The organism is Amycolatopsis sp. NPDC003731, assembly GCF_053586895.1.
The window spans coordinates 1-111,902 of record NZ_JBSFNC010000001.1; the positions used below are offsets into that span (position 1 = coordinate 1).

Annotated in this window: 107 protein-coding genes, 1 tRNA gene and 1 pseudogene (1 of these 109 running past the window's edge); 40 read left to right on the forward strand and 69 right to left on the reverse strand. The window is 71.9% G+C overall.

The features are described 5' to 3' along the window. Nucleotides 1-42: 42 nt before the first annotated feature. A complete protein-coding gene (locus ACWDN5_RS00005; protein WP_449673645.1) occupies nucleotides 43-963 on the reverse strand; it encodes a class I SAM-dependent methyltransferase in 921 nt (306 codons plus the stop codon). Beyond that, nucleotides 960-1,889 carry an alpha/beta hydrolase gene (locus ACWDN5_RS00010; RefSeq protein WP_449673646.1) on the reverse strand — a complete coding sequence of 310 codons (930 nt, stop codon included), beginning with the start codon at nucleotides 1,887-1,889 and terminating at the stop codon, nucleotides 960-962. Before ACWDN5_RS00010 ends, ACWDN5_RS00005 begins: the two co-directional genes overlap by 4 nt. Before the next feature lie 68 nt (nucleotides 1,890-1,957). Here ACWDN5_RS00010 and ACWDN5_RS00015 point away from each other — a divergent pair, with 68 nt between their 5' ends. Continuing rightward, a complete protein-coding gene (locus ACWDN5_RS00015; RefSeq protein WP_310975614.1) occupies nucleotides 1,958-2,515 on the forward strand; it encodes a TetR/AcrR family transcriptional regulator in 558 nt (185 codons plus the stop codon). 96 nt (nucleotides 2,516-2,611) lie between these two features. Continuing rightward, complete coding sequence (locus ACWDN5_RS00020; RefSeq protein ID WP_449673647.1) at nucleotides 2,612-2,953, forward strand: DoxX family protein; 342 nt, start codon at nucleotides 2,612-2,614, stop codon at nucleotides 2,951-2,953. On the opposite strand, the gene ACWDN5_RS00025 is transcribed toward ACWDN5_RS00020, so the two are convergent. Next, nucleotides 2,911-3,777 (reverse strand): alpha/beta fold hydrolase, encoded by an 867-nt coding sequence (locus ACWDN5_RS00025; protein WP_449673648.1) that lies wholly within the window; start codon nucleotides 3,775-3,777, stop codon nucleotides 2,911-2,913. The two genes, ACWDN5_RS00020 and ACWDN5_RS00025, sit on opposite strands and share 43 nt — an antisense overlap. Beyond that, on the reverse strand, nucleotides 3,777-4,799 hold the full coding sequence (locus ACWDN5_RS00030; protein ID WP_449673649.1) for an alpha/beta hydrolase: 1,023 nt from the start codon (nucleotides 4,797-4,799) through the stop codon (nucleotides 3,777-3,779). The genes ACWDN5_RS00025 and ACWDN5_RS00030 overlap by 1 nt, the downstream gene beginning before the upstream one ends. A gap of 122 nt (nucleotides 4,800-4,921) precedes the next feature. Here ACWDN5_RS00030 and ACWDN5_RS00035 point away from each other — a divergent pair, with 122 nt between their 5' ends. From ACWDN5_RS00035 to ACWDN5_RS00045, 3 genes are read left to right on the forward strand one after another with little or no spacing between them, the layout of a single operon-like run. Then, nucleotides 4,922-5,605 carry a hypothetical protein gene (locus ACWDN5_RS00035; RefSeq protein ID WP_449673650.1) on the forward strand — a complete coding sequence of 228 codons (684 nt, stop codon included), beginning with the start codon at nucleotides 4,922-4,924 and terminating at the stop codon, nucleotides 5,603-5,605. Continuing rightward, nucleotides 5,605-6,156, forward strand: a complete 552-nt coding sequence (locus ACWDN5_RS00040) for a DUF6529 family protein (protein WP_449673651.1) — start codon at nucleotides 5,605-5,607, stop codon at nucleotides 6,154-6,156. Before ACWDN5_RS00035 ends, ACWDN5_RS00040 begins: the two co-directional genes overlap by 1 nt. Nucleotides 6,157-6,175: 19 nt before the next feature. After that, nucleotides 6,176-6,601, forward strand: coding sequence for a Rieske (2Fe-2S) protein (locus tag ACWDN5_RS00045; RefSeq protein ID WP_449673652.1), 426 nt, complete (start codon nucleotides 6,176-6,178; stop codon nucleotides 6,599-6,601). Here the strand turns inward: ACWDN5_RS00045 and ACWDN5_RS00050 are convergent. Continuing rightward, the gene (locus ACWDN5_RS00050) at nucleotides 6,592-8,112 is read right to left on the reverse strand and encodes a hypothetical protein (protein ID WP_449673653.1); all 1,521 of its coding nucleotides are present in this window, start codon (nucleotides 8,110-8,112) and stop codon (nucleotides 6,592-6,594) included. The two genes, ACWDN5_RS00045 and ACWDN5_RS00050, sit on opposite strands and share 10 nt — an antisense overlap. 135 nt (nucleotides 8,113-8,247) lie before the next feature. On the opposite strand from ACWDN5_RS00050, the gene ACWDN5_RS00055 reads away from it, so the two are divergent. After that, entirely contained in the window at nucleotides 8,248-9,159 is a 912-nt protein-coding gene (locus tag ACWDN5_RS00055) for a DUF3800 domain-containing protein (protein WP_449673654.1), read from the forward strand. A 13-nt stretch (nucleotides 9,160-9,172) separates the two neighbouring features. Here the strand turns inward: ACWDN5_RS00055 and ACWDN5_RS00060 are convergent, their stop codons facing one another. Together ACWDN5_RS00060 and ACWDN5_RS00065 are read right to left on the reverse strand one after the other, a co-directional pair. After that, on the reverse strand, nucleotides 9,173-9,463 hold the full coding sequence (locus ACWDN5_RS00060; RefSeq protein WP_310975624.1) for a hypothetical protein: 291 nt from the start codon (nucleotides 9,461-9,463) through the stop codon (nucleotides 9,173-9,175). 628 nt (nucleotides 9,464-10,091) lie between these two features. Continuing rightward, nucleotides 10,092-13,127, reverse strand: coding sequence for a tetratricopeptide repeat protein (locus ACWDN5_RS00065; RefSeq protein WP_449673655.1), 3,036 nt, complete (start codon nucleotides 13,125-13,127; stop codon nucleotides 10,092-10,094). A gap of 400 nt (nucleotides 13,128-13,527) precedes the next feature. Between ACWDN5_RS00065 and ACWDN5_RS00070 the strand changes: the two genes are divergently transcribed. Next, nucleotides 13,528-14,619 carry a HesA/MoeB/ThiF family protein gene (locus ACWDN5_RS00070; protein ID WP_449673656.1) on the forward strand — a complete coding sequence of 364 codons (1,092 nt, stop codon included), beginning with the start codon at nucleotides 13,528-13,530 and terminating at the stop codon, nucleotides 14,617-14,619. Nucleotides 14,620-14,621: 2 nt separating this feature from the next. Here the strand turns inward: ACWDN5_RS00070 and ACWDN5_RS00075 are convergent, their stop codons facing one another. Beyond that, the gene (locus ACWDN5_RS00075; protein WP_449673657.1) at nucleotides 14,622-16,763 is read right to left on the reverse strand and encodes an ATP-binding protein; all 2,142 of its coding nucleotides are present in this window, start codon (nucleotides 16,761-16,763) and stop codon (nucleotides 14,622-14,624) included. Nucleotides 16,764-16,914: 151 nt separating this feature from the next. Here ACWDN5_RS00075 and ACWDN5_RS00080 point away from each other — a divergent pair, with 151 nt between their 5' ends. Beyond that, entirely contained in the window at nucleotides 16,915-17,808 is an 894-nt protein-coding gene (locus ACWDN5_RS00080; protein WP_449673658.1) for an NAD-dependent protein deacetylase, read from the forward strand. Here ACWDN5_RS00080 and ACWDN5_RS00085 read toward each other — a convergent pair. From ACWDN5_RS00085 to ACWDN5_RS00095, 3 genes are all read right to left on the reverse strand, one after another. Then, complete coding sequence (locus ACWDN5_RS00085) at nucleotides 17,771-18,340, reverse strand: TIGR03086 family metal-binding protein (RefSeq protein ID WP_449673659.1); 570 nt, start codon at nucleotides 18,338-18,340, stop codon at nucleotides 17,771-17,773. The genes ACWDN5_RS00080 and ACWDN5_RS00085 overlap by 38 nt on opposite strands. A 160-nt stretch (nucleotides 18,341-18,500) precedes the next feature. Further along, on the reverse strand, nucleotides 18,501-18,956 hold the full coding sequence (locus ACWDN5_RS00090; protein ID WP_449673660.1) for a group II truncated hemoglobin: 456 nt from the start codon (nucleotides 18,954-18,956) through the stop codon (nucleotides 18,501-18,503). 32 nt (nucleotides 18,957-18,988) lie between these two features. Then, a complete protein-coding gene (locus ACWDN5_RS00095; protein ID WP_449673661.1) occupies nucleotides 18,989-19,930 on the reverse strand; it encodes an NAD(P)/FAD-dependent oxidoreductase in 942 nt (313 codons plus the stop codon). Nucleotides 19,931-20,007: 77 nt separating this feature from the next. Between ACWDN5_RS00095 and ACWDN5_RS00100 the strand changes: the two genes are divergently transcribed. Next, the gene (locus tag ACWDN5_RS00100; RefSeq protein WP_310975632.1) at nucleotides 20,008-20,595 is read left to right on the forward strand and encodes a helix-turn-helix domain-containing protein; all 588 of its coding nucleotides are present in this window, start codon (nucleotides 20,008-20,010) and stop codon (nucleotides 20,593-20,595) included. Here the strand turns inward: ACWDN5_RS00100 and ACWDN5_RS00105 are convergent. Further along, entirely contained in the window at nucleotides 20,592-21,080 is a 489-nt protein-coding gene (locus ACWDN5_RS00105; protein WP_449673662.1) for an N-acetyltransferase family protein, read from the reverse strand. The genes ACWDN5_RS00100 and ACWDN5_RS00105 overlap by 4 nt on opposite strands. A gap of 18 nt (nucleotides 21,081-21,098) precedes the next feature. Between ACWDN5_RS00105 and ACWDN5_RS00110 the strand changes: the two genes are divergently transcribed. From ACWDN5_RS00110 to ACWDN5_RS00120, 3 genes are all read left to right on the forward strand, one after another. After that, nucleotides 21,099-21,668 carry a helix-turn-helix domain-containing protein gene (locus ACWDN5_RS00110; RefSeq protein WP_449673663.1) on the forward strand — a complete coding sequence of 190 codons (570 nt, stop codon included), beginning with the start codon at nucleotides 21,099-21,101 and terminating at the stop codon, nucleotides 21,666-21,668. Between the two features lie 235 nt (nucleotides 21,669-21,903). Further along, the gene (gene tuf, locus ACWDN5_RS00115; protein ID WP_449673664.1) at nucleotides 21,904-23,088 is read left to right on the forward strand and encodes an elongation factor Tu; all 1,185 of its coding nucleotides are present in this window, start codon (nucleotides 21,904-21,906) and stop codon (nucleotides 23,086-23,088) included. A 194-nt stretch (nucleotides 23,089-23,282) separates the two neighbouring features. Continuing rightward, complete coding sequence (locus ACWDN5_RS00120; RefSeq protein WP_449673780.1) at nucleotides 23,283-24,773, forward strand: rhamnogalacturonidase; 1,491 nt, start codon at nucleotides 23,283-23,285, stop codon at nucleotides 24,771-24,773. 53 nt (nucleotides 24,774-24,826) lie between these two features. Here ACWDN5_RS00120 and ACWDN5_RS00125 read toward each other — a convergent pair whose 3' ends face one another. Continuing rightward, a complete protein-coding gene (locus ACWDN5_RS00125) occupies nucleotides 24,827-25,042 on the reverse strand; it encodes a hypothetical protein (RefSeq protein ID WP_310975636.1) in 216 nt (71 codons plus the stop codon). A 146-nt stretch (nucleotides 25,043-25,188) separates the two neighbouring features. On the opposite strand from ACWDN5_RS00125, the gene ACWDN5_RS00130 reads away from it, so the two are divergent. After that, entirely contained in the window at nucleotides 25,189-26,415 is a 1,227-nt protein-coding gene (locus ACWDN5_RS00130) for an MFS transporter (RefSeq protein ID WP_449673665.1), read from the forward strand. Here ACWDN5_RS00130 and ACWDN5_RS00135 read toward each other — a convergent pair. Beyond that, a pseudogene (locus tag ACWDN5_RS00135) lies at nucleotides 26,364-26,672 on the reverse strand (OsmC family protein); the annotation flags it as partial. The gene ACWDN5_RS00130 and the pseudogene ACWDN5_RS00135 overlap by 52 nt on opposite strands. A gap of 75 nt (nucleotides 26,673-26,747) precedes the next feature. On the opposite strand from ACWDN5_RS00135, the gene ACWDN5_RS00140 reads away from it, so the two are divergent. Genes ACWDN5_RS00140 through ACWDN5_RS00150 form a run of 3 tightly spaced genes read left to right on the forward strand, consistent with a single transcriptional unit; the run spans nucleotide 26,748 to nucleotide 29,132 of the window. Beyond that, nucleotides 26,748-27,647, forward strand: a complete 900-nt coding sequence (locus ACWDN5_RS00140) for an acetaldehyde dehydrogenase (acetylating) (protein WP_449673666.1) — start codon at nucleotides 26,748-26,750, stop codon at nucleotides 27,645-27,647. Further along, entirely contained in the window at nucleotides 27,644-28,699 is a 1,056-nt protein-coding gene (dmpG, locus tag ACWDN5_RS00145; RefSeq protein WP_310975639.1) for a 4-hydroxy-2-oxovalerate aldolase, read from the forward strand. Before ACWDN5_RS00140 ends, dmpG begins: the two co-directional genes overlap by 4 nt. 34 nt (nucleotides 28,700-28,733) lie before the next feature. Then, nucleotides 28,734-29,132 carry an RDD family protein gene (locus ACWDN5_RS00150; RefSeq protein ID WP_310975640.1) on the forward strand — a complete coding sequence of 133 codons (399 nt, stop codon included), beginning with the start codon at nucleotides 28,734-28,736 and terminating at the stop codon, nucleotides 29,130-29,132. On the opposite strand, the gene ACWDN5_RS00155 is transcribed toward ACWDN5_RS00150, so the two are convergent. Both ACWDN5_RS00155 and ACWDN5_RS00160 read right to left on the reverse strand, forming a co-directional pair. Continuing rightward, on the reverse strand, nucleotides 29,093-29,806 hold the full coding sequence (locus ACWDN5_RS00155) for an alpha/beta fold hydrolase (protein WP_449673667.1): 714 nt from the start codon (nucleotides 29,804-29,806) through the stop codon (nucleotides 29,093-29,095). The genes ACWDN5_RS00150 and ACWDN5_RS00155 overlap by 40 nt on opposite strands. Nucleotides 29,807-29,818: 12 nt before the next feature. Next, the gene (locus ACWDN5_RS00160; protein ID WP_449673668.1) at nucleotides 29,819-31,333 is read right to left on the reverse strand and encodes an FAD-dependent monooxygenase; all 1,515 of its coding nucleotides are present in this window, start codon (nucleotides 31,331-31,333) and stop codon (nucleotides 29,819-29,821) included. A 65-nt stretch (nucleotides 31,334-31,398) separates the two neighbouring features. On the opposite strand from ACWDN5_RS00160, the gene ACWDN5_RS00165 reads away from it, so the two are divergent. Then, a complete protein-coding gene (locus tag ACWDN5_RS00165; protein ID WP_449673669.1) occupies nucleotides 31,399-32,031 on the forward strand; it encodes a TetR/AcrR family transcriptional regulator in 633 nt (210 codons plus the stop codon). A 6-nt stretch (nucleotides 32,032-32,037) separates the two neighbouring features. Here the strand turns inward: ACWDN5_RS00165 and ACWDN5_RS00170 are convergent, their stop codons facing one another. Next, nucleotides 32,038-35,331, reverse strand: coding sequence for an NACHT domain-containing protein (locus ACWDN5_RS00170; protein ID WP_449673670.1), 3,294 nt, complete (start codon nucleotides 35,329-35,331; stop codon nucleotides 32,038-32,040). Nucleotides 35,332-35,470: 139 nt separating this feature from the next. Between ACWDN5_RS00170 and ACWDN5_RS00175 the strand changes: the two genes are divergently transcribed. Continuing rightward, on the forward strand, nucleotides 35,471-36,073 hold the full coding sequence (locus ACWDN5_RS00175) for a LysE/ArgO family amino acid transporter (RefSeq protein WP_449673671.1): 603 nt from the start codon (nucleotides 35,471-35,473) through the stop codon (nucleotides 36,071-36,073). Here the strand turns inward: ACWDN5_RS00175 and ACWDN5_RS00180 are convergent, their stop codons facing one another. The 8 genes from ACWDN5_RS00180 to ACWDN5_RS00215 form a co-directional block, all read right to left on the reverse strand. Beyond that, nucleotides 36,074-36,553, reverse strand: coding sequence for a methylated-DNA--[protein]-cysteine S-methyltransferase (locus ACWDN5_RS00180; protein ID WP_310975644.1), 480 nt, complete (start codon nucleotides 36,551-36,553; stop codon nucleotides 36,074-36,076). Beyond that, the gene (locus tag ACWDN5_RS00185; protein ID WP_449673672.1) at nucleotides 36,550-36,924 is read right to left on the reverse strand and encodes a hypothetical protein; all 375 of its coding nucleotides are present in this window, start codon (nucleotides 36,922-36,924) and stop codon (nucleotides 36,550-36,552) included. Before ACWDN5_RS00185 ends, ACWDN5_RS00180 begins: the two co-directional genes overlap by 4 nt. Further along, nucleotides 36,921-37,634: a 2OG-Fe(II) oxygenase gene (locus ACWDN5_RS00190; protein ID WP_449673673.1), complete on the reverse strand. Its 714-nt coding sequence runs from the start codon at nucleotides 37,632-37,634 to the stop codon at nucleotides 36,921-36,923. Before ACWDN5_RS00190 ends, ACWDN5_RS00185 begins: the two co-directional genes overlap by 4 nt. Nucleotides 37,635-38,200: 566 nt before the next feature. Further along, complete coding sequence (locus ACWDN5_RS00195; protein WP_310975647.1) at nucleotides 38,201-38,794, reverse strand: methylated-DNA--[protein]-cysteine S-methyltransferase; 594 nt, start codon at nucleotides 38,792-38,794, stop codon at nucleotides 38,201-38,203. Beyond that, complete coding sequence (locus tag ACWDN5_RS00200; RefSeq protein WP_310975648.1) at nucleotides 38,791-39,267, reverse strand: RNA polymerase sigma factor; 477 nt, start codon at nucleotides 39,265-39,267, stop codon at nucleotides 38,791-38,793. Before ACWDN5_RS00200 ends, ACWDN5_RS00195 begins: the two co-directional genes overlap by 4 nt. Nucleotides 39,268-39,302: 35 nt before the next feature. Then, nucleotides 39,303-40,067 carry a putative protein N(5)-glutamine methyltransferase gene (locus ACWDN5_RS00205; RefSeq protein ID WP_449673674.1) on the reverse strand — a complete coding sequence of 255 codons (765 nt, stop codon included), beginning with the start codon at nucleotides 40,065-40,067 and terminating at the stop codon, nucleotides 39,303-39,305. Nucleotides 40,068-40,079: 12 nt separating this feature from the next. Further along, nucleotides 40,080-40,577 (reverse strand): L,D-transpeptidase, encoded by a 498-nt coding sequence (locus tag ACWDN5_RS00210; RefSeq protein WP_449673675.1) that lies wholly within the window; start codon nucleotides 40,575-40,577, stop codon nucleotides 40,080-40,082. A 94-nt stretch (nucleotides 40,578-40,671) separates the two neighbouring features. Beyond that, the gene (locus ACWDN5_RS00215; protein WP_449673676.1) at nucleotides 40,672-42,039 is read right to left on the reverse strand and encodes an APC family permease; all 1,368 of its coding nucleotides are present in this window, start codon (nucleotides 42,037-42,039) and stop codon (nucleotides 40,672-40,674) included. Between the two features lie 171 nt (nucleotides 42,040-42,210). On the opposite strand from ACWDN5_RS00215, the gene ACWDN5_RS00220 reads away from it, so the two are divergent. The 5 genes from ACWDN5_RS00220 (at nucleotide 42,211) to ACWDN5_RS00240 (ending at nucleotide 46,990) form a co-directional block, all read left to right on the forward strand. Next, nucleotides 42,211-42,705 carry an Lrp/AsnC family transcriptional regulator gene (locus ACWDN5_RS00220; protein ID WP_410587013.1) on the forward strand — a complete coding sequence of 165 codons (495 nt, stop codon included), beginning with the start codon at nucleotides 42,211-42,213 and terminating at the stop codon, nucleotides 42,703-42,705. Nucleotides 42,706-42,822: 117 nt separating this feature from the next. Further along, nucleotides 42,823-44,190 (forward strand): aspartate aminotransferase family protein, encoded by a 1,368-nt coding sequence (locus ACWDN5_RS00225; RefSeq protein ID WP_449673677.1) that lies wholly within the window; start codon nucleotides 42,823-42,825, stop codon nucleotides 44,188-44,190. Nucleotides 44,191-44,702: 512 nt separating this feature from the next. After that, nucleotides 44,703-45,911: a cytochrome P450 gene (locus ACWDN5_RS00230; protein WP_310975654.1), complete on the forward strand. Its 1,209-nt coding sequence runs from the start codon at nucleotides 44,703-44,705 to the stop codon at nucleotides 45,909-45,911. A gap of 31 nt (nucleotides 45,912-45,942) precedes the next feature. Then, a complete protein-coding gene (locus ACWDN5_RS00235; protein ID WP_310975655.1) occupies nucleotides 45,943-46,332 on the forward strand; it encodes a hypothetical protein in 390 nt (129 codons plus the stop codon). Nucleotides 46,333-46,336: 4 nt separating this feature from the next. Continuing rightward, nucleotides 46,337-46,990 (forward strand): response regulator transcription factor, encoded by a 654-nt coding sequence (locus ACWDN5_RS00240; RefSeq protein ID WP_449673678.1) that lies wholly within the window; start codon nucleotides 46,337-46,339, stop codon nucleotides 46,988-46,990. 51 nt (nucleotides 46,991-47,041) lie between these two features. Here the strand turns inward: ACWDN5_RS00240 and ACWDN5_RS00245 are convergent, their stop codons facing one another. Genes ACWDN5_RS00245 through ACWDN5_RS00255 form a run of 3 tightly spaced genes read right to left on the reverse strand, consistent with a single transcriptional unit; the run spans nucleotide 47,042 to nucleotide 51,287 of the window. After that, nucleotides 47,042-48,184, reverse strand: a complete 1,143-nt coding sequence (locus ACWDN5_RS00245; RefSeq protein ID WP_449673679.1) for a S53 family peptidase — start codon at nucleotides 48,182-48,184, stop codon at nucleotides 47,042-47,044. Between the two features lie 14 nt (nucleotides 48,185-48,198). Further along, nucleotides 48,199-50,334 carry a hypothetical protein gene (locus tag ACWDN5_RS00250; protein ID WP_449673680.1) on the reverse strand — a complete coding sequence of 712 codons (2,136 nt, stop codon included), beginning with the start codon at nucleotides 50,332-50,334 and terminating at the stop codon, nucleotides 48,199-48,201. A 29-nt stretch (nucleotides 50,335-50,363) separates the two neighbouring features. Then, the gene (locus ACWDN5_RS00255) at nucleotides 50,364-51,287 is read right to left on the reverse strand and encodes a DMT family transporter (protein ID WP_449673681.1); all 924 of its coding nucleotides are present in this window, start codon (nucleotides 51,285-51,287) and stop codon (nucleotides 50,364-50,366) included. Nucleotides 51,288-51,337: 50 nt separating this feature from the next. Here ACWDN5_RS00255 and ACWDN5_RS00260 point away from each other — a divergent pair, with 50 nt between their 5' ends. Further along, nucleotides 51,338-52,276, forward strand: coding sequence for a LysR family transcriptional regulator (locus ACWDN5_RS00260; protein ID WP_449673682.1), 939 nt, complete (start codon nucleotides 51,338-51,340; stop codon nucleotides 52,274-52,276). Here the strand turns inward: ACWDN5_RS00260 and ACWDN5_RS00265 are convergent. The 4 genes from ACWDN5_RS00265 to ACWDN5_RS00280 all read right to left on the reverse strand — a co-directional run bounded on the left by ACWDN5_RS00265 (nucleotide 52,233) and on the right by ACWDN5_RS00280 (nucleotide 55,540). Next, nucleotides 52,233-52,568 carry a hypothetical protein gene (locus ACWDN5_RS00265; protein WP_449673683.1) on the reverse strand — a complete coding sequence of 112 codons (336 nt, stop codon included), beginning with the start codon at nucleotides 52,566-52,568 and terminating at the stop codon, nucleotides 52,233-52,235. The two genes, ACWDN5_RS00260 and ACWDN5_RS00265, sit on opposite strands and share 44 nt — an antisense overlap. A 14-nt stretch (nucleotides 52,569-52,582) precedes the next feature. Further along, the gene (locus tag ACWDN5_RS00270; RefSeq protein ID WP_449673684.1) at nucleotides 52,583-53,941 is read right to left on the reverse strand and encodes a protein kinase domain-containing protein; all 1,359 of its coding nucleotides are present in this window, start codon (nucleotides 53,939-53,941) and stop codon (nucleotides 52,583-52,585) included. A gap of 107 nt (nucleotides 53,942-54,048) precedes the next feature. Beyond that, nucleotides 54,049-54,510, reverse strand: coding sequence for an HNH endonuclease (locus ACWDN5_RS00275; protein ID WP_449673685.1), 462 nt, complete (start codon nucleotides 54,508-54,510; stop codon nucleotides 54,049-54,051). A gap of 91 nt (nucleotides 54,511-54,601) precedes the next feature. Next, nucleotides 54,602-55,540, reverse strand: coding sequence for an alpha/beta hydrolase family esterase (locus ACWDN5_RS00280; protein WP_310975664.1), 939 nt, complete (start codon nucleotides 55,538-55,540; stop codon nucleotides 54,602-54,604). A 156-nt stretch (nucleotides 55,541-55,696) separates the two neighbouring features. Between ACWDN5_RS00280 and htpG the strand changes: the two genes are divergently transcribed. Further along, the gene (gene htpG, locus ACWDN5_RS00285; protein ID WP_449673686.1) at nucleotides 55,697-57,586 is read left to right on the forward strand and encodes a molecular chaperone HtpG; all 1,890 of its coding nucleotides are present in this window, start codon (nucleotides 55,697-55,699) and stop codon (nucleotides 57,584-57,586) included. 38 nt (nucleotides 57,587-57,624) lie between these two features. Here the strand turns inward: htpG and ACWDN5_RS00290 are convergent, their stop codons facing one another. The 7 genes from ACWDN5_RS00290 to ACWDN5_RS00320 all read right to left on the reverse strand — a co-directional run bounded on the left by ACWDN5_RS00290 (nucleotide 57,625) and on the right by ACWDN5_RS00320 (nucleotide 64,971). Further along, complete coding sequence (locus ACWDN5_RS00290) at nucleotides 57,625-58,056, reverse strand: S26 family signal peptidase (protein WP_449673687.1); 432 nt, start codon at nucleotides 58,054-58,056, stop codon at nucleotides 57,625-57,627. Beyond that, a complete protein-coding gene (locus ACWDN5_RS00295; RefSeq protein ID WP_449673688.1) occupies nucleotides 58,053-59,867 on the reverse strand; it encodes an ABC transporter ATP-binding protein in 1,815 nt (604 codons plus the stop codon). The genes ACWDN5_RS00290 and ACWDN5_RS00295 overlap by 4 nt, the downstream gene beginning before the upstream one ends. Then, nucleotides 59,864-60,370 (reverse strand): TlpA family protein disulfide reductase, encoded by a 507-nt coding sequence (locus ACWDN5_RS00300; RefSeq protein WP_449673689.1) that lies wholly within the window; start codon nucleotides 60,368-60,370, stop codon nucleotides 59,864-59,866. Before ACWDN5_RS00300 ends, ACWDN5_RS00295 begins: the two co-directional genes overlap by 4 nt. Then, nucleotides 60,370-60,870, reverse strand: a complete 501-nt coding sequence (locus tag ACWDN5_RS00305) for a MauE/DoxX family redox-associated membrane protein (RefSeq protein WP_449673690.1) — start codon at nucleotides 60,868-60,870, stop codon at nucleotides 60,370-60,372. Before ACWDN5_RS00305 ends, ACWDN5_RS00300 begins: the two co-directional genes overlap by 1 nt. A gap of 72 nt (nucleotides 60,871-60,942) precedes the next feature. Continuing rightward, nucleotides 60,943-61,110 carry a hypothetical protein gene (locus ACWDN5_RS00310; RefSeq protein WP_310973681.1) on the reverse strand — a complete coding sequence of 56 codons (168 nt, stop codon included), beginning with the start codon at nucleotides 61,108-61,110 and terminating at the stop codon, nucleotides 60,943-60,945. A gap of 202 nt (nucleotides 61,111-61,312) precedes the next feature. Next, complete coding sequence (locus tag ACWDN5_RS00315) at nucleotides 61,313-63,736, reverse strand: tetratricopeptide repeat protein (protein ID WP_449673691.1); 2,424 nt, start codon at nucleotides 63,734-63,736, stop codon at nucleotides 61,313-61,315. A gap of 68 nt (nucleotides 63,737-63,804) precedes the next feature. Continuing rightward, nucleotides 63,805-64,971, reverse strand: a complete 1,167-nt coding sequence (locus tag ACWDN5_RS00320; protein WP_310973684.1) for an SGNH/GDSL hydrolase family protein — start codon at nucleotides 64,969-64,971, stop codon at nucleotides 63,805-63,807. A gap of 85 nt (nucleotides 64,972-65,056) precedes the next feature. Between ACWDN5_RS00320 and ACWDN5_RS00325 the strand changes: the two genes are divergently transcribed. From ACWDN5_RS00325 to ACWDN5_RS00335, 3 genes are all read left to right on the forward strand, one after another. Continuing rightward, nucleotides 65,057-68,188: a BTAD domain-containing putative transcriptional regulator gene (locus tag ACWDN5_RS00325; protein ID WP_449673692.1), complete on the forward strand. Its 3,132-nt coding sequence runs from the start codon at nucleotides 65,057-65,059 to the stop codon at nucleotides 68,186-68,188. Nucleotides 68,189-68,264: 76 nt separating this feature from the next. After that, complete coding sequence (locus tag ACWDN5_RS00330; RefSeq protein WP_310973687.1) at nucleotides 68,265-69,725, forward strand: FAD-dependent monooxygenase; 1,461 nt, start codon at nucleotides 68,265-68,267, stop codon at nucleotides 69,723-69,725. Nucleotides 69,726-70,044: 319 nt separating this feature from the next. Further along, on the forward strand, nucleotides 70,045-71,484 hold the full coding sequence (locus ACWDN5_RS00335) for a DUF1996 domain-containing protein (protein WP_449673693.1): 1,440 nt from the start codon (nucleotides 70,045-70,047) through the stop codon (nucleotides 71,482-71,484). Between the two features lie 64 nt (nucleotides 71,485-71,548). Here ACWDN5_RS00335 and ACWDN5_RS00340 read toward each other — a convergent pair whose 3' ends face one another. The 4 genes from ACWDN5_RS00340 to ACWDN5_RS00355 form a co-directional block, all read right to left on the reverse strand. Further along, nucleotides 71,549-71,998 carry a hypothetical protein gene (locus tag ACWDN5_RS00340; RefSeq protein WP_310973691.1) on the reverse strand — a complete coding sequence of 150 codons (450 nt, stop codon included), beginning with the start codon at nucleotides 71,996-71,998 and terminating at the stop codon, nucleotides 71,549-71,551. 59 nt (nucleotides 71,999-72,057) lie between these two features. Further along, nucleotides 72,058-72,762, reverse strand: a complete 705-nt coding sequence (locus ACWDN5_RS00345) for a hypothetical protein (RefSeq protein WP_449673694.1) — start codon at nucleotides 72,760-72,762, stop codon at nucleotides 72,058-72,060. Nucleotides 72,763-72,948: 186 nt separating this feature from the next. Further along, nucleotides 72,949-74,085 carry a glutathione-independent formaldehyde dehydrogenase gene (locus ACWDN5_RS00350; RefSeq protein ID WP_449673695.1) on the reverse strand — a complete coding sequence of 379 codons (1,137 nt, stop codon included), beginning with the start codon at nucleotides 74,083-74,085 and terminating at the stop codon, nucleotides 72,949-72,951. A 65-nt stretch (nucleotides 74,086-74,150) separates the two neighbouring features. Beyond that, nucleotides 74,151-75,101 (reverse strand): zinc-binding dehydrogenase, encoded by a 951-nt coding sequence (locus ACWDN5_RS00355; protein ID WP_449673696.1) that lies wholly within the window; start codon nucleotides 75,099-75,101, stop codon nucleotides 74,151-74,153. 116 nt (nucleotides 75,102-75,217) lie between these two features. On the opposite strand from ACWDN5_RS00355, the gene ACWDN5_RS00360 reads away from it, so the two are divergent. Together ACWDN5_RS00360 and ACWDN5_RS00365 are read left to right on the forward strand one after the other, a co-directional pair. Further along, the gene (locus tag ACWDN5_RS00360; protein ID WP_310973695.1) at nucleotides 75,218-75,655 is read left to right on the forward strand and encodes a PPOX class F420-dependent oxidoreductase; all 438 of its coding nucleotides are present in this window, start codon (nucleotides 75,218-75,220) and stop codon (nucleotides 75,653-75,655) included. Nucleotides 75,656-75,670: 15 nt separating this feature from the next. Further along, on the forward strand, nucleotides 75,671-77,131 hold the full coding sequence (locus ACWDN5_RS00365; protein ID WP_310973697.1) for an aldehyde dehydrogenase family protein: 1,461 nt from the start codon (nucleotides 75,671-75,673) through the stop codon (nucleotides 77,129-77,131). A 45-nt stretch (nucleotides 77,132-77,176) separates the two neighbouring features. Here the strand turns inward: ACWDN5_RS00365 and ACWDN5_RS00370 are convergent, their stop codons facing one another. Then, a complete protein-coding gene (locus tag ACWDN5_RS00370) occupies nucleotides 77,177-78,391 on the reverse strand; it encodes a zinc-dependent alcohol dehydrogenase (protein WP_310973699.1) in 1,215 nt (404 codons plus the stop codon). 127 nt (nucleotides 78,392-78,518) lie between these two features. Here ACWDN5_RS00370 and ACWDN5_RS00375 point away from each other — a divergent pair, with 127 nt between their 5' ends. Further along, complete coding sequence (locus ACWDN5_RS00375) at nucleotides 78,519-79,601, forward strand: L-dopachrome tautomerase-related protein (RefSeq protein ID WP_449673697.1); 1,083 nt, start codon at nucleotides 78,519-78,521, stop codon at nucleotides 79,599-79,601. Between the two features lie 164 nt (nucleotides 79,602-79,765). Then, complete coding sequence (locus ACWDN5_RS00380; protein ID WP_310973702.1) at nucleotides 79,766-80,230, forward strand: RICIN domain-containing protein; 465 nt, start codon at nucleotides 79,766-79,768, stop codon at nucleotides 80,228-80,230. Between the two features lie 189 nt (nucleotides 80,231-80,419). Here the strand turns inward: ACWDN5_RS00380 and ACWDN5_RS00385 are convergent. The 4 genes from ACWDN5_RS00385 to ACWDN5_RS00400 form a co-directional block, all read right to left on the reverse strand. Next, nucleotides 80,420-80,496 (reverse strand) — tRNA-Leu (locus ACWDN5_RS00385). A gap of 108 nt (nucleotides 80,497-80,604) precedes the next feature. Beyond that, nucleotides 80,605-81,939 carry an NAD(P)/FAD-dependent oxidoreductase gene (locus tag ACWDN5_RS00390; protein WP_310973783.1) on the reverse strand — a complete coding sequence of 445 codons (1,335 nt, stop codon included), beginning with the start codon at nucleotides 81,937-81,939 and terminating at the stop codon, nucleotides 80,605-80,607. A gap of 84 nt (nucleotides 81,940-82,023) precedes the next feature. After that, complete coding sequence (locus tag ACWDN5_RS00395; RefSeq protein WP_449673698.1) at nucleotides 82,024-82,707, reverse strand: uracil-DNA glycosylase; 684 nt, start codon at nucleotides 82,705-82,707, stop codon at nucleotides 82,024-82,026. Beyond that, complete coding sequence (locus ACWDN5_RS00400) at nucleotides 82,704-83,363, reverse strand: endonuclease V (RefSeq protein ID WP_310973788.1); 660 nt, start codon at nucleotides 83,361-83,363, stop codon at nucleotides 82,704-82,706. Before ACWDN5_RS00400 ends, ACWDN5_RS00395 begins: the two co-directional genes overlap by 4 nt. 48 nt (nucleotides 83,364-83,411) lie before the next feature. Between ACWDN5_RS00400 and ACWDN5_RS00405 the strand changes: the two genes are divergently transcribed. After that, complete coding sequence (locus ACWDN5_RS00405; RefSeq protein WP_449673699.1) at nucleotides 83,412-84,905, forward strand: S10 family peptidase; 1,494 nt, start codon at nucleotides 83,412-83,414, stop codon at nucleotides 84,903-84,905. On the opposite strand, the gene ACWDN5_RS00410 is transcribed toward ACWDN5_RS00405, so the two are convergent. The 15 genes from ACWDN5_RS00410 to ACWDN5_RS00480 all read right to left on the reverse strand — a co-directional run bounded on the left by ACWDN5_RS00410 (nucleotide 84,883) and on the right by ACWDN5_RS00480 (nucleotide 100,403). Beyond that, entirely contained in the window at nucleotides 84,883-85,671 is a 789-nt protein-coding gene (locus ACWDN5_RS00410) for a hypothetical protein (protein WP_310973791.1), read from the reverse strand. The genes ACWDN5_RS00405 and ACWDN5_RS00410 overlap by 23 nt on opposite strands. Then, nucleotides 85,668-86,426: a hypothetical protein gene (locus ACWDN5_RS00415; RefSeq protein ID WP_449673700.1), complete on the reverse strand. Its 759-nt coding sequence runs from the start codon at nucleotides 86,424-86,426 to the stop codon at nucleotides 85,668-85,670. Before ACWDN5_RS00415 ends, ACWDN5_RS00410 begins: the two co-directional genes overlap by 4 nt. A gap of 47 nt (nucleotides 86,427-86,473) precedes the next feature. Further along, on the reverse strand, nucleotides 86,474-87,310 hold the full coding sequence (locus tag ACWDN5_RS00420; protein WP_449673701.1) for a hypothetical protein: 837 nt from the start codon (nucleotides 87,308-87,310) through the stop codon (nucleotides 86,474-86,476). 80 nt (nucleotides 87,311-87,390) lie between these two features. Beyond that, on the reverse strand, nucleotides 87,391-89,118 hold the full coding sequence (locus ACWDN5_RS00425) for a S8 family serine peptidase (protein WP_310973795.1): 1,728 nt from the start codon (nucleotides 89,116-89,118) through the stop codon (nucleotides 87,391-87,393). A 74-nt stretch (nucleotides 89,119-89,192) separates the two neighbouring features. Next, nucleotides 89,193-90,191, reverse strand: a complete 999-nt coding sequence (locus tag ACWDN5_RS00430; RefSeq protein ID WP_310973797.1) for an ABC transporter ATP-binding protein — start codon at nucleotides 90,189-90,191, stop codon at nucleotides 89,193-89,195. Beyond that, nucleotides 90,184-91,179: an ABC transporter ATP-binding protein gene (locus ACWDN5_RS00435; RefSeq protein ID WP_449673702.1), complete on the reverse strand. Its 996-nt coding sequence runs from the start codon at nucleotides 91,177-91,179 to the stop codon at nucleotides 90,184-90,186. Before ACWDN5_RS00435 ends, ACWDN5_RS00430 begins: the two co-directional genes overlap by 8 nt. Before the next feature lie 4 nt (nucleotides 91,180-91,183). Beyond that, on the reverse strand, nucleotides 91,184-92,137 hold the full coding sequence (locus tag ACWDN5_RS00440; RefSeq protein WP_449673703.1) for an ABC transporter permease: 954 nt from the start codon (nucleotides 92,135-92,137) through the stop codon (nucleotides 91,184-91,186). Then, entirely contained in the window at nucleotides 92,130-93,059 is a 930-nt protein-coding gene (locus ACWDN5_RS00445; protein WP_310973804.1) for an ABC transporter permease, read from the reverse strand. The genes ACWDN5_RS00440 and ACWDN5_RS00445 overlap by 8 nt, the downstream gene beginning before the upstream one ends. A gap of 93 nt (nucleotides 93,060-93,152) precedes the next feature. Next, the gene (locus ACWDN5_RS00450) at nucleotides 93,153-94,778 is read right to left on the reverse strand and encodes a peptide ABC transporter substrate-binding protein (protein ID WP_310973809.1); all 1,626 of its coding nucleotides are present in this window, start codon (nucleotides 94,776-94,778) and stop codon (nucleotides 93,153-93,155) included. A 401-nt stretch (nucleotides 94,779-95,179) separates the two neighbouring features. Further along, nucleotides 95,180-96,133: a Ppx/GppA phosphatase family protein gene (locus ACWDN5_RS00455; protein WP_310973815.1), complete on the reverse strand. Its 954-nt coding sequence runs from the start codon at nucleotides 96,131-96,133 to the stop codon at nucleotides 95,180-95,182. A 9-nt stretch (nucleotides 96,134-96,142) separates the two neighbouring features. Then, nucleotides 96,143-97,309, reverse strand: a complete 1,167-nt coding sequence (locus ACWDN5_RS00460) for a lytic transglycosylase domain-containing protein (RefSeq protein WP_449673704.1) — start codon at nucleotides 97,307-97,309, stop codon at nucleotides 96,143-96,145. 140 nt (nucleotides 97,310-97,449) lie between these two features. Further along, on the reverse strand, nucleotides 97,450-97,959 hold the full coding sequence (locus ACWDN5_RS00465) for a DUF501 domain-containing protein (RefSeq protein ID WP_310973824.1): 510 nt from the start codon (nucleotides 97,957-97,959) through the stop codon (nucleotides 97,450-97,452). 24 nt (nucleotides 97,960-97,983) lie between these two features. Next, the gene (locus ACWDN5_RS00470; protein ID WP_086845214.1) at nucleotides 97,984-98,346 is read right to left on the reverse strand and encodes an FtsB family cell division protein; all 363 of its coding nucleotides are present in this window, start codon (nucleotides 98,344-98,346) and stop codon (nucleotides 97,984-97,986) included. A gap of 248 nt (nucleotides 98,347-98,594) precedes the next feature. Next, nucleotides 98,595-99,881 (reverse strand): phosphopyruvate hydratase, encoded by a 1,287-nt coding sequence (gene eno, locus ACWDN5_RS00475; protein ID WP_310973826.1) that lies wholly within the window; start codon nucleotides 99,879-99,881, stop codon nucleotides 98,595-98,597. A gap of 60 nt (nucleotides 99,882-99,941) precedes the next feature. Then, nucleotides 99,942-100,403, reverse strand: a complete 462-nt coding sequence (locus tag ACWDN5_RS00480) for a VOC family protein (RefSeq protein WP_310973827.1) — start codon at nucleotides 100,401-100,403, stop codon at nucleotides 99,942-99,944. Between the two features lie 72 nt (nucleotides 100,404-100,475). On the opposite strand from ACWDN5_RS00480, the gene ACWDN5_RS00485 reads away from it, so the two are divergent. Then, entirely contained in the window at nucleotides 100,476-100,880 is a 405-nt protein-coding gene (locus tag ACWDN5_RS00485; protein WP_310973829.1) for a tetratricopeptide repeat protein, read from the forward strand. A gap of 215 nt (nucleotides 100,881-101,095) precedes the next feature. Here ACWDN5_RS00485 and ACWDN5_RS00490 read toward each other — a convergent pair whose 3' ends face one another. Beyond that, nucleotides 101,096-101,842, reverse strand: a complete 747-nt coding sequence (locus tag ACWDN5_RS00490; protein ID WP_449673781.1) for a murein transglycosylase — start codon at nucleotides 101,840-101,842, stop codon at nucleotides 101,096-101,098. Nucleotides 101,843-102,273: 431 nt separating this feature from the next. Here ACWDN5_RS00490 and efeU point away from each other — a divergent pair, with 431 nt between their 5' ends. The 6 genes from efeU to ACWDN5_RS00520 all read left to right on the forward strand — a co-directional run bounded on the left by efeU (nucleotide 102,274) and on the right by ACWDN5_RS00520 (nucleotide 107,731). Next, nucleotides 102,274-103,119 (forward strand): iron uptake transporter permease EfeU, encoded by an 846-nt coding sequence (efeU, locus tag ACWDN5_RS00495; RefSeq protein WP_449673705.1) that lies wholly within the window; start codon nucleotides 102,274-102,276, stop codon nucleotides 103,117-103,119. Further along, nucleotides 103,116-104,252, forward strand: coding sequence for an iron uptake system protein EfeO (gene efeO, locus ACWDN5_RS00500; protein WP_449673706.1), 1,137 nt, complete (start codon nucleotides 103,116-103,118; stop codon nucleotides 104,250-104,252). The genes efeU and efeO overlap by 4 nt, the downstream gene beginning before the upstream one ends. Then, complete coding sequence (gene efeB, locus ACWDN5_RS00505; protein ID WP_310973834.1) at nucleotides 104,249-105,508, forward strand: iron uptake transporter deferrochelatase/peroxidase subunit; 1,260 nt, start codon at nucleotides 104,249-104,251, stop codon at nucleotides 105,506-105,508. Before efeO ends, efeB begins: the two co-directional genes overlap by 4 nt. 62 nt (nucleotides 105,509-105,570) lie before the next feature. After that, nucleotides 105,571-106,140: a TetR/AcrR family transcriptional regulator gene (locus ACWDN5_RS00510; RefSeq protein WP_449673707.1), complete on the forward strand. Its 570-nt coding sequence runs from the start codon at nucleotides 105,571-105,573 to the stop codon at nucleotides 106,138-106,140. Then, entirely contained in the window at nucleotides 106,137-107,279 is a 1,143-nt protein-coding gene (locus ACWDN5_RS00515; protein ID WP_310973836.1) for a GDSL-type esterase/lipase family protein, read from the forward strand. The genes ACWDN5_RS00510 and ACWDN5_RS00515 overlap by 4 nt, the downstream gene beginning before the upstream one ends. Before the next feature lie 17 nt (nucleotides 107,280-107,296). Further along, on the forward strand, nucleotides 107,297-107,731 hold the full coding sequence (locus tag ACWDN5_RS00520; RefSeq protein WP_310973838.1) for a PPOX class F420-dependent oxidoreductase: 435 nt from the start codon (nucleotides 107,297-107,299) through the stop codon (nucleotides 107,729-107,731). A gap of 21 nt (nucleotides 107,732-107,752) precedes the next feature. On the opposite strand, the gene ACWDN5_RS00525 is transcribed toward ACWDN5_RS00520, so the two are convergent. The 5 genes from ACWDN5_RS00525 to ACWDN5_RS00545 form a co-directional block, all read right to left on the reverse strand. Then, nucleotides 107,753-108,316, reverse strand: a complete 564-nt coding sequence (locus tag ACWDN5_RS00525; protein ID WP_310973840.1) for a hypothetical protein — start codon at nucleotides 108,314-108,316, stop codon at nucleotides 107,753-107,755. Beyond that, nucleotides 108,313-109,662, reverse strand: coding sequence for a hypothetical protein (locus tag ACWDN5_RS00530; protein WP_449673708.1), 1,350 nt, complete (start codon nucleotides 109,660-109,662; stop codon nucleotides 108,313-108,315). Before ACWDN5_RS00530 ends, ACWDN5_RS00525 begins: the two co-directional genes overlap by 4 nt. Then, nucleotides 109,659-110,462: an ABC transporter ATP-binding protein gene (locus tag ACWDN5_RS00535; protein ID WP_310973843.1), complete on the reverse strand. Its 804-nt coding sequence runs from the start codon at nucleotides 110,460-110,462 to the stop codon at nucleotides 109,659-109,661. The genes ACWDN5_RS00530 and ACWDN5_RS00535 overlap by 4 nt, the downstream gene beginning before the upstream one ends. A 10-nt stretch (nucleotides 110,463-110,472) precedes the next feature. Then, complete coding sequence (locus ACWDN5_RS00540; RefSeq protein WP_449673709.1) at nucleotides 110,473-111,297, reverse strand: zf-HC2 domain-containing protein; 825 nt, start codon at nucleotides 111,295-111,297, stop codon at nucleotides 110,473-110,475. 262 nt (nucleotides 111,298-111,559) lie between these two features. Beyond that, nucleotides 111,560-111,902, reverse strand: partial view of an RNA polymerase sigma factor gene (locus ACWDN5_RS00545; protein ID WP_310973847.1) — the 3' portion only. It continues 215 nt past the right edge of the window; 343 of the gene's 558 nt are visible here — the last part of the coding sequence; the start codon falls outside the window, past its right edge; its stop codon occupies nucleotides 111,560-111,562.

The window sequence follows — 111,902 nt, forward strand, 5'->3', positions numbered from 1 at the left end:
GTGACGCCGGTCCCGGGTCACCGCTCACGACCGGCCGCGTCCTCACCCGGGCTCGGCGAAGCTCACCAGGCTGATCGACGGGCGCAGATCGCGCAAGCCGGGCAGGTTCGCGAGCTTCCGCAGGGTGCCCGGCCGCCAAGCCCGGCGCCCGGGCGGCGGCTGCACGTCTTCGACGGCGGCCACGCCGGGGATCCGGCCGGGCAGCCGGGCCGCTTCGGACACGGTCAGCCCGAACGGCATCGGCGGGACGGTGTAGCGGTCCGACAGCCGCAGACCGGAATTGTCGGTGCCGGCCGGTAGAGTGGAAAACGGGGGGCGCCCCCGCGGGACCCGCCGCGAAATCCGCCCGCCCCGCCGCGAATCCCGCCCGCCGCGCACCGTCCGCCGGCTGAGCCACGGCGGGATCGAGTCGAAGAACAGCTGCCCGCCGGGGAACCGCGCGGCGCAGTCGGTGATGAGCGCGAACACCTCCGCGCGCTCGAGGTACATGAACAGACCCTCGGCCGAGATGAACACGCCGCGCGCCGGGTCGGGGACGTCCAGCCAGGAGCGGTCCAGGGCCGAGGTGCCGAGCATGGTCATCCGCGGTTCGGGCGGGAGCAGGCGCCGGCGCAGGTCGGCCACCGGCGGCAGGTCCACCGAAAGCCAGTCGACCTCGGGCCGCCCCAGGCGCCAGTAGGTGGTCTGCAGGCCCTCGCCGAGCGCGACCACCGTGGCGCCGGGATGCCGGTCCAGGTAGGAGCGGATCGCGAAGTCCAGGGCGACCGCGCGCAGCGGGTGGATCTGGTCCGGCTTGCCGAACCGCGCGTAGTCGTAGGAGATCCGGCGCTGGAGGCGTTCGGCCAGCGGGTCGGCGAACGCCGAGCCCGGGTGCCGCGACTCCTCGGCGCGGTTGCGCAGCGTCCACAGGCAGGTGGCCGCCACCCCGTCCAGGGTCGCGCCGTCGATCGGTGCCGCGGTCATGCCGGGTCCGCGAAGGACGTCCGGAGGAAGCCGAGGATCTCCTCCGCCGCGGCCTCCGCCTGCGGCACCAGGCCCGGCATGCTGAGGAAGGCGTGCCCGGCGCCGGCGTACTCGGACAGCCGGACCGTCGTGCCCGCCTTCTCGAGACGCTCGGCGTACCGGCGGCCGTGATCGGCCAGCGGGTCGTGCGTCGGGACCACCACGAGCGCCGGAGCCAGGTCACCCAGCTCGGCCTGCATCGGGGACACCGCGTCGGTACCCGGCGGGACGGCGAGCCGCTGGAACAGGCGCAGCACCGGCACCGAGAGCGTCGGCGTCTCGGCGTACTCGGCGACCGACGGGTATTCGAACATCGCCTCGGTCACGTCGAGCGCCGGGTTGACGAGCACCTGGGCCCGCAAGGGCAGCCCGGCCTCCCGGGCCCGGATCGCGGCCACCGCGCTGATCAGCCCGCCGCAGCTTTCGCCGAAGACGGCGACCCGTGCCGGGTCGATGCCCCAGGCCCCGGCCTCCCGCACGAGGTGCCGGAGCGCGTCCCAGCCGTCGTCGACGGCGTCCGGGAGCGGGTGGTCCGGGGCGACGAGCCGGTGTTCGACCGAGACGACGACCGCGGGCAGCCGGGCGGCGAGCAGGCTGTTGACCCAGTCGCTCTGCACCGCCGTGCCGACGAACCCGCCGCCGTGGACGTGGACGAGCAGGGGTAGCGCGGCGCCGTCGTCCGCGGCCGGCCGGTACACCCGGACCGGCAGGCCACGGCCGGGCAGCGGCAGGTCGCGCCACTCGATCACGGTGTCCGGGTGCGGTTCCCCGGTGATCGCCCGCGCGGCGGCGGACGCCCGGAAGCGGTTCTCCGCCTCGCGGTAGGCGAGCAGTTCTTCGGTGGTCATCGCGAGCCAGTCCGGCTCCGGTGGACGCTGCACGGTCATGATCGCTCCTTGGTTTCGACACCCCAGGTATCGAAACCTACGGTAGCGAAAACCGGTAGGCTCCCGCCATGACGTCTTCCGCCCGGCCGCCGGGCCGGCCCCGCGCCGGCCTCCACGACGTGGTGTTCGCCGCGACGCTGACCACGGTCGCCGAGCTCGGCTACGCCCGCGCGACCGTCGAACGCATCGCGGCGGCAGCCGGCGTCGCCAAGACGACGATCTACCGGCGCTGGCCGTCCAAGGGCGAGCTGATCGTGGACTGCCTCCTGGACGCGTTCGGTCCGGCGCCGCTGGCCGGGGGGAGCCGGGCGGAGCTGCTGACCGCGGTCATCCGCTGGGCGGCGGCGAAGATCGGCGAACCCGGGGTGGGCGACGCGTTCGCCGGCGTGTTCAGCGACGCCGTCAGCGATCCGGCGCTGCGCGTGGTGCTGTCGTCGCGGCTGCAGGACCCCTACCGGCTCGCGCTCGAAGACGCACTCGGCGAACCGGAGCACCGGGTGCTGTTCTTCGTCGACGTCGTGGTCGGCGCCTTGCTGCACCGGATGGGCATGACCGGCGAGCCGATGGTCGACGCCGACGTCGACGCGCTGGTCGAGATGGTCGTGGCGCACTTCCGGCGGCAGTGACGGCCGTCACGCGCCGGGCTGTCACATCGGATCGGGCCGCGGAGTCGTGGGGGTGACGGACCCCGACGGCGGGGCCGCGAACCCCGAGGAGTCCCGATGCACACCGCTCACCTGATCGTCACCATCGCCGCCGCGGCCTGGGTCGGCTTCTCGGCCGTCTCGATGTTCGCCCGCGCGAAGTGGGTCGTCGAGCCGATCACCGAGTACGGCGTGCCCCGGACGTGGTGGAACCTGCTGGGCACGGCCAAGGCGGCCGGCGCGGCGGGCCTGCTCGCCGGGCTCTTCTGGACGCCGATCGGCATCGCGGCCGCGATCGGCCTGGTCCTGTACTTCACCGGCGCGCTGATCACCGTCGCCCGGGCGCGGTCGTACGCGCACCTGGCGTTCCCGCTGCTCTACCTGGTGCCCGTGGTCGTTTCGGTGGCCCTGCTGCCGTGATCGGCGAGCCAGGCGAGGGCGTCGGCGGCGTGCTGCAACACGGACAGGTGGCCCGCGCCGGGCACGGGCCGGTACTCGGCATCCGGGCACCGCCCGGCGAGCCACGCGCTGTGGGCAGCGGGGATCATCCGGTCCTGCTCGCCGTGCAGGAGCAGGACGGGCGCGGTGATCCGGGCGGGATCGGCGCCCCACGGCCGGACGTAGGCGAGGTCGTCGTCGATCAGCCCGCCGGGCCCGTGGGCGAGCGCCGCGCGGACCACCTCGTCCAGCCACGACCAGGACCCGCGGAGCACGGCGAAGTCTTCGGCGGTGAAGACGTCGGGATCGAATTCCGCGGCGGCCTCGTACTTTTCCTTGACGGCCCGGCCTTCGCCGGCGGCCCGCAGCGACGCAGCACTGGCGGCGGCCATGCCCCCGAACCAGTCGAGCCCGTCGGCGTCGAAGGGCGCGACGGCGGCCATGCTCGCGACGGCGAGCACCCGGTCCGGCAGCAGGGCGGCGCAGGCGAGGGCGTGCGAGCTGCCACCGGAGTGCCCCATGAGGGCGAACTCGCCGATCCCGAGCGCGTCGGCCACGGCTTCGACGCACTCGGCGGCGTTCCCGACGGTCCGGTCCGGCACGGGCGTGGAGGTGCGGTAGCCGGGCCGGTCGTAGGAAACGAACCGGACGCCGAGCTCCCGGGCGAGCGGCAGCAACGGCCCGGGCGGAGCGCCGGTGTTGGGGGTGCCGTGGTGCCAGAAGACGGTGAGCCGCGCTGGGCCGCCGGTGTCGTGGACGTGCAGGGTGCGCCCGCCGGCCAGGACGAGTTCGGTCTCGGTGACCATCACCGGGCCAGCCGTTCCGCCAGCCAGGCCAGCGAAAGCGGGTACCGGTAGTCGATCCCGCCGTGGCCGGCGTCGAACAGCTCGAAGTGCACCCGGTCGTCCGGCAGGCCGGCCGCGGCCACCTCCGCCCGGAACGCCTCCGCGCCGATGTCGAGGAAGTACTCGTCGCTCGTGCCCGCGTCGATCCACACCGCGCGCAGGGAGCGGACCGCCTCCGCGCGGCCGGCCACCATCCGGACCGGGTCCCAGTCCAGCCAGCGCTGCCACTGCTCCGGCCGCAGCGCTCCGGTCAGCGGGTCGAAGGGCAGCTCCGGCGTCCCGTCCTCGCGCGCCGAGAAGCACGCCGAAACGCCTAGCACGGTCAGCAGGACCGCGTCTTCCGGCCGGGTGAACGCCGGCCGGCCGCGGAAGTCCGCCCACCACGCCTGGATGTCCTGGTCGTACCCGCGCAGCGCGCGGACCGCCTTGCCGAAGTCGGGGACGTAACACAGTTCGTAGAGCGAGTCGCCCGCGTGCGTCGCCAGCGCGCCGAACAGGTCCGGCCGCAGCATCGGCGTGATCATCGCGCCGAACCCGCCCGACGACTTGCCCGCGATGGCGCGGGATTCGCGGCCGGGCAGCGTCCGGTAGTGCTCGTCGACCCACGGCACGACCTCGTCGCACAGGTACGAGTGGTACCGACCGGTGCCCGGCGAATCGACGAACTGCGAGCCGCCGTAGGCGGTCCACGCGTCGACGTACACCACGATGCAGCCCGGCGCGCCGCCGGCGAAGACGGCGTCGGCCGTCTCCACGAACGGCTGGCGGAACGGGGTCCGGTTGGCCCACATGGTCAGGTGCCCGGTGTAGCCCTGGATCACGTACACCGCCGGGTACCGCTCGTCGCCGTCGTCGTAGCCGGGCGGGACGTACACCCACAGCGGCCGCTCGTGCGGGTCGCCGAGGGGATTGCCGCGCAGCAACGCGGACGTCACGGTGTGCCGGTCGAGCCGCCCGGCGAGTTCGCCGTCCCAGGGGAGCATGCGGCCAGTCAACCACGTGCACGGGCTAAGCATTACCTCTTTTCGACGCGTAGCGTTGAGCCGTTTCGGCCCGAGGTCCGTGTTGCGGACACGGTGGTGGACCGGGAGAAGCGGGGAAGACCATGAGACATCCGGGGCCGTTGTTCACACTGCTCGGCGGGGTGCTGCTCGCCGGCGGGATCAGCATCGCCGACCTGGCGGCCGGGACCGGCGCGCCGACGGTCGCCGGGTCCGCGAACGCCGTGGGCGGCGCGAGCACCACGACGACCGCGCCGCCGCCCGTGACGACGGCGCCGCCATCCGAATCGCCGAAGGCCGACGTGCCCGCGCGAGCGGACTACGCCGGGAAGGTGACCGGCGGCGGCGCGTCGATCGCGGTGTCGGCGCGCGACGGCCACGCCATCGCCTACGTCTGCGACGGCAAGAAGCTCGAAGCCTGGCTCCAGGGCGTGACCGTCGACGGCAAGCTCGACCTCAAGGGCGCGCCGGACGCGACCCTCACGGGCACCTTCGACGTCACTTCGGCCACCGGAACCGTGACGGCGGCGGGCCAGACCTACCGGTTCTCGGTGCCGACGGCGAAGAAACCCGCCGGCCTCTACCGGGCGACGCCGAAGGTGAAGGGCAAGGCGGCGAAGGTCGGCTGGATCGTGCAGTCCGACGGCAGCCAGGTCGGGATCCTCACGACGGACGAAGGCCCCTCGGCCGCCCCGCCGCTCGACCCGGCCGTGGGCACCGCCGACGTCGACGGGTCACCGGTGACCGCCGAGGCGATCAGCGGCGTGGCCGGGACCGGTGACTTCTGATGGCCGCCCCGGTGGCCGGTCACCGCGCCGCGGCCGCGTTCGTGGTGCCGCTGGCGGCCGGCGCGATCGTCTCGGTGGCGCTCGGTGTCTACGGCGGCCTGCACACGCCGACCGGGGTCGCGGTGAACGTCGCGGGCTTCTCCGGGCCGCAGGCGGTGAAGGCGTGGCTCGCCACGGTCGTCGTCGTGCTCGCCCTCGTCCAGCTCGTCTCGGCACTGGCGATGTACGGGAAGCTCGGCGGTGGCGCGCCCGCGTGGGTCGCGCCGGTGCACCGGTGGTCGGGACGGCTGGCTTTCCTCGTGTCGATCCCGGTCGCGATGCATTGCCTGTACGCGCTCGGGTTCCAGGCGTTCGACCTGCGCGTCCTGCTGCATTCCCTGCTCGGGTGCTTCTTCTACGGCGTGTTCGTCGCGAAGATGCTCCTGCTGCGCAAGGACGGCGCACCGGCGTGGTCGCTCCCGCTGCTGGGCGGCCTGGTCTTCACCGGGCTGGTCGGGCTCTGGCTGAGCGCGTCGCTGTGGTTCTTCACCCAGTCCGGCCTGACCTTCTGAGCCCGCGGAGGACGGAACGTTGCGCAACGACGACGTGGACCCGGTGCTGGCGCGCCGGACGGCCCTGGCGGTCTTCGGCGCCGGGCTGGCGGCCGGCTGCACCACCTACGGCGGCAGCACGAACGGGACATCGGCCGCGCCGGCACCGGCCGGCACCGAACTCGGCGCGGCCGCGGACGTCCCGGTCGGCGGCGGCAAGGTCTTCGCGGACAAGCAGGTGGTGGTGACCCAGCCGGCGGCGGGGACGTTCGCGGCCTTCTCGGCCATCTGCACCCACCAGGGCTGCACGGTCGACGCGGTCGCCGACGGCACCATCAACTGCCCCTGCCACGGCAGCAAGTTCAAGATCGCCGACGGTTCGGTGGCGACCGGACCGGCGTCGAAGCCCCTGGAGAAGAAGGCGGTCACGGTCACCGGCGGCAGGATCACCCTGGCTCAGGCGTAGGCCTTCGCGATGGTCCGGGCCTCGATCGTCCACATCGGACTTGACGTGTCCGGCTCGCCGTGCAGCACGGTCCGCCCGTCCGAACAGGTGTACCGGACGTCCGGCGCGGCGACGGCGGTGCACTGCAGGCCGTTCTCCAGCACGAGCAGGAAGGGGCCGGTCGTCCCGCCGGCCTGGGGTGGCGACGGCAGCGTGCCCGAGTAGGTCAGCAGGACGGCCTCGGTCGCCGAGGTCGGGCACCAGACCTGCGGCCGCGTTCCGGGCCCGGCGAAACACGGGTCGTGCGTGGTGCCGCCCGCCGTGCAGCGGTAGGCGTCGTGACGGCCGGACACCGCCGACACCGCCGGGCAGGTGCCGGCCGCCCGGGCCGTCGCGGCCCGCGGGCGGTAATCGACGGTCTGCGTGAACCGCTGCGCGCGGCTGGTGGTCACCGGGACCTCGAACGTGGGGCTCGCCCCGGCGAAGCTGCTGGTCACCGGCCCGATCCCGGCGGCGATGAGCCGGCGCACGACGTCGCCGCCGTCGGGGTGACACGGCTCGAGCGCCGTCCACACTTCGGCCGCGACCTCGGCGAAGGGACGGTCCGCGGTGTACCGGGCGGCGCCGGCGTCCGCGGCGCAGGTCAGCACCCCGGCCGCCGGCCCGGTGCCACCGGCCAGGCCGAACAGCGTGGCCGCGTGGTGGGCCGCCGCGGCGAGCGCCGTCCCGAGGGCGGGCCCGGGATCGGCCTGGCCGCGGAGGGTCGCCGGCAACTGGCCGAAGGCGACGTCGTAGGTCACGCCGGCGCCGGGCCAGAGCAGCTCGCGCTGCCGCGGGCGGCCGAGCAGGACCGCGGCGGCCGTGCCCGCCGCCGCGGTGCGCGTGCCCGGTTCGGGCCAGCCCGGCGGCGTGACGATCCGGTACGGCACCCGCGAATTCGACGTCAGGGTGATGTTCGCGCGGCCGTTCCCGGCGGTCACGCAGACCCACACCGGCGCCTGCGGGTCCGGCGTGCCGACGTCGACGGTCACCCCGCCGGAACTCGCGGCGCGCCCGGCGCAGCCCGGCTTCGGGGCCGCCTCGGTGTCGTGGCCGAGCGCGGCGAGGTCGAGCAGCCCGCCCCAAAAACCGCCGGGGCGAGCGACCTCCGCGACGAGGCTCCGGGTGGCGCCGTCGTAGGTGGCGGGGATGAGCCGCGTCCCGTTGCCGGTGACGACGACGGGCGCGAACCCCGGCGGCGGCGCGGCGGGCACCGGGATCCGGACCTGCGGCGGCCGGCCGTCGAAGCTCAGGTCCGCGCCGCCGCCGATCCGGCGGGTCAGCGGGGCCGCGACGTCGGGCTCCGGCGCCGGACGCATCGAGAACCGGGTGCCGGCCGGCGCCACCACCTCGATCCCGGCGACGCCCGCGCCCGCGTCCGCCTTCGCCGTCCCGGAGAACTGTTGCCGCGCCAGGACCCCGGCGGCACCCAGCAGGAGGACGACCACGGCCGCCGTCAACGCGAGCCGGGCCGGTCGTTCGTTCGTGGCCATCGGCACCTCCCGGAACCCCTGCTCTTCGCGAGTCAGCGGATCCGCCGCGGCCGTTAGCCGCCGTGGCCCAACCGTGACGGGCGGCCCCGGTAATCCGATCGCCCGCGCCCGGTGCGCTCTGGCACGATCGGGCGGGTGCGCGAGATCGCCTGCGACGAGTCGGGTTCGGAGGGCGAGAACCTGCTCGGGGGCGAGACCGACGTTTTCGCCCATGCGGGCGTCCGGATGTCCGGAACCGAGGCGACCGCGTGCGTGCGGGAGATCCGTGACCGCATCGGCTCACCGGCCGAGGAGTACAAGGCCAACCACCTGTTGCGCGCCAAGCACCGCGTGGTGCTCGAATGGCTGCTCGCCCCGGACGGCCCGCTCGCCGGCCGCGGGCACGTGCACCTGACGGACAAGACGTTCTTCGCCGTCCGGGCGGCGGTCTCCCTGCTGGCCGAGAACGGCACGGAGGCGATGGCACGCACCCTCCACCGCACCGGCCCGGCCGCGTTCGGCGCCGCCCGCTGGCAGTACTTCCTGACGGCGTTCACCAGCGTGCTGCGGCTGAACCCCCGTCGCGGCGTGACGACGTCGCCGGAGGAGTTCTTCGCGCTGGTCGGCGCGCTGGCGGACGTCCCGGGCGAAGCCGGCGAGATCGTCGCCCGGTTCCGAGACGGCGGCGAGCGCGTGGCCGCCTACCGCGCGCGGCTGGCCGGCGACCCGGGCCTGGTGCCGGTGCTCGACCCGCTGGTGCCCGCCGTGGTCCACACGGTCCGTCATTGGAGCGCCGACGGCACCCCGGTCGCCCTGGTGCACGACGAGCAGCTGGCTCTCACGGCCGAGCGCGTCCTCCAGCTCAAGGCCACGCTCGGCCCGCGCCTGGCGGACGTGCGGTTCGTCGACTCCCGCGCCGACACCCGCGTCCAGATCGCCGATTTCCTGGCGGGCGTGGCCCGCCGGATCGCCTCGGACGCCCTGCACGGCCGCGGCGACCCGGTGCTGACCACGCTGCTGAGCTCGTTCGTCGACGCCGAGTCGGTCTGGGACGGGCCCGTCGGGTGATCGCCCGGACGCGTCAGAAGCTGATGTCGCCGCCGATGTCGCGCGCCTGCACGACGTTGCCGCCGACACTGCCGGAGATCCGGTTGGCCACACCGCCGGACTCGGCCTGCTGGCCCGCGGCCCGCTCCCACTCGGCACGCAGCTGCTCGCCGAACGCCGGATCCGCCGCCTGCTTCGCTTCGAGCGTTTCGGCCAGCTCACGCACCTGAGGGGAGTCCTGCGCCGCCCCTTCCGCGGCGGTCAGGACGGCCGACGCATCGGGGTCGTCGGCGAACTTGGCCTTGATCAGGTTGTACAACCCCACCACGGCTCTCCCCGCAGCGGCTGCGGCCACGGACACCAGCACAGGCTCAGGCACAGCAACCCCTCCACGACCCACCGGCAAAGCCTCGGTCCCCTTCGAGGATACGGTGACCGGCACGCTGCGCAAGGCCCCCGGCACGCTCGGCATCCGGCGCAGTCCACGAGCCCGGACGGGGGTCCGGCGGTGAGGCGGGGGCTGTGCGGCCGCCGCCCCGCCGCCGGGTCGGTAACGCCGGATTACGCGATAGCGCTTACTCCGACGCGGTGGTCGGGGTTCCAGTAATCCTTGCTACCCAAGACCGGCCCGGTAACTACCAGGGCAAGCAGCAGGGGAAGCGCCAGGGCGATACCGACGAAAAAACACTTGATCATCGTACAATTGCCTTACTGGTCGTTCATTGAACAGGCTCGAATCGGGCTTTCACCCGATCGCGCCGAGAGTCCACGCCCGTGGATCTTGGTCACACCATAGGGGACCCCGGTGGGCCGTCGAATCCGGGTCCACCCTAAGTATTTCGACCCGCCTCTCGGGCGACCTCTATCAGGGTCCCTAACACGCTAAAGCGTCGGGGATACCTCACGGTAGAACGGCGACTCGTCCCCATTTCGGGTGATACTCCGAGTAAGTTTCACATTACTGGCGAGTATTTATCCGTCTCCGCGGGGCCTTCCCGAAGGACCGCGAGGTCCGTCCGGAGGTGCAGTTCGCGTTCGCGGTTCCCCAGGTCGAGGTAAATCGCCGTCGCGGCCAGCCAGCCTTCCTCGGCGGCGGCCAGGCGCCCGGTTTCGTGCAACGCGTGGCCGAGGATGTGCAGCGCCTCGGCCTCGACGACCGCGTTGTGGTTGCGCATGGCCAGCCGCACCGCTTGGCGCGCGTAGCCGATCGCCGCGGCGTGGCGTGCCTGCCGGTGGTTGACCTCGGCCATGACCAGGCAGGCGCGGGGGCCGGCTTCGACGTCGTTGATCTGCTCGATGATCGTCAGCGCGGGCAAGCCGTGTCGCCGAGCTTCCTCGTAGTTCCCCATCCGGCACAACGTGGCGGCCAGCTCGGCCAGGATCTCGGCTTCGCCGTGGCGGTTGCCGATGCCCTGCTTGAGCGCCAGGGCTCGGCGGTACAAGGTCAGTGCCTCGTCGAGCCGGTCGCGCTCACGCAGGGTTTCCGCGAGCCGGTGCAGGATGGCCGATTCGATGCCGGGGTTGCTGGTGGCGCGGAGCTCGCCCAAGGCGCGCCGGTACATGGCTTCGGCGTCGTCCGCGTTGCCGATGTGGGCTTCGAAGGTGCCCAGGTGCAAGAGGGACGTGGCGATCCAGACCGCGCCGCCCGTCTGCTGCGCGATGGCGGCGGCGAGGTGGAGTTCCCGCAGCGCCGCGTCCCGGTCGCCCAGTGCGAGGCAAATCAGGCCGAGGTCACTCCGGGTAGCGCCCTCGGCCTCGAGGTTGTCCACCGTTTGGGTCGAATTCACCGAAACGCTGTACGCATCACGCAATTCACTATAGAAACCATATCTGCGGTAAATGCCGTACAGGGGGTGGGCGAGCCGCCAGGCGTATTCATGGTGATTCCGCTGCGCGGCCCACGGAATGAGTCGGTCGAAATTGTTCTTCTCCGTCAGCAGCCAAGCGGCCGCCGCGCTTTCGGAAGCGAATTCGGCCGTGGGAACGCCGTCGAGCGCGGGCAGCATCGGGACCGGCGGGCGGAACGGGAACAGCAGGCGGTCGGCGTCGAAGCCGGCGTGCAGGTAGTAACTGAGCAGCCGGCGTTCGGCGTGTTCCCGGGCTTCGGCTTTGTCCTCCGTCTCGGCGAGTTCGCGGGCGAACGTCCGGAGCAGGTCGTGCACCCGGTAGCGGCCGGGGGCGCCCGTGTGGGTGAGGAAGTGGGTGCTGACGAGGACGTCCAGCGCGTGCCGGACCTCTTTCGCCGGCCGCCCGGCCAGCGCGGCGGCGGCGGGCAGGGTCAGTTCCGGTGCCGGGGACAGGCCGATCGACCGGAGCAGGTCGCGAGCCTCGCGGGGAAGAGCGTTGTAGGTGACCGAAAGTGCAGCGCGCATGTTCGACGGCGGGTCGTCTCCGTCGTCCCCGATGTCCAGCAGCCTGCTCTGGTCACGGAGTTCGTCGGCGAGCTCCGTCAGCGCGGCCCCGCGGCGGCTCTCGATGTGGTGGGCGACCAGTTGCAGCGTCAGGGGAACGCCGCCGCACAACGCGGAAATCCGGGCGAGCGGTTCCCGTTGGGCAGCGCCGCCCGGGCCGACACGGTTGGTCAGGACCTCGACCGCGTGCAGCTCGTTGAGCGGGGTCACCGAACAGCGCCGCGCCCCGTGGCGGCTCGCCAGCGCCGTGAGACCCTGGCGGCTCGTGACGAGCAGCAGGCTCGGAGACAGGGTGACCAGCAACGGCAGCACGTGCGCCGAGCTCGCCGCATTGTCGAGCACCACCAGAGTGCGTTGCCGCGCAAGGATTTCCCGCAGCTTGGCCGCCCGCCGGGCGGGCGTGGGCAGGCGGGCGATGGGAACGTCGAAGGCGTCGAGGAGCTCGTCGACCACGTCCTCGGCTTTGATGGGCCGTCCGCCGTCGAAGCCGTGCAGGTCCAGGTACAACGCGTTGTCGGTCAGCCTGCCGTACTGCCGGTGCGCCCAGTGCACCGCCAGCGCGGTTTTCCCGATGCCCGCCAAGCCGTCCAGGACGATCACGCCGGGCCGGAACCGGCCGTCGGCGTCGCGGGCCAGGCCGTCGAGCGTCTTCTGCAGATCGTGGTGGCCGACGAACCCGGCCGCGGCCGGCGGCAGGGTCGACCGGCCGCGGGGTGCCAAGGCCGGCAACAAGCTGAAGGCCGAGTCCGATGGGGGCCGGGGGCGGGGCAGCGACGCCAGCCGTTCGGCCGCACTGCGCGCGCCGCGTTGCGCCGACGCGGAAATCCTGTTCGGCAGCAACGAATTGTAATAGGCGAGGAGGTCGGCGGCCGCGGCGCGATCGTCCTCGGCGACGAGCAGCTTGCGGACGGACATGTGGTAGGCGCCCATGTCGTCGATCCGGCCGAGTTCGCGCAACACGTGCAGGCGCCGCCGGGCCAGCCCGAGATCGGTCCGGTGTTCTCGCTGGAGCTCATCGAGTTTCCGCAGTGCGGCTTCGCAGTGCCCGAGCGCGATCAGCTCGCCCAGCAGCAACTGGTTCGCCGGGAGCCAGGCGTGGTGCACCGCCGCGTACCGCCAGGTCTGCGCGGGCTGGGACGTCAAGTCCGCGAGCGGCTGCCCCCGCCAGAGGGCCAGGGCACTCGTGGCCACTTCGCAGGCGGCCTCGTGGTTTTCTTCTTTGCTGTGCCGCCGGGCCGTTTCGATGAGCTTTTCGAAGGTGAAATAGTCGATCGCGGACCGTTCCACTTCGAGGTGCAGTGCGCCGTCGATCGTGCGGAGTGCCCCGGGGACACCGGCTTCGCGCATCGCCTTGCCGATGCGCGCGGAGTACGTGCGGAAAGTGGACACCGGATCATTCGGTTCCGGCTCGTCGAGCGACCAGACCCACTCGGCCAGCGTGGCCATTCCCATCCGTGCCCCGGGATCGGTGAGCAGCGCGGCCAGCACCCTGCGGAGCTTGAGCGATCCCCACTCGGTGGTCAACTGCCCGTGCATTCGCAGGGTCGTCTGCCCGAGAATTCCGAATGCGATCTCCATCCCGCCAGCTTTCCCCCCTCCCGGGATCGCTGATCCTCCTCGCCGAATCCGAGTCTGGCATTCGCCTGCGCGCCCGCGCCACCGCTCTGACCAGTGCTGACATTGATTTGTCACGTTCGACACGAGCGTGTTGCCGGTTTGCCGCCGCCGCCGACATGTCGTTGACAGCAGCGGGTTCCATGCTTCCGGTGTCCCGTCGAGCACCGACCGAGCGGAGCGCACATGTCGGCATCCACCGGCCAGCCGAAACCGTTGCGCGGCTGTATTCCGGCGAAGCTCGCGGTTCTCCGTGCGCAGATCGGAAAGGAGGTGCGACGTCATGATCGAATTCATTGAAGCGGACCGTGAACCCACTTTCAGCCACCCGACCCAGCAGAGCTAGTGACGAGGAGGAGCGGCCATGCGGCGACCCAGGATCAAACCCGAGCACCTCCCGGTCCGCCACGGGAACGATCGGATCCGGATCGGCGGTGTGGTGCGCGGGATCGCCGCCGACATCGGCGATCCCGGCGGATGGGTATGGGCGCTGCTCGAGCTGCTCGACGGTTCGAGGACCACGGACGAGGTCGTCGCCGGCCTCGTCCGCCTCCACCCGCAGCGGACCGGCGCCGACGTCCGGGCGGCGATCGGCGACCTGGTCCGGGCCGGGTACGTCGAAGACGTCGGCGAGCCGGACCCCGGCGGGCTCAGCGCCGCCGAGCGGGAGCGCTACTGCCGGAGCCGGGCGCTCTTCCGCTGGATGGACCGCACGCCGCGCCGCACGAGCTGGGACACCCAGCTGCTGTTGCGCGGGGCGCGGGTCGTCGTGATCGGGATCGGCGGCGTCGGCTGCACCGCCGCGCAGACCCTGGTCGTGTCCGGGGTCGGGCACGTCCACTGCGTCGAACCCGACGTGGTCGAGCTGTCCAACCTCAACCGGCAGATCCTGTTCACCGAACGCGACCTCGGCCGCCCCAAGGTCGCGGCCGCCGTCGAGCGGCTGCGGGCGCAGAACTCCGAGGTCCGGGTCACCGGTGCGCGGTTGCTCGTCGACGGCCCGGCGGTGCTGCGGACGCTGGCGATCGGCTACGACGTGGTGCTGCTGGCCGCGGACGAGCCGCCGGAGATCCGCGCGTGGACCAACCGGGCGTGCCGGGATACCGGGACGGCGTGGGTGCACGGCGGCTACCACGGTCCCCAGGTCAATTGCGGGTTGTACGCGCCGGGCACGGGCCCGTGCTACGACTGCGCCCGCGTCGCGGAGCGGGAACGCCGTGCGGCGCTGCCCCCGCGGACTTTCCCGGCCGCGGCGGAGCACTTCCGGCCCCAAGCGGCCAACGCCGTGTCGGCCGGTGTGGCGGGCCAGCTGGCCGCGCACGCCACGCTGAGCCTCATCACCGGGGCGCCGAAGCTGCGGACCAACTGCGAGTACGGGTTCAACCTCGTCACCCTGCAGGACAGCTTCGCGCTCGGCCCCGAGGAACCCAGGCCGGATTGCCCGACCTGCGGGTGACGTCACGGCGTCAGGTCGCGCACCCGGGCACGCAGGGTCTCGGCGCGTTCCGCATCGAGGGGATCGAGGAGCGCGGCGGCCTCCTCGAGGCAGTCCGCCGCGCTCACGGCTTCTCCGGTGTGCTCGAGCGAGGTCGCCGCCGTCTCGAGGGCCTCGGCGAGCAGCGCCTCGGAGCCGGCGAGTGCCCGGTACTGCGCGATGGCTTGCGCCGTGTACTCGAGCGCCGCGTCGTGGGCCTGGAGACCTTGCAGCGCAATGGCCACATCGCACCGGGCGTAGGCCTCGCCGACCGGGTCGTCGGCCTCGCGGCGCAGCACGAGCTCGCGTTCGGCGTGCGCGCGAGCCTGCTCGAACTCGCCCAGCCGGACGTTGATCCGGCTGAGATTGCACTCCACGACGGCTTCCGGACGCGGGCCCGCCCGCCGGGCCAGCGGCAACGCCGCGAGGTAGTGGTCCCGGGCCTCGGCATAGCGCTGCTGCAGGAGGCGGATCTGCCCCAGACCGGTCAGGGCCACCTGGTGCCGGACGGCGTCGCCGAGTTCTCGCGCCAGCATGAGCTGTCGGCCGAAGTCGGCTTCGGCGTCGTCCCAGCGGCCCAAGTCCGCGAGCGTGTCACCCCGGAAACCGAGTAGGAAGGCCTCCGCGGCGCGGTCCCCGGCCGCTTCCGCGGCACGGAGGCCGAGGGTTTCGGCTTCGAGGCGCACCGGCCACAGGGCGCGCTCGCGGAGGCTGAGGAACCGCGCGGCCGCCGCCAGGACCACCGCGGTCCGGTGCGTGCCGGCCGAACGCAGGACCGCCAGCAGGTTGGCCTGCTCGGTGTTCAGCCACGCGATGGCCTCGCCGCGGTCGGCGAACGGCACGTCCGGGCCCACCCGGGGCAGCTCGATGTCCGGGGCTTCGAGGCCGGGGAAGACCAGCCGGTCGGCGGCCTGCGCGGTGCGGGCGTACCAGGTGGCGAGCCGGGACACGGCCTCGCGCCGGCTGCCCGGGTCGTCGTCCCGCTCGGCGCGGTGCGCCGCGTAGGCGTGCAGCAGGTCGTGGCACCGGTAGCGCCGGCCCCCGACGGACTCGACCAGGTGCGCGTCGGCCAGTGCTTCGAGCACCCGGTACGCCGTGGCGGCGTCGACCCCGGCCACCGCCGCGGCGGCCGGCACCCCGAACTCGGCACCGGGATGCAGGCCCAGCCGTCGGAACACCCCGGCGTGCTCGGCCGGGAGCCGCGCGTACGACCAGTCGAACACACTCCGCACGGCACTGCGTTCGTCTCCGCTGCTGCTCAACACGTCCAGCCTGTCCGCGCCGCCGGCGATGTCCGCCACGACCTCGGCGACGCTGGTGTGGCGGCGGGTGGCGATGCGGGTGGCGGCGATCCGCAGCGCGAGGGGCAGCCGCGCGCACACCTCGACGAGGTCGGCGACGGCGTCGGGCTCGGCGGCGACCCGCGCGGCCCCGAGGATCCGGCGGAGCAGCACGCGGGCTTCGTCCGGGGTGAACAGGTCGAGGGTAACCTGGCTGGCGGCCTCGGCGACGAGCAGCCCGGTCAGGCTGGCCCGGCTGGTCACCAGCACGACACAGCCGGGGGAACCGGGCAGCAGCGGGCGGACCTGCTCGGCGGTGCCGGCGTTGTCCAGCACGATCAGCACCCGGCGGCCGGCGAGCACCGAGCGGTACAACCTGGCCTGGGCATCCGGTTCGGCGGGGATCCGGTCCTCCTCGACGCCCAGGACGTGGAGGAACGACGCGAGCACGAGGTCCGGGCGCACCGGCGCGCTCGGGCCGTAGCCGCGCAGATCGGCGAACAGCGTGCCGTCGGGGAAGCGGTGTTCCACCCGGTGCGCCCACTGCACGGCCAGGGCCGTCTTCCCGACCCCGGCGGTGCCGTCCAGCGCCGAAATCACCATGGCGGCCGGGTGATCTTCGTCGGCGAGCAGGAGGTCGTCCAGCCGGGCGAGCTGCTCGTCCCGCCCGGCGAAGTCGCGCACCGCCGGAGGCAGCTGGCGGGGCACCGGCAGTTCCTGCCGCGGCACGGCGGGGGACAGCACGACCTGCCCGATCGAGCCCGCCTGCACCACGGAACCGGCGACGGTGCCGGGCACCTCGTTCGTCACCTTCGTGCCGTGCTCGTGCCCCGGTTCGTCGACCATCGCCGTACCCCAGCCCGCAGCCCACCAGTCGAACTTCCGGTGTACCGCACAACGCCGGGTCCATGAGCACGATGTGACCCGGTCGACGCTCAGCGTCACCCGTCCGCGCGGCGCTCGGGAAGCTCCTCACCGGCCCACGTACCCTGGCTTGGTGCGCACCCGGCCCACCCTCTCCTGGACGTCGGCGGACGCGCCGCTGCCGCGGACGTCCAGCCTCGACGAGCTGACGAGCATCGTGGCGCGCGGGCGGGTCGCCGTGCTCAGCGGGGCCGGGTTGTCCACCGAATCCGGGATTCCCGACTACCGCGGTGAAAGCGGCAGCCTGCGCCGGCACACGCCGATGACCTACGAGGAGTTCGTCACCAGCGCCGAAGGGCGGCAGCGGTACTGGGCGCGCAGCCACCTCGGCTGGCGCACGATCGCCCGCGCCGACCCCAACGACGGCCACCGCGCCGTGACGGCTCTGCGCGAGCGGGGTTACGTCTCCGGCGTCATCACGCAGAACGTCGACGGCCTGCACCAGGCGGCCGGCACCGCGGACGCCGTCGAGCTGCACGGCAGCCTGGACCGCGTCATCTGCCTGGACTGCCGCCGCACCAGCCCGCGGATGGAGCTCGACCGGCGGCTGCGCGCGGCCAACCCCGGCTTCACCGGCGCGGCCACCCGGATCAACCCGGACGGCGACGTCGAGCTGCCCGCGGACGTCGTCCGCGGCTTCCGGCCGGTCTCGTGCGAGGCCTGCGAAGGCGTGCTGAAACCGGACGTGGTGTTCTTCGGCGAGAACGTGCCGCGGCCGCGGGTCGAGCAGTGCTTCGGGCTGGTCGACGACGCCGAGGCGCTGCTGGTGCTCGGTTCTTCCCTGACCGTGATGTCGGGGCTGCGCTTCGTCCGCCACGCGGCCAAGGCGGGCAAGCCGGTGGTGATCGTCAACCGCGGGGAGACCCGCGGCGACCGCTACGCCGCGGTGCGCGTCGACCGGCCGTTGGGGCCCGCGTTGACCGAGCTGGTCAGCCGGCTCGCCGGGGAGCGCGGCCGAACCGCGTGAGCAGCCGCTCCTGCCGGGACGCACCGGGCGGGATCGGCGGCGGCTCGGCGAAGATGCCCGGGTCCAAGCCCGCGAAGATCGTGGCGTAGTGCTCGTCGATCCACGCGACCAGGCCCGGGTCGAGGGTCTCGTTGGTGCCGAGCGCGCGGGAGAGGTCCCAGGTGTGCACGGTGCTGTCGGTCGTGCGCACGGCCAGGGCCCGCCGTCCGGTGAGCTTGCCGAGCGGGTAGTCGACGACGCGGTCCAGCGCGCCTTCCTCGGCGAAGGCGGCGGCGCAGGCCCGGACCGAGCCGGTGTACGCGGCGACGGGGTCGTCGCCGAGGGCGTCCTCGTCCCGCCGGGCCAGGAATTCCTCGCGGGTCGCTCCGCGGAGGAGACCGATGTAGTTGAGGTTGCCGCGGGTCATGTGGTTGACCAGCGCCCGCACGTCCCACTCGGAACACGGCGTGGGCGCGTGCCAGCCGTCGGGTGGCACGGCGCGGAGATGGTGTTCGAAACCCCGGGAGGCGAGCAGGAAGCGGTCGAGGAGCATGGCGGCCAGCCTGGCCCGGCCCGCGACGCCGTGCTCGCGGTTATCGGACGGAGTGGACGAGCCGGTCCGGGCAGGTGGGGGGAACCTGGCCCGGACCGGCTCTGGCGACGGACCTCCACAGCCGGTCGTCGCCTGCAAGACGCGGCGGCGGCCCCATGCGTTACAACGGCTGCAACCCGGTCCACGACCAGCGGGGTACCGGCAGCCCGGCGGGGACGTCGGCGGGCGGGCCGGGGTAGGTGAGCACCTCGGCCACCGCCCACTCCATGTACGCCCGCAGCGCGGCGCGGAACTCCGGGTCGGCGGGCAGGCCGGCGTCGTCCGCGGCCTGGACGAAGCACGCGACGAACCGGCGGCCGAGGTCGGTCATGTCGCCGTTGCCGGCGTGCATCCGGAGCATCGCCGAGTGGTCGCTGCACTCGCGGGAGAACCGCGGCGGGCCGCCCATGACCTCGGCCCAGTACCAGGCGAGCCGCTCGACGTGCTGCGGGTGCTGGTCCTGCTTCGAGAACGGGTGGTTCAGCTCCGGGTCGGCCAGGCAGCGCTCGTGGTGGGCGGCGGCCAGCGCGCGGAACGCGGGTTCGCCGCCGGCGAATTCGTAGAGCGTCGGACGCATCCGCCGAGCCTGGCACGCCGGGCCGCCGGGGGCTAGCGTGCCCCGGCGGCCGCGCGTTCCGCCGCGGGGGAGAAGCCGCCCAGTGCGCCGACCGCCCGCTCGACGTCCTCGGTGACGAGGTCGTGGTTCAGCGCCCCGGCGGCGGCCGCGCCCTGGGCGGCGGCGATGATCACGGTCGCCCGCGCGTCGACGACGTTCCCCGCGGCCCACACCCCGGGCACGCCGGTCTTCCCGGACGGGTCGACGTCGCCTTCGGCGTAGCCGAGGTCGCGCAGCAGCTGGTCGTGCGGGACGGTCCGGGTGCGGAGGAACAGCGCGGCCCGCGGCACGAACCGGGCGCCGACCTCGATGCCGGTGAGGCGGCCGCCGTCGCGCCGGACCGCGGTGACGACGCCGTCGACCACGCGGATCCCGCGCGCGTCGAGCCGGTCCCGGTCCGCATCGGACGGTGGCTCGGTGTGCGCGAAGTACACGACGTCCGGTGACCACTGGCGGACCAGCAGCGCGTGCTCGACGCTCGCCGGCTCGGTGCCCAGCACGCCGAGCGGCTGGTCGCGCAGCTCGTAGCCGTGGCAGTAGGGGCAGGTCATCGCGTCGGTGCCCCAGCTCTCCCGCAGGCCCGGGAGCTCCGGCAGGTCGTCGTGGACGCCGGTGGCGACCAGGACGCGCCGGGCGGTCAGCTCGCGGCCACTGGCCAGCCGGGCCGTGAAGCCGTGGTCCAGCCGGGTCACCCGGTCTTCGAGGAGTTCCACGCCGTAACCGCGGAGCTCGCCGCGGCCGATTTCCAGGAGTTCGGACGGCGGCAGGCCGTCGCGGGACAGGAAGCCGTGCATGTGCGACGCCGGCGCGTTGCGCGGTTCTCCGCCGTCGACGACCGCGACGCGCCGCCGCGCCCGGCCCAGCATCAGGGCGGCGCTGAGACCCGCGGCGCCGCCACCCACCACCAGGACGTCGAAGCTGTTGTTTTCGCTCATGCCGCCACCATGAACCCGGCTTGGCGGATTCGACAACTAATGTTGCCGATTCCGGGACAAGCGGGTTTCCTGGAGGCATGACGGACGCGATCACCCAGGCCCTCGCCGAGGTCGGCCCCCGCCTCAAGCGGGTCCGCACGCAGCGGCGGGTCACCCTCGCCGACCTGTCGGAGGCGACAGGCATCTCGAAGAGCACGCTCTCCCGGCTGGAGTCCGGGCAGCGCAAGCCGAGCCTGGAGCTGCTGCTGCCGATCGCCCAGGCCCACCAGGTGCCCCTCGACGAACTGGTCGGCGCGCCGGAGGTCGGCGATCCCCGCGTCCGGCTGACCGCGCGGCGGATCCCACGCCACAACGGCGCGACCATGACGGTGCTGCCGCTGACCCGCCAGCCGGGCGCGCCACAGGCGTTCAAGATGATCCTGGAACCGGAGACGGGCGAGCCCGATCCCCAGGTCCACGAGGGCTACGAGTGGCTGTACGTCCTGTCGGGCCGGCTGCGGCTGATCCTGGCCGACCGGGACATGACGCTGGGGCCGGGCGAAGCGGCGGAGTTCGACACCCGCCTTCCGCACTGGTTCGGCGCGGTCGGCGGCCGGCCGGCGGAGATCCTCAGCCTGTTCGGCAAGCAGGGGGAGCGGCTGCACCTGCGGGCGAAGTCGCGTTAGCCCAGCTCGCGCTGCATCAGAAGGGTGTCGAGCCAGCGGTCGTGCTTGAAGCCGACGCGCCGCAGCACGCCCGCGTCGGTGAAACCGGCCGCCCGGTGCAGGTTCCGCGACGCCGGGTTGCCGGAGTCGACGATGACCGCGATCGCCTGCCGGGCTCCGGCTTCCCCGCACCGCTTGAGCAGTTCGTCGAGCAGCCGCCGCCCGTGGCCCCGGCCGGCCGCCCGGGGTGCGAGGTAGATCGTCGTCTCCACCGAGTACCGGTACGCCGGCTTGGGTCGCCACGGCGCGGCCAGCGCGTAGCCGAGGATCTCGCCCTCGTCGGCGAGGACGAGGAAGGGCCACGTGCGCTCGCGGATCTTCGCCCGCCACTGCTGCGCGGTCGGCGGCGTGGTTTCGAAGGTGAAGACCGAATCGGTGACGTACGGCGTGAAGACGGCGGCAATGCCTTCGGCGTCGGCCTCCGTCACTTCCGCTATAGTGGACATAATCGGTATTATAGAGGAATGATCGATCCGGGATCGCTCGGCCGTCACCTGCACGACCTGCGGGCGGGCCGCGGGCTGGCGCTGAGCGCACTGGCCGGAGCGGCGGGCGTGAGCGTCAGCATGTTGTCGGCCATCGAGCGCGGCGAGAAGACGCCGACGGTCGTGGTGCTGTCCCGGATCGCCGACGGCCTCGGGCTGTCGCTGTCCCGGCTGCTCGCCGACCTGGAGAGCGACCGCGTGATCCTCCGCCGCGCGGCGGAGCAGGACCACATCGCCGAACCCGGCGGCTGGCACCGCACCGTGCTGACCCCGGTCGTCCCCGGCGTCAACTTCGAGTGGATCCGCACGACCCTGCCGCCCGGGTGCGACGCGGGCGCTTTTCCGGCGTACGCCCCGGGATCGCACGAGTTCGTCGCCGTCGAGTCGGGCGAGCTGTGCCTCGGTGTCGGCGCGGCGGAGTACGTCCTCGCGGCGGGCGATTCGGTGTACTTTCCCGCCGACGTCACGCATTCTTACGCGAACCGCGGCAAGAAACCGTGCGTGTACTTCGTTGCGGCCCTGATCATGCGGCCCCGCTCGGCGGGGTGAGGAAAACGGGGTGACACGGCCGCGAAGGCCGTGTCACCCTTCCCGTCATGTTCCCCGTGTCCGATAGCGCGACGCTCGCAGGCCTGTCCCTGCCGAGCGCGGTGTCGGCACGGCTGACCGGCGCTCGAAGCTGACCCTTCCCCGATTTCCCCCGCCCTGGGCGCGAAACCGCCGGGGGAGGGTCGACGCGCTCCGCCCGGTTTCGCGCAGTTCCGTTCCAGCGCAGGGAAAACCCATGACCAAGCAGCAGTACGTGCGGACCAAGCCGCACCTGAACATCGGCACGATGGGGCACGTCGACCACGGCAAGACCACCCTCACCGCGGCCATCACCAAGGTCCTCGCCGAGCGGGGTGGCGCCGACTTCGTCGCCTTCGACCGCATCGACCGCGCACCGGAGGAGATCGAGCGCGGCATCACCATCAACATCGCCCACGTCGAGTACGAGACGCCGACCCGGCACTACGCGCACGTCGACATGCCCGGGCACGCCGACTACGTCAAGAACATGATCACCGGCGCCGCTCAGCTGGACGGCGCGGTGCTCGTGGTCTCGGCCCGGGATGGCGCGATGCCGCAGACCCGCGAGCACGTCGTCCTGGCGCGCCGGATCGGCGTCGAGCACCTCGTCGTCGCGCTCAACAAGGCCGACGTCGCCGAGGACGAGGAGCTGCTCGACCTGGTCGAGCTCGAGGTACGCGAGCTGCTGACCCGCTACGGGTTCGACGGCGACGCCGTACCCGTGGTCCGGGTCTCCGGGCTGCGCGCGCTCGAGGGCGACCCGCGGTGGACGCAACGCATCCTCGACCTCCTCGAGGCCGTCGACGAGCACGTGCCGATCCCGCCGCGGCGGCTCGACCTGCCGTTCCTGATGCCGATCGAGAACGTCCTCACCATCACCGGCCGCGGCACCGTCGTGACCGGCGCGGTGGAGCAGGGCACCCTCGCCGTCGGCGACGCGGTCGAGGTGATCGGCCTCGGCCCGGCGGTGACCACCGTGGCCACCGGGCTCGAGACGTTCGGCAAGCCGATGGACCGCGCCGAGGCGGGCGACAACGCCGCGGTGCTCCTGCGCGGGGTCAAGCGCGGCGAGGTCCGGCGCGGCCAGGTCGTCTGCCTGCCGGGCAGCGTCCGGCCGCACACGCGGTTCCGCGCGGACGTCCACGTGCTTTCGGCCGCCGAGGGTGGCAGGCGGACGCCGTTCGCGGCGAACTACCGGCCGCAGTTCCACTTCCGCACCAGCGACGTCGTCGGCGTGGTCGCCCTGGCCGAAGGCGTCACCGTCGTCCGGCCGGGCGACGCGGCGGAGCTGACGATCGAGCTCGGCCAGCCGGTCGCGATGAGCCCGGGCCTCGGGTTCGCCATGCGCGAAGGCCGGCTGACCGTCGCCGCCGGCACCGTCCGCGAGGTGCTGGACTGAAGATCGGGCTCGCCCCCGCCCGCGGGCGGGGGCGAGCTTGACGCATCCGATCATTTGCTCTTAGCTGAACACGCATCCCGATCCGCCGTCGGAAGCGCGGGCTTCCGCCATGGCGAGATTAGGGAGACTCCGTGGGAAGAGCGTTGAGCCGCCGCCGTGCCGTCGTCTGGGGAGCCGCGGGCGCGGCCCTGCCACTGGTCGGATCTCCGGCGGCCGGAGCCGAGGAATTCGGGAACCAGCCGGGCCGCTTCTTCGACGTCACGAAATTCGGCGCGAAGGGCGACGGGCGCACGATCGACACCGCCGCGATCAACCGCGCGATCGACGCGGCCGCGACCCGCGGCGGCACCGTGTACTTCCCGGCCGGGACGTACGCGAGCTATTCGATCCACCTCAAGAGCAACATCGCGCTGTACCTCGGCGCCAACGCGACGATCCTGGCCGCCGCCCCGGCCGGCGGCCGGGGCTACGACCCCGCCGAACCGGGCGCGGGCAACCCGTACCAGGACTTCGGGCACAGCCACTGGCACAACAGCCTGATCTGGGGCGAAAACCTCGAGAACGTCACCATCGAGGGGCCCGGCAAGATCGACGGGAAGGGCCTGGTCGCCGGGGGCAGCGCGGAATCGGCGCCGCTCAACGGGAACAAGGCGATCGCGCTCAAGCTGTGCCGCAACGTCGCGATCCGCGACATCACCATCGTCAACGGCGGGCACTTCGGCATCCTGCCCACCGGCGTCGACAACTTCCGCATCGAGGGCCTGGTGATCGACACCAACCGCGACGGCATCAACATCGACTGCTGCAAGAACGTGCGGATCGCCGATACGACGGTCAACTCGCCGAACGACGACGCCATCGTGCTCAAGAGCTCGTACGCGCTGAACCAGGTGCGCGACACCGAAAACGTCGCCATCGACAATTGCTTCGTCAGCGGCTACGACCTCGGCACCCTCGTCGGCGGCACGTTCAAGACGTCGTCCTACGGCCGCACCGGCCGGGTCAAGTTCGGGACCGAATCCAACGGCGGCTTCCGCAACATCGCGATCTCCAACGTGGTCTTCGAGCACTGCCGCGGCCTGGCGCTGGAAACGGTCGACGGCGGCCGGCTGGAAGACGTCACGATCAGCAACCTGACCATGCGCAACGTCCAGATGCCGTTGTTCCTGCGGCTGGGCGCGCGGATGCGCGGGCCGGCCGGGATCCCGGTCGGGTTCCTGCGCCGGGTGAGCATCAGCGACGTCACGACGATCGACGCGGACCCGCGCTACCCCTCGTGCCTCGCCGGGATTCCGGGCCACCCGATCGAGGACGTCAAGCTGAGCAACATCCGCCACCACCTGGCGGGCGGCCTGACGCCGGGGGACGCCGTGCAGAACCCGCCGGAGCTGGAGACCGCGTACCCCGAGCCGTCGATGTTCGGCACGCTCCCGGCGTACGGCTTCTTCGTCCGCCACGCCCGGGGAATCAGCTGGGACAACGTCGATGTGCGCTTCGGCAGGCAGGACACGCGCCCGGCGTACGTCCTGCGGGACGTGGCCGACGCCGACGTGCACCACTGCCGCGCGGAGAAGGTGGCGGGCACGCCGACGTTCGTGCTCGACGGCGTCGACGACTTCCGGGTGAGCGACGGCCGCCCGGTGCCGGAGGCCCGGGTCGACCACGCGGATCACCAGGAGCTGTAGGAACTCCGGCCGGGTCCCGGCGCCGCCGCGGGACCCGGCCGGTCAGCCGCCGGTCAGCGGCCGCGCAGCTTCGGGCGGGCCAAGCCGATCACCGACATGACGATCAGAGCCACCGCGGCCACCGCCGCGATCACCGTCAATACGGGCGCCCGGCTGTCCGTGCCGGTCAGGCTGAGAATGCTCGACAGAAGCAGAACCGCCCCCACGGCCAGGAAGATCCAGCACAGCGCAGCCGTTTCCGGGATGAAGCGCCAACGCCGTTCGGCCATCGCAACCTCCTCGATCGGGTGTGTCCGGGAATTGCCCCGGCCGGGAGTCGATCAAACCGGCGGAAATCCGCCATGACCCGCAGCCGGCGATCAAGCCGTCGCAAACCTGCCAGCCCGCGCGATCCGCCGCCGGTTCACTGGGCCGCATGAACGCACCAGCGCCGCGGTGGCCGGCCGTCTTCGCCGTCACCGTCGGGATCTTCGCCATCGTCACCACGGAAATCCTGCCGATCGGGCTGCTGACGCCGATCGCGGCCGGGTTCGGCGTCTCGGCCGGGACCGCCGGCTGGACCATGACCGTGCCCGGGTTCGTCGCCGCGGTCGCCGCGCCGGTGGTCACCGTCGCGGCCGGCCGGCTCGACCGGCGCGTGCTGCTGGGGGGCCTCCTGGTCCTGCTCGCGGCCGCCGGCTTCCTCACCGCCGCCGCACCCGCGTTCTGGGTGCTCCTGGCCGGCCGGTTCCTGGTCGGCATCGTCATCGGCGGCTTCTGGTCGATCGGCGCCGCCCTGGCACCCCGGCTCGTCGGGACCGCGGCCGCCGCGCGGGCCACGTCGGTCATCTTCGCCGCGGTGCCCCTCGGATCGGTGCTGGGCGTGCCGCTCGGCACCCTCGTCGGTCAGCTCGCGGGCTGGCGGACGGCGTTCCTCCTGCTCGGGGTCCTGAGTCTCGGAACCGCCGCGGCCCTCGTGCTCCTCGCGCCGCCCCTGCCGCCCGAAGAAGCCACGCGGCTGAACGTCCTTAGTGGACTCCTGCGGCGGCGCGGCGTCCGAAGTGGACTGCTGGTGACGTTCCTCGTGGTCCTCGCCCACTTCGGCACCTACACCTACGTCACGCCGCTGCTGCGGGACGTCGTCCGGCCGGAGGTGCTCAGCGCCTACCTGCTGGCGTACGGCGTCGCCGGGATCGCGGGCACGTTCCTGGCCGGCCGGTACCGGGCGGGCTTCGCGCTTGCGGCCGCGCTGATCGCGGTGGCGGTCTTCGCCCTGCCGCACACCGGACCGGCCGCCGCGCTCGCGACCCTCCTGGTGTGGGGCGTGGCCTACGGCGCGGTGCCGGTCTACTCCCAGCTGTGGTTCGCGCGCGAAGCGCCGGACGCCCGCGAGGCGGCCACGGTCCTGTTCACCGCGTCCTTCCAGGCGACGATCTCCGCCGGCGCGCTGGCCGGCGGCTTCGTGGTCGACGCGGTGTCGGTCCCGGCCGTGATGACCTGCGGGGGAGTGGCCGCCCTGCTCGCGGCGGCGGTGATTCAGGGTGCGCGCCGCACCGGCGGCCCGGCCCGCAGCGCCCGGGGGATCTCGGCGACGTCGTCGACGACGGCGAGCAGCCGGTCGAGGGCCTCGGCGGGCGCCGCCGAGTCGAGCTCGACCGAGTAGGTGATGCCGGTCGACGCCCACGTCGTCGTGTCGAAGCCGCCGGTGGCCGTCACCCGCACCCCGGCCAGCTCGATGCCGAGCCGCTCCGCCTCGCGGTAGAGGTCGTTGAGGACGCACCCGGCCGCGGCGAGGTTCAGCAGGTGACCGCCGGTGAACTCGGTCTCGACGCTGACCCCGGCGGGGGTCCAGCGATGGGGGAACCGGACGCCCGTGCCGCTCAGCAGCGACCCGGCCCCGGCCACGACGTCGAATGCCATGGACCCAGTCTCGACGTTCCGCTGGTCGGAACACAAGCCTGTCCCGACCGGACGGCCCGGTGCGACGGTCGGGACATGGCTCCCGTGATGGCGGCGATCGTCGGCCCCGGCAACATCGGCACCGATTTGCTGGCGAAGCTGCGACGCAGTGAAGTGATCGAAGTCGGGTACGTGGTCGGCGTGGTCGAGTCGGACGGTCTCGAGCGCGCCCGCGCGCAGGGGATCGCGGCGTCGGCCGAGGGCGTCGACTGGCTGCTGCGCCAGGATCCCCTGCCGGAACTCGTCTTCGAAGCGACGTCGGCGAAGGCGCACGCCGCGAACGCGCCGCGGTACGAGGAAGCCGGCATCCAGGCGATCGACCTGACCCCGGCGCACCTCGGCCCGATGGTCTGCCCGCCGGTGAACCTCGGCGCGCACCTCGACGCGCCGAACGTCTCGATGATCACCTGCGGCGGCCAGGCCACGATTCCCATGGTGCACGCCGTTTCCCGGGTGACGCCGGTGCCGTACGCGGAGATCGTCGCGTCGGTCGCTTCGCGGGGCGCGGGGCCGGGAACGCGGGCGAACATCGACGAGTTCACGCGCACGACGTCGCAGGCGGTGGCCGAGATCGGCGGCGCCGGGCGCGGCAAGGCGATCATCATCCTCAACCCGGTCGAACCGCCGATGATCATGCGGGACACGGTGTTCTGCGCGATCCCGCTCGACGCCGACCGCGAAGCCGTCACGGCGTCGATCCACGACATGGTCGCCGAAGTGCAGAAGTACGTGCCCGGCTACACGCTCCGCGCCGACCCGCAGTTCGACGACGCGCGCGAAGACTGGGACGGCAACGCGCGGGTCGGCATCTTCCTCGAGGTCCGCGGGAACGGCGACTACCTGCCGGAGTACGCCGGGAACCTGGACATCATGACCGCCGCGGCCGCCCGGGTCGGCGAGCTGATGGCCCGCGCGAAGCAGGAGGTTTCCGCATGAGTGAGCCTGCGAACGAATCGAACGTCACCGGCCGCCCGGCTCTGCGCCACGACGTCCGGATCGTCGACACGACGCTGCGCGACGGCAGTCACGCGATGGCCCACCGGTTCACCGAGCAGCAGGTGCGCGGCACCGTGCGCGCGCTGGACCGCGCGGGTGTCGAGGTGATCGAGGTGACCCACGGCGACGGCCTCGGCGGCTCGTCGTTCACCTACGGCTTCTCCGCCGTCGACGAGCTCAAGCTGATCTCCGCGGCTCGCGAAGAGGCGAAGCAGGCGAAGATCGCGGTGCTGCTCGTGCCGGGCATCGGCACGGCGGAGGACCTCCAGCGCGCTTTCGACGCGGGCGCGGAGATGGTCCGGGTGGCGACGCACTGCACCGAAGCCGACGTCTCGCCGCAGCACTTCGGCCTGGCGCGCGAGCTCGGGATGGAGACGGCCGGATTCCTGATGATGGCGCACCGGACGCCGCCGGAAGACCTCGCGAAGCAGGCCCGGATCATGGTGGACGCGGGCTGCCAGGCGGCATACGTGACGGACTCCGCCGGCGCGTTGCTGATGCACGAGGCCCGCGCCCGCTTCGAAGCGCTGGTCGCCGAGGTCGGCGACACGGCCTGGGTCGGCTACCACGGGCACCAGAACCTCTCGCTCGGCGTCGCGAATTCGGTGCTGGCGTACGAAGCGGGCGTCCGGTACATCGACGGCTCGCTCTGCGCCCTCGGCGCCGGCGCGGGCAATTCGCCGACGGAGGTCCTCGCGGCGGTGTTCGACCGCCTGGAGATCGACACGGGCCTCGACGTCGGCGGCCTGCTCGACGCGGCGGAGGAGGTCGTGCGCCCGTACCTGCACCGCTGGCCGAAGATGGACCGCAACGCGATCGTCCAGGGCTGGGCCGGGGTCTACTCGAGCTTCCTGCTGCACGCCGAACGCGCGGCGGAGCGCTACGGCGTCCCCGCCCAGGCGATCCTGCGCCGGTGCGGCGAGCTCGCGCTGGTGGGCGGCCAGGAGGACATGATCATCGACGTCGCGGTGCAACTGGCGGCGGAAGGGTAGGCAACCGGACACCGGCTTCGCGCGTGGGAAGGGCATGGAGACCGACCCCACCCTGGACGACGCGCCGGACATCCCCTGGCCCGTCCGCCGCCGGTTGCTGCGGACGGGCCCGATCCGGCGGGCCTCGTGGTCGCGGCGCCTGCCCGCGGTGTCCGCGGACCTCGCGCTGCACCTCCTGGTGGCGGCCGTGGCGGCGGCGGGGGTCGACCCGGAGGGAGGCGTCGCCTTCCTGGTCACGGCGGTGGTCACCTACCTCGCCGTCTCCTTCGTCCACCGCGTGCTCCTGCAGCGGTGGTGGGGCGCCACGATCGGCAGGCTGCTCGCCGGCCTGCGCTGCGCGGACCCGCGGACGGGCCGTCCGCCGACCCTGCGCCGGCTCGCCCTGGGCTGGCTCTACGGGCTGTTCGCGACCGTCGTCGCCGTCCTCCCCTGACCGGCGAACCGGTCCAGGGCGGCGAGCTTCCAGGTGCGTTTGACGTCACTGGCACCGTGCCCGGACCGGTCGTCGACGAGCAGTTCGGCGCCCGGCCACGCTGCGGCCAGTTCCCACGCCGTCGTCACCGGGCAGCCGGCGTGCGCGTAGTAGTGTGTGGTGAGCCGGACGAACGCCAGCAGCGCGTCGTCCGGCGGTCCACTGCGGTCCGGGTCCGCCAGCAGCCGGGCGTAGGCGGCCACGACGTCGTCGTCCCCGGCGACGTCGCGGAAGCGTTGCCAAGCCTCGGGAAAGCGTTCGGTGTACACCAGGGCGAGCGTCGCGCCCCACGAGCCACCCGTCACCAGCCAGCGTTCGATGCCGAGGTGCTCCCGCAGCCGTTCCAGGTCGGCGACGAGGTGGTCGGTGGTGTTGTGCCGCAGCGACGTCGCGGGATCGGCCGCGTGCGGACGGCTCCGGCCGCAGCCGCGCTGGTCCAGCAGCACGACGCGGTACCGGGCCGGGTCGAACATCCGCCGCATGCCGGGTGAGCAGCCCTGGCCGGGGCCGCCGTGCAGTACGACCGCCGGTTTGCCGTCCGGGTTCCCGCAGGTCTCCCAGTACACCCGGTGCCCGGCGCCGACGTCGAGCAGCCCGTGGGCGTAGGGCTCGATGGGCGGGTGGAGGTCTCTCACCCGCCCATCCTGTCAGGCGGGTTCGCCGAACCACGTCCGCAAGGCCGCCTCGAGGCCGGCCGTCGAGCCGTCCTCGCTCGCCCAGGCGATGTGCCCGTCCGGCCGGACCAGCACGCCGGTCAGGGCCGGCTCGCTGTCGCACTTCGCGGACAGCACGTTCACGCGCCCGGCCCACCCGGCCGCCGTTTCGCGCAGGCCGGCGGCGTCGGCGAGGTCGAGCAGGAGCGCCTTGCCGTCGTGGAGGCGTTCGCCGAGCCGGGTGCCGTCGGCGAAGGCGAAGTCGGGCGCGGCGCGGCCGGTGAGGTCGTGCTCGCCGTCGATCGCGTACCGGTGCAGGACGCTGGAGAGCTTCTTGGCCAGGTAGGTCGCGCCGTCGCCGGTGGTCAGCAGATCGGTCATGACCTGGCGCAGCGCCCTGGTCCGGACGTCGCTGCGCATCAGCGCGACCTGCGCCCGGGTCCACTCGAGAACCCACTCGCCGATCGGGTGCCGCTCGGCCGTGTAGGTGTCGAGCAGGCCTTCGGGCGCCCAGCCCTGGATGGTCGCGGCGAGCTTCCAGCCGAGGTTCACCGCGTCGCCGATGCCGAGGTTGAGGCCCTGCCCGCCGAAGGGGGAGTGGACGTGCGCGGCGTCCCCGGCCAGCAGCACGCGGCCCTGGCGGTAGGTGGTCGCCTGGCGCGCGTTGTCGGTGAAGCGCGTTGCGCTGTGGACCTTCGTCACTCGCACGTCCGCGCCGGAGACCCGCCGGAAGCTGTCTTCGATCTCCTGCGCGGTGATCGGCGCGTCCCGGTCCTCGGGCGGCCCGTCGAACTCGACGGTGAGGAGCCGCCCGGGCGTCGGCCCGTGGACGTAGAGCCCGCCGGGGCCGTGCTGCCACCCGGCGGGCAGCGCGTCGGCGCCGGTGAGTTCGGTGAGCGCCTGCCGCCCGGTGATGGCGGGGTCGGTGCCGGGGAAGTCGAAGCCCGCCAGCTTGCGGACCCGGCTCCGCCCGCCGTCGGCCCCGACGAGCCAGCCCGCGCGCACGGATGCGCCGTCGCCGAGGTGCACGGTCACGCCGCTGTCGTCGGCGTCGAACCCGGTGAGCTCGGCCCCGCGCCGGATCTCGACGCCCAGTTCGGCGGCGCGCTCGGCCAGGATCGTCTCGACGGCCTGCTGCTGGATGACGACGACCCGGGCGGCGGGCCCGACGTCCCGGAAGGCGGGATCGGCGAAATCGACCCCGCCCGAGGTCACCATGATCCCGGCGAAGTGCCCCACCGGAACGGCTTTGGGGCCACCCCCGCCCCGGGATTCGAGGAACTTCTGGATCTGCGCGAAGTTCTGCTGCACGACGGCGTCCATCGCGGGCAGCAGACCCCGCCGGTAGAAGGCTTCGGCCGTGGTCAGGTTGACCGACCCGGCCTTGATCGTCTGGTCCGGTTCGGGCAGCCGTTCGACGACGAGCACGTCCACGCCCGCCAGTCGCAGTTCGCAGGCCAGCATCAAGCCGACCGGTCCGCCCCCGGAGATCACCACATCCCTGTTCATGGCTCCGATGATGCCGCGAAACTTTTACCGAGTCAAACTTTGAGCTCGGTCTATACTCTCTGCTCATGGCTGACCCCGGACTGCGCGAGCGGAAGAAGCAGGCCACCCGCCTGCTGATCTCGAACGTGGCCACAGGCCTGTTCATCCAGCGCGGCTTCGAGGAGGTGACGGTGGCGGAGATAGCCGAGGCGGCGGGCGTCTCGAAGATGACGGTGTTCAACTACTTCCCGCGCAAGGAGGACCTGTTCCTCGACCGTCACGCGGACCGCTTGGCGGAGCTGACCTCAGTGGTCCGGGACCGGCCGGCGGGGGTGTCGCCGTGTGAGGCGCTGCGCCGTCACCAGCATGCGCTGTTGTCCTCGGGTCACCCGTTGTCGGGCGCGATCGCGGGCGGGCCGGGCTTCTGGTGGGTGCTGACGTCGAGCCCGGCACTGATGGCGCGCTGGTACGAGCAGGAGCGCGAGATAGCGGAGGCGTTCACCTCGGTACTGGCCGAGGAGACGGGCGACGCCTTCCGCTCCCGCATGGTGGCCGGCCTCCTCACGACGGCGATCACCACGGTGTTCGCCCACGCCATGGGCCGCATCGTGGCGGGCGACGACGCGGAGGTGGTCCGGCAGGAGCAGGTCGCGGTGATCGACCAGGCCTTCGACCTGGTGGAACACGGCGTGGGCGACTTCCCGGGTGCCCCTGGCTGACCGGTGTCAGAGGAGTCCGGCGTCCTCCAGGGTGGACAGTCGCTGGAGGAGATCGAGCCGATGAGCGAGGTGCACGTCACGCTCCGGCCGGCGTAGTGAGCCCGCGTAGCTGCGAAGCCGTTCAGGATATTCGGGCACCGGAACACCTTTGTCTGCGAAAGCACACCAGATCTCGGCGACTTGTTCGTGGGTTGGCTCGTCTCCTGCGAGAATTCGATCAAACACTCCGAGCAGTTCGGTATAGTCCGAGCTCCTGGACAAGAGCTTGAGGAACAGCTCCAGGTTCAGCAAGCCATCTGGTCTCGAGATTGCTGCGCCGAGTTCGCCGAGATTCTCCTGGATGTACGTGGCGGGAACGCCTGAATCATTGACTAGAAGCTGAAGGATCAAGGAGTCAAGCCAGCTCCACAAATCCGAATCCAGCGTCCGCTCGCCGGAATTCGTGAATCGGATGAGTCTCGCGTAGACGACCATCCGTTCCTCGGTGGGCACCCGGTTGGCGTGGAAGCAACAAGCTGTCAGCAGATCGGTGACGACGGACGCCAGTCCATGCCGGGGATCGACCGTGTGGGCGGAAAGCAGCTCGGTGAGCGGGGACTCTGGTCCGCCAAGGACATTGACGGCAAGTAGCGAGTCGAAATCCTGGGTCAGCTCGGCTGTTCCCACCAGGTTTGACGGGATGTCGATGGTGGAATCGCTGTAAGTCGACTCTGTGCCGGACGCCCACGACAGTTCGGAGTAGTCATTCTCAAGGATTTCATTACCGCGATGGTTCAACTCGACCAAGCGGTCGGGGTGGCGGCCGAGTCGGCACGCGACGAACAGTTGCGTGAGACTGGACCATTCTCCCGGCTTCAGCTGGGAGCGCAGCAGGGTCATGTGCTGCCGCCATGCTGCAACGCTGTCCGCGAGGTCAGGGAAAAGCTCTGCCGAGGTGACGTTCGAGCTGACTGTCATGAGCAGGAGGAGCAGGTTGGCGCTGTAGGTGGCCAGCCGCGCCGTGGGCGTCCCCGCCGCCGGCCGGTAGTCGTCGTAGGACGAATCGACGGGCGGCAGGTGCAGCGCATGAAAGGCCGCCAAGAGTGTTGCGCGCATCTCGGCACGCTCGTCTTTCGTTGTCCTGATGACGAAACCGGAGAGGAAGTCCATCGTTGTGGTCCGGACCGACAGGAGTGCGTTGGACAAGAAGGCCCGGAGAATCGCGTCGTCGACCCGGTAGGCCGCCGGTATGCGGCGGGTGCTTTCGAACCGGCTGCGCTCGACCATGTCCAACAGGTGCCGCCAAGTCTGTCGTACGACCAGGTACTCGCCGAAAGTGGCGTGCAAGAACTCGTACGAGCCCATGTCCGTGCCGTCGATGCTGGTCCGGGCGCGGTGGACGAAGAAGAACCGGCCAAGGGCGTCCTTGGCTGATCCGGCAAGCCGTTGATGGTTCGAAGTGACTCCTGGTCGAATGCCGGAGGTGATCCTCAGCGCCGCCAGGTCGTCGGCGAGCTGGCCGTCGGTGATCCACTGGGCGCCTCGGTTGAACATGCCGAAGCCCACGACGGAGAGGATCAGCAGCTCTCCTTCGACCGCGGGGTCGTGATCGGTCAGTGTGCTGTCCGCCTTCGACACCTCACGGTGGGCGAATCTGATCAGCAGGCGTTCGTAGAGCTCCGTCTCGCTCAACTTCTCGCGTCTGGTGCTCAGTGCGCCGCTTTCCGCATCGTAAACGGCAAGCATCAGCAACAGGAGAGGCTGGGAAGCCAGCTCGACGTAAGCTTCTATGGTTTCGGGATTCAGGTGGCCGCGGCCCTGTTCGGACAGGTACCTGTCGTTCATGACGTTCCAGACTTCGACCCACCGCTCGATCTGGTCGATCTCGAACGGTTCCAGCCGGACCGCGATCGTGCTTCCCGGGATCCGCATGCGGTCGGCCACGGTGACCCGGCTGGTCACGATCACAGCGACGTGCCGACCTTGGGTTTGCTCCACTTCTTGGAAGCGTTTGACCCGCAGCAGGTAGTCGGATTTGCTCACGCCCGTCGCTTGGATCAGTTCGTCGAATCCGTCGATGAGAACAACCAGGATCGAGTCGCCGGCAGCTCTGGCGAAGTCCGGCCAGGACACCGTTTCGTGCGTGACCAGCCGGATCGCTTGCTCGATCTGCTCGTGGATGTCGGCGTCTGCGGAAACGTCGCGGAGCGGCACCCGGACCGGTGCGAAGTCCGGTGCGGGTAGCTGTGCCGCCTGTACCTCGGTGAGCAACGACTTCCCGGCACCTGGATGACCGAGCACGACCAGCGGATTGACCAGGGCCCACGGAGTCGACAGATAGCCGAGCAGAAACTCGCCGAAATTCTCGCGGACCTCGGTTTCGTCCCAGTAATCCTCGTCGTTGAGTGGGGTCTGGGTGCCGACCTCGGCCACGCAAAAATGTGGGTCGATGTAGGCACTCTCGACGGTCGGTGCGTCGAGGCCGTCGGGCAGTTCTTCGGGCTTGAGAACCTTGCGCTTCAAAACCGCTCGGTTGGCACGGACCAAGCCCTGCAGGACGGGCGGGACCCGGTCGATCGGCTCGGCTCGGTCGAGCAGCTGCTGGACAGCGTCGTAAACGTGCTCAACGCGGTCACGGATGGCGTGTTGATTCGACAGGTTCAGCCAGATCGCGAACTCGGGGCAGTCCGTGGCGAGTCGTTGCATCGAGGACTCGAACTGGTCGGCGGCGGACTCCGTGACCACACCCAACGACAAAGCGACCCTGCTCTGCGTGGCGTCGTCGAGGGTTTCCCAGAGCGGTTGCTCGCGAAGGAATCCGAGGAAGGTGCGGCCGAGCAGGCCGTAGTACACGGTCAATTGGGTCCGTGCGTCCGCGCTGGTGGCGTGGACGCCCAAGACCGGCAAGTCGGTGTTCAACACGGCGCGGGTCACGTCAGCCAGGGACTTCGCCGTGAAGTCGTGGAAGGCGAGACCGGCTGCGTCCTTACGGGAAATCGCGGCGCCGTTGAACAGGAACGGCAGGTCCGCCTTCGCCAATACCTCGAAGTAGGAAGTCACGACCAGGACACCGCGAGCCGCGTGCAGGCGCTGAATCCGGTCGAATTGGCTGAGCTTCTGCCGCTTGTCCACCCCTCTGGTCACCAGGTCGCTCGCGACCTTGGTCAGCTCGCTCTTGGCGTCGAAGATCGAGAGGAGGCCGGAGGCGAATGGTGTCGCGGCCAGCAGCAGCCCGCCGAAGATCTTGTCCAGGGCGCCGACGAGTGCGTTGTTGCCGGGACCGAGGATCTTGACTGCGTCGCGGTAGGTTAGCCGGGTCACCTGACCTGAATACTGCACGTCTGATCGCGAGTGAAAAGCGGGTGCACGGTACGCGCCGGTTCAACGATCATCATGATCGCTAATGTTCCGTAAGAAACTTTAGCTGGAGTAACGCGGTGGCTCCTCATACCGTGACGGAGTGCTCCCTCTCCTCCTGGCCGGGTTCGGGACCGGCCTCTCGCTGATCGTGGCGATCGGCTCCCAGAACGCCTTCCTGCTCCAACAGGGCCTGCGCGGTGGCGCCGTGGCGCCGCTGGTCGTCATCTGTGCCGTCTCGGATCTTGTTCTCATCGGACTCGGGGTCAGCGGGGTCGGGGCCGTGCTGGAGCGGTGGCCGACGGCGATCGGCGTGATTGCCGTCGGGGGTGGGCTGTTCCTGCTGGGGTACGGGGTGCTCGCCGCGCGGCGGGCGCTGCGGCCGTCCGTGATGATCGTCGGGGAGGAGCGGACGCCGCTGCGGAAGGCCGTCGTCGCCTGTATTGCCTTCACCTGGCTCAATCCGCATGTCTACCTCGACACCGTGCTGCTGCTCGGCTCGTTGGCCGCCGCCCAGAGGGACGGGCGGTGGCTGTTCGGGGTCGGGGCCGGGGTCGCCAGCGCTGTCTGGTTCAGTGCGCTCGGGTTCGGCGCGCGACGGCTGGCCGGGGTGTTCGCCAAGCCCGTGGCGTGGCGCGTGCTGGACGTCGTCATCGCCGTGACCATGACCGGGCTGGGCGTCGGCATGCTGCTCAGCCACGTGTGATCACCAGAGCGCCGACTCGGGTGGACGCTCCAGCTCCAGCAGGAACTGTTTACGCTTGAGGCCGCCCGCGTAACCCGTCAGCTTCCCGCCCTTGCCGACGACGCGGTGACACGCCACCAGGATGCTCAACGGGTTGCGGCCCACCGCCGCGCCGACGTCGTGGGGCAACGCCTGCAAGGAGCGCGCGAGGTCGCCGTACGTTGCCGTGCTGCCGTAGGGGATCGACGCGATCTCCGCCCACACCGCGCGGTCGAAGTCGGGGCCGGTGGCCTGCGTCGGGACGTCGAATTCCGTGCGCTGGCCGGCGAAGTACTCCTTCAGCTGCCGGGCGGCCTCGGGGAACGCCGTGTCGTCGCGGTGGCCGAAGGTCGCGCGGTCCGGGCGCGGCCAGTGGTTCGGGAAGTACAGGCCGGTCACGGTGTCGCCGTCGCCGGTCACGGTCAGCTGGCCGATCGGGGAATCCAGTACTGCGTGCTTCATGAGGTCTCCCAGGTTGTGCCGTCCGGGTGGGCGCCGCGCAGGCCCGGGATGGGGTAGCCGGCCAGCGCCGAGGTGGCAAAGGTTCGATGTGGACTCCAGGACGTCGAGAGCTGCAACCGCCGCGCCATGCCCGCCCAGCCGGCCGGGGTGGCGCTGACGACCCACACGTCCGGCTCCGGCGCGGCGAAGCGGCGGGCCTGGCGCAGCCACGAGGCCGCCGTCTCGGGCCAGGTCACGGTGGCCAGAACCAAGCCACCCCAGGCCGTGGCGATCTGCTCGCCGTCGGGGCGGGACGGCGTGTCCGTGCCGATGACGATGTGCCGGGCTCGGCCGATCAGGCCCAGCAGCGCCTCGAGTTCGGGGGAAGTCATGCTGCGTCGTGGAAGACGAGGCCGAGGGTGTGCCTGCGGCCCGAGCGGACTGCGGAAACGCCGTGGCGGACCGGGGCCGCCGACCAGCCGCGGGCCGAGCGGACCGGCCGGTCGCGGGTGGTGAAGACCAGGCCGTGGCCCTGCGGGATGAGGGTCGCCGTGCCGCGGGACTGGGCGCGCGGCCGCTGCTCGACGAGGAGGAACTCGCCGCCGGTGTGATCGGTGCCCGGGTCGTTGAGGTTGATCACCACCTGCAGCGGGAACACCTTGTCGCCGTAGAGGTCGCGGTGCAGCGCGTTCCAGCCGCCGGTCTCGTACCGCAGCAGGATCGGCGTCGGCCGCTGTTGCCCCGCGGCGTGGCACACCGCCAGCCACTCGTCCAAAGTGGACGGCCACTCCGCCGGCCGGCCGAGCTTTGCGGACCAGTCTTGGGCGATCGGCAGCAGGCGTGGGTAGAGCGCCTGGCGCAGGCGTTGCACGGGTTCCGGGAACGGCGAGGCGAAGTAGTGGTAGTCGCCGTTGTCGCCGAAGCGGTGACGGCGGAGGTTCACGGTCGCCCGGAAGTGTGATGGCTGGTCCCAGAGTGCGATGAGACGCGCGCACTCGGCCGGGGTGAGCAGCTGCGGTAAGAGCGCGCAGCCGTAGTCATCGACCTCGTCGGCCACCGCGGCCCAGTCCGCTGCAGCGACGCGTTCTTCGAACGTTTTCATGGTGCCTTCTTGGTCGGTGGGGCTTGTTTGGTGGACTGCCGGGGTGGGGAGTGGCGCCGCCAGCGGGCCGGGTGTGCGGTTTCGGTTGCGGTGGTTGGCGCGGCTTAGTCGGCGACGGCGGCGCGTTCTTCGAGGCCGTCGGTTGGGCGACGCGGGGGCAGGCGAGCCCTGCCGCCGCGTTGAGTGTGCGGTCGTGGTTGTTGATCTCGGCGGTCGCGATGCGATCGGTGGAGGCGTGTTGTCGAGCGTGGTCACGTTGCTTCCGTGGCTGGTTGGGCGCGCGGCCGTCGGGGCAAAGGATGCGGGAGCGCGGCCAGTGGCGGGTTGAGTGCGCGGGTTGGTGGTCTCGGCGGCCGGCGCGGTCAGGGTGGTGGCCGCGGCCTGCTGTCGCGCGGCGTCAGGATTGGTACGGCGAGACACGAGGACCGCTTGGTGGCGGCGGCGTGCTGTCGCGCGCATCGGGGAGAGTCGGGCACGTGGGCGACGCGGCGAGACGCGAGCACCGCCGGCGGCGGGCCGGGTTGTCGGCGCCGGTGGTCAGCGCGGCCCGGGCGGCGACGTGGGCGTCACGCTGCCTCCAGGGTCAGCAGGGCTCGCTTGGCTTCCGGGCCGCCCGCGTACTGGCCGTACGAGCCGTCCGAGCGGACTACCCGGTGGCAGGGCAGGACCACCGGTACCGGGTTCAATGCGCAGGCCGTGCCCACCGCGCGGACCGCCTTCGGGCTGCCCGCCGCCGCTGCTACCTGGGCGTAGCTTTCCGTTCGGCCGTACGCGATCTCTGCCAGGTGGTCCAGCACCGCGCGGCGGAAGCCGCGGGCCAGGCGGAGGTCCAGGGGGACGTCGAAGGCTTGCCGCCGGCCGGTGAAGTACTCCTCCAGCTGGCGGGCCACCGGGTCCAGGCGGGCCGGGGCCCGGAGGATGCGGGGGCTGATGGCCGCCGCCAGCTCGGCCAGCACCGCGTCGTGGTCCTGGCGGTCGAAAGCCACCTTCACCAGGCCCTGCTCGGTCGCCGCCAGCAGCAGGGGGCCGAGCGGGGTATCGACCGTGTGGTAGGCGACGTCCAGCAGGCCCTGGCGCGCCGCGTCGGCGACCAGCCGCTCGTGCATCACGCTCGAATCGAGCAGGATCTCGTTGCCGAAGAACTGGAACATGTCCGTCATGAGTGCGCTCCTTCCAGGGGGTAGACGGCCCGCAGTGACTTGACACCGTCGGCGGCGGCGCGCCGGGCGGCCTCGACCGTGCCTCCGGTGATCTCCGCGATTTCGCGGTACGGCAGCCCGGCCAGGTAGTGGTAGGCGACGGCGATGCGCTGCTTGTCCGGCAACCTCGCCAGCGCGTCCCACAGGTCGCCGTTCCACGCGGCCGCGCCGCCGGGCCGGTCCGGCACCTCCTCGACCGGGATCGGGCCGCGGGCCTGCGCGCGGGTGACGTCGACGGCCTTGCGGTGCGCGATCGTGACGAGCCACGCCTGGACGTTCGCGTCCGCGGGCAGCTCTGGGTACGCCTTCAGCGCCGCCAGGAACGTTTCCGACCAGGCGTCTTCGGCATCGGCCGGCCCGAGCACGGCCCGGCAGACCCGGAGGACCATCGGCCCGTGCTCGGTGACGACTTGCTCGAACGGTTTCACGATCACATGAGGTAGACGTCCGGGGGCGGCGAAACGTGAGGTCATAATTTCGCGGTGCCGGTCACGACGGTCGCACCCAGGTCGTCGCAGGAGTGCACAAGCGGCGACAACCCCACTGCAGCAAGGGTTTCCGCCAGCACCGGCGCCTGCCGCTCGCTCGATTCGATCAGCAGCGTCCCACCCGGAGCGAGCCAGTCCGATGCACCCGCGGCGAGGCGCCGGGCGAGATCCAGGCCGTCCGCACCGCCGTCGAGCGCCACCAGCGGCTCGTGCAGGCGAGCTTCCGGCGGCATCGTCGCGACGGCGTCCGAAGGCACGTACGGCACGTTCGCCAGCAGTACCGAGACCCGGCCGCGCAGGGACGACGGCAGCGCGTCGTACAGATCGCCCTGGTACACCGCGGCATCCGGGAGGTTGAGCCGCGCGCACGAAACCGCGTCGGGCGAGACGTCGGCGGCGTGCAGCTCACGCGGCGGGCACACCGCGGCGAACGCGGCACCCAGCGCCCCGGAACCGCAGCACAGGTCGAGCACCACCGGGTCCGGCGGCGCGAGCGAGACGGCGACGTCGACCAGGAACCCGGTGCGGTGCCGCGGCACGAACACCCCGGGCCGCACGATGACGCGCAGGCCGTGGAACTCCGCCCAGCCCAGCAGGTGTTCCAGCGGCAGCCCGGCGACCCGCCGCTCGACGAGCACGCCGAGTTCCGCGGGGGTGGTGGCCGCGGCGACCAGGAGATCGGCCTCGTCCTCGGCGAACACGCAACCCGCGGCGCGCAGCCGGGAGACGACGGTGGAAGTGTCCAACAGGGAAGGAGCCTACAAGACCTGCACCGCGTCGCCGACGTTCAGCCCGTCGAAGAACGCCGCCGAATCGGCGTCGGTCAGGTGGACGCAGCCGTGCGAGGGCGCGTCGAGCGGCCCGGCGTGGAAGGCGATGCCGCCGGCGGCGAAGAACACCGAGTTGGGCATGTCGGTGCCGTACTGGCTGCTGCGGTGCTCGCGGTCCTTCCACACGACGTGGAACGACCCGGCCGGGGTCGCCTGGTCGGGTGGCCCGAAGCCGGCCGGGACCGGGCCGCGGACCACCCGGCCGTCCCGCAGCAGCCAGGCCAGCCGCTGCGCCAGGCTCACGCACGCGCCGGTCGTGACGGCGCACGGCGGCGCGGGCGGGGGAGTGGTGCTCGTGGTCGTGGCCGGCGTCGTGGTCACCGGCACCGGCTCGGCGATCGGGCTCGGCGTCGTGGTGCGCGGTGCCGAACACGCCGCCGTGACCAGCACCGCGCCGAGGAGGAGCCCAACACCGGGTCTGCGCATCCGTCGTCCCCTCGCCGAAATCCCTGCCGGGGGTCAATACGGGTGAACGGCCCCGAAGGTTGAGCGCGGGAGGGTTACCCCGATAGGGCGACGGCTATTCCTCGGGGACCGTCACGACCCACCGTCCGGGACGCCGGCGCAGGTACCCCCACCAGTACAGCGCCGACACCACCAGAACACCCGCGGTGATGCCCAGGTCGAGCGCGCTCTGCTCGACCAGGACGTAGGCCAGCGCGGCGACGGCCAGCCCGGGCACGAGCGGCCACGCCGGCATCCGCCACACGTGCGGCTTCCGGTGCGCCGCCCGGCGCGCCCCGAGTGCGGCCGCCGCGACGCTCAGGTACAGCGCGACGACAGCGACCCCGGTGACGCCGCTCAGCGTGTCCACCGGCACGAAACACAGGACGGCTTCGGACAGCCCGGTCACCAGCGTCGCGACCCAGGGCGCGCCGAACCGCTCGCTCACCACGCTCATCGCGCGGTTGACCGGCGTCGGCCAGGCCTGGTCGCGCGCGGAGGAGAAGAGCACCCGCGAGTTCTGGATGACCATGACGATCACCGCGTTGACGATCGCCGCCGCGATGCACAGGCTGATCGCCACGCCGACCGCCGCCGAACTCCAGCCGGTGACCAGCGCGGTCAGGTCGACGCCGGCGAGTGCGGCGGTGTCCGGCACGGCCAGGGTGATCGCCACGACCGGCACCAGGATGACGACCGCGCTGATCCCGAGCGTCCAGAACACCGTCCTGGCGACGGTCCGGCGCGGCTCGCGCATCTCCTCGGCCAGGTAGACGGCGGTGCTGAAGCCCTGCACGACGAACAACGCGACGGCGAGCCCGGTGACCACGGCGATCAGCCCGATCCCGCTCGTGCCGAGGCTCGGCTCGACCAGCACGCCCGGGCTCTGCGTGGTGTGCGTGAAGCCGAGCAGCGACACGACGATGATCGCGACGATCTCGATGACCAGGAAGATCCCGGTGATCCAGGCGTTCGAACGCAGGTTGAGCAGCCCCATCGCGGTGCCCGCGAGCATGACCAGCGCCCCGGCGACCGACGGGTCGACGTCGACGACGGCGGCGAGGTAGCCGGCGACGCCGATCGCGATGATCGGCGGCACGACGAGGATGACGACGAACGACAGCATGAACGTCAGCCAGCCGGCGAACCGGTTCGCCACCGTCGTCACCATGGCGTACTCGCCGCCGGCGCTCGGTACCAGCGTGCCCAGCTCGGAGTAGCAGAAGGCGATCCCGACGCAGAGCAGCACCGCGAGGGCGATCGCGAGCGCGGTGCCCGTGCCCAGGTCGGCGAACAGCGGAGGCACGAGGACGAACAGCGACGACGCCGGTGTCACGCAACTGAGCGTGAGCAGGGTGCCACCGCCGACCCCGATGGACCGGGTGAGGGTCTTCTTCGGGGTCGCGGTGGCGGTGACGTCGGGCGGGGCGGGAGTGCGGGGCATCGGCGTTCCCTCCGGCCGGGGTGCAGGGTGCGACGGATGGAACAGCACCGATTCGGTGTTGTCAACGCGCCTTTGACGACCGAAATCGTTGTCTGAAGGCCTTGGGTCATTCGGATTCAGTCACGCACCGTCACGGCGTGGCGGGTTTGCCTGGCGTCCCCCGTCTCGGGGATGATCCGGGGCGTGAGCAGCCAGGACACCACCGGCCGGCCCGCCCCGCCGGTGCTCGACGACATCTCGCGGCAGATCATCGCGCAGCTGCAGGAAGACGGGCGGCGCGCGTACGCGACCATCGGCAAGGCGGTCGGCCTGTCCGAGGCCGCGGTCCGGCAGCGGGTGCAGCGGCTGTCGGACTCCGGCGTCATCCAGATCGTCGCCGTGTCGGATCCCTTGCAGGTCGGGCTGTTCCGGCAGGCGATGATCGCGATCACGGTCGACGGCCCGCTGGAACCGGTCGGCGACGCACTGGCCGAAATGGACGAAATCGCGTACGTGATCCTCTGCGCCGGGCGCTACGACCTGCTCTGCGAGGCCGTCTGCGCCGACGACGAGGCGCTGCTCCAGCTGATCTCGACGCGGATCCGCGCGCTGCCCGGTGTCCGCCACGCGGAAGCGATGGTCTACCTCAAGCTGCGGAAACAGACCTACCAGTGGGGCACTCGCTGACCGTGACGACTAAATCCGAAGGTAGTCGCGGCAAAGAGATCATGAATTAGTCGTCCAAGTTCGTCTGGACGACTGAATCGCTTGCGCCCGGCGGCCGGGACGTGCGATAACCAGGGCATGACCGCTACCGCCGATCTCGCCCAGGCCGCTCGCAGCAACCTCTGGATGCACTTCACCCGCCACTCCGCCTACGACGAGACCGACGTCCCGGTGATCGTGCGCGGCGAAGGCCCCTACATCTGGGATTCCCGGGGCCGGCGCTACCTGGACGGGCTCGCCGGGCTGTTCGCGGTCCAGGTCGGCCACGGCCGCGAGGAACTCGCGGAGGCGGCGGCACGGCAGACGAAGCAGCTCGCGTACTTCCCGCTGTGGGGCCACGCGCACCCGACGGCGATCGAACTGGCTTCACGGCTGGCCGACGCCGCCCCCGGCGACCTGAACCGCGTGTTCTTCACCGTGAGCGGCGGCGAGTCCGTCGAAACGGCGTGGAAGCTGGCCAAGCAGTACTTCAGGCTCGTCGGGAAACCGGGCAAGCACAAGGTGGTCAGCCGCGCGCTGGCCTACCACGGGACGTCGCAGGGCGCGCTGTCGATCACCGGCATCCCGGGCGCGAAGGCGGACTTCGAGCCGCTGGTGCCGAGCACCCTGCGCGTGCCGAACACGAACTTCTACCGCGCACCCGAGCACGCCGGCGATTACGAGGCGTACGGCCGCTGGGCCGCCGACCAGATCGAGCAGGCGATCGAGTTCGAGGGGGCGGACACCGTCGCGGCGGTCTTCCTGGAGCCGGTGCAGAACACGGGTGGGTGTTTCGTGCCGCCGCCCGGCTACTTCGCGCGGGTGCGCGAGATCTGCGACAAGCACGACGTGCTGCTGGTGTCCGACGAGGTGATCTGCGCGTTCGGCCGGGTGGGGTACGACTTCGCGGCCAAGCGGTACGGCTACCAGCCGGACATCATCACCACGGCAAAGGGGCTCACGTCGGGGTACGCGCCGCTGGGGGCGGTGCTGGCGTCGGAGCGGTTGATGGAGCCGTTCACGCGCGGCGCCACGACGTTCATGCACGGATCCACCTACGGCGGGCACCCGGTGTCGTGCGCGGTGGCCTTGGCGAACCTCGATCTGATGGAGCGGGAGGACCTCTACGGCCACGTGCTTCGGCGGGAGGACGCGTTCCGGTCCACTTTGGACCGCCTGCTGGACCTGCCGATCGTCGGGGACGTCCGCGGAGCGGGGTTCTTCTACGGCATCGAGCTGGTGAAGGACAAGACGACGAAGGAGTCGTTCTCGGCCGACGAGTCGGAGCGGGTGCTACGGGGATTCCTGTCGGAGGCGTTGTTCGAGGGTGGGCTGTACTGCCGGGCCGATGACCGGGCCGAGCCGGTGGTGCAACTGTCGCCGCCGCTGGTGTGCGATCAGGCGGAGTTCGACGAGATGGAGGAGATCCTGCGGGAGGCGCTGACGCAGGCTTGGAAGCTGTTGTAGGGGCGGCGGCGGTTCGCGCGAACGGCACCCTGACGCCCGGACTCGCACCCCGCCCAGGCCTGCCCCGCCACCCCGATCCGAAGCCCGAACACGGCCGGTGGTGCCGGGTCAAGGCACGCTTTCCCGCCTTGACGCGGTACCACCGGCCGTAGTGACAATTCCGGCTTCGGGGTGGTGGGCACCCGCCCAAGCCAGCTGCACCCTCCGGGCAAAGACCCGCTTCCACCACAGCAGCGCCCGACCGACCTCGCCGGAGCCGGACCGAGGCCCGGGGCGTCGGCGCGATCGTGGCGGGGTCTGGCCTCCGGCCCCCGGTTTCCACGATACCGGTGGCCACCGACAGTTCCGGTCCTCCCGGGCGGACGCGCTGGCCCGATCGGGCGGGGAACTCGCGTTCCCGGTCTGATCACGCCGTTCCTGAGTACCGTGGATCGCGGGGGGACCGGGGGAGCGGCCGGAGACCGGCCCGCCCGGGTTCGCGCCTGCCGGCCGCGCACCGGGAGGAGAAAGCCATGACCGCCACCACGGATTCGCCGCGGCTGCCGTTCCCGCGGCCGAACGTCCTGGAGATCGCGCCGCTGTTCCAGGTGCTGCGCCGGCAGGGGCCGGTGGTCGCCGTGACTACGCCGGCCGGGGATCCGGCCTGGCTGGTCACCGGGTTCGAGCAGGTGCGGGCCGCCTTCACCGATCCGCGGTTCGGGCGCTCGCACCCGGCTCCGGAGGAGGCGTCGGCGCTGTCCGACGCCGCCATCCTCAGCCGCCCGCAAGGCGACCACGAGACCGAGCACGCCGAGCACGCGCGGATGCGGCGGATGCTCGTGCCCGCCTTCTCCGCCAACCGGATCCGCCGGCTCGCCGGGCACGTGCAGGAACTCGCCGACGGCTGCTTCGACGCGATGGAACGAGCACGCGCCGGCGACGACCCGGTCGACCTGCACGAGCACCTCTCGTTCCCGCTGCCGGTGCTGGTGATCTGCGAACTGCTCGGCGTCCCGTACGAGGACCGCGACACCTTCCGGGTGCTGTCGGACCGGATGGGCCGGATGGACATCGGTGACGGTGCCGACGCCGCGCTCGACGAGTTCACCGCCTACATGAGCCGGCTCGCCGCCACCAAGCGGCGGAATCCGGGCCAGGACGTCGTCTCGGACATGGTCCGCGCGCAGGCCGGCGACCCGTCCTTCGGCGACGACGACCTCGCCCGCCTGGCCGCCGGGCTGCTGTTCGCCGGTCACGAGACGACGTCCAACCGGATCGACCTCGGCGTGCTCTACCTGCTCAGCGACCTCGCCCGCCGGGACGCGCTGGCCGCCGACCCCGAAGGCCGCGTGCACGGCGTCGTCGAGGAGATCCTGCGGATGTCCGCCCCGAGCGGGCTCGGCGTGCTGCGGTACGCGCACGACGACGTCGAGCTCGGCGGCGTCACGATCGCCCGCGGGGACGCCGTCGTGCTGGCGATCGCCGCCGCCAACCGGGACGAAACCGTGTTCCCGTCGGCGGAGACGTTCGACCCCGAACGCAAGCCCAACTCGCACGTCGCCTTCGCCTACGGTGGCTGGTTCTGCATCGGTGCCAGCCTCGCCCGCACCGAACTGCGCGTCGTCTTCGGGTCGCTGTTCCGGCGGTTCCCGGGGTTGCGCCTGGCCGCCGGGGTCGATGAACTCCGGATCCGGACCAACCGTGTCACCGGGGGAGTGGACCGCGTGCCGGTCCTCTGGTAGACCAACGGCGGTCGGGAGCGGAGGAAAAGACGTGACGTTGTGGGACAAGCTCGGGATGGACGACAAGCTCATCAAGGTGCTCAAGGAGATCCCGCCGGGTCCCGACGCCGAGGACTTCGGCCCGGCCTACGTCACGATCCACCAGCTGGCCGTGGAGCTGGACCAGCGGTTCCCCGAGGTCCGCAAGCAGCTGGACGTCCCGCTGGGCGGCGGCGCGACCCGGCACGCGGGCCTGGTCGAACTGCTCGGCAAGGAGCTGGTGGACAAGATCAAGCGCTACGGCGACGTCTACCCGATCGAAGCCGCGCAGCTGTCGTCGGTGCGGTTCCGGGAGGTGCGGCTGCGCGGCCCGGGCGGCCGGGACCTGGTCGGTGCTTCGAAGACCGACCTGCCGTTGATCCGCCTGCGGCCGAAGGACTGACGCGGTGCTCGTGCCGCCGCCGGTCCGGGTCCTGGTGGCCGAACGCGACCCGGCGGTGCGAGCGCGCCTGAGCACGGTCCTCGCCGAGGCGGACGGCATCGAGCTGGTGGGCGCGGTCCCCGACGCGACGGCGGCCCGCGGCACCCTCCGCCGGCGGTTGCCGGACGTGCTGCTGCTGGACCTGCGCCTGAGCCGGCCGGAGGAGTTCCCCCACCGGCCGGCGGTGGTGGCGCTGGCGACGTTCGACTCGGACGCGGGCATCCTGCGCGCCCTCCGCGACGGCGCGGCGGGGTTCCTGCTGCGCTCGGCCCCGCGGCGGGACGTGCTCAAGGTGGTCCGCTTGGCGGCGGACGGCCACCTGGTGCTGTCCTCGGACGTCTCTCGCCGTCAGGTGTCGGCGGCGACCCGGTTGTCCGGCCCGCGCGACGAGCGGATGGCGGCGGTCGACCGGCTTTCGGCCCGGGAGACCGAGGTGCTGACGGCGGTGGGCGCGGCCCTGACGAACGCCGAAATCGCCGAACGGCTGGAGCTGCCGGAGCCGGTGGTGCGGGAGTACGTGGCCAGGGTGGTGCGGAAACTGGGGTGCGCGCACCGGACCGGGGCCGGGCTGCTGGCCTACGAGCGCGGGCTGTGCCGCGCGGGGCTCGAAACCCCCTGACCGGGAAACCGGTGGCGCGGGCGAGCGAGCGAGCCCGCGCCACCGGTTCCGTCAGAAGCCCGCCAGCCCGTTCGGCACGCCGACCCCCGTCGGCGCGTCATAGCCCGGGCCCGCGACGCACATGTAGTCGCCGCCGCACTTCTTGCCACCGCCCGCCGGGTCGTTGTGGCCCGTCGTCACGTCGGTGAACGACCCCGCGTTCGCGTACAGAGCCGCCGGTTGGGTGACGCCCGCGTGGCCCGAACGGCCGATCAGGCCGGCGACGAACGGCGCCGAAGCGCTCGTGCCGCTGGCCGGGAGCCAGCCGCCCGCGTCCGCGTAGTGGATCGCGATGTCCTCGGCCGCCGCCGACACGTCCGCGACCGTCCGCTTGCCGCAGTGGGTGTCCTGCTGCCACTTCGGCTTCGCGATGTACGCCGAACAGCCGCTGCCGCCGTAGGTCCACGCCCAGTCCGCCCAGCCGCGCGGGGAGTCCGGGTCGCGGGCCAGCGACGTGCCGCCGACCGAGATCGTCGAGGCCAGCACCGCCGGGTAGCTCGCCGCCGTGAAGCCGGTGTCGCCGGAGGACGCCACCACCGTCACGCCGGGGTGCTGGTAGTGGCTCGCGTACGCCAGCGCCGCACCGTTCTCCCGCGCGCCGTAGCTGTTCGACACCACCTTCGCGCCCAGCCGCACCGCGGTGTCCGCCGTCTCCGCCAGGTCGGCGAACCCGGGGGTGTTGCCCTCCACGACCAGGATCCGGCAGGACGGGCACGCCGCCGAAACCATCGAGACGTCCAAAGTGGACTCCAGGGCCCAGCCGAAGTTCACCTCCGGCAGCGGCGCCGCGGCGCCCTGCTGGTTGACCTTGCGGAAGCAGCCGTTCGCCGTCGTGCACGGCGGCAGGCCGTACTGCGCGCGGTACGCGGCCAGGTCGGCCTCCAGGTTCGGTGCGTCGAAGGCGATCGAGATGCCGACGACGGTGTCCGGCCCCGCCGAAGCGGGCAGCCCGTAGGCCGACGCCAGGTCGTCGGCGCCCCAACCGGCCGGGCCGAAGGCGCGGGCCGCGCCCGGCGTGTAGGTGGTGAGGCAGCGCAGCACGCCGGGCTGTTCCGGACACGCCGCGCGCGGCCCCGGTGCGGCACTCGCCGCCGGGGTGACCACGCCGGCGGCCGCCACCGCGGCGGCCAGCACTCCGAGCCATCTCCTGCTCACTGTGGACAGTCCCCTCATGACACGTAGACGTGGTAGGCGGCGGTGATCGTCTCGGCGATGGTCGCCCCGGCGGCGTCGGCGGCCGTGACGCGCAGGGAGACGTCGGTTCCGCGGAACGCCTCCGTCGTCGCGGAGAAGTCCGCGTGGAAGACGCCGTCGCCGCGGGCGGTGACGGGCGCGTCCTGCCAGGTCGTGCCGTCGGTCGAGTACTGCACGGTCGCGGCCGTCACCGGCGAACCGGTGCTCTGCTGCAGGTGCCCGACCGTGAGGTCCGGGCCCTGCGGACCGGAGACCGTGGACCCGTCCGGCCGCAGCCCGCCGACGGCGTACCGCAGCGTCAGCAGCGGTTCGACGGCGCAGTTCCGGTCCGGCCCGCCGTCCCCGCGGGCGCAGTACAGCGTCGGCGGCAGGGTGACGCCTTCGACGTGCTGCGACTGCCACGTCCATTCCGTGTGGCTCGCGGTGCTCTGGTGGTACATCGGCCCGGTGCGCCCGGCGTCGATGGTGAGCCCCAGCGTCGACGGCCCGGGCGCGACCTCCGTGTCGAACGCGGCCGCGCGGGCGCCCAGCGGAGTGCCTTCGGCCAGGGTGGTGCCGTCCTGGGTGAAGCGGTAGGACCCGGTGATGGTGTCCCGGGACTCGCCGGAGAAACCGTAGCCGGTGTGACCGGGCTGGTTGTCACTGAACGGTGTGATCGAGAATCGCAGCAGATCGCCCGCCCGGGTCGCGCCGGGCAACGTGTAGGCCCGGCTGTCGTTCAGCGGCAGCAGGGCCACCTCGCCGGCGGGGTGCAGGGGGAAACGGTTCCAGTCCTCGGTGACCGACGAGCCGCCCTGGTAGGTGTGGAACGGCTCGCGCTGGCCCCCCGCCCAGCCGGACCCCGGCAGGGTGTACTTCGCGAACCCGCCGAACCACCCCAGGTCCGGTGCCGCCGACACGTACTCGGTCTGCTTGCGCGGCAGCTGGATCGGGTGCGACGGATGACCGCTGACGTCCTCGAACGTGAACATCCCGCTGCGCTGACGCATGCCGAGCGACGAGTACTCGCTGAAGTAGGTGGCGTCGACCGCGGCGACGTCCTTCGCCGTGATCACGTACCGCTGCTGCGGGATCACGCCGATGCTCGCCTTCTGCAGCACGTATTCGTACGGCGTGCCCGGTCCGGGCGGGGAGACGAGCCTGCTGTACGGATAGGTCTGCAACGCGCCGGTGCGCACCGGCGTGCTCGTCGGCGACACCGAAATCGGCACGCCGGGCCCGGCGTCGAAGTCGACGAGCAGCGCCGGCCCGGTCTTGGCGGCCCGGCGGAACAGGAAGCCGGTGTCGTCCAGCAGCGCCGGGCGCGGGGTCACCCAGGTCAGCTTGCTCGACGCCCGTTTCGCGTCGACGCGGACTCCTCTGTCCGCCTTCACCGTGAACTCCGGCTGCGCGCTGAACCGCAGCTCGGTCGGGTTGCCGTCGGCGTCGGTCGTCCAGAACACGCCGAGGGCGCTGTAGTTGCCGTCCGGCACGCTGAACTTGGCCGTGCCGCCGAAGAAGTAGTTGAAGGTCTCGTCCGGGGCGAGGGTGTTGCCGTCGTCGGTGTTGTAGAGGAACGCGATGCCGGTGTCGGCGGGCTTGCCCGCGATGTCGGTGGCGTCGAGCGACACGGTCCGCATCACCGACCGCGGCTGGGCCGCCGGCCGCTTCGGCGCTCCCGGCAGGGCGTAGCGGACGCCGTTCGCGAACAGGCCCTGGCCGCCGAACCGGCCGCGGGCGCTGTCTTCTTTGAACTGCCGGGCCAGCGCGGCGCCGAAGGTCGCGGTGTCCACCGGTGCCTTCGCGCCGGCCAGCAGCGCCTTGATGTCGAACAGGCTCAGGTCGAGCCCGCGTCCCAGGTAGGGCAACGCGGTGCCGGGCACCTCGTAGTCGCGGCCACCGAGCCGCAGGTGCACGAGCGCCCGCGCCATGCCCTTGTCCGCGGCCGGCCGCACCTCGAACGTGTCCCGCCCGTCCGGGGTGGTCCCGACGGTGACCCGGTCCCCGGTGGGAAGCGTGACGGTCGGCGACGGGACCCCGGCGGTCGCGGCGGTCGCGGCCGGCGGGGCGAGCCCGGCCACGCCCGCCGCACCGGCGAGCAGGACCGCGAACACCGAAAATGTTCTTCGCACTGGCACCTCCGTGTGGTGATCGATCACCACTACCGACGAGCCGGCTGCCCCGGCCGTTGAGCCGCGTTGTCGATCTTTTCCGAATTACCCCGACCGGCCCAACGACGGACCGTGGTCCCGATCAGGACGACGCCGGCGACGCTGAGCACCCCGCCCGCGAGATCCACCCAGCTCGGCCGCTCGCCGAGCCAGCCGAACGCCACCACCAGCGCCACCGCGGGCACGAGGTAGAGGGCCGCCGTCGCGACCGTGAGCGAATGCCGGGCCACCGCGTACCCCCAGGCGACGAACCCGGCCGCCGACGGGAACGCGCCGAGGAACACCACGGACAGCGTCGCTTCCGGGGGCGCGCTCGCGAAGGCGTGCACGGCCTGCGGTGCGAGCGGCGCGAGGAACAGCGTCCCGGCCCACATCGCGTAGCAGGCGACCTCGAGCCCGGTGTAGCGCCGCAGCAACGGCTTGCTCCCGAGGTGGTACACCGCCTGGACGGCCGCGGCGGCCAGCACGGCCCACGCCGCGCCCGAGTAACCCAGGCCGCCACCCGTGGCGATGAGCGCGCTGCCGCCGAGGGCCACCGCGCTGCCCAGCAGCTTCGCCGCGGTCAGCCGCTCTCCCAGGAACGCCGCCGCGAGCAGCGCGCTGAACACCGGCGCCACCGACACGAGCAGGCTCGCCGTGCCCGCGGGGACGTGCACCTCACCCCAGTTGAGCAGCAGCTGGTAGGCGCTCATCCCGGCCAGCCCGCACCCCGCGATCGCCGGCAGGTCCGCGCGGCGCGGCCGGCGGACGCCCAGCACGGGCGCGACGAGCAGCAGCACGGCCGACGCCACCGCGAGCCGGGCGAACGACAGCCCGGCGACGCCGTAGCCGTCGAGGCCCACCTTGATCGCGGGGAACGCCGACGCCCACAGGACGACGGTGACGGCCAGTGCCGCGGTCGCTTTCAGCTTCACCAGCCCATCGTCGGCGGTAGGATGCTGAAGTACCAGTTACTCTTTCTTGCTTGATCAGGAAGCTGGACTTCATGTTGGAGCTGCGTCGCCTGCGCGTCCTGCACGGACTCGCCCAGCACCGGACCGTGGCCGCGACGGCGGCGGCCCTGCACCTGACCGGGCCCGCCGTCTCGCAGCACCTGGCCGCGCTCGAACGCGAGGCCGGTGTCCCGCTGCTGGAGAAACGGGGCCGCACGCTCGCCTTCACCCCGGCCGGACGGCTGCTGCTCTCGCACGCCGAAGTCATCCTCGACGACCTCGCCGCCGCGGAATCGGCCTTGGCCGCGGCGGCCGGGAACGGCGGCACCGGCACGGTCCGCGTGGCGGCCTTCGCCTCCGCGGCCCGGCAGCTCCTGCCGCGGGCGTGGGGCGGGCCGGTCTCCCTGCGCCTGGTGGAGCAGGAGCCCGACGCCGCCCTGGAGTCGCTGCTCCGGCAGGACGTCGACGTCGCGGTGGTGCACGGGTATTCGCTCCTACCGCGGGAGATCCCGCCCCGGTGCGCGGAGCGGATCCTGCTCGAAGACCCGGTCCTGCTGGCGCGGGATCCGGCGTCGCCGGGGCCGGCCGACGGCGAACCGGTGGACCTGGCCGCCTTCGCCGGCCGGCCGTGGCTGGTGCCGACGGCCGACCTGTCGTGTTACGCGATGATCCAGCGCGCCTGCGGTGCGGCCGGGTTCGTGCCGGAGATCGCCGCGGAATCCGCCGACTTCGCCGTGCTCGTCGCTCTCGCGGCAGCGGGCGCGGGAGTGGCACTGGTCCCGGCCATGGCGTTGCCCGGCGGGCCACTCGGCGTCAGCCTGCACCCGCTGCGGGAACCGTTGACGCGCAAGGTGTTCGCGGTGACGCGGGCGGGCCTGGCGCGGCGGCCGGACGTCTCGGCGGTGCTGAACCGCCTGGACAGCGCCGCTACTTCTTACGGGCTTGCTCGACGGCTTCCAGGAACTCCTTGACCTTGGCGAGCTTGTCGCGCCCGTAGCGGAAGGTGTTGCCCGGCAGTTTGTCGCACCCCATCGGCACGTTCGCGACGATTTCGGTGTGCCCTTCCGGCCCCACGAAGACGATCTCGCCGACGTCCTTGCTGGTCGCCTCCCGGTGCTTGACGTCAATGAGCTTCGCGACCCGGAACCGGTGCGGCCGGTCGTCCGGGAGGAACCCCAGCGCCTTCGTGGCGACCTTGAGGGTGACGGTCCGGCCGTCGAAGTGGATCGACCGGCGCCGGTCCCGGACGTGGTGGGGCTTCAACGGGCCTCCCGTGGTCAGAGCGTCCGGCAGGTGAGCGCCGGGCGGGCGTCGTCACTTCCGTTCTGCGTCAGGGCGATCAGGCCGAACGTCGTGGTCTTGTCCGCGTCGAGCTTCGCGTTCCAGGCGGCGTTTTCGACCGTCACCGTGGAACCATCGACCGAGAAGGTGCCGTTCCACAAGCCGCTGATGCGGTGACCGGCGGGCAGCTGCCAGCGGACGCTCCAGCCGGACAGGCCCGCGGACCGGTCGTTGCGCACCGTCACCTCGACCTGGTAGCCGCCGGGCCAGGAGTTCGTCACCTCGTAGCGGGCGGCGCAGCCCAGGTCGGCCGGGGTCGTCGGGGTGGGGGTCGAGCTCGGCGGTGCCGCGGGGGAGGACGAGACCGGTGCGGCCACCGGTGTGCCGTCCGGGACGATCGCCGTCCCGATAACCACGCCGAGGGCCAGCAGCACCGCGCCCGCGGCGCCCGCCAGGACGAGCCGGCGGCGCGGACGGCGGACACGCAGGAGCCGGGTTCCGGCGCGGGGCCGCGGCCGCGGCGGCGGCAGGGGACGGCCGCCGGTGACCGCTTCGAACAGCTCCTGGACCTCCGCCATGGCCGGGCGCGCTTCGGGGTCCCGCCGCAGCATCCGGGTGAGCACTTCGGCGAGCGGCCCGCGGTGCCGCGGCGGGATGGTCTCTTCCTTGGCGATGCGCAGCAGCAACGCGATCGCGTTGTCGTCGTGGCCGAACGGGGGAGTGCCCTCCAGCGCGCGGTAGAGCGTCGCCCCGAGGGAAAAGACGTCGGCCGGGTACCCGGCTTCCCGGCCCCCGGCGACTTCGGGCGCCAGGTACGCCGGCGTGCCCGCGATGAAGCCGCCGCCGGTCACAGTGCCTTCGCCGGTGGCGCGGGAGATGCCGAAGTCGGCGATCTTGACGACGCCGGACTCGCCGAGCAGGACGTTGCCGGGGGTGACGTCGCGGTGCACGACCCCTTCGGCGTGCGCGGCGGCCAGCGCCGACGCGATCGGCGCGCCGATGCGCGCCACCTCCTCGGCGGGCAGGGTCTCGCGGTCGAGGAGGAGCTCCGCCAGGCTGCGCGACGGCAGGTACTCCATCACCAGGTAGGGCCCGCCGGGCGCCTCGACGACGTCGTGCACCGTGATCGCGTGCGGGTGCCGCAGGCGGGCCGTCAGCCGCGCTTCGCGCAGGGCCCGCTGGTGGGCCTGGTCGCCGGCGGCCGGCCCGATGGCCGCGTCGTAGTCCAGCTGCTTGATCGCCACGACCCGGTCCAGGCGCTCGTCGCGGGCGCGCCAGACGACGCCCATCGAGCCCTGGCCGATCCGCTCGGCCAGCCGGTAGCGCCCGGCGATCAGCTCTCCTGCGTCGGTCACGGCGACCTCCCCGGCCTTCCCCAGCGCACACGGAACACACGGATGCGGGTGGCGATCGGTTCGAGCCTAACGGCCTGCCCGCCGGTGTGCCGACGGACAGGCCGTGCTCAGGTGCCGGGCCGGTGCAGCTGGTCCCACGCCGGGACGTACGGGGTGAAGCGCAGCTTCATCCCGGCTTCGGCCGGCAGCTTGGCCGCCTTGCGGGCGTTGCAGCTGCGGGCCGTGCCGCCGCACGCGGCGACCGTGTTGAGCCAGTCGGTCCGGGCGCCCCCGCGGCTCAGCGGCGTCACGTGGTCGATCGTGGTGGCGCGCTGCCCGCAGTAGGCGCAGCGGTGGCCGTCACGGACCAGCACGCCCCGCCGGGACCAGCGCGGCGGCTGCGTATATCGCCACTTCATGACGACGTAACGCAGTAACCGCACGATCTTCGGGCGCGGGAACAACCCGTACGCGAGACCCTCCTCGGCCTCGTGGATCTCGGCGACGTGGCGCACGAGCATGCGGATCGCGTGCGGGACCGAAACGGTCTGCAGCGGCTCGTAGCCGGCGTTCAGGACAAGCACCTTCACAGCGCACTCCGTTGCGACGATGGGGACGCGGGACTTTCCCGCCTGGTGGAATCAATCGTCGCCGAGGGGCCTGACCTGCGTCAATCGCGTTTCACCACAGGGGATGCGCGCGGAAGAACCGCCAGATGACCGGCGTCGCGTCGATCACCGTCGGCGTCGCGGAGTCGTTGTTGGGCCGGGTGCTGGGCCAGACGTGCCCGGCGCCTTCCACGCGGTAGTGCTCCAGGGCGCCGCGCCGGTCGCAGCCGAGCCACTTCTCGGCGACGACCCCGGTGACCGGCGTCCACGACACCGGGTCCGGCCGGCAACCGTCCCTTGTGGACCAAGCCGCGAGCCAGTCCGGGAGCGCGGGCAGGCCCTTCGCCGGGTTGCCGGCGTAGGGGATGGTCGTGTCCGCCGTGCCGTGGAAGTCGAGGACCGGCACCGGACGGCGGGGCGTGCAGGCGCCGCCCTGGGGGTAGAAGGCCCCGGACACCGGCGCGAAGGCCGCGATCCGGCCGCCCATGCGGCAGGCCAGCACGCCGACGAACCCGCCGCCGTTGGACTTCCCGGCGGCGTAGATCCGGCTCGGGTCGACGCACAGGGAACGCTGCAGCGCGTTGAGCAGGTCGCTGGTGAACAGGACGTCGTCGGCGGCGGCCGAATAGGGCGCGCCGGTCCATGCCGATTCGCCGTCGGTGCCGATCAGGCCCTGCGGGTAGACCGCGATCGCGTCCAGCGCCGAGAACCCGGACAGTTCCTCCTGGTACTGGGACGTCCGCTTGTGCCCGTGGAAGGACAGGACCAGCGGGTACGGCCGGTGCGGGTTGTAGTGCGCCGGCAGGTGGACGGTGTACTCGCGGTCCAGGCCGCCGGAGGTGACGTGCCGGGTGGTCGTCACCCCGGCCGGGATCCCGGGCGCGCGCCCGCAGCCGGTGGTCGGGACGGGGCGGTCGGCGACGCCCGCCGCGGCGGCGGGCGCGGCGAACGCGGTGGTCAGGGCACAGGCGGCGGCGAACACGGCCGCCCAGCGGGGCAAGCGTCCGGGCACTCGATCCTCCTTGATCGACAGCGGGGCGTGGCCAGCATCACACCGGGAGCCGCGGGTCCCTAGATTGCGTTCATAAAGTGCGCGGTCCCGGACTGTCGGACCCGCTCGGTAGGATCGACCCAACAACGGCCGCCGGACATGCGGAAGGGAATGGAAGTGACTGCCCCGATCGAGACGCTGGAGTTCCAGTCGGAAGCGCGTCAGCTGCTCCAGCTGATGATCCATTCGATCTATTCGAACAAGGACACGTTCCTGCGGGAGCTCGTGTCCAACGCCTCCGACGCCCTCGACAAGCTGCGGCTGGAGTCCTACCGCGACAAGGACCTCGAGGCGGACACCGGCGACCTGCACATCGCGATCGAGACCGATCCGGAAGCGTGCACCCTCACGGTCCGCGACAACGGCATCGGCATGACGCGCGACGAGGTCGTCGCCCTGATCGGGACGATCGCCAAGTCCGGCACCGCCGACTTCCTGACCAAGCTGAAGGAGGCGAAGGACGCGGCGGCGTCGCAGGACCTGATCGGGCAGTTCGGCGTCGGGTTCTACGCGAGCTTCATGGTCGCGGACAAGGTGACCCTCGTGACGCGCCGCGCGGGCACCGCCGAGGGCGTCCGCTGGGAGTCGACCGGCGAAGGCACCTACACGATCCAGCCGGTCGAGGACGCGCCGCAGGGCACCGCGGTCACGCTGCACCTCAAGCCCGAGGACACCGAGGACCACCTCTACGACTACACGTCCGCGGCGAAGATCCGCGAGATCGTGAAGAAGTACTCCGACTTCATCACCTGGCCCATCCGGATGAAGGGCGAGGGCGACGAGGCCGAGACCGTCAACTCGATGAAGGCGCTGTGGGCGCGGTCGTCGAGCGAGGTCACCGAGGACGAGTACCACGAGTTCTACAAGCACGTCAGCCACGACTGGCAGGACCCCCTGGAGACGATCCGGCTGCAGGCCGAGGGGACGTTCGAGTACCAGGCGCTGCTGTTCCTGCCTTCGCACGCGCCCATGGACCTGTTCCTGCGGGAGCGCAAGCGCGGCGTGCAGCTCTACGTCAAGCGCGTCTTCATCATGGACGACTGCGAGTCGCTGGTCCCCGAGTACCTGCGGTTCGTCAAGGGCGTGGTCGACGCGCAGGACCTCTCGCTGAACGTGTCGCGGGAGATCCTGCAGCAGGACAGGCAGATCCAGCTGATCCGCCGTCGCCTGGTCAAGAAGGTCCTCTCGACGGTCAAGACGATGATGACCGCCGACGCCGAGAAGTATGCGACGTTCTGGCGCGAGTTCGGCCGCGCGGTCAAGGAGGGCCTGCTCGACGACTTCGAGAACCGCGAGGCCATCCTCGAGATCTCGTCGTTCGCCTCGACGCACGACGCGGAGAAGCCGACTTCGCTGCGCGACTACGTCTCGCGGATGAAGGACGGCCAGGAGCACATCTACTTCATGACCGGCGAGTCGCGGTCCGCGATCGAGAACTCGCCGCACATGGAGGCGTTCCGCGCCAAGGGCTTCGAGGTGCTGGTGCTGACCGACCCGATCGACGAGATGTGGGTCGACTCGGTGCCGGGCTTCGACGGCAAGCAGTTCCAGTCGATCGCCAAGGGCCAGGTCGACCTCGAGTCGGAAGAGGACAAGAAGGCCACCGAGGTGGCCCGCGAACAGCAGAACAAGGACTTCGAGAGCCTGCTGTCGTGGATGGGGACGGCGCTGGGCGACACGGTCAAGGAGGTCCGGTTGTCGTCGCGGCTGACGACGTCGCCGGCCTGCATCGTCGGCGACACCCACGACCTGACCCCGACGCTGGAGAAGATGTACCGCGCGATGGGGCAGGAGCTGCCGCCGATCAAGCGCATCCTCGAGCTCAACCCGGAGCACGGGCTGGTTTCGGGGCTGCGCGAGGCCCACGCCGCCCGCCCGGAGGACGAGGGCCTGGCCGAGACGGCCGAGCTCCTCTACGGCATGGCCCTGCTGGCCGAGGGCGGCGAGCTGGCCGACCCGTCCCGGTTCATCAAGCTCCTGGCCGGCCGCCTGGAGAAGACCCTCTGAACCGCGGTCGTGAGTGGTAAGGCGGGTTAGAACCCGCCTTACCACTCACGACCGTGGGGCACGTGCCGGACCACCACACCCACGATCCGCTCCCGCGGCACGAACCCGTAGTGCCGCGAATCCCAGCTGGTCGGCCGGTTGTCGCCCAGCACCACCGCGCAGCCGGGCGGGACCAGCTCGCCGCCGAGGCCGTGGACGTCCGGGTCGGCCCAGTCCGCCGGGATGCGGTCGCCCGCCACCGCCACCACGCGCTTGAGCAGCAGCTGGTCGCCCACCGGCGCGCCGCTCGGCAACTGCGGGAAGCGCAGCAGGGCCACCTGGCCGCAGCGGGCGCGGCGGGTCCGGCGCACCAGGACCCGGTCGCCGGAGGACAACGCCGGTTCCATGCTCGGACCGTCCACTGTGGTCATGATCAGCCGGCGACGGATGGCGAAGACGCCGAAAGCCAGCAGCGCGAGGAAGACTTTCACGACGCCGCCTGGTACCCGTCGGCCTGCAGGCGGAACAGGCGGGCGTAACCCCCGTCGGCGGCGAGCAGGCTTTCGTGCGTTCCCAGCTCCGTCACGCGGCCGTCCTCGAGGACGGCGATGCTGTCGGCGTCGCGGACCGTGCTCAGCCGGTGGGAGATGAGCAGGCTCGTACGACCCTGCCGGTGCTCGCGGATGCGGGCGTGCACCTCGTGCTCGGCCTCCGGGTCGAGGCCGGAGCTCGGCTCGTCGAGGATCATCAGGTCGCGCCCCTCCCGGACGAGCGAACGAGCCAGCGCCAGCCGCTGCCACTGCCCGCCGGACAGCACCACGCCGGCCGAGGTGCCGATTTCGAAGATGCGGGTGAGCGGCGTGTCATAGCCCTCCGGCAGGGCGGCGATCCGGTCGTGCGCGCCCGCGCGGGTCGCCGCGGCCACCAGCCGGGCTCGATCGTCCAGTGCGGACAGTTCGCCGAGCCCGATGTTCTCGGCCGCCGTCATGTCGTAGTTCATGTGGTCCTGGAACACCGCGCTGATCCGGTTGCGCAGCAGGGCGTGCGGCACGTCGCACAGGTCGACTCCGTCCCAGAGGATCCGCCCGCGCGTCGGGTCGTACATGCGGCACAACAGCTTCACCAGCGTGCTCTTGCCCGCGCCGTTGAGACCGACGAGGGCGACCGCCGTGCCGTGCGGGATCGTGAGGTCGACCCCGCGCAGCACCCACGGGTGCTCGTCGCTGTACCGGAACCAGACGTCGCGCAGCTCGATCCCGTGCCGCAGCGGGGGAACCGTGTCGCGGGACCCGCTCGGCAGGTCGGGTTCCGCGCGGACCACGGCGACGTGGTGCGCGAACGACAGCAGCCGGGCCTGGCCGTTGGCGATCGACGACGCCAGCGTCCCCAGCGCGGCCTGCACCCCGGCGACGGCGGCGACGAACATCGAGACGTCGCCGGCGCTGAGCGACCCGGCGCGCGCCGACGTGATCGCCCACCAGAGGCCCGCCCCGGCGACGGCCGCGCTCAGCGCCGTCAGCCCGCCCATCGTCCACAGCTCCCGGAGGTCCATCCGGCGCTGGGCTTCGTTGGCGCTGCGGCGTTCGTCCATCAGGCGGGCGCGCAGGAACGCCCCGATGCCGAACAGGCGGATCTCGGTCGCGGCGGGGATGCCGGTGAGCAGCTGGGTGTAGAAGAACTCGCGCCGGGCGAACCGCTCGATCCGCCACTCGACCGCGGCGCGGCGCCGGGACAGCAGCAGTTCGGCCAGCAGCGCGGGGATCGCGGCGGCGAGCACGACCCCGGTCATCGCCGGGCTCAGCAGGAGCAGCGAGCCGAGGAAGCCGGCCAGGGAGAGCGTTCCGCTGAGCGCGCCGCCGACGCCGTCGACGATCTCCGGCATCCGGCCGCAGCTCTCCTGGGCCAGCCGCAGCCGGTCCTGGTAGGCGGGGTCCTCGAAGGTGCGCAACCCGACCTGGCGGCCGAGCGCGGCGAACAGCCGGTCGGTGGCGACCGTGCTCGCCGCGCGGCCGATCTGCGCGCGGACGTAGTGGGTGAGCACGGGCAGCGCGGCGACGGCGAGCCCGGTGAGCACCAGCGCCCCGGCGAGGCCGCCGACCGAGCCCGTGCGCTCGACGAGCCGGTCGAGGACGAGCTTTGTCAGCCAGGCGGTGGCGATCGGGGCGGCCGCCGCGGCCACGGTCATCACCAGCAGGCCCAGTAGCCGCGCCGGGCCGGACCGCCACAGCAGCGCGGCGGCGGCCGCGGCCGCCGCCCGCACCTGGCCCGCGCCGAGCCGCCGGTCCGGTTCCGCCACGGTCACCGGCCGGCGGGCACGGGCAGCTCGTGCACCCGCCCGGCGGTCGCGGTCACCCGCCCGCCGTCGACGACGTACAGCGCGGGCGTCCAGGTGTTGCGGAACGCGGCGGCGACCGGGCCGCCGTCGAACTCCGCCGTCACCACGTGGGCGACCTCGGCGAGCGCGCGCACGGTTTCCGGCTCGTCGCCGGCGAAGACGGCGAAGACGTTGTCACGGCCTTGCGCGCGGGCGTAGGCGAGGAAGTCGGGAAGGGTTTCGTGGCAGGCGTCGCAATCGGCGGAGAAGAACGCCACGGTGCCATTCAGCTCGGCAGCCGTGAGCGGCTCGCCGTCGGTCGTGGTGACGGCGAACTCGCCGACGGCCGCACCGGGCTGCAGCGCGAAGAGCGAACCGGAGTTCGGCTGCCCGGACTGCGTCCGCATCCGGCGCAGGATCCCGACGGTCAGGAGCAGGTTGAGCAGGCAGCACAGGCCGAGCAGCACCAGGGCGGCGACGACGATGGGCATCAGGAACTCCTTGCGAACAGGACAGCGATGTCGTCCATGGCGATGACGAGCACGGCCACCACGACGCCGGTCGCGAAGGCGACCGCGGCCCCGGCGACGGACGGCAGGTGCTCCGGCGCGAGCGCGCCGAGGACGGCAGAGCAGATCAGCAGGGTGTTGCGGACCAGGTGACGCGGACCGATCGGGGTTTCGGTCGCGCCGAAGCAGCGGCAGGGAGCGTGCCGTCCGCGTCGCAGTGAAGCAGCGATGGCGGCGGTGAACGCCAGCAGCAACGCCGTCGCGAGGGCGAAGCCGGCGATCGGGGTGACGAGCACGAGGACGGCGGAGGCGAGTTCGGTGGCGACGACGGCCACCGACACCGGCGTCACCCACCGCGCGGGCATCGGCACCAGCGCGGGCACCGAACGCGCGAACCCGCGGAAGTCCCGCAGCTTCGACAACGACGAAGCGGCGAACACCACGGCGATCAGCGCCGCGCCGGCGGCCCGCAGGTACTCCATGTCACTCCCCCACACCGGGTGGTGTCCGCGGGGAAGGTGGCGGACACCACCCGGCACGCTCGCCGGCCGGTTTCAGCAGGTGCTGCGGATCTTGGTCCACTGGCAGCCGTCCTGCACGCAGCAGAACCGGTACCAGTAGCCGGGGTGACCGGCGTTGTTGCAGACGTACTGGCCGCTGCAGGCGGAAGCCTCGGCGGTGGGCACGAGCCGGTTGAGCACGCGGTCGATCAGGCGCCCCATGGTGTCTCCCTTCGACGGTGGGTGTCCGAGGCGTGGGAAGTGGTTCGCACCCCCCGCGCCGGCTGCGAGCATTGCGGGCGGCGCCGTGCCCGGGCAGCAATCCCGGACGAACCCGGACGCGCCTGCCCGCCCCGGTTCCGAGCGTCGCGAATGCCTCATTGGGGACTTCGGAGGTCCCGAATGAGTCATTCGCGGCATCCGGTCAGCCGCCCGCCGCCACCGGCCGACCCAGTGCTACCGCGATCTCCGCCGACTCCGGCAACCCCAGCTCCCGGTGCCGCTCCCGCGCCGCCAGCCAATGGCGCCGCGCGCCCTCCGGATCCCCCAGCGCGGTCAACGCCCTGGCCAAGCCCGTGTGCGCCCGCGCCGCCGCGTGCAAGCTGCCCAATTCCGCCGCCATCGCCAACGCGCACTCGTGGGTTGTGCGGGCGTCGTCCGTGCGGCCGAGTTCCTGGGACGCCTCCGCCAGGCACAACAGGGCCTCCACGTGCAGGTCCCGGTCGCCCGCCTGCTCGGCGATCGCCGTCGCGCGGCGGAAGTACGTGCAGGCCTCGGCGGGGCTGCCCGACCGCAGGTGCGTGTCGCCGATGTTGAGCAGGGTGCGGCCGGTGTCGCAGAGGTCGCCGGACCGTTGGTCCATGGCCAGCGCTTTCAGGTGGCTCTCCAGCGCTTCGGCGTACCAGCCCAGCCGCCCGTAGACGAAGCCGAGGTTGGTCAGCGCGGTCCGCTCGCCCGCCCGGTCACCCAGCTCGCGCGCCAGCGACAACGTCTCCCGCTGGAACCTCGCCGAGCGCACGAAATCGGCGTTCCAGGAGGCGATCGCGCCCAGTGTGCCGAGCGCCCGGCACTCGCCGGAACGGTCTCCGGCGCCGCGGAAGCAGGCCAGCGCCTCCTCGGCGTGCCGGGTCGCGACGTCGTAGCGCCCGACCTGGCCGTGGGTGGCCGCCAGGCTCAGCAGCGCGTGCCCGCGGGCGATCGGGTCCGCCGACTCCGCCGCGCTCGTGTGCAGGACCAGCGCCTCGCCGAGGTGGCCGCCGGTCTGCAGGTACCGGAACAGCAGCCGCGACAGCAGGCCCGCGTGGCCGGACGGCACGCCGTGGACGCCGGCGCCGACCAGGTTGGCCCGTTCGGCGTCCAGCCACGCGGTCGCCGGCTCGCGGTCGGTCAGCGGCGGGATCGGCAGGCCGGGGTCGGGGACGCGGAACCGGTAGTCCCGCATCCGCGGCGCGTACTGGTCCATCGCGGTCGCCGCGGCGAAGGTGTAGTAGTCGAGCAGCCGGGTCACCGCGGCCTTCCGGGCGGCGGGCGCGTCCTCGTCCTGCGCCCGCGCCATCCCGAACGCGCGGATGAGGTCGTGCAGCTCGAACCGGCCCGCCTCCCCGCGCCGCACCAGGCTGGCCGCGACGAGCCGGTCCGCGGTCCGGGTCGCCTCCGCCAGGCCGGTCCCGGCCAGGGCGGCGACGCCGTAGGCGTCCAGGTCGGCGCCCGGGTGCAGGGCGAGCAGCCGCAGGACCCGCCGTTCCGGCTCGGCGAGCTGGTCGTAGGACAGGCTGATCGACGCGTCCACGGCGTTGTCGAGCCGCAGGTGCGCGCGCCGCTGCTCGAGCCGCTCCAGGTGGTCGGCCAGCAGCCACGACCGGTGGGCCGGCGCGGTCATCCAGAGCGCGGCGAGGTTCAGCGCGAGCGGCAGCCGCCCGAGTTCGGCGGTGATCCGCCGGGCCACGCCGGGCGCCTGGTCGACCCGCGCCGCACCGACCGTGCGTCTCAGGTACGCGAACGCGTCGTCCGGGCTCAGCACGTCCAGCGGCACGGGCGTGGCCCCCGCCAGACCGGCGAGCGCCAGGCGGCTGGTGACGAGCACCGGGCCGCCCCGCTCGCCGGGCAGCAGCGGCCGGACCTGGTCCTCGCTGCCGGCGTTGTCGAGGACGACCAGCAGCCGCCGCCCGGCCGAACGCTCCCGGTAGACCCGCGTCTTGCCGGCGAGGTCGGCGGGGACGGCGTGGCCGGGGACGCCGAGCAGGCGCAGGAACGAGTCGAGCACCGCGCCCGGGTCCACCGGCGGCTGGCCGGGGTCGGGGTGGAACCCGCGCAGGTTCACGAAGAGCGCGTTGTCGCACCGGCCCGTGCGCACCAGCTCGTGTCCGATTTGGACGGCCAGCCCGGTCTTGCCGACCCCGGCCATGCCCGCGATCACCGCCGGCCCGCCCGTGCCGAGCACCTCGCCGAGCCGCGCGAGCTCCGCCCGGCGCCCGGTGAAGTGCGGGACGGCCTCCGGCAGGCCGAGCTGGGCCTGCACGAAGGTCGCCGCCTCCGCACGGCCGCGGACCACCCGCAGCACGTCCTGCCATTCGCCGACGTAGCCCGGGTCCGGGTGCAGCACCTCGACCACGGCCAGCAGCAGATCGGTGTTGGGCCGCGCCCGGCCGGTCTTGAAGCAGTCGGCGACGGTCGTGCGGGCGGTCCGCTCCCCGGGCGGGCGCCCGGCGGCCGTCCAGAGCCGGTTGACCCGCTCGGCGATCTGCGCGTACGACGGGCCGCCCGCCCACGCCTTGAGCAACCGCAGCTGCCCGATCAGCTCGGCCAGCGTGCGCGCAAGCCCCGGATCGGGTGGTTCGGTGAACGCCATTCCGCCATGGTGGCCGCGTTTCCGCGATCGGCGTCCGGATTTCGCCCCAGAAAGCGCCCGGTTCGGTGTCAGTCGAAAAGCGACAAATCGACAGACTCGGCCAGGGCCCGGTAGCCGGCGTCGCTGCCGTGCAGGAAGTCGCCGGAGTGGAACTCCGCCCGGATCCGGCTGGGCTGGTCCGGATCGCGCCAGACGGCGTCGAAGTCCAGCACCGCGTCGAACGCCCCGCCGGTGCGGATCCACTCGTTCACCACCTGCCGCGCGGCCTCACCCTCCGCGGAGTAGGCCTCCGAGCCGCCGAAGGGCGCGATCGTGGTGGCGTAGACCCGCACGCCGTGTTCGCGCGCCCGGGCCGCCAGCTGCCGGAAGCCGGCGATGACGTCGTCCGTCGTCACCGGCCCGCCGGGGAACATCTTCAGGAAGTCGGCGAGAGGACCGTCGTCGCGCGGGGCGAAGGAGATCGCGATGTCGTTGCCGCCCGCGGAGAGCACGACGCCGCCGAGGCCCGGCGTCGCCAGGACGTCCCGGTCGAAGCGGGCCAGCACGGACGCACCGAACCGGTCGTTGAGCATCCGGTTGCCGCTGATGCCCTGGTTGACGACGAAGCCGGCGCCGCGCGCGGCCAGCAGTTCCGGCCAGCTGTGGTGGGTGTCCGGAGTGGACCCGGCACCGTCGGTGCGCGAGTCGCCGATCACGACGACGGCCGAAGCCGGCGCGTCGGGGAGCACCTCGACCGCGGAGAGCAGCGCCCGCACCGGCAGCTCCGTGGCGTCCGGCGGCAGCTCGGGAGCGGCGACGGCGTCACCCGGGATCGTCCAGCCGGTGTCCAGCACGGGATCGTGGCACGTACAGGTCTCCACGCGTCCGGGCAGGTAGAGGCTGATGGACAACTCCGTCAGCGCCGCCGCCGGCAGGTCGACGGGGTCACTCAGCATCGGCGCCCCCACCGGGATGGTGCCGGACGCGGCACCGGAGAACGTCAGCACGCGCCCCTCCCGCACCCCGCCGCCCGGCACCGCGAGACCCACGTGGGCCGCGCCGATGGTCACCGGCGCGGTCCCGAACTCGTTGGTGAAGCGGACGCGCACCCGGCGCCCGCCGCCGCTGAGGCGCACCACCTGGCGAAGGGTCACGCCGGCGAGCGGCGGGTGGTCGTCGAGGGAGCCCAGCCCGTCGTGAGCCGATTGGGGTGCCGCACCCCAGCTGCGCACCCAGGGAATCTGCGTCTCGGTCATGTCTGCCTCCGTTGCTGGATCCGATGTCCGAAGGCTGCGGCGGGCCGCTCACACGCGACGCACGCGGCGCTGACACGATCGACGCATGGAGGGGCTTCGCATCACGCTGCTGGGCACGTTCCAGGTGTCCCGGGGTGACGTCGTCCTGCCGGTGCCGGGCGCGCGGTTGCAGGCCCTGCTCGTCCGGCTGGCGCTCGCCGGCGGCCGCGCGGTCGAGCCGGGCGTGCTGGTCGACGCCGTGTGGGGTGACGATCCGCCGTCCGGTACCGCCTCGGCCCTGCAGACCCTCGTCTCCCGGCTGCGCCGCGCCCTCACCGCGGCCGACGGGGTGCTCGTGCAGGTGGCGGGCGGCTACCGGCTGGCCGTGGACACCGTGGACGCGGTGCGCTTCGAAGAGCTCGCCGCGGCCGGCCGGGAGCGGCTGCGGGCCGGTGACGCGGACGCCGCGAGCGCCGCCCTCGCCGAGGCCGTGGCGCTGTGGGGCGAGCCCGCGGTCATCGCCGCCGTCGCCCCGGCGGTGGCGACCCGGTTGCTCCGGCTGTCGATCGAGGCCGTCGCCGACCTCGCCGACGCCGAGCTGGCACTGGGACGCGCCGAGCCGGCCGCCGCCCGGCTGACCGCGTTGCTGGCCGAGCACCCGACGCACGAACGCGCGGCGGCCCTGCTGATGGACGCGCTTGCCGCGCAAGGACGTCAGGCCGAAGCGCTGACCGTGTACGAGCGGGTCCGCCAGACACTGGCGGAGGTTCTCGGCGCCGATCCGGGCACCGCTTTGCGGGAACGCCACCTGCGCCTGCTGCACCCCGCGCCCGAACCGGACCGCCCCCGGCCCGCTCCCCTGCCCGCGCCGCTGACCAGCTTCCTCGGCCGTGACGACGACCTCGCGCGCATCGGCGCCCTGCTCACGACCGGCCGGCTGGTCACCGTCCTCGGCCCGGGCGGCGCCGGCAAGACCCGGCTGGCGCTGGAGGCGGCTCGCCGGTACCGGCACGGCGTCCGGCTCATCGACCTCGCGTCCGTCACCGAACCGGCGAAGGTGGGGCAGGCCGTGCTCGCCGGGATCGGGCTGCGGGGCGGCGCGCTGTTCGACGCCCGCCGGCGGGCCGGTGGAGGCGAGACGGACGTGCTCGTCAGCGAACTCGGCGGGCGGGAAAGCCTGCTGCTGCTCGACAACTGCGAGCACCTGATCGACGCCGCCGCCCACCTGGTCGCGACGCTGCTGCCGCGCTGCCCCGGCCTGCGGGTGCTCGCCACCAGCCGCGAACCCCTGGCCGTGGACGGCGAAGCGCTCGTGCCGCTGGGCCCGCTCGCCCTGCCCGGCCCCGATGACGACGTCCGCGAAGTGGCGTCCGTGCGGTTGTTCGCCGAGCGGGCGGCCGCCGTGCGTCCCGGCTTCGCCGTCGACGGCACCACGCGGGCCGACGTCGTGCGCGTGGTGCGGGGCCTGGACGGCCTGCCGCTGGCCCTCGAGCTGGCCGCCGCCCGGCTGCGGACGCTGTCGCTGCCCGATCTGGCCGACGGGCTCGCCGACCGGTTCCGGCTGCTCACCACCGGCAGCCGGACCGCGCCGCCGCGGCACCGCACCCTGCGTGCGGTCATCGCGTGGAGCTGGGAGCTGCTCGACGAGCGCGAACGCACGGTCGCGGACCGGATTTCCGTCCTGCCCGGCGGGGTCACGGCCGCGTCGGCCGCCGCCGTCTGCACCGGCGCGGTGCCCGCGGGCGACGTGCCCGAGCTGCTCGCCGCCCTCGTCGACCGGTCGCTGCTGCAGCTCGCGCCGGGGCGCTACCGCATGCTCGAGACCATCCGCGAGTACGGGATCGAGCGCCTCACCGGCTCCGGCGACCTCGGCGCGGTCCGCGACCTGGCCGCGGCCCACTTCGCCGGGTTGCCGGCCCGGTACGACCCCGAGCTGCGCGGACCCGGCCAGCTGGCGGCGATGGCCGTCATCGGCGCCGAGTACGACAACACGCTCGCCGCCCTGCGGCACCTGTGCACCACCGGCAACGCCGCCGCGATCCGCCTGGCCCTGGCGCTGACCTGGTACTGGCAGATGTTCGGCCGCGACGCCGACGCCGGCTACTGGCTGGGCGAGGCCTTGGCGGTGCCCGGCGAGCCGTCGCCCGAGCGGGACTGCGCCCGGGCCGCCCACCTGCTCAGCCGGGCGGACATCCTGTCGGGCCTCACCGCCCGGGAGGCCGCGGCGGACCGGGCGGAGATGCGCGAGCTGGCGGGACGGCTGCTGGCGCACCCGGGACTGCCGAGCCACTACCGCGTCTTCGGCCCGATGCTGCTCTTCCTGCTGGGCGACGAGACCGCCCCCGCGCACTTCCGGCGGCTGGCCGAGGGGGACGACGAGTGGTTGTCCGGGCTGGCGCACAAGTTCCAGGCCGAAATCGCCGAGAACGCGGGTGAGCTCGACCGGGTGCGCGTCCACGTGGAGGCGGCCCTGGCCGGCTTCCGGCGGGCCGGCGACCGGTGGGGCCAGGCGGCGACGCTGCCGATGCGCGCCCAGCTGCGGCGCTACGACGACCTCGACGGCGCGCTGGCCGACCTGCGCGAGGCCCGGTCGCTGGCGGGCGAATTCGGTGTGCCCAGCCTCGGGGACCAGCTCTACAACGACCTGCGCTGGTTCGACCTGTACATCCGGCGCGGCGAAACCGGCCGGGCCCTGGACGTCATCGGCGCCGCCCGGGAGCGGGTGCGGCGCACGTCGTCGGCGGAACTGCCGGTGCTGGTCGACGGCTGGGAGGCCGGGCTGCGGGTGCAGCTCGGCGAGCTGGCCGAGGCCGGTGCCCTGCTCGACGACGCCGAACGCCGGCTGCTCGGCGACACCGGGTTCCCCTCCGACCACGCCCGGACGCTGATCGCGGGAGCGCGCTCGGCCCTGTCCCTGGCCCGGGGCGACCTGGCCGGCGCGGCCGAGGCCGGGCGCGCGGCGTACGCGGCCGCGCTGGCGGCCCGCGACCTGCCGATCCTGTCGCTGGTGGCGGTGCACACGGCCGCCCTCGCCGACGCACTCGGGCGGCCGCACGAATCGGCCGTCCTGCTCGGCGCCGCCGCCCGGCTGCGCGGCGCGCACGACCGCACCGATCCGCAGGTCCGCGCCCTCACGGGCCGGGGCCGGGCCACGCTCGGCGAGGACGAATTCGCCGCGGCGTACGCGAACGGCTGGGAGCTGGACGCGGCATCGGCGGTGGCCCGCCTCGCTTTGTGAGCGCGGTGTGCGCGCCGTGTGCGTGCCGGCGGTCAGGCTCGAGGCACGTTGCACGACCTCGAGAAGGCGGTTTGTCATGCATGACGTGGTGATCGTGGGGGCGGGCCCGGTCGGGCTGTTCCTCGCCGGCGAACTCGGCCTCGCCGGTCGTTCGGTGCTGGTGCTCGAACGGGAGCCGGAGCCGCAATCGCCGTGGCGGAGCTTCCCGCTCGGCCTGCGGGGCCTGACAGGCGGGTCGGTCGAGGCGTTCCACCGCCGCGGAATGCTGCCCGCACTGCTCGCCGCGTCCAATGTGGACGAACGTCCCGAGGCGGTCGCTCCCCGTTCGGTCGGCCACTTCGCCGGAATGCCGCTCGACCCGGCGGACGTCGACCTCGCGCGCCTGCCCCACCGGCTGCCCAGCCCGGCGCTCGACGGCATCATGACCAGCCTCGAAGCGGTGGAAACGGTGCTGGCCGAGCGAGCCGGCAAGCTCGGCGTCGAGATCCGCCGTGGCGTTGCGGTCACGGCGGTGACGCAGGACGGCGCGGGGGTGGTCGCCCGGGCCGGCGAGGAGGAGTACCCGGCCCGCTGGCTCGTCGGCTGCGACGGCGGCCGCAGCGCGGTCCGGCGGCTGGCGGGCTTCGAGTTCACCGGCACCGAGCCGCAGCTCACCGGCTACCTCGCGCTGGCCACGCTCGCCGATCCCGGCGTTCTCCGGCGGGGCTTCACGGTGACGCCGCAGGGGATGTACGTGACGATGTCCGAGCCGGGCCACTTCGGTGTGCTGGACTTCGACGGCGGGGCGTACGACCGTTCGCAGCCGCCGACGCGGGAGCACCTCGAATCGGTGCTGCGCCGCGTGTCCGGCACCGACGTGACCCTCACCGACGTCCACCGGGTCTCCACCTTCACGGACCGCGCGAAGCAGGCGACGACGTACCGCCGCGGCCGCGTCCTGCTGGCCGGCGACGCGGCGCACATCCACTCGCCGCTGGGCGGCCAGGGCCTGAACCTGGGTATCGGCGACGCGATGAACCTGGGCTGGAAGCTCGCGGCGACACTGGCGGGGGACACGCCTTCGGGCCTCCTCGACACCTACCCGGCCGAACGCCACCCGGTCGGCGCGCGGGTGCTCGACTGGTCCCGCGCCCAGGTGGCGCTGATGCGCCCGGACCCGCATTCCCGCGCGGCCCGGTCGGTCCTCGGCGACCTCCTCGCCACCCGCGACGGCACGACGTACGTCTTCGAGCGGACGTCCGGGACTTCGCTGCGCTACTTCGGCGAAGACGGCATCTCCGGGCACAACGCACCGGACTTCGTGCTGACGGACGGCACCCGCCTCGCCGACCTGCTGCACGACGGCCGAGGTGTCGCGCTGGACTTCGGCGGCCGGCTGCCCGCGCTCGGCGACCGGATCCGGTACGTCACCGGCCCGGCCCGGGACGACCTGGGGTTCGGGGCGGTCCTGGTCCGGCCGGACGGGATCGTCGCGTGGGCCGGGGGCCGGGAGCCGGACGTGGGCTCCTTCGAGGAGGCCGTGCGCCGCTGGTTCTGAACCAGTCCGGCCGATCGCCCGGTTCCGGCAGCAGTCCGGCGAAGTCGGGTGCGCCAGCGGCACCCGCGGTGTCGCGAATGACTCATTCGGGACGTCCGAGGTCGCGAATGAGTCATTCGCGACCTCCGAGGAGCGCCGCCACCCGCGCCGACAGAACCTCGCCGGGCCCATGACTGAGCCGATGGTAACGAAAAGGTAACGGCGCTGTGCCGGTTTGAACCGCTCGTCCGAAATGACCGTTTCTGCCTACGTCGGGACCGCTGCCCGGGCCGCGCGTCACCTTGCCGCGCCCGGGAAACCGAACGAGGTGAACAACTCCATGCCCCGAAAACCCGCCACGGGCCGGCACCGCATCACCCGGCGCACCAAGCTCGCCACCCTCGGACTGGGCCTGGCGCTCGCCGCCGGTGCCCTGGTCGTCGCCACCACCACCGGTGGCACCGGCACCGCCGGAGCGTCCGAAGTGGACAAGTCGTTCTTCGTCGACATCACGAAGGTGCCCAAGGGCACGAACGTCAACCAGGCCCTGCAACGCCAAGGCGCCCGCGGAACCTTCACCGTGGACTGCGGCCGCAACGAAAACCAGCACTTCAACCCGGACAACTTCATCGCCCAGCCCGGTGTCCGCAACGGCGCCGAGCACCTGCACGACTACGTCGGCAACCTCTCCACCAACGCCGACTCCACCAACGAAAGCCTCGCGAAGGCCGGCACCACCTGCAAGAACGGCGACAAGTCGACCTACTTCTGGCCGGTCGTCCGCATCGACACCGAGGAAGACGAAGAGAACCCGCCCGCCAAGGAGGTCTCGGGCGATCGCGAGCAGGCGAAACAGGAGAAGGCCGGGACGCAGGTCGACTGCCCCGACGTCGCCAGCAAGCTCGCCGACGTCCCCGACCAAGCCGCCGCCGAGGTCGAGCGCAACCTCGACCTGCTCGACAACCAGGTCAAGGACGCGAACGCGCGGATCGCGGGCGGCGACCTGAAGTCGGAGCAGGACATCCGCAACGCCGTGCTGAACCCGCTCGGCGACAAGCGCAAGGCGACTCTCGACCGCATGGCCATCGCCATCGGCCGGACCGGGGCGAAGCCGGAGGACCTCGGCGGTCTGGCGGCCTGCGCCCTGAAGAAGAACGGCCAGGGCGGGCTCGACAACGGCAGCGGCAACAGCAACGGCAAACCCGCCGAACTGCCGGGGGTCGACGAGAACAACGAAATCGGCGACAACGAAGGCGAGATCCAGCGCGTCGAGCGGGCCGATCTGACCTTCACCAGCGGCGGTGCCCGCCGGGTCGTGGCGATGCCGCAGTTCCTCCGGATCCTCTACGGCGACGCCAAGCAGAGCACGAACGGGCCGGCCAACGTCCGGCCGAGCTGGACGTGCAGCGGGTTCGAGGACCGGCTCACCGACAAGTACCCGATCTGCCCCGAGGGCAGCAAGGTGAAGCGGATCCACGCCTTCCCGAACTGCTGGGACGGCAAGAACATCGACAGCGCCAACCACCGCTCGCACATCGTGTTCGCCGACCGGCAGGGCCGGTGCCCGCAGGGCTTCAAGAACGTTCCGCAGCTGCGGATCACGCTGACCTACGACATCCCGCGGGAGGTCCAGGTCAACGGACAGTACAAAGTGGACGCCTTCGAGCAGGAGAACCACAACCCCCGCTCGGACCACGACGATTTCGCCAACGTCATGGGCCAGCGCCTGATGAACCAGGTGGTCCGCTGCATCAACAGCGGCCAGCGCTGTTCGCAGTGAACTGCCGGTAGATGCGGCTCAGGGCCGGAAAGCTCGTGCTTTCCGGCCCTGAGTGCGCGGGTGCTTACTGGTGCAGGAGGGAGGTCGCCGACCCGAGGAGGGCGCCCGGGCCCTGCTGGGTCAGGTCCGGCATCGCGGGGAGCAGTCCCTGGACGTTCGGCAGGAGCCCGCCCAGCAGCGGCAGCCCGTCGCCGATGGCCCGGCCCGACGTCGCCGTCAGCGGCAGTGTCGGCAGATCGGTCGCCGTGAGCTCGCTGCCGAGCGGCGCGTTGAGGTCCGGTTCCTGCAGGTCGCCGTCGACCTCGGCACTCGGCACGTGCTGGACCAGGGACGCCGGCACCGTGTACCGCACGGTCGGCGCGGGAAGCGCGTGGGCGGCGGGCAGCACCGCGTCGACGGCCTGGGCCGGCTGCGGCAGGTCCACGCCGGCCGCGGCGGCGGTCCCGGCGCCGACCAGCAGGAGGCCGCCGCTGACCAGGGCGACCTGCAGGATTCGCTTGGTGTGAATGCGCATGACAAATACTCCTTCGAGCAAGACTGGGGGGGGATTGGTCCGCGGAAAAACGAGGCGGATCAATCAGGCGTGACGCCGGGCCGGATTTCCGCGGACACCACGTCACGGTGCGACACACCATTCCGGCAGCGCACCGACTGCGCGTGGTTTGCGAAATCCGGCAGCACGACATCGCCGTAACCGCGATCCTGCCCGGACGCGGGACCGGCATTGGCCGAAATCGAGCAGGGCGGCGGCCACGATCGTCCGCCGGGATCTTCCCCGCCGTGTTCGGCCTGAAGGTCGGCCGGCAACGGTCCCGTGGTCGTGACGACGCGAACCGGGACCATCGCCGGTGCGGGTTCGGCTGGTCGCTCGCGCGGGACGCTGTCCACCAGCGCGGGCGGGGCGTCGGTCGGCCTCGCGGCGCTGGGGCTCGCCTTTTCGGCGTGGTCGCGAGGATCCTTGGCCGGCCTGTCGAGCTCGGTCGGCCCGGTCGCGGCAATCCGCCCGACAGCGGCGACGGCCGCGGGAATGGCTTGGGGCACCTGGCTTTGCACCAGGTCGGCCAGCCGGGCCGGGTCCACGCTCGGCAATTCGGGCACCGCGGGCAGCACCGGGGCAGCCATCCCGAGCGGGCCGTCCGTGATCTGGGTGACGGTGCTGGCCGACGCGGTGGCGGTCAGCCACGCAAGCGCGCAGGCGGCGGCAGCGCCCCCGACGACAACGAGGGCGCGCGCCAGGAAACGACCGGCCTTCGCCGGGTCTTTTTCCCGCCTGGTCACGATCGCAGTCCCGTCTGTTCCACCACCGACGATCAATCCCGCCGATTCGGCAGCTTCACCATAACGACACCGCATTCACCGCCGTGACTCACCCCCGTTTTTCGGGCCCGCGCAATTGTGGCAATTCACCCGGTACAGCGATAACGCGGCTGAATGCCGGAGATTTTCGGCACCCCGATCGGGGGATCACGGCCGGAGGAGGACCTTGGTCCAGCCGTCTTCGCGGTGGTCGAACCGCTCGTAGCCCTCGGCCGCCTGGTCCAGCGGCAGTTCGTGCGACACGAGGAACGAGGGGTTGGCCCGGCCGGTGATGATCAGGTCGCGCAGCCGCCGGTTGTACCGCTTGACCGGGCACTGCCCGGTGCCCATGCGCTGGCCCTTCGTGAACAGCGTGCCGTAGTCGAACCCGATCCGGCCCTCCTTCGCCCCCTCGGTCGCCGCGCCCGGGTCCTGCGGGACGTAGACGCCGACGACCCCGATGCCGCCGGTCGAGCGCACCGACTTGACCAGGTTGTCCAGCACCAGCTCCGGGTGCTCCTGGCCGGAGTGGTCGTGCGCCTGGTAGCCGACGGCCTCGACCCCGCAGTCCGCGCCCTGGCCGCCGGTGGCCGCCATGATCTGCTCCACCGGGTCCGCTTCGCTGAAGTCCACCGGCAGCACGCCGATCTTCTCGGCCAAGGCCAGCCGGTCGCGTTCCTTGTCGACCACGTAGACCTCGGCCGCGCCGCGGAGCACCGCGCTGTGCGCGGCCAGCAGGCCCACCGGCCCGGCCCCGAACACGACCACCCGGTCGCCCGGGCGCATCCCGGCCAGCTCGGTGCCGTGCCAGCCGGTCGGGAAGATGTCCGACAGCATCGTGAAGTCGTTCTCGTACTCGGTACCCGCGGGCAGGTCGAGCAGGTTGAAGTCGGCGTAGGACACGCGCAGGTACTCGGCCTGGCCACCGTCGTAGGGACCCATGTTCGCGTAGCCGTACGCGGCGCCGTCCATGCCTTCGGCCGGGTTGACCCGCAGGCAGAACGACGTCCAGCCCTCCAGGCAGTTCCGGCAGGTGCCGCAGGCGACGTTGAACGGCACCGACACCCGATCACCCACCTTCACCCGGGTGACCCCCGCGCCGATCTCGACGACGATGCCCATGTTCTCGTGGCCGAGGACCTTGCCCTCCTCGACCGCGGTCCGGCCCTCGTACATGTGCAGGTCGGACCCGCAGATGTTCGTCGTCGTGATCTTCACGATCGCATCCGTCGGCTGGTCGATCCCCGGATCGGGCACCTCGCGCACTTCCACCTGACGCGGACCCCGGTACACCACTGCCTTCATCTCGACTCCCATCGATCACCGCATGTCCGGCGCGGCTACCCGACGTGTCCCGCGGTAACCGCCGATCAGGGGAGGTCGAGGATCGTCTTCCCGCGACCGTGCCCGGAATCGAGCCGTTCGTGCGCTTTGCGCACCTGGTCGAGCGGCAGGACCTCGTCGACCACCGGCCGGGCCTGGCGCCGTTCGAACACCGGGGTCAGCTCCTCCAGGCGACGGCGTTCGCGGGTCAGCATGATCCCGTGCAGCTGCTGGTTGCGCTGGTACAGCGGGCTCAGCTCGCCCTTGGGGGCCAGGACCGTCGCGATCCGGCCGAACGCGCGGGTCGCCGCGCAGCTCTTGACCAGGTTCTCCCCGCCGACGAGATCCAGCACGGCGTCGACGCCGGTGCCGCCGGTGTGCTCGAGCGCCACCTCGACCGGGTCGGCGGCGTGGTAGTCGATCGGGACCGCACCCAGGTCACGCAGCAGATCCTGGTTGTCGGGGCCGGCCGTGGCGAGCACCCGGGCGCCCGTCGCGGCGGCGAACTGGACGGCGAACGTGCCGACCCCGCCCGCGCCGGCGTGCACCAGCACCGTCTCACCGGGACGGACGGCGAGCCGGCGCACGATCGCCTCCCACGCCGTACCCCCGGCCAGCGGGATCGCCGCCGCTTCGACGTGGCTGAGCCCGCGGGGCTTGGGTGCCACGATGGCCGCGGCCACGACGTTCAGCTCCGTGTAGCCGCCCGCCCGCGACGTCAGTTCCGGCGTGTAGAAAACCTCGTCTCCCTCGGCGAAATCCGTCACGCCGGGGCCGAGCGCCGCCACGACACCCGAGACGTCACCGCCCAGGACGGCCGGCAGTTCGAGGTCCGGGATCGCGACCCCCTGCCGGATCTTCGCCTCCACCGGGTTCGTCCCCGCCGCGAGCACCCGGACCAGGATCTCCCCCGGCCCCGGCTCGGGCCGGTCGACCTCTTCCAGCGTCAGGACCTCCGGACCACCGAATTCCGCCATCACCACGGCTCGCACAGACATCCCGTTCGCGTACCCGGCGAAGGCCCGGGCAAACGACTTCCGTTTGCCACCCACTCGCGCGGGTAGCCGCCCAGCGCGGCGTAGTGGGCGCCGCCCCTGACCGGAAGGAGCACGACGTGCCCGCACGCACCGCCGATGGCCCGGAACTGCTGCCCGAAACCGAAGAGCTGGCCACCGGCAAGAACTTCGCCGCGGTCACCACCGTGCTGCCGAGCGGGCGGCTGCAGACCCAGATGATCTGGGTCGACGTCGAGGACGGCGAGATCGTGCTCAACACCGAAACCCACCGCGCGAAGGCCCACAACGTCGCCCGCGACCCGCGGATCACCGTGTTGATCCGGGACGAGGCGAACCCCTACCGCTACGCCGAGGTCCGCGGCCAGGTGACCGGCGTCGAGAACGGTGAACGCGCCCGCCGCCAGGTCGACCGGCTGTCCCGCAAGTACACCGGCGAGGACTACCCACCGGACAACATCAAGTCCGAGCGCGTCATCCTGCGCGTGACCCCCGAGCGGCAGACCTACATCGACCAGGCCAAGGGCATCGCCGACTGATCAGGAGGACGAGACGTGGGACTGCTCGACGAACGGGACCGCTGGTCCGGCCGGGTGTTCACCGGCGAATGGACACCCACCGGCGCGACAACGGCTTCGACCGAGCCCGCCACCGGCGACGAGCTCGGCCAGGTCGGCACGGCCACCGCCGGCGACGTCACCCGCTCCGCCGCCACCGCGGCCGAACGCGCGCGGGACTGGGCGCACGCCGGCTACCGGGAACGCGCCGCCGTCCTGCGCCGCGCCGCGGCCCTGTTCGAACAGCACCGCGACGAGATCGCCGGCTGGCTCACCCGCGAAGCCGGTAAAACCGCCACCGCCGTCGAACTCGAGCTGAACCTCACCCTCGACGAACTGCACGAAGCCGCGTCGCTGGCCAGCGCACCGTGGGGCACGCTGCTGCCCACCACCCAACCCGGCCGCACCAGCGTCGCCCGGCGCGTCCCCTTCGGCGTGGTCGCGGTGATCGCGCCGTGGAACTTCCCCCTCATCCTGGCCATGCGGTCGGTCGCCCCGGCCCTGGCGACCGGCAACGCGGTCGTGCTCAAACCCGCCAGCGACACCGCGATCTGCTGCGGCGTCGTCATCGCCCGCCTCTTCGAAGAAGCCGGCCTGCCCGCGGGAGTGCTGCACATGCTGCCCGGCAAGGGCAGCGAACTCGGCAACGCCGTCGCCGAGGACCCGCACATCGACATGATCTCCTTCACCGGCTCGACCCCGGTCGGCCGCGAACTGGCGAAGGCGGCGGCCGCCGGGTTCAAGAAGTTCGTCTCCGAACTCGGCGGCAACAACGCGTTCGTCGTCCTCGACGACGCCGACGTCCCGGCCGCCGCGGCCGCGGGCGCGTTCGGCAGCTTCGTCCACCAGGGACAGGTCTGCATGGCCGTGGGCCGTCACCTGGTCGCCGAGAAGATCGCCGACGCCTACGTCGAGGAACTCACGCGGATCGCCGACGGCCTGCGGGTCGGCGATCCCCGCGAGGACGTCGACCTGGGGCCGGTCATCAACTCCAGCCAGGCCGAGCACATCGAATCGGTCGTGGCGCGGTCGGTCGACGCGGGCGCGAAGGTCACCTCCGGCGGCCGCCACGACGGCTTGTTCTTCCGGCCGACCGTGCTCGCCGGCGTCGCCCCCGAGATGCCGGCCTTCACCGAGGAGATCTTCGGGCCGGTCGCGGTCGTCACCACCTTCACCGACGACGACGAAGCCGTCCGCCTCGCCAACGCCACCCCCTACGGGCTCGTCGCCGGAGTCCACAGTGGATCCGCCGTTCGCGCCCGCGCGGTCGGCGACCGGCTGCACGCCGGAATGGTGCACGTCAACGACCAGACCGTGAACGACGAAACCATCGCGCCCTTCGGCGGCATCGGCGAATCCGGCGGGAGCAGCCGGTTCGGCTCGTTCGTCAACCTCGACGAGTTCACCCGCTGGCAGTGGGTCACGGTCCGCGACGAGCAGAGCCGGCCCCGGCTGTGAGCACCGGCCGGCCGGCGCGGACCGTGCCCGGCGCCGGTGGAAAGGTCAAGCGGAGACGTCCAGGACGGTCTTGAGCCAGCCTTCCTCGCGGCGGTCGAACGTCTCGTACGCCGAGATCGCGTTCGCCGGTTCCTCGTGCTGGGTGATGAACGCCAGCGGGTCGACCGCGCCGGAGGCGACCATGCCCAGCAGCCGCGGCACGTACCGGCGGTGGTTGCAGTTGCCCAGCTTGACGGTCAGGTTGCGGTTCATCGCGTCGCCCAGCGGGAACCGGTCGAACCCCGGCGGGTACACGCCGATCACGCCGATGCTGCCCGCCTTCGCGACGGCCTCCACCGCCCACCGCGCGGCCAGGCTCGGCGCGTCCCCGGGCACCCACTGCTCCCCCGACGGCGCTGCGTCCGGCGCGGCCAGCGCCCGCTCCTGATCGAACTGTCCGGCCTGCTCCGCAAGCTTCTCGGCGGCCGGCCCACCCGAGGGCCGCTGCGCGTCGACGCCGACCGCGTCGATCACCCGGTCCACCCCGATGCCGCCGGTCAGCTCCTTCACCACCGCGACCGGGTCTTCGCGGTTGAAGTCGACGGTTTCGGCGTTCTGCCCGCGGGCCTTGTCCAGCCGCGACGGCAGCCCGTCGACGACGAACACGCGCCCCGCGCCCTGCCGCTTGGCCGAGGCGATGGCGAACTGCCCGACCACGCCGGCGCCCAGCACCAGCACGCTGTCGCCGTGGCCGACCTCGGCCAGCCGGGCGCCGAACCAGGCGGTCGGGAAGATGTCCGAAACCAGGATCGCCTGGTCGTCGCTCACCTGGTCGGGGATGCGCACCAGCGTGGTCATCGCGAACGGGATCCGGGCGTACTCGGCCTGGAGCCCGTCGACCGGGCCGGTCGTTTCCGGGCCGCCGAAGAACGACGTCCCCGCCGACGGCCCGTTCGGGTTGGCCGTGTCGCACTGGGCGAAGTACCCGGCCCGGCAGTACGAACAGGTGCCGCACCCGATCGTGGACGTGACGACCACGCGGTCACCGGGTGAGAACCCGCGCACGGCCGGACCGACCTCTTCCACCACCCCGACGGCCTCGTGCCCCAGGATCGTCCCCGGCTGCATGCCGGGCATCGTGCCGCGGACCAGGTGCAGATCGGTGCCGCAGATGGCGCTGCGGGTGACGCGGATGATCGCGTCGCTGGGCTCGAGGATCTTGGGGTCGGGTACCTCGTCGATGCGGATGTCCCCGATGCCGTGCCAGACGACTGCCTTCACTGCTCCTCCTTCGGCCGGAAGCCAGTCGCGTACCCGCCGCGGTGGCCGGTACGCGTTCCGCGGCGAAGCGGTTGACGCGGCGCCGGGCGGGTACGCGGCAACGGTCCCCGAATCGAACGGAGCCGTGATGACCCCGACCGACCAGCCGCTCGGCGAACTCGAAGTCGTGCACGAATTCACCGGCCCGATGCCGACCGGGGTCAGCGTGTCCCGCGATGGCCGCGTTTTCGTCAACTTCCCGAAATGGGGCGACGACGTCCGTTTCACCGTCGCCGAACTCCGCGACGGCGACCTCGTCCCCTACCCCAGCCAGGAGTTCAACGACGCGGCGAGCGACACCGACCCGGCCGCCCTGGTCTCGGTGCAGAGCATCGTCGTCGATCCCGCCGATCGGCTCTGGATCCTCGACACCGGAAGCCCGCTGTTCCAGCCCACCGCCCACGGCGGCCCGAAGCTGGTCCGCGTCGACCTCGAGCGCGACGAGGTCGCGGCGACGATCCTCTTTCCCGAGGACGTCGCCCTGCCCACGACGTACCTCAACGACGTGCGCTTCGACCTCGGCCGCGGGGTCGCGTTCATCACCGACTCCGCCGACCAGGGCCCCAACGGCATCATCGTCGTCGACCTGAACACCGGCGAATCCTGGCGGCGCCTGCACGACCACCCCAGCACCAAGGCCGAAGAGCCGCCGGACCTGCGCATGGTGGTCGAGGGTCGCGACTTCGTGGAGCGCTCGGAAGACGGCACGACCAGCCCGATCACGATGGGCGCGGACGGCATCGCCATCGGCGCGGACGGCGCCCGCTTGTACTACTGCTGCCTGGCTTCCCGCCGCTGGTGGAGCGTCTCGACCGACGCCCTGATCAACCGCGACCTGGACGACGACGCGGTCGCGGCGACGATCATCGACGAAGGCGACAAGGGCGCCGCCGGAGACGGCCTGGAAACCGACGACCAGGGCCGCCTCTACGTCACCGACGGTGAGCACAACGCCATCCACCGCCGCCACCCGGACGGCCGTTGGGAGACGGTCGTCCACGACCCCAGGTTGCTGTGGCCGGACACGATGTCGGTGGCGGACGGCTACCTGTACGTGACGGCGAACCAGTTGCACCGCCAGGACAAGTACCGCGGCGGCAAGGACGAGCGCGAGTACCCGTACGTCTTGTTCCGCACCCCGATCGACGCCGGCCCGGTCAACCTCCGCTGAGGACGTGCGGTCGGAGCGGGTCTCCGTGGCGTCGGCGCGGGTTACAGAAAGTGATAACTGGCAGGGTTCACCCAGACGGCGAGTGGTCCGTCGTCTCGATGATGGGCACGCGCGGCCGGTCAAGTTGTACTGGATGTGCCGAATCCAGACGACGAGGGAGAACCATGCTCACGCGTACCGCGCTGGCCGCCCTGTTCACCGCCACCGCTGCCGCGGCGCTGATGCCGCCGGCCGCCACTGCCGCCGAGGCCGACCCCGCCGACTACGTGATCGAGTCGGCCAACGGCACGGAGCGGGTGTGGCAGCAGACGCTGTGGGACGGCGAACCCACCATCACCGCGGACTTCCACGGCAGCGACAACCAGCACTGGATCCTCTGGGGCAACCGCACCATCCAGAACACCGGAACCGACCTCTGTGCCACGGCCGACCACGGCCGGGTCATCGGCGCGGACTGCAACGGCGACGACCCGGCACAGCGCTGGACGATCCGCGGCGACCACAACCAGAAGCAGCTGCGGAACGAAGAAACGGGAAACTGCGCGACCTACGAGGGCCACGAGGACCAGCTGACCCTGCACACCTGCGACGGCGGCCGCATCAACCAGCGCTGGTACCTCAACATCTGACCGGTTCCGCGATCACGCCGGCACGCCGTTCGACCCACCGATCAGCGGGACCCCGTCCAGGCGAACCTGGTTGCGCCGGCGGAGGTGCGTGGCGCCCCCGACGGATCGGCCGCCGCTGAAGGACTTCCAGACCCGGGCGGCGTGCTTGACCTCGCCGGCCACCGGCTGTTCGGGCGATGATGGTTTGCGTGGTGCCCCCGACGGGACTCGAACCCGCACTGCGTCGATTTTAAGTCGACTGCCTCTGCCGATTGGGCTACGGGGGCACCCACACTCTAGGCGATACCCCGCAACGCACCCCCGAACCCCGCCCGACCCCCGGAAGCCGAAAGCCCCCGGCCGGCAAAGGGCCAGGGGCTCACAGCGGAAAAACCTCAGGACTTCGACACGCGCGCGAACTCGTCCTTCGGGTTGTTGATCTGGCCCAGGGAGATCACCTCGCGGCGGAACAGCCCACCGAGGATCCAGTCGAACAGGATGCGGATGCGGCGGTTCCACGTCGGCATGGCCTTGAGGTGGTACGCGCGGTGGAAGAGCCAGGCCGGGAAGCCCTTGATCTTCAGGTTCAGCGCGTCCGCCACGCCCTTGTGCAGGCCCAGGCTGGCCACCGCGCCCAGGTTCTTGTGGAAGTAGTCCTTCGGCTTTCCGCCGCGCAGGACCTTGATGATGTTCTTCGCCAGGAGGCGAGCCTGGCGGACGGCGTGCTGGGCGTTCGGCGGGCAGGTCGCCGTCGGGTCCTCTTCCGTTCGGGACAGGTCCGGGATCGCCGCGTTGTCGCCCGCTGTCCAGACGTCCGGGTGGCCGACCACCTGCATCGCCGCCGTGGCTTCGAGGCGGCCTCGCTTGTCCAGGGGGAGGTCCGAGTTGGCCAGGACCGGGTTGGCCTTCACACCCGCGGTCCAGATGATCGTGTCCGTGTCGAACTCGGTTCCGTCCGAGAGCACCACGTGGCCGTTCTCGAACGACTTCGCCGCCGTCGACAGGTAGACCTCGATGCCGCGCTTCTCCAGCTGCTCGACCGTGTACACGCCCAGGGTCTCGCGGACCTCGGGCAGGATGCGGCCGGCCGCCTCGACGAGCACCCAGCGGATGTCGGAGGTCTTGATGTTCGGGTAGTAGTTCTCCACCGCGAACCGGGTCATGTCCTCGAGCTCGGCCAGGGCCTCGATGCCGGCGAAGCCGCCGCCGACCACCGTGAACGTCAGGAGGCGCTTGCGCAGCTCGGGGTCGAGCGTGCTCGCGGCCTCGTCGAGCTTGGTCATGATGTGGTTGCGGAGGTAGATCGCCTCGCCGATGGTCTTGAAGGCGATGCCCTCCTCGACCAGGCCCGGGATCGGGAGGATGCGCGCGACGGCGCCGAGCGCGACGACCAGGATGTCGTAGCCGAGCTGCTCGATGTGGCCGTCGGCCGCCTCGACCGTGACGGACTTCTTCTCGTTCTCGATCTTGGTGACGCGCGCCGTCAGCACGTGGCAGCGCTTCAGCACCCGCCGCAGCGGCACGACCACGTGCCGGGGCTCGATCGCGCCGGCCGCGGCCTCCGGGAGGAACGGCGCGTAGGTCATGTGGGGCTGCGGGTCAACGACGGTCACGGAGGCCTCGTTGGCCCGGAGCATCTTCTGGAGGCCGTACGCCGTGTAGAGCCCGACGTACCCACCACCGAGGACGAGGATCCGAGTCGGTTCCGACTTCGACTTCGCAGCAGCCATGTCCTCATGGTGACACCTTCGCCGCGACCCCGCTCGGGGGCCCCATCCCGCTGTGACCAGCGTCGCTGCGGTTTCCGTAACGATTCAGTTCGGCCCTGTCACCGAGGTCGCGGCGCGGAAGACGTCCGCCACCATGGCGTGGGTCACGCGGTGTGTCTGGACATTGCGCGGCGAGACGTGATAACAGCCGAAAACCCGCAGGTCGTCCAGTTCCAGGACGGCCCCGTGCGCGAACGCCGGACGCGGCTGCGGCACCGCCCAGCCGGCCGCGTCCAGCACGGGCAGTAACGCCTGCCAGCCGAACGCCCCGAGCACCACGATCGCCCGCAGTGTCGGACGTAACAGTGCCAGTTCCTCGGCCAGCCACGGGCGGCAGGTGTCCCGCTCGGCCGGCGTCGGCTTGTTCTCCGGCGGCGCGCACCGCACGGGCGAAACGAGCCGGGTGCCGTACAGCTCCAGGCCGTCGCCGATCGCCGTCGACGTCGGCTGCGAGGCGAGCCCGACCTCGTGCAGGACGCGGAAGAGGAAATCACCCGATGGGTCGCCGGTGAACATCCGGCCGGTGCGGTTGGCGCCGTGCGCGGAGGGCGCCAGGCCGACGACCGCGAGCGACGCGTCCGGCGGCCCGAAGCCCGGCACCGGGCGCGCCCAGTAGTCCTCGCCGCGGAACGCCGCCTTGGTGCCCGCGACGCCCTCGCGCCAGGCCACCAGCCGCGGGCAGGCGCGGCAGCCGGCCACCGCCGCGTCCAGCTCGGGCAGGGACCTCATCGCAGCGCCGCCCGGGACAGCCGGTCGGCGTGCCGCGTCGTCTCGGGCAGGCGGTACCGCGGGGTCAGGGCCAGCGTCAGCCGGCAGGCGTGGGCGAGGTCGATCCGGTGCCCGGCCGAGACGTACACCGGTTTGACGCCGTCCCGGGTCCGCAGCACCGCGCCGACCTCCTCGCCGGCGTCGACCAGGGCCGTTGACGATCCGCGGGCGGACGCAGGCTCGGCGTGGGTGCCGACGAAGCGCGTCTTGGCGACGCCGAACGCCGGCCGCCCGGTCAGCACCCCGAGGTGGCAGGCCAGGCCGAAGCGCCGCGGGTGCGCGAGGCCGTGACCGTCGCAGACGAGGACGTCGGGCTCGTGGTCCAGCCGCTCGAGCGCGGCCAGCAGCGGTGGCAGCTCGCGGAAGGCGAACAGGCCCGGCTCGTACGGGAAGACGGCCTTCGCGCGGTGCGTCCGCTCCTCGACCACGGTCAGCCCGGCGGTTTCGAGGGTGACGACCGCCGCGGCGATGCCGCCGGCGCCGTCGTAGGCGACGTCGAGGCCGGTCACCGTCGGCGGCAGCTCGGGGCAGTCGTCGGCGAGATCGACCCGGCCGCGGAGCCGCTCCTGCACGGCGAGCGCTTCCTCGACCGTCGACGGCCAGTCCTCGGTGTGCACCAGGTCACCCTGCCACAGGCCGCCGTTCGCGCCGACTAAGTTGGGGCCATGGCGGACAGCACCCCCGAAGAGGCCACCGAGCCGAAGGCCGCGGAAGCGACCGAGGTCGCGGCCGAGCCGACCGATGACATCGTCACCACCCAGCACACGCTGACGGTGAAGCGGAAGAAGCTCGCGTACACGGCGAAAGCGGGGCGGATCGTCCTCCGCAAGGAGATCGTCAAGGACGGCAAGTCCGAGGGCTTCAAGGCCAAGGCCGAGGTGTTCATCACCTCCTACACCCTCGACGACGCCGACCCGGGCTCGCGGCCGGTGACCTTCGCCTTCAACGGCGGGCCCGGCTCGTCGAGCATCTGGCTGCACATGGGCCTGCTGGGGCCGCGGCGGGTGCTCTCGGGCGACGTCGACGACCTCGTGCCGCCGCCGTACGGGCTGGCCGACAACCCCGAGACGCTGCTGGTGCACAGCGATCTCGTCTTCATCGACCCGGTGTCCACGGGGTACTCGCGCGCGTCCGACGGCGGCGAGACGAAGGACTTCCACGGCTTCAAGGGCGACATCGAGTCGGTCGGCGAGATCATCCGGCTGTGGGTGTCGCGCCACGAGCGCTGGCTGTCGCCGAAGTTCCTGGCCGGCGAGTCGTACGGCACGCTGCGCGCCGCCGGGCTGGCCGCGCACCTGCAGGACCGGCACGGGCTGTACCTGAACGGCCTGCTGCTCATCTCGTCGGTGCTCGACCTCGGCACGCTGCGGTTCACGGAAGGCAACGACCTGCCGTACTCGCTGTACGTGCCGACGTACGCGGCGATCGCGCACTACCACGGCCTGCACGGCGAGCGCCCGCTCGACGACGTGCTCGCCGACGCCGAGGACTTCGCGGCGAAGGACCTGCCGTACGTGCTTTCGCGCGGCGCTCGGCTGTCCACTCAGGACCGGGCCGAGGCGGTGGCCACGCTGGCGTCACTGACCGGGCTTACCGAGTCCTATGTGGACCGGGTGAACCTGCGGATCGAGCACGTCCGGTTCTTCACGGAGCTGCTGCGCGACCGCGGCCTGGTGGTCGGCCGGATGGACGGCCGCTTCACGAACTGGGAGCCCGACGGCGGCCGCGAGCACATGAGCGACGACCCGTCGATCTCCCTCGTGGTCGGCGCGTACGCGGCCGCGTTCAACCACTACGTGCGGGCGGAGCTCGGGTACGCCAACGACCTGCCGTACGAGCTCATCAGCGAGGACACGTTCAAGGCGTGGTCGTACGCGGACTTCGAGGGCCGTTCGGTGTCGGTGGTCGACTCGCTGAGCTCCGCGATGCGCGCGAACCCGCACCTGAAGGTCCACGTGGCGTTCGGGCACTACGACGGCGCGACGGCGTACTACGCGGCCGAGCACGTGCTGGCCCACCTGCAGATCCCGGAGGAGCTGCGGGACAACATCGACACGGCGTACTACCCGGCCGGCCACATGATGTACATCCACGAGCCGTCGCGGGTGCAGCAGTCGAAGGACCTGGCGAAGTTCGTCAAGAAGGCGTCGAACCGCTGAGCACGGCCCGCAGCCGCCGCCACTGCACGACACCCACGACGACCTGCGCCGCCACCGCGAGCAGGGCGTAGCCGGCGAGCCACGGACGCCATTCCGGCGGCTGCGCGTGGTCGCCGACCAGCGCTTCGAGCAGCAGCGGCAGGGCGTAGATCCCGGGCATCGCCACGAGCAGGTCGTACAGCCGCAGGGCGGCGTCCACCGCCCGGGAGGTCTCGTCCTCCGCGATGACCGGACGCCGGAGGACGTCGGTGACGATCGCGGTGGTGACCGCCGCACCCAGGGCCAGCAGCAGGAGCCAGCCGGCCGCGTAGGTGCGGAACGGCGTCGTGGCGAAGATCGTCACGGCGAGCGCGGCCCCACCGCCGAAAGTGATCAGCGGGACGGCGAGGAACCAGCCGGTCAGCTCGGTGCGCGGCGGGCCGCCGAGCGTGCCGAAGCGTGCCAGCGCCTGGCGATCGCGGACCCGCGCGGGCAGCCAGTAGCCGAGCTGCTGGATCACCAGGAGGAAGTAGAGGAACGAGCTGCCCGTCAGGTCCGCGCCGCGGACCGCGGGCAGGAAAGTCAGGCTCGCGAACCCGATCGTGGCGGCCGCGTACACCAGGACCGCCAGGCCCATCCACCGCCGCCACCCGGGCGGCCGCGCGCCGGCGCGGAAGCCGAGGCGCAGGGCCAGCAGGTCGGTCATCGCCGGCACGTCGACGCGGTGCTTGACCAGCCAGCGTCCGGCGGCCGCCCGCTCCGCCTCCGTCACCACCGTCGCCGTCACGCGGTCACCGTCCCGTAGTGGCCCGGCGGCAGCCGGCGGTTCCGGAACTCGACCGCGGCACGGGCGTAGACCGCCACGGCCAGGACGAAGTACGCCACCACCGGGACGATCCGGGCCGGGGGCCACGGCCAGTCCGCGGACAAGTCGACCCAGGGCAGGAACGTGAACAGGAACGGCACCATGAACGCCCGGGTGTCGTAGGCCCTCAGGGCCGCGTCGACGGCCGCCGATGCCGTGTCCTCGGCGAGCACCGGGGCCCGCAGGGCCCGCTCGAGGACCAGCGCCGAGCACGCGACGCCGATCACCAGGGCCGCTGCCCAGCCCACCGGGTGGGCGGCGATCACCGCGCACAGGACCGCGCCGCCGCCGAACGTCACCCCCATCGCGGCGAAGTACCAGCGGCCCACCTGCCCGGCCGCCTCCCGGAACGGCAGGCGGACGCCGGGGGGAACCAGCCGGGCGGCGGCGCGGTCGGCCCGCCGCACCCGGCGCCACATCAGCAGCGGATAGGCGGTGCAGACCACGGCGACCACCAGGTAGCGCGCGAGCACCGGGACCGGCGGCAACAAGGCGACCACGTTGGCCACGGGAGAAAGAACCCAGAAGGCCTGATAGGACCGCGTGGCCAGCTCCCGGGCCCCGACGCGGACCGCGAGCAGCGGCGTCGGCTCGCCCACCGTCACGCCGTGCCGGGCCAGCCACGCCCGCGCACCCTGTCTCTCGGCGAGCGTCGTCCACGCTGTTTCCGCCACCATCGAACCTCCCCCTGTCCCGCCGTACACGCCCGAAGCGCCGGAATGGTTTAGCGGCCGTAGAAGCCGGGCGGCAGCCGGCGGTACCGGTGGCGGACCACCGCCCACCCCAGCAGCTGCAGGACGACGGCCGTGACCAGGTACGCGAGCGCGGACCACCCCAGCCAGCCGGGGATCGCCCAGTCGACGACGAAGACCGGCACCGCCAGCACGGCGTAGCCGGCGCACGGCGCGAACCGGTAGACGTCCTCGGCGCGCAGCACCTGGTCGACCGCCCGCGACGCCTCGTCCTCCGCGAGCACCGGTGCGCGGAGCGCCCGGCCGAGCACCAGCGCGGTTGCGGCGGCGCCGACCGCCAGCGCGAGTGTGTGCGCGCCGATCTCGGCGGCCGGCGAGTACCAGTGCTTCCAGGTGAACTGCGGCCGGGTCAGGAACGACGCGGCGCACAGCGCCGCCCCGCCGACGAACGTGAAGGCCGTCGAGCTCAGGTACCACCAGCCGATCTGCTTCGCCGCCACGCGGAGCGGCAGCGGGGCGCCGCCACCCGTCAAGCGCTCCGCGAGCTGTTCGCGGCTCTGCGTGCGGCGCCAGCGGACGACCTGGAACGCGGCGAAGAGCAGGGCCATGCCGGCGGCCCTTCCCGGCAGGTCCACCTCGTGGAAGAACGGCCCGCTGAGCGCCCACAGCACCGCGAAGACGATCGCGTAAGTGGGTGTTCCCCGGGCACCGATCGCGCGCCCGCCCAGGCGCAGCGCGAGCAGCCGGGTCGGCAGCCACACCCGTACCCCGCGCTTGCCCAGCCACAGCCGCGCCCAGCCCACCTCGAGCACCGTCGGCTCACCCGGCAGCCTCGGGTCCACCGGCAGCGCCGGCTCACGAACGATCAACGGAACTCCCCCCGGTCCCGTCGTACACGCGAACCGCCCCGGGAAGGTTGCCTTCCCGGGGCGGATTCGTCCGGAATTCCCTACTTCAGGTACTGCGAGCCGCGCGTCACCGCCGCGTAGGCGTCGACCGCGCCGTGGCCGTAGAAGCCGTTGAACGACGGGTCGCCCTCACAGGTGGCCGTGAACGTCGCGTCGCGGCCCTCCTTCAGGTAGTCCACCGTGCGCGGGACCGGGCAGGCGATCTTCGCCGCCGTGCCCTCGAGGACGCGCTGGACCTGGTCCGGGTCCATCCCGAACTCGCCGTGGGACTTCTTGCCGTACTGCGAGATGATCAGCGCCGCGACGCCGGTGGCGTGCGGGGTGGCCATCGACGTGCCCTGCAGCCACTGGTAGTAGCCGACCCGGCCGTCGGCCGCCGTCGCCTTCTTGACACCCGCGGTGACGCCGTCCGGCGTGATGTTGCCGTCCGCGTCGATGTTGCCCTCGGCGATCCCCACGTTCTTCGGGTACGTCGAAAGGATCTCGTTCTCGACGGTCCGGTACCACGGGGAGCCGAAGTAGTCGCGGAAGAAGCCGCCCGGAGCCGAGACCGAGATCTGCTCGAGCCCGTAGTTCGAGTAGTCCGCCTTCTTCTGGGACGGTCCGAACGCGCTCACGCCGATCGTGTGGTTGCCCTCGACCGGCAGGTTGAGGCAGGTCGAGTTGTCCACCGTGCGCGGGTGGGTGCTGTTGGCCGGGTAGTCCGGGCTCGTGGTGTCCGGCTGCGGCGCGCCCAGGTCGGTGTGCTGGTTGCCCAGCGCGACCAGCATCGTGACGCCCTTGCGGTGCGCGTAGTTCAGCGCGCGCTGGGTCGCCTCGATGATCGTGCGCTGCTCGGCCTGCTCGGCGGGCGAGTCCGCCGGGTTCGCCGTGCAGTTGTACAGCCACGGGTCCGTGTAGAACGACATGTTGACGACGTCGATGCCCGCGTCACCGGCGTAGGTGATCGCGTCGACGGTCGGCTGCAGGAAGAAGTAACCCGAGTCCTGGCCGGCGCGGATGTTCACCAGCGTCACGTTCGGTGCGACACCGGAGACGCCGAAGCCGTTGGCCGCGGCGGCGATGGTGCCGGCGACGTGCGTGCCGTGGCCGCCGTCGTCGTGGTTGGCCGGGTCGACGCAGCCGCGGAACTCACACGGTCCGTCCACTTCGGCGCCGTTGACGTCGGTCGGGATGTCGCGGGTGAAGTTGCGCGAGTCGGCCAGGTCGAAGTTCGGCGCGATGTCCGGGTGCGTGCCGTCGATGCCGGTGTCGATGACGCCGACCTTGACCTGCTTGCTGCCGGCCTGCTTGGTTCGCGAGAGGTCCGACCGGACGGACTTGAGGCCCCAGAGCTGGTCGTCCAGCGGGTCCATCCCGACGGCCTTGTTCGCCGCGGCCTTCTTCGAAGCGGCGCCGCCGCGGCCTTCCTTCTCGACGCCGGCGTCACCCTTGGTCTTCTTGCCCGTCCGCGGCACCGAACCGATGGACTGGGCCTTGGCGGCACCGAACACCGCGCGGTTCGTGGCCACCCGCTCGGTGAAGCCGGTGGCCGGCGCGCTGGCCCTGATCAGGCCGACCGCGGTGTTGGTCTCCAGGACCGTGCCGCCCGCGGCCTTGATCGCCTGCTGGGCGCTGCCGATGCTCTGGACGTCCTTGGCGAGCACGGTGAACTCGGTCGCCGGACCGGACAGCGCGGGCTGCGCCGACGCGGCCGGGACCGCGACGGCGGACACCGCGCCGAACAGCGGCACGGCCAGCACCGCGGCCAGAAGCCTGGGTCTCTTCACGTTTCTCCTCCTCGCGGAAAGCGGTTCCTGCACCGTATAGATCGGACAATGCGCGTACAACGGCCAAACGTCTGTTACGGAACAACCGACTTCTGCTCGGCGAAGTGACAAGCTGACAAGTGCCCGTCGGTCCTGGGCACCAGCTCCGGCACCTCCGTCGCGCACCGGTCCTCGGCCTTCCAGCAGCGCGTGCGGAACCGGCACCCGGACGGGGGATCCAGCGGGCTCGGCACGTCGCCGGTCAGCCGGATCACCTGGCGGCGGCCGCGCACGGCCGGGTCGGCCACCGGCACCGCGGACAGCAGCGCCTGGGTGTACGGGTGGGACGGTCGTTCGTAGATCTCCTCGTCGGTGCCGAGCTCGACGATCTTGCCGAGGTACATCACCGCGACCCGGTTCGACAGGTGCCGCACCACGGAAAGGTCGTGCGCGATGAAGACGTAGGACAGGCCGAACTCGCCCTGCAGGTCGCCGAGCAGGTTCATCACCTGCGCCTGGATCGAGACGTCCAAGGCGGACACCGGCTCGTCGCAGATGATCACCTTGGGCCGCAGCGCGAGCGCCCGCGCGATGCCGATGCGCTGGCGCTGCCCGCCGGAGAACTGGTGCGGGTAGCGGTTGAGGTGCTCGGGGTTGAGCCCGACCACTTCGAGCAGTTCCCGCACCTTGCCCGCCCGCGAGCCCTTCGGGGCGACCTCGGAGTGGATCTCGAACGGCTCGCCGACGATGTCGCCGACCGTCATCCGCGGGTTGAGCGAGGTGTACGGGTCCTGCAGCACGATCTGGATCTCGCGGCGCAGTTTCCGCAGCTCGGCGCCGCGCATGGCGAAGATGTCGCGGCCCTCGAACTTCGCGGTGCCGCCGGTCGGTTCCTCCAGGCGCATCAGGACCTGGGCGAGCGTCGACTTGCCGCAGCCGGACTCGCCGACGACGCCGAGCGTCTCGCCCGGCATCAGGTCGAACGAGACGCCGTCGACCGCCTTGACCTGGCCGATCGTGCGCTTGAACAGGATCCCGGTGCGCACCGGGAAGTACTTCTTCAGGTCGGTGACCGAAAGGATGGGGTCAGGCACGGGAGCTCACCACCTCTTCGGCGAAGTGGCACGCGCTCGTGCGGCCGAAGCCGATCGCGTGCTGCGGCGGGACCTCTTCCGAACACTTCGCTTCGGCCCGTTTGCACCGCGGGTGGAACGGGCAGCCGGGCGGGATGTCCAGGAGGCTGGGCGGCAGGCCCTTGATGGTTTCCAGGGTCTGTCCTTTGAGGTCGAGCCGGGGCAGGGAGTCCATCAGCGCGGCGGTGTACGGGTGGGCCGGCGCGCGGAACAGCTCGACGGCGTCGGCCTGCTCGACGATCCGGCCCGCGTACATCACCGCGATCCGGTCGGCGACCTCGGCCACCACGCCGAGGTCGTGGGTGATCAGGACGAGGCCCATCTTGCGTTCGGCCTGGATCTCCTCCAGCAGGTCCATGATCTGGGCCTGCACGGTGACGTCGAGGGCGGTGGTCGGCTCGTCGGCGATGAGCAGGTCCGGGTCCAGCGCCAGCGACATCGCGATCATCGCGCGCTGGCGCATGCCGCCGGAGAACTGGTGCGGGTAGTCCTTGATCCGGCGTTCGGCGGCCGGGATGCGGACGGTGTCGAGCAGTTCGATCGCCCGCTTGCGAGCGTCCTTCTTGGACATGCCGAGCCGGACGCGCAGCTGCTCCTCGATCTGGAAGCCCACGGTGAACACCGGGTTGAGCGCGGACAGCGCGTCCTGGAAGATCATCGCGATCTCGCTGCCGCGCACCTCGCGGCGGCGGTCCTCGGACGCGGTCAGCAGGTCCTCCCCGCGCCAGCGCACGGCGCCCGCGGTGATCACGCCGGGCGGCATGTCGAGGATGCCCATCACCGTCTGGGCGGTGACGCTCTTCCCGGAACCGGATTCGCCGAGGACGGCCAGCGTTTCGCCCGCGTGCACCGAATAGCCGACGCCGTTGAGCACGTTGGCCACGCCGTCGGCCGTCCGGAACTCGACGTGCAGGTCTTCGACTTCGAGCAGGAGTTCGTTGTCGGACAAGGACTTACCTCGACTTCGGATCGAGCGCGTCGCGGATGCCGTCACCCAGCATCACGAAGGCCAGCACGGTCAGGGTGACGAAGGCGCCGGGGAACAGCAGCATGTGCGGGTCGTTCCGGAAGTAGTCCCGCGAGTCGGCGATCAGCACGCCCCACGAGATCACCGGGGCCCGCACGCCGATGCCGAGGTAGGCCAGCGTCGCTTCGGCGCCGATGAACGCGCCGAGGGCGATGGTGGCGTACACCAGCACCGGCGCGATCGTGTTCGGCAGCAGGTGCCGGAAGATGATCCGCGGGGTGCTCGCGCCGAGGCCGCGCGCGGCCTTGACGTAGTCGAGCTGCTTGGCCACCAGCGTCGCCGAGCGCATGATCCGCATCCCCACCGGCCAGCTCAGCACCGCGATCGAGCAGACCACCTGGACGATGATGGTGACCGCGCCGGGGTTCGAGCCGGGCGCGTTGAACGTCGTCAGGATGACGATCGCGCCGAGCACGAACGGCAGGCCGGCGAAGATGTCGCCGAACCGCGAGAGCAGGCTGTCGACGAGCCGGCCGTAGTAGCCGGCGATGATGCCGATCACCGAGCCGAGGAGCACGGTCACCAGCGTGGAGAACAGCCCGACCAGCACCGACGCGCGGGTGCCGTAGATGGTGCGGGCGTAGACGTCCTGGCCCTGGTTGTCGTAGCCGAACCAGGCGTCCGCGGACGGGCCCTCGTTCGCGTGCGCGAGGTCGCTGAAGCCCGCGTCGCGCGAGCTGAACAGACCGGGCGCGATCGCGATCAGCACGATGAACAGGATGATCACCGCCGAGGCGAGCACCGCCGGCTTGCGCCGCAGCTGCCGCCAGGCGTCGCTCCACAGGCTGCGGGGTTTCTGCGGGCCGGCGGCGGAATCGTCCACACGGGACAGTTCGGCCGCGTCGGCCCCGCCGCCGCCCACCAGGTTCGGGTCAGTCATAGCGGATCCTCGGGTCGAGAACGGCGTACAGCAGGTCGACGACCAGGCTCATCAGCAGGTACACCAGCACCAGCAGGACGACCACGCCGACGACGGTGGCGCTCTCCCGGTTCTGGATGCCGCGGAAGATGAGCCCGCCGAGGCCGTTGATGTTGAACACGCCTTCGGTGACGATCGCGCCGCCCATCAGGGCGCCGAGGTCGGTGCCGAGGAACGTCAGCACCGGGATCACCGAGTTGCGCAGCAGGTGGACGAGCACGACCCGGCTCTGCGGCTGGCCCTTCGCGATCGCCGTCCGGACGTAGTCGGCGCGGCGGTTCTCGGCGATGCTCGTTCTCGCCAGCCGGGCCACGTACGCCATGGACAGGCTGCCGAGCGCGATGCCGGGCACGATGAGCTCGCCGACGCTCGGGTTGTCCGACACGCTCGCTTCGATCCAGCCGAGGCCGTTGCTGCCCAGGGCGAGCTGCAGCACGATCGCGGTGACGAACACCGGCAGCGAGATCAGGAACGTGGTCGAGACCAGCACCAGGTTGTCGAGGAAACCCTTGCCGCGCAGGCCGGTCAGCACGCCGGCGGTGAGCCCGATGACCGCTTCGATGACCACGGCGATCACGGCCAGGCGCAGCGTGATCGGGTAGGACGTGGCGATCAGATCGCCGACGGACGTGCCGTTGAAGGTTTCGCCCCAGTCGCCGGTGAACAGGCTGCCGAGGTACTTGAAGTACTGGACGAAGATGTTGTCGTTCAGGTGGAACTTCTCGGTCATCTGGGCGACGTAGGACGCCGGGCAGGCGGCCTGGCCGCACTTGCCGGAGAACGGGTCGCCGGGAACCGCCCAGACCAGGACGTAGATGAGGAACGTGGTGCCGAAGAACACCGGGATCAGCTGGAGCAGCCGTCGCAGGACGTAGCGGGTCATCAAGTGTTCCTAGTGCGCGCCGGCCGTCGTGAGTGGTAAGGCGGGAAAGAAACCGCGTTACCACTCACGACGGCGTGGTGGTGGGAGCCGCAGCTACTTCTTCAGGACCTCGATGGACGGGTAGTCCGGCATCCGCCGGAAGTCCAGGGCCGCCGTCTTGAGGTTCTTCGACTTCGCCGCGACACCCTTCTCGTCCCAGGTCGGGATCGACGGCAGGTCCTTCGCGATCAGGTCCTCGGCCTGCTGGTACAGCTTGACCGCGGCGTCCTTGTCGGCGGTGGCGTCCGCCTGCTCGAGCAGCGCGTCGACCTGCGGGTTCGAGTACGTCGAGTCGTTCGAGGAGCCGCCGGTCTTGTAGATCGGGTTGAGGAAGTCCTCGATGGACGGGTAGTCCGCCGACCAGTCCGACCGGCCCATGCCGGTCAGCTTGTGACCGGTGACGATGCTGCGCCACTGGCCGAAGTCGGTCGCGGGCACGAAGTCGCACTCGACGCCGAGGGTGTTCTTGATGCTGTTGCACGCCGCGACCAGCGGCTCCTTGCGGCCACCGTCCGCGTTGGACGCGATGGTCAGCTTGCCCTTGAAGCCCGACTTCGCGAAGGCTTCCTTGGCCGCCGCCGGGTCGTACTTGCAGAACTGGCACACGCCGGGCCGCGCGCCCGGGATGCCCTGCGAGATGTAGCCGTCGGCCGGCACGTAGGTGTCGTTCATGACGGTCTTGGTGATCTGCGCGCGGTCGATCGCCATCGAGATGGCCTTGCGCAGCTCGAGGTTGTTGTAGCCCGGCACGTAGTACGGGACGGCGATGGTGCTGATCCCGAGCAGGTGGCCGGTGACCAGCCGGTCGCCGAGGTCGTTCTTGTACTTGCCGCCGGCGACGGCCGACGGCGGCAGCGCCTCCATGAAGTCGAGCCGCCCGCTCAGCAGGTCCTGGTAGGCGGTCTCCTGGCTGGAGTAGATCTTGATGTCGAGGTTCTTGAACTTGACCTTGTCGTCACCCTTGTAGTCGTCGAACCGGGTGAGCTTGATGTCCTGGTTGGGCGTCCGCGAGACGAACTTGAGCGGGCCGTTGCCGATCGGGTGCTGCTCGAAGGCCTTGGGGTCCTTGAAGAAGGAGTCGGGCAGCGGCGCGAAGGCCTGGTAGCCGACCTTGATGTCGAAGACGGAGAAGGGCGCGTTGAGCGTCACCTGGAACTCGTAGTCGCCCTTCGCGACCAGCCCGGACATCTTGTCGGTGGCCGGCTTGGCGTTCTCGTCCTCGGGGTGGACGTCCTTGTACCCCTGGATGTTCGAGAAGAAGTCGGTGTTGAGCTGGCCGTTCGGCGCGTAGGCGCCGTAGTTCCAGGCGTCGATGAAGTTGTGCGCCTTCACCTCGGTGCCGTCGTGGAACTTCCAGCCCTGCTTGATCTTGATGTCGTAGACCTTGGAGTCGGTCGTGGTGATCGAGTCCGCCATCAGGTTGAAGGGCTTGGCGTCCGCACCCTTGAAGCCGACCAGCGTGGCGAACATCGGCTGGACCGCCTTGGTGCCGCCGAGGTCGTTGATGTTGGTCGGGACCAGCGCGTTCTGCGGTTCGGTGCCGTAGACGCTGACCGTGCCGTCGGGGTCCGTCTCGCCGGCCCCCGTGGAGCTGCCCGAGCCACCGCCGCACGCGGTGAGCGCGAGCGCCAGCGAGGTCATCACCACCGTGGGTCCCCAGAGCCTGCGCGAACGACGCATGATCCCCTCCATATCCGGTGTGTCCGAAAGGTGAGACGCACGCTATCGGGGCCGGTGAAGCTGATCACAGGACTGCGGTGTTGCAAATGTGTGACGGTCGTCGGGACCACCTGGTTGGAGCACAACCAACGTAGGAATCCGGATACTCCGGACGGCCCAGCGCGGACAGCAGGTCATCACCCGCTCACCCACGGTTCGGTTGCGCCACAAGCCCTTTGGGGCGGCCGAACGGTCGGTCAGCCGGAACACCGCTGAAGCCACGTGCCCGAAAAGCCGACACGCGTGATCAGAGGGTCGACACCCGTGATTGGGAAGTCGACACGGCGTGGCTCGGCCGTGTCGACCCTTCAATCACGCGTGTCGACCCTTCAGTCACGGGTGTCGACCCTTCAATCACGGGGTCAGGCGAGGGAGAGGGCGATGCCGTCGAGGATGTCGTGTTCGCTGACGATCAGCTCGGTCGGGCCGCCGCGGGCCGCGAGCTGCTCGGCGAGGGTCTGGACCACTACCGCGCCGCCGCCGATCACGTCGACGCGGCCGGGGTGGATCACCGGGTTGGCCGCCCGGGTCGCGTGGTCGCTGTGCAGCAGGTCCGAGGCGAGGCGATCGATGTCCGCCGCGCCGAGCTTGGACAGGTGCACGCGGTCGCTGTCGTACTCCGGGAGCCCCAGCGCGATCGCCGACAGCGTGGTCACCGTGCCCGCGACGCCGATCCACGTGCGGGCGCGGGCGACGTCGACGACGTCGAACGCGTCCGTCAGCACCTTCCCGGCCAGGTCGCGGGCGGCGGCGATCTCCTCCGCGGTCGGCGGGTCGCTCTTGAGCGCGCGCTCGGTGATGCGGACGCAGCCGATGTCGACCGACTTCGCCGCGAGCACCTCGGCCCGCCGTCCGTCCCAGGTGCCGAGGACCAGCTCCGTCGAGCCGCCGCCGACGTCGACCACCACGAACGGGCCGTCGTCCGGGTCCTGCTCGCCCACCGCGCCGGTGAACGACAACCGCGCCTCCTCGTCGCCGGTGATCACCTCGGCCTCGACGCCGAGGGTCTCGCGGGTCATCCGGAAGAAGTCGTCGCGGTTCTTCGCGTCACGGGTCGCCGAGGTCGCGACCATGCGGACCTTCTCGACACCCTTGCGCCGCGCGGCGATCGTGTAGTCGGCGAGCGCCACGCGGGTGCGTTCGAGGGCCTCGGGGGCGAGCTCGCCGGTGGCGTCGACACCCTGGCCGAGCCGGACGATCCGCATTTCGCGGTGCAGGTCGCGCAGGTCGACCGTGCCGTCGTGGCGCGGCGTCAGCTCGGCGACGAGCAGGCGGATGGAGTTGGTCCCACAGTCGATCGCGGCAACACGAGGCATGCGATCACCCTAACCGGCGGGTGTCGTCGTCCCGACGGTCGTGGTCGTCGGGGTGGTCGACGTGGTGACCGAGGTGACCGTCTGACCGCAGGTGGGACTGGGGGTCTTCGTCGTCGTCGGACTCGGGCTCGGGTCGCCGGTGCCGGTCGGGGTCGGCGACGGCTCGGTCGTGACGCTGGTGACCGTCGTCGTGGTGACCGTCGTCGTCGGCGGGACGCACGTGGACGACGACGTGGCCGGCGGCGTGCTCGTGGTCGGCGGGGCCGCCGGAGAAGTCGTCGAGGGGACCGGCGGGGGCGGGATCGGCGGCGGCGCGGGCAGCGCCGCCGCGTTCGGGGCACCGACCGGCACCGTGCTGTCCGGCACCTGCATGATCCCGTTGCGGTAGGCGTCCGCCCACAGGATCACCGTGTTCACGTACGTGTCGGAGTTGTTGTACCGGTAGATCGCCCCGCGCAGCTGGTCCGGCTCGGCCAGGTCGAACCCACCGGAGCACAGGTAGCGGCCGGTGGCCAGGGCCGCGTCGAAGATGTTGTTCGGGTCGGACTTGCCGTCGCCGTTGCCGTCGGAGGCGTAGCCCCGCCAGGTGCCCGGGATGAACTGGGTCGGGCCGACCGCGCGGTCCCACACCGGGTCGGTGTCGAGCAGGCCCTGGTCGGTGTCCGGGATGGCGGCGAAGTTGCCCTGGCCGTTGAGCTGCGGGCCGAGGATCGGCTCCCGGGTGGTCCCGTTCGCGTCGACGTACCCGCCGCGCGCGTGGTTCGACTCGATCCGGCCGATGCTGGCGATCAGGGCCCAGTCGATGTGACACGCGGGCTGCTCGCGGCCGAGGATGTCGGCGGCGTTCTGGTACGCCTTGAGCGCGGTGGCCGGGATGCCGAGCGGGCCGTCGGGGAGCTCGTACGCCGGGAGCGGCTCCGGGCTGACGCTGCCGGGGAGGGTGCCGTCGACGGCGATCTGCTGGAGGGCGGCGTTGCCGGGGTCATAGCCCTGGGCGAGGGCGGCGTCGCGGGTGTGCTCACCGGTGCCGCCGAGCCAGCCGAGGGTGCCCCCGCCGGCGACCAGCGCCGGGATCACGGCCAGGATGCCGGTGATCAGCGGGTACGCGGTGCGGTGGCGGATCCCGAATCTTCGCGTGTAGCTGCCGACTGCGTCTGGCAGCCGCCGCACGCGCATGTTCAGAGCCCTCCTGGCCGGATCGATCGCCGCTGTCGGGACACAGCCTGCCGCAAGCGCGGCGAGGTTTCAGCCCATCGAGAGTCGGAATCGAGCTTTTCGCTCACCCAGACCAGTTATCTGTTCACAGCACGCGAGTGTTACGCGGCGCAGTCCCCCATCGGCCACCCGTTGGCCTTAAGCAGCGCCAGCGTCTCGTCACCGAACGGATTCACGCCCGGGCCGACGGCCAGCGTGTGGGCGACGTGCACGTGCAGGCACTTGACGCGGCCCGGCATGCCCCCGGCGGTGACCTGGTGCCCCAGCGGCTCGATCGCGTCCCGCTCGGCGAGGTAGGCCTCGTGGGTGCGCTGGTACTGCGCGGCGAGCTCGGGATCGGTGGTGAGCCGCTCCGTCATCTCCTTCATGATCCCGGACGCCTCGATGGTGCCGATCATCGAATTGAGCTTCGGGCAGGTCAGGTAGTAGAGCGTCGGGAACGGGGTGCCGTTCTCCAGCCGCGGGCTGGTCTGCACCACGGACGGGTGACCGCTCGGGCACCGCGCGGCGATCGCGCGCAGCGCTCGCGGCGGCCGTCCGAGCTGCTCCGCGATGATCTCGCGGTCGGCGTCGGTGACGGGCTCGAACCGGTGCTGCTGCGTGCTGTTCACGCGGTCCAGGTTAGAGCGTGCCCCTCAGCCGCCCGAGACCTGGTTCCACAGGTTCTCGTACCAGGAGCTGCCCGCGACCTGCTGCTGCCCGGCCGGCGGGGCCGCGTCCGGCGCCTTGTCCTCCGGCAGCTGGACGATGTACGGCGTCTCGCCGGGCTTCACGTACCGCAGCCGCCGGCGCGCCTCGGCCTCGATCTGCGCCGGGTCGCTCAGCTCCGCCTTACGGCCTTGGAGCTGAGCGACCTCCTGCTGCAGCTGGGCCTGCTGCGCCTGCTGTTCGCGGACCTCGGTCCGCTGGGAGAGGTACGTGCGCAGGGGCACGGCGATGGTGAACGCCAGCGCGCACACCACGATCGCCACCACCGCCGCGCGGCGGGTGGTGGACATGCCGAGCACCTTCGCCGCGCCTGAGGCCCGCTTCGCCGCCAGGCCCCGGCGCAGCCGGGCCCTGGTGGTCTCCGCGTCGCCGGTGCGGCGGCGCGCCGCCGCGGTGCCGTCGGTCCGGGGCGACCGGGATCCCGGGCTCCCCGCACGACCGGCCTCCGGGCGGCGGGTCCGCGCGGGTCCGCCGACCCGCGCCGAACCGCCGCCACCGCCGCGGCGGCCACGTGTCCTCCCCCGGTCCGCCATCGGCGTCAGGCCTCGGCGGTGAACCGCGGGAAGGCCAGCTCGCCGGCGTACCGGGCGGCGTCACCGAGGGTCTCCTCGATGCGCAGCAGCTGGTTGTACTTGGCGATCCGCTCGCCGCGGGCCGGGGCCCCGGTCTTGATCTGGCCGACGCCGGTGGCGACGGCCAGGTCCGCGATGAACGTGTCCTCGGTCTCGCCCGAGCGGTGGCTCATCATCGACTTGTAGCCGAACGACGTGGCCAGCGAGATCGCGTCGAGCGTCTCGGACAGGGTGCCGATCTGGTTGACCTTCACCAGCAGCGCGTTGGCGGCGCGGCGGGTGATGCCCTCCTCCAGGCGGTCCGGGTTGGTGACGAACAGGTCGTCGCCGACGATCTGGACCTTCTCGCCGACCTCGGCGGTCAGGGTGACCCAGCCGTCCCAGTCGTCCTCGCTCAGCGGGTCTTCGATCGACACCAGCGGGTAGTTCGCCAGCAGTTCGGCGTAGTAGGCCGACATCTGCTCGGCGCTCTTCTTCGCGCCCTCGAAGGTGTACACGCCGTCGGAGAAGAACTCCGTCGCGGCGACGTCGAGGGCCAGCGCGACGTCGCGGCCCGGGGTGTAGCCGGCCTTCTCGATGGCCTGCAGGATCAGGTCGAGCGCCTCACGGTTGTTGCCGAGGTTGGGCGCGAAGCCGCCTTCGTCGCCGAGACCGGTCGACAGGCCGCGGCCCTTCAGCACCGACTTCAGCGAGTGGTAGACCTCGGTGCCCCAGCGCAGGGCCTCGCGGAAGGTCTCGGCGCCGATCGGCGCGATCATGAACTCCTGGACGTCGACGTTGCTGTCGGCGTGCGAACCACCGTTGAGGATGTTCAGCATCGGCACCGGCAGCACGTGCGCGTTCGGCCCGCCCAGGTAGCGGAAGAGCTCCAGCTCGGCCGACTCGGCGGCGGCCTTCGCGACGGCCAGCGAGACGCCGAGGATGGCGTTCGCGCCGAGGCGGGACTTCGCCGGCGTGCCGTCGAGGTCGACCAGCTTCTGGTCGACGATCCGCTGGTCGACGGCCTCGATGCCGACCATCTCCGGGCCGATCTCGTCGAGCACCGCGGCGACCGCGCGCTCGACGCCCTTGCCGTTGTAGCGGCCGGTGTCGCCGTCACGCAGCTCGACCGCTTCGTGCTCACCGGTCGACGCCCCCGACGGGACCGCGGCCCGCGCCAGGGTGCCGTCGTCGAGAGCCACCTCCACCTCGACCGTCGGGTTGCCGCGCGAGTCCAGAATCTCGCGCGCGCCTACCTGCTCGATGAGAGCCACGCCATGCTCCTCGGTGCGTCTTGCCTGCGATGACGCGCCCAGCCTAGCCGTCGCCGCAGTTCACCCGTTGGAGGACTCACCGCCCGCGCGCACCTCCTGCCAGCCGGGCGGCAGCTCGACGACCTCGGACGTCTGCTGCCAGAACGTCCAGCTGTTGCCCCCGAGATCGGCGACGGTGAACACCCGGGCGCCGTACGGCTGGTCCTGCGGCGGCTCCAGCTCGCACTCGTCCCCGAGGGCGGCCTCGATCCGCGCGTAGGCGGCGTCCACGTCGTCGACGTAGAGGATGTTGAGCTGGCCGACCGGGCCGTCGACGCCCTTGGCCTGCCAGTAGTCCGGCCCGACCCCGGCGAGCTGGATCCGCGCTTCGCCCGCGCGCAGCGTCGCCTGGAACACCTCGCCGGCGCCGTCGCAGAACCGGACCTCTTCGGTGAACCCGAAGACCCTGGTCAGCCAGGCGAGCGCCTCGGTGGCGTCGGCGTAGTACAGGTAGGGCGCCAGGCCCCGGTACGGGCTGCTCATGGCGGCACAGTCCATCACGTCCCGTTCGGAGGCGTGTGCAACCCCCTCCTCCGGGGTAACGTGGGAGTGACCATGACGGACGCCGCAGCTGCTTCGCAGCCTCCCGAAGAGTCGCGGTTCCATGCCTTCCGCCAGGCCGAAGACCTGGTCGGCCGCCGTCGTCCGCTCGACGCGCTGAAGGCCCTGCAGCCCCTGCTGGAATCCGAAACGGACAAACCGTCGGTGCACCTGCTGGCCGGGCGCGCGTACTTCCACTCCGCCCAGCTGCGGCGCGCCGAAGAGGCGTTCACCCGGGTGCTGGAACTGGACCCGACGGACCACTACGCCCGGTTCATCCTGGGCCGGACGCTGCAGCGGCTGGGCCGGTTCGTCGAGGCGCTGGCGCAGATGAAGATCGCCTCGGCGATGCACCCGGTGCCCGAGTACCTCGAAGCGATCAGCGAGGTCAAGGCCCACATCGCGCTGCGCGAACCCTGACCAGGGCCGAACGGCCCGGGGGTCCTCGGCCGTTCGGCCGAGCAAGCCGGGCCCCTCGACCGATGTCCCGGACCCCCTCGTCCGGCGAAGCTGGTTCCAGACCGAACAGGGAGGAACCACGATGTCGATCTTCGTCACGCTGGGCGCGTACGCCGGGCTGCTGCTGCTGGTGCTGATGGCCGTCACGCCGTTCGTCGCCGACCGCGAGCTGTGACTCAGGGCGCGACGCTCGCCTCCGCGTAGGCGTCCGCCGCGCTGAAGACGTCCTGGCCGTAGGGAACGGCCTGGTTGTAGAACAGGATCGCCCGCCACCAGCCGGCCGGGGTGCCGAGGTCGTCGCCCCCGGAACACAGGAACCGCGCCGCCGTGAAGGCCGCGTCGTCGATGTTCTGCGGGTCCGGCGCACCGCCGTCACCGTTCGCGCGCTCCTGGTGCTTCTTCCACGTCGACGGCAGGAACTGCATCGGGCCGATCAGGTGGTCCCACGTTTTGTCGCCGTCGAGCTTGCCGCCGTCGGAATCGCGCACCGCCGGGACACCCGGCGAGCCGTCCAGCGGCGGGCCGACCACCGGCTTCGCCACCCGGCCGTCCGCGCCGATCGCCGCGAGGTCGAACTCGCCGCGTTCGGTCTCGACCCGGCCGATGCCCGCGAGCGTCGCCCACGAGAGGTGGCACGTCGGCTTCTGCCGCTGCATCCACATCTCCGCCCGGCCGTACGCCGAGAGCACGCGCGCCGGGACGTGCGTCTTGTCCGCGACCCGGGTCGCCCACGCGTCCAGCTCGACGCGGTCGGACACCTGCGGCCGGTCGACCGGCGCGGCGAGCCCGGCCCGCGGCGCTTCGGCACCGGGCTGCGGACGCTGTTCGGGGATGGCGAGCGCCGGCTGCACCGGCGGGGCCGCGGCGGGCGCGTCGGGATTCCGGACACCGATGGTGACGAGCAGGATCACGCCGATGACCACCAGCCCGAGCGCGAGGGCGATCCGGCCGACGTACCGCCTGGGCGGGCCGCCCGAGGGCGACGACGGAGGCGTGACGGTCGGCTGAGCGGTATCGGCCACCCGAACAGGTTACGGACGCACTCAAGTGGGGCTGTGTTGCTCCGGTGCTTCGCCCCGGGCCGGGGGCTCCGCCACCCGGAACCCCCGAAAAGCGGTCCCCCAAGCGGCTGACCAGGCAAGCCGACGGTTAACCCGGGCCCACTGCCTGCGAAATCACAGAATTCGTTATCGAGTCGACGCGCAAGCCTCTGACCTGCGGTTACCCTAATCTAACTTCGAGCCGATGTCCTGTTTGCCCGATTGCATCGTTTCGGGGCGGCGCGCGCACGCTGGACTTACAGGTGAGCCTTACCTAAAACCATCACGGAAGCAGAACTCAGGGAGGCGGACCGGTGTTGTTCTCGAGCGCGTTGATCGGGCTGCGCGAAGGCCTGGAAGCCGCGCTGGTCGTCAGCATCCTGGTGGCCTTCCTGGTCAAGACCGAGCGGCGGCACGCGCTGCGCTGGGTGTGGCCGGGCGTCGGCGCCGCGGTGCTGCTGTCGGTGGCCGTCGGCGCGATCCTCACCTACACGACCGCCCAGCTGTCCTTCGAGCACCAGGAGCTGCTCGGCGGGAGCCTGTCGATCGTCGCCGTCGTGTTCGTCACCGCGATGATCTTCTGGATGCGCAAGGCGTCCAAGAGCATCGCCGCCGAACTGCGCGGGAAGATGGACGACGCGCTGGACGTCGGCCCCGCGGCCGTCCTGCTGCTGTCGTTCCTCGCGGTCGGGCGCGAAGGCCTGGAGACGGCGGTGTTCTTCTACTCCGCCGTCCAGACCGCGCAGTCGGACACCGTGCAGCCGCTGATCGGCTTCGCCGTCGGCATCGCGGTCGCGGTCGTCCTCGCCTGGCTGCTCTACCGGGGCGCGGTGCGGTTCAACCTGGGCAAGTTCTTCACGGTCACCGGCGTGCTGCTGGTGTTCGTCGCCGCGGGCGTGCTCGGCTACGGCCTGCACGACCTGCAGGAGGCCGCGTTCCTCCCGGGCATCGGCACCCTGGCCTTCGATGCTTCGGCGACGCTGCCCGAGACGTCCTGGTACGGCGCGCTGCTGAAGGGCATCTTCAACTACTCGCAGCAGACGACCGTGCTGCAGGCCGTCGCCTGGGTCGCCTACGTCGCCATCGTGCTGCCCCTCTTCCTCAAGCCCAGCAAGAAGACCGCGCCGGCGCCCGCCGCCGCGGCCGCCTCGAAGGAGTGACCGTGCGCAAGACCACCCCCCTGGCCCTGCTGGCCGGCGCCACCACCCTGGTGGCGCTCGCCGCGTGCGACAGCAAGAGCCAGCCCGCGGCGGACGGCGGCCCGATCAAGGTTTCGGCGTCCGACACCGCGTGCGAGGTCTCCGCGACCACGGCCGACGCCGGCAACTTGACCTTCGAGATCACCAACAAGGGCACCAAGGTCACCGAGTTCTACCTCTACGCCGAGGGCGACCGGATCATGGGCGAGGTCGAGAACATCGCGCCCGGGCTCAACCGGCGGCTGATCGTCGAGGTCGCCGACGCCGGCAAGTACCAGACCGCGTGCAAGCCGGGCATGGCCGGCAACGGCATCCGCGGCGACTTCACCGTCACCGGCGGCGTCGCGAAGCAGAACGACACCAACGCGCAGAAGGCGCAGGCCACCAAGAGCTACGCCGACTACATCGCGAACAACACCGGCGCGCTGCAGGACGAGACGGTGAAGTTCGCCGACCTCGTGAAGGCCGGCAAGGTCGACGAGGCGAAGACCGCGTACGCGCGCACCCGCGTCTACTACGAGCGGATCGAGCCGGTCGCCGAGAAGTTCGGCGACCTCGACCCGGCCATCGACGTCCGCGAGGCCGACCTCGAGCCGAACCAGCAGTTCACCGGCTTCCACCGGCTGGAGAAGGACCTGTTCAAGACCGGCCTGCAGCCCGACAGCGCCCAGATCGCCGACAAACTGGTGACCGACGTCAAGGACCTGGTCGCCAAGACCAAGACCCTCGAACTGTCCGCGCTGGACCTCGCGAACGGGGCCAAGGGCCTGCTCGACGAGGTCGCGACCGGCAAGATCACCGGCGAGGAAGAGGCCTTCTCGCACACCGACCTCTGGGACTTCCAGGCCAATGTGGACGGTTCCAAGGGCGCGATCACCTCGCTGCGGCCGATCCTGCAGGCCAAGGACCCGGCGCTGGTGTCCACTCTGGACAAGGAGTTCGCGAACGTGCAGGGCCTGCTGGACAAGCAGCGGGCCGGTGACGGCTTCAAGCTGTACACCGAGCTTTCCCAGGACCAGGTCAAGGAGTTCGCCTCGGCCGTCGACGCGCTGAGCGAACCGCTGAGCAAGGTTGCGGAGGTCGTGTCGAAGTGACGTCGGCAGAGGGCACGCGCGTCTCGCGGCGGAAGCTCTTCGGCCTGGCGGGCGCGGGTGTCGCGCTCGCCGGGGCCGGAGCCGCCGCCGGCATCGGGATCGACAAGGCGACGAGCGGCAACGCCGAGGCGTCGACGAACACCGTCGACTTCCACGGCGAGCACCAGGCCGGGATCGTCACGCCGGCGCAGGCCAACCTGCACTTCGCGGCCCTCGACGTCACGACGAAGGACCGCGAGAAGCTGCGGGCCCTGCTCAAGACGTGGACCGAAGCGGCCCGCCGGATGACGGCGGGCCAGGAGGTCGTCGCGAACGGCGCGGTCGGCAGCGGCGCGTACGCCCCGCCCGGCGACACCGGCGAGGCGCTCGACCTGCCGGCGTCGAACCTGACGCTGACCATCGGCTTCGGGCCGTCGCTGTTCGACGGCCGGTTCGGCCTGGCCGGCAAGCGCCCGCCGCAGCTGATCGACCTGCCGCTGTTCCCGAAGGACAAGCTCGACCCGGCCCGCAGCGGCGGCGACCTGTGCATCCAGGCCTGCGCGGACGACCCGCAGGTGGCGGTGCACGCGGTCCGCAACCTGGTCCGGCTCGGCTTCGGCGTCACCGAGGTCCGCTGGTCGCAGCTGGGCTTCGGCCGCAGCTCGTCGACTTCGCGCGAACAGCAGACGCCGCGGAACCTGTTCGGCTTCAAGGACGGCACGAACAACATCAAGGCCGAGGAGCCCGACGTGCTGGCCGACCAGGTGTGGGCCACCGCGGCCGACGGCCCGGCCTGGATGGCGGGCGGCTCGTACCTGGTGGCGCGCCGGATCCGGATGCACATCGAGACGTGGGACCGCGAAACCCTCGACGGCCAGGAGAAGATCATCGGCCGTACGAAGGGCACCGGCGCCCCGCTGGGCCAGACCGCGGAGTTCGACGAGCTCGACCTGGACGTCGGCGGCGCGGGCGGCGAGAAGCTGATCCCGGAGGACGCCCACGTCCGGCTGGCCTCCCACCAGGCGCTGAACGGCGTCCGCATCCTGCGGCGCGGCTACAACTTCGTCGACGGCTCGGACGGCGTGGGGCACCTGGAGGCGGGCCTGTTCTTCCTGGCGTTCAACCGCGACACCCGCAAGCAGTACGTGCCGATGCAGCAGGCGCTGTCGTCGAAGGACGCGATGATGGAGTACGTCCAGCACACGGGCTCGGCGCACTTCGCGGTCCCGCCGGGCGTGACCCGCGAGTCGAGCTGGGCGGACGCGCTCTTCTCCTGACCCCGGTTGCCTAAAGCCTTTAGGTTGATCTAACCTGGCTTTAGGCAAACGGGAGAAGGATGATGGTTCGAGCAGGGCTGACCACCGCACGCGTGGTGCACGCGGCGGCAGAACTCGCCGACGAGGCCGGCTTCGACAGGGTGACGCCGTCGGAGCTGGCGCGGCGGCTCGGCGTTCAGGTCGCCAGCCTGTATTCGCACGTCAAGAACGCTCACGACCTGCGGACGAAGGTCGCGCTGCTGGCGCTCGACGAGCTCGCCGATCGGGCCGCCGCCGCGCTCGCGGGGCGGGCTGGGCGGGATGCGCTGATTGCCTTCGCCGACGTCTACCGGGACTACGCCCGTGAACACCCCGGGCGGTACGCCGCCGCGCAAGTGCGGCTCGACCCGGCGACCGCTGCCGCGAGTGCCGGGCCGCGGCACGCCGAGATGATGCGCGCGATCCTGCGCGGCTACGCCCTGACGGGCCCGGACGAGACCCACGCCGTGCGGTTGCTGGGCAGCGTTTTCCACGGGTTCGTCAGCCTCGAAGCCCAAGGCGGGTTCGACCACAGTTCCCCCGCCGCGCCGGAAAGCTGGGTCCGCATCCTCGCCGCCCTCGATGCCCTTCTGCAGGATTGGCCGACTTCGTGATCGACATCCCCCTGACCGCGGAGCTGGTTCGCGGCGCACTCGAACTCGAACGCACCGAGCGCGGCCTGGTGCCCCACCGGCTCCCGGCTCGCGCACGGGCGCAGAACACCGACCCGCGGCTCGCCATGGCCGAGGCGCAGCCCGCCGGCGTGCGGCTGCGGTTCCGGACCCGCGCGGACGTCGTCGAGCTGGAAACGCTGCGCACCAAGCAGGTCTACCCCGGCGCCCCGCCGCGGCCGGACGGCGTTTACGACCTGCTCGTCGACGGCGAGCTGACCGCCCAGGCGAGTGTGGGCGGCGGCAACATCCTCACCGTCGACATGGCGGCCGGTACGTCCTCGCTCACCGCGGGACCGCCCGGGGTCGTCCGGTTCGCCGGGCTGGGCGGGCAGCCCAAGGACGTCGAGATCTGGTTGCCGCACAACGAACTCACCGAGCTGATCGCCCTGCGGGCCGACGCGCCGGCCGAGGCCGTCCCCGAAGGCCGGGTGTGGCTGCACCACGGCAGCTCGATCAGCCACGGCTCGAACGCGGCGAGCCCGGCGACGACGTGGCCCGCGCTCGCCGCCACCGCGGCCGGCGTCGACCTGGTGAACCTCGGCTTCAGCGGCAACGCGCTGCTCGACCCGTTCACCGCCCGGGCGCTGCGGGACACACCCGCCGACCTGATCAGCGTCAAGCTGGGCATCAACGTCGTCAACGCGGACCTGATGCGCCTACGCGCGTTCGGGCCCGCGGTGCACGGGTTCCTCGACACGATCCGCGACGGCCACCCGGACACCCCGCTCGTGGTCGTCTCACCGCTGTACTGCCCGATCCACGAGCGGACGCCGGGCCCGGGCGACTTCGACCACGAAGCGCTGGCGGCCGGCGTGGTCCGTTTCCGCGCGACCGGCGACCCCGCCGAGCGCGCGGCGGGCAAGCTGACGCTGGAGGTCATCCGGGACGAGCTGGCCCGGATCGTGACGCAGCGGCAGGCCTCCGATCCGCACCTGAGCTACCTCGACGGCCTTGCGCTGTACGGCGAAGCCGACTTCGCGGACCTCCCGCTGCCGGACGACCTCCACCCGTGCCCGGCGGCCCACCGCCGGATCGGGGCGCGGTTCGCCGCACTGGCCCTTGACTTCAAGGGAGCTTGAAGTTGGACACTTCGATCATGTTTACCGAAGCAGAGCTCGCCTATCTGACCGACCAGCTGCTGGGCCGGCTGGCGACCCGGCAACCGAACGGGACGCTGCAGGTGAACCCGGTCGGATTCCGGTACAACCCCGACGAAAAAGCCATCGACATCACCGGGCACCGCCTGCGCGGGACCCAGAAGTTCCGCAACATCGCGACCGACGACCGCGTCGCCCTCGTGGTCGACGACGTCCCTTCGACGAACCCGTGGCGGGTCCGGTGCCTGGAGATCCGGGGCCGCGCGGAGGCCCTGGTGGGTGTCGGAGTCCCGCAGGGGCAGTACGAACACCTCTCGGACGTCCACTTCGACGACGCGGTGATCCGCATCCACCCGGAGCGCATCCTCGCGTTCGGCGTCGAGAACTGGGACCGGGAGCCGTACGAACTCGAGATGAACGTCCGCAACGTCTGAACCTTCCCGAGGTGGCCGCCACTAGCGGCGGCCACCCCAAGCGGTGTACGTCACCGCTCCCGCGATCGCCAGCACCGCCGCTGTCCAGGTGGCCGCCGGGGTTTCCGGAGGTTGCAGCAGCCAGGCGGCGACGCGGTTCACCGTCGTGGGGTCACCGGGGACGAACAGCGAGGCCGCCGACCAGGCCAGCGGGAGCGTCCAGCCGAACTGGCCGCCCGCGACCGTGGCCGCCAGCCCCGCCAGCCCCGCGAGACCGGCCGCGTCGCGGACGATGATCGACGCGGCGACCGGCGACGGGCCCAGTTCCTGCACGCCCAGCACCACCGCCCCGGACAGGACCGCGATCAGGGCCAGGTGGGCGAACCGCCGGACCGGCCACGGCAGCGCCGCCGTCCGGTCGAGGTCGGGGTCCTGGCCGCTCAGCCCGATGGCCGCCACCGCGACCGCCGTGGTCAGCGCCAGCGTGGCGAAGATGCCGCCCCAGGAGTCCCGGCCCAGGAACCACACCCCGGACGTCGCCACCAGCAGCGCCCCGAACGCCGCCGGCAGCTGCCGCGAACGGGCGTACAGCGTCGCCCACCTCATCGGCCCGATCCCGGCACCAGCGTTTCGAGCGGGTCGCCCTGGCACGTCAGCAACGCCTGGCGCACGGCGACGACCCTGGTGAACCGGACATCCGCGGGCAGAGCGCGGAACTTCGTCCAGGCCTGCTCGATCGGGCCCGCTTGGGGTGGGAACCACCTCCCGGCGTACTCGGGAAGCGGTTTCAGCTGTCCGGTGAAGTACGCCGCCGCGATCATCCGGCCACCCATGTCGGACACGGTCGCGTTGGTCGGCCACTCGCAGGACGGCACGCCCGCCCCGGACAGCACGGCCACCCGCAGGGCGCTCGCGTCCGCCGTGAGGAGTTCGGCGTTGCGCTGGAAGTCGAGGTAGACGACGGCGGGATCGCGCCGGACGGGCTCGTACACGGGGTTGGGCGCGACCTGTTCTTCGACCCGGGTCGGCGCGCCGGGCAGCTTCGCCAGCATCGCGAGCGCTTCGCGGCCGGGGCCGGCCAAGGCGGCCAGCCTGTCGCGGTGCAGCTCCGCCACGCAGACCGGGCCGTCGCAGACCTTCCGGGCAGCGGCGTTGTCGACGGTGAGGACGTCCGCGGGGAACAGCGGCAGGGCGATGGCGGCACCGGCGACGAGCGGCAGCAGGCTCAACAGCCGCGCTCGCACGGAGTGCACCGACAGCAGCAGGAACCCGGTGACGGCGAGGCCGAGGAACCACCCGGCCTGCCCGGCGTCGAGCGCGCCGGCGGTCGTCACCATCGAGCCCCGAGGCTGGGCCAGCACCGGCGCCAGCGGACCGGCCCGGCGCGGCAGGACGGCGTCCAGCCCCGGTTCGAACGACAGCCAGCAGAGGATCGTCCCGACGAAGGCGAGTACGGCCAGCCCGGGCGCGGTCAGCGGATGCGGCAACAGCCGTCCGACAGCCAGCCCGAGCCAGCTGCCGGCAACCACACCGAGCACCCCGACGCCGATGACGGGGACGAAGGCGGCGGAGAAGAACCCGTCGTGGGCCAGGACTTCGGCGGCACCCACCCCGAACACGACCAGGTAGCCGACGGCGGCCAGCCCGCCGACGGCGCCGGCCAGCCGGATCGCCCGGTGCCACGCGGGCCGCGGCGTGGTGGCCAGCAGTTCGATCGTGCCGGAGCGGCTGTCGCGCATGCCCTGGATGGCGCCGGCCCCGACCACGACGGGCCAGAGGAACTGCAGCAGGAACCGGAGCCAGAGCGCGGTCGTGGTGGTGTTCGCGGTCAGCGGCGCGGGCACCTTCCACCACGGCCCGGAAAGCAGGAAGAGGAACCCGAGCGCGAAGACGACGACCGCAAGGCCGGCCCAGGGCGCGATCGAGCGCCGGAGTTCGATGCGGAAGATCACCACGCCCCCTGACCCGGCTCGTGGTTGAGCAGCGCGGAGTAGCCGCGCTCGATCGGGCTGTCGCCGACGTGCTCGAGGGTGCCCGCGGCGGCAAGTTCGTCCGGTGTTCCCTGGAACACCAGCTTCCCCGCCGCGAACAGGATGACGTCCGTGCACGCCGTGGCGACGTCCTCGACCAGGTGCGTCGAGATCAGCACGCAGGAGTCGCGGCCCAGTTCCTGGACCAGCTCGCGGAACCGGACCCGCTGCGCCGGGTCGAGGCCGGCCGTCGGCTCGTCGAGGAGCAGGACCTCCGGGTCGTTGACGATCGCCTGGGCGATGCCCACCCGGCGGACCATGCCGCCCGACAGCGTCTTCATCCGGTCGTCCGCGCGATCGGCCAGGCCGACCCGCTCCACCGCCCGCTGGACCGCACCGGGGATGTCCTCTTTGGACATCTCCTTGAGCCAGGCCAGGTACTCGACGAACTCGCGGACCGTGAACCGCTTGTAGTACCCGAAGTTCTGCGGCAGGTACCCGATCCGGCGGCGCAGCTCGCGCTGGCCGGTGCGGCCGCCGGCCGGCGTGCCGAGCAGCGACAGGCGGCCCGACTCCGGCCGGAGCACTGTCGCCAGGGCCCGGATCAGCGTCGTCTTGCCGGCACCGTTCGGGCCGAGCAGCCCGTGCACGCCCTTGCCGAGCGACAGGTCCAGCCCGTCCACGGCCATCTTCTTCCGTCCCACCCGCACTTTCAGCGCCTCGGCCTGGATTTCCCAGGCGTACGTCGCCGGTGCGACCTCGGCGGCCCCTACTGCCCGCATGCTTTCCTCCCTAGTGACGTGCGCCGAGCCGGGTGAACGCCGGCCCGCGCAGGGCGACGACCACCGTGGTCAGCACGAAGACCCCCGCCCACACCGGCAGCGCGCCGGTGCCGAGCGAAAACGCTTGCCCCGGCTGGACGTACGCCGGCAGCACGACGACCGCGATCCACACCGCGATCAGCGCGTACGCCGCCCGGCTGACGCCGACCAGCCCGCCCAGCGCGAGCGTGCCGCTGGTGAAGGCCAGGCTCGGCAGCAGCCAGAGCGCCGGCTGCGTGCCGGTCAGCCACCCGGCGACCCCCAGCACCGGCAGGACGGCGGCGAGCACCGCGAACGTCCGCCGGATGATCAGGTAGAGCCCCGCCCGCGGGGTCGCGGTGACGACCTCGTAGGCCGGATCCAGCCCCCGGGCCCACGCCGCGGCGACGCCGAGCACCGGCAGCACCGGGGCGAACAGCTGCACGGCCGGCACCCGGGCCGTCGCGACCCAGACACCGTCGAGCAGGACCGCGGCCAGCGTGACGGCCACGATCATCATCAGCCACGGCGCCATCGCGGGGGTGACCCAGGTGTCGAGCCACCGCCACCGCCGCGGTCGCCGCCGCGGCTGTGGCGGGAGGGCGGGCTCGTGGAACGGGACGGCCGGCAGCCGGACGTCGACCGAAAGCCGGCTCCAGACCAGGTCCACCACCGGCTCGACCGGCGCCACCTCCGCGAGCCGCGCCCGGCAGACGGGGCAGGCTTCGAGGTGGGCTTCGAGACCCCACAGCTGGTCGCCCGGGAGGTCTTCGCCGGCCACGTATGCGGCGATGAGCCGCTCCGGTGCGTGGTTCATGACAGCGCCTCCTCTAACGCGATCGGTCGCCGTCGCACGTGGGAACTCACGGCTCCGACCGGCAACGCGGCCCACTCGCGAACCGTCATGACAGCGCCTCCCCGCAACGCAATCCGTCCCCGACGCACGCGGAGGTTCACGGTTCCCTCCGGCAACACGGCCCTCTTGCGACCCGTCATGACAGCGCCTCCAGCAGCAATCCGCCCCCGGCGTGCGCACGAACTCACAGTCCCAGCCGGCAACGCGGCCCTCTGGCAACCCGTCATGACAGCGCCTCCCGCAATGCGATCCGCGCCCGCCGCGCCCGCGTCTTGACCGTTCCCTCCGGGAGGCCCAGCAGCACCGCGGTCTCCCGGACCGTCAGCCCGTCGAGCACCATCGCCTGCAGCACGGCCCGCAGCTCCGGCGCGAGGTCGCGCAGGGCCGAACCGAGCTCGTCGCCCACCGTCGCCGCCAAGGCCACGTCTTCGGCCGCGAGGACCGGGGCGGCGTCGAGCGCTACCTCCGGCGGCGGCTGCGCGTGGTGGGCCCGGCGCCGGAACGCGTCGACCAGGCGGCGGGCCGCGATCGTCCAGACCCAGCCGACCGCGCTGCCGCCAGTGGCC

Coding starts and splice junctions, on each gene's coding strand:
- ACWDN5_RS00525 (WP_310973840.1), bottom strand. CDS start 108,316: ATGAGGTGGGCGACGCTGTACGCCCGTTCGCGGCAGCTGCCGGCGGCG.
- ACWDN5_RS00450 (WP_310973809.1), bottom strand. CDS start 94,778: ATGCGTCGTTCGCGCAGGCTCTGGGGACCCACGGTGGTGATGACCTCG.
- ACWDN5_RS00375 (WP_449673697.1), top strand. CDS start 78,519: ATGACCCCGACCGACCAGCCGCTCGGCGAACTCGAAGTCGTGCACGAA.
- ACWDN5_RS00470 (WP_086845214.1), bottom strand. CDS start 98,346: ATGTCCACCACCCGCCGCGCGGCGGTGGTGGCGATCGTGGTGTGCGCG.
- ACWDN5_RS00020 (WP_449673647.1), top strand. CDS start 2,612: ATGCACACCGCTCACCTGATCGTCACCATCGCCGCCGCGGCCTGGGTC.
- ACWDN5_RS00305 (WP_449673690.1), bottom strand. CDS start 60,870: ATGGAGTACCTGCGGGCCGCCGGCGCGGCGCTGATCGCCGTGGTGTTC.
- ACWDN5_RS00010 (WP_449673646.1), bottom strand. CDS start 1,889: ATGACCGTGCAGCGTCCACCGGAGCCGGACTGGCTCGCGATGACCACC.
- ACWDN5_RS00100 (WP_310975632.1), top strand. CDS start 20,008: ATGACGGACGCGATCACCCAGGCCCTCGCCGAGGTCGGCCCCCGCCTC.
- ACWDN5_RS00035 (WP_449673650.1), top strand. CDS start 4,922: ATGAGACATCCGGGGCCGTTGTTCACACTGCTCGGCGGGGTGCTGCTC.
- ACWDN5_RS00480 (WP_310973827.1), bottom strand. CDS start 100,403: ATGAGCAGCCCGTACCGGGGCCTGGCGCCCTACCTGTACTACGCCGAC.
- ACWDN5_RS00065 (WP_449673655.1), bottom strand. CDS start 13,127: ATGGAGATCGCATTCGGAATTCTCGGGCAGACGACCCTGCGAATGCAC.
- ACWDN5_RS00025 (WP_449673648.1), bottom strand. CDS start 3,777: ATGGTCACCGAGACCGAACTCGTCCTGGCCGGCGGGCGCACCCTGCAC.
- ACWDN5_RS00520 (WP_310973838.1), top strand. CDS start 107,297: ATGTTTACCGAAGCAGAGCTCGCCTATCTGACCGACCAGCTGCTGGGC.
- ACWDN5_RS00050 (WP_449673653.1), bottom strand. CDS start 8,112: ATGGCCACGAACGAACGACCGGCCCGGCTCGCGTTGACGGCGGCCGTG.
- ACWDN5_RS00415 (WP_449673700.1), bottom strand. CDS start 86,426: ATGGTGGCGGAAACAGCGTGGACGACGCTCGCCGAGAGACAGGGTGCG.
- ACWDN5_RS00355 (WP_449673696.1), bottom strand. CDS start 75,101: ATGTCTGTGCGAGCCGTGGTGATGGCGGAATTCGGTGGTCCGGAGGTC.
- ACWDN5_RS00440 (WP_449673703.1), bottom strand. CDS start 92,137: ATGACTGACCCGAACCTGGTGGGCGGCGGCGGGGCCGACGCGGCCGAA.
- ACWDN5_RS00105 (WP_449673662.1), bottom strand. CDS start 21,080: ATGTCCACTATAGCGGAAGTGACGGAGGCCGACGCCGAAGGCATTGCC.
- ACWDN5_RS00405 (WP_449673699.1), top strand. CDS start 83,412: ATGGCGGACAGCACCCCCGAAGAGGCCACCGAGCCGAAGGCCGCGGAA.
- ACWDN5_RS00085 (WP_449673659.1), bottom strand. CDS start 18,340: ATGCTCCTCGACCGCTTCCTGCTCGCCTCCCGGGGTTTCGAACACCAT.
- ACWDN5_RS00340 (WP_310973691.1), bottom strand. CDS start 71,998: ATGCGCATTCACACCAAGCGAATCCTGCAGGTCGCCCTGGTCAGCGGC.
- ACWDN5_RS00185 (WP_449673672.1), bottom strand. CDS start 36,924: ATGACTTCCCCCGAACTCGAGGCGCTGCTGGGCCTGATCGGCCGAGCC.
- ACWDN5_RS00230 (WP_310975654.1), top strand. CDS start 44,703: ATGACCGCCACCACGGATTCGCCGCGGCTGCCGTTCCCGCGGCCGAAC.
- ACWDN5_RS00090 (WP_449673660.1), bottom strand. CDS start 18,956: ATGCGTCCGACGCTCTACGAATTCGCCGGCGGCGAACCCGCGTTCCGC.
- ACWDN5_RS00125 (WP_310975636.1), bottom strand. CDS start 25,042: ATGGCCGAACGGCGTTGGCGCTTCATCCCGGAAACGGCTGCGCTGTGC.
- ACWDN5_RS00300 (WP_449673689.1), bottom strand. CDS start 60,370: ATGCCCATCGTCGTCGCCGCCCTGGTGCTGCTCGGCCTGTGCTGCCTG.
- ACWDN5_RS00335 (WP_449673693.1), top strand. CDS start 70,045: ATGCCCCGAAAACCCGCCACGGGCCGGCACCGCATCACCCGGCGCACC.
- ACWDN5_RS00075 (WP_449673657.1), bottom strand. CDS start 16,763: ATGGTCGACGAACCGGGGCACGAGCACGGCACGAAGGTGACGAACGAG.
- ACWDN5_RS00150 (WP_310975640.1), top strand. CDS start 28,734: ATGGAGACCGACCCCACCCTGGACGACGCGCCGGACATCCCCTGGCCC.
- ACWDN5_RS00320 (WP_310973684.1), bottom strand. CDS start 64,971: ATGACCGAGACGCAGATTCCCTGGGTGCGCAGCTGGGGTGCGGCACCC.
- ACWDN5_RS00015 (WP_310975614.1), top strand. CDS start 1,958: ATGACGTCTTCCGCCCGGCCGCCGGGCCGGCCCCGCGCCGGCCTCCAC.
- tuf (WP_449673664.1), top strand. CDS start 21,904: ATGACCAAGCAGCAGTACGTGCGGACCAAGCCGCACCTGAACATCGGC.
- ACWDN5_RS00160 (WP_449673668.1), bottom strand. CDS start 31,333: ATGAACAGGGATGTGGTGATCTCCGGGGGCGGACCGGTCGGCTTGATG.
- ACWDN5_RS00310 (WP_310973681.1), bottom strand. CDS start 61,110: ATGGGGCGCCTGATCGACCGCGTGCTCAACCGGCTCGTGCCCACCGCC.
- ACWDN5_RS00005 (WP_449673645.1), bottom strand. CDS start 963: ATGACCGCGGCACCGATCGACGGCGCGACCCTGGACGGGGTGGCGGCC.
- ACWDN5_RS00070 (WP_449673656.1), top strand. CDS start 13,528: ATGCGGCGACCCAGGATCAAACCCGAGCACCTCCCGGTCCGCCACGGG.
- ACWDN5_RS00395 (WP_449673698.1), bottom strand. CDS start 82,707: ATGAGGTCCCTGCCCGAGCTGGACGCGGCGGTGGCCGGCTGCCGCGCC.
- ACWDN5_RS00040 (WP_449673651.1), top strand. CDS start 5,605: ATGGCCGCCCCGGTGGCCGGTCACCGCGCCGCGGCCGCGTTCGTGGTG.
- ACWDN5_RS00195 (WP_310975647.1), bottom strand. CDS start 38,794: ATGACGGACATGTTCCAGTTCTTCGGCAACGAGATCCTGCTCGATTCG.
- ACWDN5_RS00325 (WP_449673692.1), top strand. CDS start 65,057: ATGGAGGGGCTTCGCATCACGCTGCTGGGCACGTTCCAGGTGTCCCGG.
- ACWDN5_RS00110 (WP_449673663.1), top strand. CDS start 21,099: ATGATCGATCCGGGATCGCTCGGCCGTCACCTGCACGACCTGCGGGCG.
- ACWDN5_RS00095 (WP_449673661.1), bottom strand. CDS start 19,930: ATGAGCGAAAACAACAGCTTCGACGTCCTGGTGGTGGGTGGCGGCGCC.
- ACWDN5_RS00140 (WP_449673666.1), top strand. CDS start 26,748: ATGGCTCCCGTGATGGCGGCGATCGTCGGCCCCGGCAACATCGGCACC.
- ACWDN5_RS00220 (WP_410587013.1), top strand. CDS start 42,211: ATGATCCGGGGCGTGAGCAGCCAGGACACCACCGGCCGGCCCGCCCCG.
- ACWDN5_RS00190 (WP_449673673.1), bottom strand. CDS start 37,634: ATGAAAACGTTCGAAGAACGCGTCGCTGCAGCGGACTGGGCCGCGGTG.
- ACWDN5_RS00485 (WP_310973829.1), top strand. CDS start 100,476: ATGACGGACGCCGCAGCTGCTTCGCAGCCTCCCGAAGAGTCGCGGTTC.
- ACWDN5_RS00330 (WP_310973687.1), top strand. CDS start 68,265: ATGCATGACGTGGTGATCGTGGGGGCGGGCCCGGTCGGGCTGTTCCTC.
- ACWDN5_RS00540 (WP_449673709.1), bottom strand. CDS start 111,297: ATGAACCACGCACCGGAGCGGCTCATCGCCGCATACGTGGCCGGCGAA.
- ACWDN5_RS00210 (WP_449673675.1), bottom strand. CDS start 40,577: ATGCGCAGACCCGGTGTTGGGCTCCTCCTCGGCGCGGTGCTGGTCACG.
- ACWDN5_RS00460 (WP_449673704.1), bottom strand. CDS start 97,309: ATGCGCGTGCGGCGGCTGCCAGACGCAGTCGGCAGCTACACGCGAAGA.
- ACWDN5_RS00535 (WP_310973843.1), bottom strand. CDS start 110,462: ATGCGGGCAGTAGGGGCCGCCGAGGTCGCACCGGCGACGTACGCCTGG.
- ACWDN5_RS00130 (WP_449673665.1), top strand. CDS start 25,189: ATGAACGCACCAGCGCCGCGGTGGCCGGCCGTCTTCGCCGTCACCGTC.
- ACWDN5_RS00445 (WP_310973804.1), bottom strand. CDS start 93,059: ATGACCCGCTACGTCCTGCGACGGCTGCTCCAGCTGATCCCGGTGTTC.
- ACWDN5_RS00225 (WP_449673677.1), top strand. CDS start 42,823: ATGACCGCTACCGCCGATCTCGCCCAGGCCGCTCGCAGCAACCTCTGG.
- ACWDN5_RS00030 (WP_449673649.1), bottom strand. CDS start 4,799: ATGCTCCCCTGGGACGGCGAACTCGCCGGGCGGCTCGACCGGCACACC.
- ACWDN5_RS00380 (WP_310973702.1), top strand. CDS start 79,766: ATGCTCACGCGTACCGCGCTGGCCGCCCTGTTCACCGCCACCGCTGCC.
- ACWDN5_RS00350 (WP_449673695.1), bottom strand. CDS start 74,085: ATGAAGGCAGTGGTGTACCGGGGTCCGCGTCAGGTGGAAGTGCGCGAG.
- ACWDN5_RS00165 (WP_449673669.1), top strand. CDS start 31,399: ATGGCTGACCCCGGACTGCGCGAGCGGAAGAAGCAGGCCACCCGCCTG.
- ACWDN5_RS00180 (WP_310975644.1), bottom strand. CDS start 36,553: ATGAAGCACGCAGTACTGGATTCCCCGATCGGCCAGCTGACCGTGACC.
- ACWDN5_RS00215 (WP_449673676.1), bottom strand. CDS start 42,039: ATGCCCCGCACTCCCGCCCCGCCCGACGTCACCGCCACCGCGACCCCG.
- ACWDN5_RS00315 (WP_449673691.1), bottom strand. CDS start 63,736: ATGGCGTTCACCGAACCACCCGATCCGGGGCTTGCGCGCACGCTGGCC.
- ACWDN5_RS00510 (WP_449673707.1), top strand. CDS start 105,571: ATGGTTCGAGCAGGGCTGACCACCGCACGCGTGGTGCACGCGGCGGCA.
- dmpG (WP_310975639.1), top strand. CDS start 27,644: ATGAGTGAGCCTGCGAACGAATCGAACGTCACCGGCCGCCCGGCTCTG.
- ACWDN5_RS00390 (WP_310973783.1), bottom strand. CDS start 81,939: ATGGCTGCTGCGAAGTCGAAGTCGGAACCGACTCGGATCCTCGTCCTC.
- ACWDN5_RS00455 (WP_310973815.1), bottom strand. CDS start 96,133: ATGCCTCGTGTTGCCGCGATCGACTGTGGGACCAACTCCATCCGCCTG.